The sequence below is a fragment of the Paenibacillus thiaminolyticus genome, assembly GCF_003591545.1.
Taxonomy (GTDB): Bacteria; Bacillota; Bacilli; order Paenibacillales; family Paenibacillaceae; genus Paenibacillus_B; species Paenibacillus_B thiaminolyticus_A.
In genome coordinates this window covers 1-115,343 of record NZ_QYZD01000018.1, presented here as the reverse complement: position 1 = coordinate 115,343, position 115,343 = coordinate 1, and the positions used below count along the sequence as shown (strand labels likewise).

Here is a 115,343-nt window from a genome sequence, read left to right as displayed (position 1 = left end):
TCGTTCTGAATAAGTATATCAATGCCGGTATTTATCTCGTCAAAGTATTTTGCAAATTTTGAAAGCATGACGCGGCATAGAATAAGAATACTAATGGCAATCGCCACATAAATAAAGATTTCTATATTGTTCCGTATAGTATACTGATATATTTTCATCGCGTCCTGACGCTCTAAGTGATAACTGTTTTCCAAAAAACGTACGATCCACTCCCCAAGTGTCCCCTTGATAAATAAACGTAAAAACAACACGAATACAACTGCTGCCATAACAATCACAACGATATACTGGTAGAGTTTTCGTTTTAGTTTGGAATAATCGGTTTTTTTATTCTTATTTTTCAATTTTATAGCCAACCCCCCATACCGTTTTTATATACTTCGGATTATCAATGGTGTCGTTCATTTTTTCGCGCAGATGCCGGATATGCACGGTAATGGTGTTGTTGCTCTTGCTGAAATATTCGTCGCCCCATATCTCATGAAATAACTGCTCGGAGCTAACCACATTCCCCTTGTTTTCACAGAGGATGCGCAGGATTGAAAACTCGGTGGGAGTGAGTGATAACTGCTTCTCGTTCAGAAAACACTCATGCGTGTTTATATTAATGACAAGGCCGGAGTGGACGATAACATTTTCGTTCTGCTCCGCTACTCCACTGTATTTTTTGTATCGGCGCAACTGCGCCTTGACCCTCGCAATTAACTCCAGCGGGCGAAAGGGCTTCGTTATATAATCGTCCGCGCCGATTGTTAGCCCTGTAATTTTATCTACCTCCGTATCTTTCGCGGTCAGCATGATAATTGGATAGGTGTGCTTGTCCCTTATTTTTTGGCAGATAGCGAGGCCGCTTGCGCCGGGAAGCATGATGTCCAATATGGCAAGGTCAAGATCGGCCTTGTCTATACATTCCAACGCTTCTTTGGCGGTATAGTATTTGAAAACCGTATAATTCTCGTTTTTCAAGTATAGCTCAACCAAATCGGCAATTTCATGTTCATCGTCCACAACAAGTATTTTATCGCTCATAGTTATCAACTCTCCTGTATGGATTTGCTTTTCTCAATCGGAATCTTTTACGAATATATAGTATTTATAATCACTGGAATCCGCTTATCCACGTAGGATATCCGCTGATTTCCATAAATGTGATTCTAACTCATTCTTGGATGAATACTCTATACAAATCCAGTTTACATAATGAAAAATTTTCGGAAGTTCCGAAACACAAAACCCCTTGGCACCCAAGGGGTTTCAGCATGTCTGCATTAAACGTTTATGCAGAATTTGATACAACGCCTATAAGTCAACGTTTTTGGCTTTGGAAGAAGTCCTAGAAGTTGCATATATCTATTAGGGTTTTATGCAACTTTAATGCACTACCCAAGTGCATTAAAGTTTTAATTATTTTTTTTTAGGTGTTCCCACTCTTCTCTCAATATTCCCATTCTAATGGAGTCATAATATTTACCGTTAACCAGTCTACACTTTCTTAGTCTTCCTTCTAACTTCATTCCCAACTTCTCACCTAAACGCATCATACGCTGATTCCCTGACCATGTTGTGAAACCTACTCTTACTAAAGGCAAAGATTTAAATAAATGGTCTATCCAAGCTTTAAAAAAGAGTGTTCCATATCCACCGTTCCAATAATCATAGTTATATATAGGAAGCCCAGCTTCTAACCAATTCGAAGCCTGATGTTCCCAATAATACGATACTATACCAATCAATTTATCATTAACAAATAACCCCCAACGGTTATCTTGTTGTACAGAAGACGATTTCTTTTCTTCAAGAAAAACAGTGTATGTTAAAGGGGTAGTCACAGGGTTGCTGCTCTAGTCCGTCACATCATTTATATAAAATGGAATTAAACTGATTAGCTATGGGGTTTCTAGGGTTCGTTTCTGGATAGCTCGGTATAAAGAGCCTTGCGAAATGCCAGTTCCTTCTATAATCTCTTTTACAGAATATTCATTGCTTAGCTACAATGAATAAATTAAAAATGATAATGGCAATTCTAACAGAAATAAGATAAACCAACCAATAAACCACCCTGATAATAACCACAAAGAACTTTTAGCATGCTTTAAGGGTATCTTCATTATATTTCTAAATTCCCTATTCCGCAATGTTGTGCCCTTTAACGACATAGATTACAATTTCTAGGTGATCTAATTAATTTCCGTCCTTATTCAACAATATGGCCCGTTTGTTCATTAAAAAGAAGGCTGCCGAAGAAACCCTTTGTTTCACAAAAGGTACCACTGGGAAATTTCTGTACAAAATTATCCGTTAACATCCGTCTATTTATCTACAATAAAATAATTATGTACACGCAGATAAATTAATAAAAACACATGGTGGGGGATTTGAAAAAAGAAACCCGGGATCGCTCCGGGGTTTCTTGAGCAAATAAAGCCCCGGTTTACTCCGAGGCTTTCTTCTTACGGGTATACACGGGGTGGAGCATGGTCGACGGTGCTCCACAAAAATGAGTACTTACCAAAAATGTCTTTCGCAACAATGTCTTTTGCGTTTTTTGCACTCCACCAATACTCTCTGACCTCGGTGAAGAACAACAGTGATTATTTTCCGATGACGTCTCATTCAAGCCACCCCCCTTTCTAAAATACAATATGAGAAAGCACTTCAAATGATTGGACCAGTATCACAACCAGTTAATAAGGACATACCTAGTATGGTTCCTTGCCTCTACTGGCGTATAAGCCTCTGCTATCGACCAAGAGTCAGGACGGAGCGGATGGCTGGGAACTGGCCATAATGAATGACTTGAAGTATTCCATGAGCTTGAAGCTCTGCAATGCATGCGACAACCTGTGGATCAATGAATACGAGCAATTCCTCTTCCCTGGCCGTCGTCCAAGTGGATAGCCGGCGGACGTCATCGTCAACATAGCCAGGATGGCATAAGAGCTCGGTTATTCCTTCCGAGATTTTGCATAGGAGGCTCAAGAGTTGGGGGACGCCTGTCTGGCTATCGTAGGTATACATCACTAGTTTATCTGTGACCCACGGAACTTCAGGGTCACGGCGACTGGAGGGCAGCCGCAAAGGAAGTTCTTCGCACTGCACGAGCTTTTTAACGAGAGAATACACGACTGGATTGTCCAAATGAATATAGTGGTGCGAATCGACATGCGTAGGGCGGAGCCCATGCTTTAGCATTCGACCGTATTGGGTATACAGTTCACGTGGGACAAAATGAGGACCGAATGAACGTCTTTCCTCGGAATAGACTCATTAGATTACAAGCGTATTATACTTTATGAGGAATTGAAATCACGGGCTGTACAACGTCTTGAGCTGCGGTGCCGATAAAGCTCTCGATCCGAAGAATGATTGACGCAGGACTCATGGGTAACGTAATACCGGATGCTGAGCGTTAATCGCATCCAATTGCTCCCGCAATTGATTTACATTTCGTTGCGTCATGGCATTCTCTCCCTTTCTCTTTCTACAAAAATACACGACCCAAGGTCGTGTCTGGCTCAGGGCGCCCGAGGGCGGCCAAGGCGAGTTTCCACAGCGGCGCGGACCTGCCTCCCTTTCATTATGACATGCCTGCAGTTCGTACGACTTCTTGTTTTTTATCGTTCACGATCAATTGAAAGATGTCCGGACGGCTGTAATGCCCCGTCACATCGAAATCAAAGCGGCTGTTGGTGACCTCGGAAAGATCGAACACCTCCGGGAACACAATCAATGCCGCTCCTTGTCCGGCAGCCTCTCTTGTCATCTGGGCAATCTTATCCATGGCGCTTGCCTTATCGAACAAGATGGGTGCGGATTGAATGGCAGCAACCTTGATATAACGCTTCTTCATTCCCCTCTCCCCCTTCCATGCCGCCTTGAATATAACGGAAATGCCGCAACCCGTAACCATCCAATCTGACGATTTCTGGACCAGCCACTTTACCCGGCGAACCGGATTGGCTTAATCCGTCCCCAATGGATGGTTACTTTCCGGACGCCATGCTTTACATTCTGGATTACATTCATCCGACGAGAAGCATGTTCATCCATCGTTCATCACTTATATTGAGAAATGGAGTGGATAGCAGTGCTTACCGAAGATCAATTGCGCGGCGTTATGGTTCCTATCGTGACGCCCTTCGATCGCAGCGGGAATGTAGATTTCGACTCGTTCACAAAACTGATCGCGCGCTTGGTGCCGATGACCGCGATTAGCAGCGCCGCGAGCAAGAAGGGAACTCGTCTCATGAAGGGCGCACGTGAAGATAGCATCGAATACAATAGTTTTGAACACAAAAAGCCTCCTCGCCCTTCTGGTTGTGGAGGCTTTTCCCTGTTCAGCTAATGTACAATGGAATGCTCTGTCCATTCCGACAGCAGCAATCCGGCCGGGAAGCTTAATTCTTGGCAGTTTTGTCTCTTATAATTCCATGGCTCGAACCAATGAGCACTTCTTTTCCTTGTTGATTCCTATAAATCGACCTTATTTCTACCTTCTTAACGCCTTCCAATTGTTCAATCTTGGTTAACGTTACTTCACATGTTATCGTATCACCAGTAAAAACAGGCCGAATAAATTCACTTATCATCTCTCTTGCGATATAGTTTAAATCACCGCCAATTTTTGTTCCTATACTAGCAGTTAATAAGCCCTGAACCATTAAACGTCCTCTTTCATCAGGTTCTACATGATGAATGCCTTGATCCCCAGAAATACGTCCAAACTCCAAAACATCTTCTTTAGTAAACGTTCTTTCCCATGTAAAAACATCATTTATTTGAATCATCCCTTCCCCTCCTTTACATGTAATATTCTGTATTTCATCCTAACACAGAAGTAAATGAATGACCATTCATTTTTTACCTTGTTCTACCAACCTTACCTTTTAGCAGCATAAGAACTGCACATTGGAATGCTCTGTCCACTCCGATAGCAGCAATCGGGCCGGGAAGCTTAATTCTCTGCTTTTATGAACGATCATTCCGTGCGTTGAGCGGATGTCCGAACCGATGGGGAGCACGTCGAACTCTCCTGCGGCTAGCTCGGCTTGCACCGCAATTTCCGGAATGAGGGCAAAGCCTGATCCGCATTTCACGGATTGCTTAATCATGTCAAGGCTCGGGAGCTCCAGCGCCTCCTTCACGGCAATGCCCGCCTCCTGCAGCGCCTGGCTCGCTTGCGTATGATACAAGCAGTCGGTTCCGAAGCTGATCAAGACCTCTTGGCTTAGCCGCTGGAGACCTTCCGTCTCCACCTCCCTCATCAGCGCCCGGGAAGCAATAAAAATCAATTTCTCTTCCACCAAGGGATAGAAGACGACGTCATGCCGCTGCGGATCGCGCGGGACCATGCCGAAGTCAATCGCATGCTCCAACACATGATCGAGAATATCCTGATAAAATCCCGCTTCAATCCGCAATTTCACCTCGGGGTACTTGTTCACGAAATACTGTATAAAAGAAGAAAAGCGCGTCAGAAAAAAAGATTCCTGCATGCGAAGATACACCGTGCCCTTCGGCTGCTCCAGCTCATTCATCGCTTCCTCGATCGAAGATCCCAAATGAACAAATTGATAGGCATATTTCATCATTTTTTCACCGGCGGGCGTCGGCTTCACTCCGCGCGGCAATCGATGGAACAATTTCTGCTTGCAAGCCTGTTCCAGAGACTGAATATGGGTGGTTACCGTCGATTGAACATATCCCAACCGCTCTGCCGCGCGGCTGAAGCTTTTTTCTTCCATCACGGCAATAAACGTTTTCATGACTTTTCCTTCCAGCAATTCTATCATAGGTTCCCTCCTGATATCGAAAAATGAAATATGTTCTATCGTATTTCCTCATGACTGCGATAGCTAATTCCATGATATCATAAATCTCGCAACAATATTACAAATCGATTTCAAAATTCGATAGGAAAGCGAGAGGGTGAAAAATGAGTCAAAAACAAGGTTTCCGATTGGGTGTCTATATTTTCAAAGATGCCGAAGTCGTCGATTATGCCGCGCCATACGGCGTATTTTCGGTAGCGCGCAGGCTGGATCCAGGGCTTGACGCCTTTCTGGTCGCAGATGCATTAAGACCCGTCCAGACCCAAGCCGGCCTTACGGTCTACCCCAATTACAGCTTCAACGACATGCCGGATATGGATGCCTTTCTCATCCCCGGCGGGTTCGGAACCCGGCAGGAGACCTACAACAATCGGCTGCACCACTTTATACGCTCCCTGCCCGAGTCGACCTTGCTGACCAGCGTATGCACAGGCTCCTGGATCTATGGGAACATGGGGCTGCTCGACGGGCTGCCGGCGACCAGCCGCAAAGAACCGGATCGGCTGGAAGCTTCCGCCATGGGCAAGGTGCCCATCGATCGCCTTGCCGAACTCGCGCCGGCGTGCACGATCAGCCGGGCACGCATTGTCGATGCCGGCCGAATCATTACCGGTGCAGGCATCGCCTCCGGCATGGAAATGGGCTTCCATTTGTTGCGGCGGGCCGGATATGACGAAGCCTTCATTTCAGATGTAGCCAGAGTGATGGAATATGCCAAAGCCTACAACATTTACAAAGAGGATATCGAATATTTCAATCCAATCGGAAACTAAAAAAAGCTGCCGAACGAAATCGACAGCTTCTACAGCAGCCGCTTCCCGGTTTGAGCCGGGGATCGGTGTATTTAGTCGGTCACATCTCCAAATCCCATTCAAGACTCGTCTTCCAAATTATATTCATCAAGATCCCTGGCTTCTGTAAAGTGCTCCTTGACACTCCCCACTACCTAAATGCAGGGGATTCTTGGGTAGTCACTCCTAACGGAGTGAAATCCACCAAGCTATCCCTGTGTGTCCCACAGTTCAGTTGGCTATGCCAACAGCCGAAGTCCTTCCTGCTCAATATTGATTGCAGCGTTTTCGTCACGATCGTGCTTAGCACCACATTTCGGGCAATTCCATTCTCGCAAGTTGAGGTTTTTCACGTCTTTATTGCGGTATCCACAATTTGGAGTGGAGCAGAGTTGGCTTGAAGGGAATTGCTTCCCAACGATGGAGATGGTTCGACCGTACCATTCCGTCTTATACTCTAGCATCGTACGAAACATAGACCACGAAGCATCTGCAATGGATTTTGCTAACTTGTGGTTTTTGAGCATATTTTCCACTTGCAAGTCCTCCAAACAGATCACTTGGTTTTCGTTAATCAACTTGGTTGACAGCTTATGTAGGAAGTCATTGCGGGTATTTGCGATCTTCTCATGCAAGCAAGCCACTTTGAGGCGTGCTTTGTAACGGTTTTTACCGCCTTTTTGTCTGCGTGAGTGAATTCGTTGCCACTTCGCCAATTGTTTTTCATACTTACGATAGTACTTGGGGTTCGCCACCTTCTCACCAGTAGAGAGAATAGCGAAATCCATGAGGCCAAGATCAACTCCTACGGTCTGTTCGATTTGCGGATGTGGTTGAATCTCTGTCTCACACAAAACCGACACAAAATATTTTCCCGAAGGATTTCGTCTGATCGTGGCCGACAGAATACGTCCCTCGACTTCTCTTGATAATGCAAACGCAACCCATCCAAGTTTAGGGAGTTTGATGCAATTTCCTTCCACTTTGATATTCATTTTGCATGTGTAGGACTGTTTCGGGTTCTTCTTGCTTTTAAATTTGGGATAGCCTTTTTTCTCTTTGAAAAACTTTTTGTACGAGGAATCCAAATCTTTCAAAGCGGATTGCAGGGCAGTCGAATCCACTTCTTGTAACCATTCAATCTCTTTTTTAAGTTGTGTGAGCATGGCAGAACATTCGTGGTAATTGAGCGTTTTCTTTTCCTGTTCGTAAGCATCTTTTCGTCTTGCGAGGAAGTGATTGAATACAAAGCGGGAACACCCAATCGTTTTGTTGATGAGAGCAGCTTGTTTTTTGTTCGGATACAAACGGAATTTGTAGGCTCTGTGCATGTTCAATCACTCCTTTCTTTTTGAGACGCAATGTACTTTTTAAACACATCCAGTTGAACCGTCCCGACTGTAGCAACAAGTTTGTCCAAAGAGAAGGGAGTCTGCTATTCAGGTATCCAAATTCCATCCGCAACACTCTGGATGTATAGCCCTGCAAATGCTTCACGACTCGGTGAATTCCGAACTACGGGTCACACCTTAGGAGCAAATGAACGTGGTCAGGCATGATCTCCATTTCAACAATTTCCGCGCGTAGTTCCATGGCCTTCTCAAGAAACAACTCTTTTAATCGAATGTCTACTGGCTCTATCAAACCTTTTTACGATACTTTGGACAAAAGACAACATGATACTAACAGTCAATACGATATTGTGGTGGCTCTCTACCGATCCACTCAAAATCATCAACTATGGTTAATTATACCATATTTCATTAAATGTAGTGAGTGTATCTAACAACAATCAACCAAACAAAGAACTCTCTTTTGGTCTGCTCTTAGTACCCCCAGAAGGGATGCAGAGCAAAGTGCCTTATATCCCCATAACTAAAAGCAAGGGGTTTTACGACACGAGTGCTAATATTCGACTTGTGTAGAATCCTTCAGAATGGAATTCACGTTTTCTGCTCCTTTCAGATAACCTCTAATATCTCCCGCCTTACACATCCTCGAATGACTTCGACATCCACGGTAATTCCATCCCCAATCACGTATCTGGGTGAATAACCATATAATACAGCATATGAACATCGGGGAGTGATTGAACTTGATCAAATTGACATTGGACATGGCGAAGCTGCTGATCGCTGCCGCGGAACGTAAGTCTCGCGAGCTCGGTCTGGCCGAGGTGATCGCTATCGTCGACGAAGGGACGAACCTCATTGCGCTGCACCGGATGGATAATGCCCGGATCGCCGCTATCGATATCGCTCTCAACAAAGCATGGACGAGTGCAGCGATGAAAATGCCGACATCCAATCTGTCGGAGGCAGCTCTTCCCGGCGGACCTACCTTCGGTATCAACACGACGAATCAAGGAAGAATCGTTATCCTGGGCGGTGGCATTCCGCTTGTCAAAAAAGGGATCATCGTCGGGGGGATCGGCGTTAGCGGCGGCACAAGTGCGCAAGACATCGAAGTGGCCAATGCCGCCGTCCAAGCGTTCGAGAGTATCCACGGGCGAGGCGGCTCGCCAATTGGAGCGGCACGAATTGGTACGCGCCAGTCAGCCGTTCCCTCGCCTTACTTGATCCGTGAATGAACGGCTACCCCCAGAAAAGATAATACTGACACGATGTCCATCCAATCAGTTCCCTTCGTTGCTTGTTAATCGGCTCCATTCGCGAAGCCATGCAAATGTCGGCGAATTATCGATATAAATTCGACAACGCAAGCTTCGTGTTTTTCATCCCTGCGCTTACATAAGGCAATCATGTTGACGGGAAGCAGCTCATCCACATGCACTCGGGCTAGCGCTCCCCGATCGACATACTCTCTGGCTGCCAGAGAAGAGATGAAGCTGGCTCCATACCCGGAAGCGACTGCATGGATCGTCTCGTTCAGCCCGCTAAATTGGAGCGCGGCTTGGGGAGGGCTCACCATGTTCGTCTTGCATAGAGCGAATAGCCGCTCTCGAATCGCACTTCCTTTCTCCCGCATAATAAAGGGCTCCGTCATCATTTGACGGAAGGTGATACGCTGATTCGCATACTTGTGGTCCGGGGCAACGACGAACCATACTTCATCCTGATAGAGCTCCTCCAGCTGCGATGATTTCGATAGTTTTCCACGATCGCTTCGATTTGTTCTTCCAGCGCAAAAAGCCGCTTTGCCGGATTCATTATTTTTTGTCCAATGGCCTTAAGCGCAACTCCCCTTCCTTTCGGTTCGAACAAATATACACCCAATTCCTTCTCGAACTTCTTGATCTGGGCCGTGATGGCCGGCTGGCTAATATTCAGCTTCTCCGCCGCTTTTGTCACGCTCCCTGTCAAGGCAACGGTATAACATATTTTGAGGGCATGCAAATTCATATGAAGTAAATATGGAGGGCTGCTCCTTGGCAAAGACGACTTTATACTTGACGAGACATGGACAGGCGGAATGGAATGTGGAAGAGAGAATGCAGGGGCACAAAGACTCGCCTCTGACAAGCTTGGGCGTGCTTCAAGCGGAATGGCTGTCATTTTTTCAACCGCCCGGACTTGTATCAGCCAACCGGCTTCGGAGAAACCTATGAGTAATTGATAGGCAGGGCGATCCCCGGTATCGACAGCATCATCTCCAGACACCAGGGCGAGACGGTGCTGATTGTGACTCACCGCATTACCCTGAAGACGATTATGGGCTACTATGGAAAAAAAACATTGCATGAGCTTGGAACCTTGCCGGATGTCCAATCGACCAGTCTCAGCAAAATATCGATAGAGGACCATGTTCCCATGATTGAAATGTACGGGGATACATCTGACTATCAATAGAGAGCACAGGTCTTGCCGGCGATAACAAACGGCCCCGCCTGCGAGGAGGGGCGGTAATATTTATTATGTTAACTGGCACAACGATTTGGCATTACCATCTGGCGGCCCACGCTTCGATTTCGACTTTGAGAGAAGGAAGCCCCAGAGCCGGCACATAGGACATCGTCATCGAAGGAGCGATCCCCCCATGGAACTTCTCCCACACTTCATTGAAGTAGTCCCAATCCATTTCTTCGGTAGCCAAAATATTGATCTTGATAATATTATCGGCGGACACCGCCTCCCCTTTCAGGATGCGCAAAATATTTTGCAGCGTATTCGATAGCTGCCCGTTCAAATCCGAAGGCATGTCTCCGTTCATGTCAGTCCCGACTTGTCCGGACAGCACCAGCAATTCCGCCCCTTTCGGAACGACAGTGAGATGAGTATAAGGGCCGACCGGAGCGGCAACCGTAGTCGGATTGCTGCGTTGAACCTTTTTGACCTCTTTCCCTCCCCTAGTATTGTCGTTTACGATAGCTAATGTCTGATGATCTTCCCAATAGCCATTGATGTTTACATTTTTCTTGGCGATGCCTTCTTTATGGAACCCGGCTTTTAACAGCACTTTGATGGAACCTGTGTTATGCGGCATGACCCCCGCTTCGATGCGGTGAAGATCCAGTTCCTGAAACGCATAGTTGACAACAAGCTTGACCGCTTCGGTCATATAGCCTTTCCCGTTCTGTTCTTTATCGAGAAAGTAGCCAATCCAACAGCTTTGCAGGTTGTATCTTACGACTTCGGTCAACATAATCTCGCCAATGATTTGTCCCGATGCTTGCGCACAAATGACAAACAAATATGCTTTGATCTTCTGTGCTTTGCTCCATCGCCTCTTTAATACGATCCTTCTGGCCTTGGAGCGTATAAAAAGACGCTTCCCGCAACCCTGTGAACTGTTGAAAGAAATCCCTGTTCTTTACTTCGAGAGCGAGCAGCATATCCGCATCCGACACCTCGACAGGTCTGACGTACACATTACTTCCGATCCATTGCATAGTTCTCTTCTCCTTTTGGTTAAAAATTAAAAACGCCACAGGAACCCTGTGGCGCTTAGCACAAGCTATGTAACCACAGGGAAGCGGCCTGTGGCATTATATCCGCTGTCTTATAGGTAAGCGTGCGCGCAGGAAGTAGCCGCTACTATCCAATTTTGGACACACTTCTCCCGTGATTGCGCAGCATCAAAGAAAACAGCAGTGGAGTACCCCGTACCTGCAGACAAAGACTTTAAAGCTCTCTTCTTCATACGAATACTCCTCCTTTCGCCATTTCCTCGTTATAAGTGCAAATGATGGTACAATTCATATATCTCACATACATTCTTCACGTACAAATCGATAATTATTGAAATTATACTTCGAAAAATATACAATTGCAAGAACTCAATCATGTTCATGTTATTGAACGGTCGGCGTTCAGGCGATCTGCCGGCCGCGGCAGAATCACTTTTGCATGAGAAAAAACGAGGGCGCAGCAGCGATTTCAACATCGCCCTGCCCCTCGTTTGGCTTGCCTCTCACTTCGTCCTTGCACTTACACCAATTTCACCAAATGATATTTCTTCTTTCCTTTGCGGATAATGATGAAGCGGCCTTCAATCGCATGCTCGGCGCCGACGACGATTTCCAGCTCGCTGACCCGCTCGCCGTTCAGCGAAATGGCGCCATTCGTAATATCCTCGCGCGCCTGGCGCTTCGACGGCTCAATGCCAATATCGACGAGCCATTCCACGATATTTTTGGATTCCGCGGAAGCTTCAAACGTCGGCATTTCCTTGAAGCCTTGCTCAATTTCATCCGCAGTCAACGACCGGATATCGCCGCTGAACAGCGCGGCGGTAATTCGTTTCGCCTGCGCCAGCATTTCTTCGCCGTGAACGAATCTCGTCATTTCTTCGGCCAGCGTTATTTGCGCTTCGCGCTTATGCGGCTCGGTGCGCACTTTCTCAGCCAGCGCTTCAATCGCTTCTTTATTGAGGAAAGTGAAATACTTCAAGTATTTCACGACATCACGGTCATCAGTGTTCGCCCAGAACTGGTAGAACTCATACGGTGTCGTCTTCTTCGGATCGAGCCAGATCGCGCCGCCGGCCGTTTTGCCGAACTTCGTGCCATCCGCTTTCAGCATCAACGGAATCGTCAGGCCGAACGCCTTGGCCTCAGGGCCTTCCTTTTTGCGAATCAAATCCAGGCCGCTCGTAATATTCCCCCACTGATCGGAACCGCCGATTTGCAACTGCACGCCCTCTTCCCGGTACAGATGCAGGAAGTCCATCGATTGCAAGATCTGGTAGGAAAATTCAGTGTAGGAGATCCCGCTCTCCAGGCGGCTCGACACAATATCTTTGGCCAGCATCGTATTAATGCTGAAATTTTTCCCGTAGTCGCGCAAAAAGTCAATCACATTCAACTGATGCGTCCAGTCATAATTGTTCACCATGCGCAGTTGATTGTCTCCATCGGTCAGGAACAGCCTTTTCATCTGCGCAGTCAGCGCATCCACATTCGCCTGCACCTGCTCCATCGTCTGCAGCGACCGCTCGGATTGCCGTCCGCTCGGATCGCCGATCGTTCCGGTCGCGCCGCCGATCAGAATGACGGGCTTGTGCCCGGCCAACTGGAATCGTTTTAGCATCATGAACGGAATGAGATGCCCGATATGCATGCTGTCTCCGGTCGGGTCCACCCCGCAGTACAACGCAATCGACTGTTCTTCCACCAGCTTGCGCAGCCCTTCAGCATCCGTCTGTTGATTAATCGCCTCGCGCCATTCCAGTTCATCAATAATATTCAACATTCCCAGCTCCCTGTCCTTCTGTCTTGGTCTTATATGCCTGAATATACGCTAAAATAAAAAATCGCCCCTCATCTGCACCAGCAGATCCAGGGACGATTGAATAACCGCGTTACCACCCAACTTGTACAATAACCGGAACAACCGGATCATCATACCGCTCTCAGCCCATTATCGTGAGCTATCCCGCTTGGCATTACCCAAGATACTCCAGAGTGTAATTCGCAAGGAAACAGTATGCTGCCAGGTCCCATCAACCCCTGGCTTTCTGTGAACAGTGACTGCCTGCTACTGCGCTCTTTCAACGTATATTCCGTATAAGATTACAAGCCATTATAGTGAATTATGAATCGGTTGTCAAATAGATGCAGCCAGAATTATGGCCCCGCTTGATCACACTCCGCCAAAAGATATTCAAGCCTCTCACTCCTTTTACAAAACATTTATATCCGCTTCACATTCCGAATACATATCCTAACAATTCCATTAACAATCCCCTTCCATAATGAAGGGGGGTAAGTACATATTCGCTTGGAGGGATATCAAATGAAATCATTCGTACAGAAATCGCTGGTTGCGGCCCTGGCGCTGCTCATGCTTCCATTTGGCGCATCGCAATCTGACAAGGCATTTGCCGCGGGAGCAGGTAAGCGGCAGCCGGAATCCAAAAACGTTATCGTGCTCATCGGCGATGGCATGGGACCCGCGCAAGTATCCGCAGCACGGATCTACTCCAAAAATAAGCTAAAGAAGCCGGCTTTGAACCTGGACAGCATTTACGTCGGTCAAGCCACAACCTTTGCTGACAAAGGCGAAGACGGAGATACAATCGTGTCCGGAGAAGTTACGGATTCTGCATCCGCGGGAACGGCCTTCGCGAGCGGACATAAAACCTACAACGCGGCCATCAGCGTCTCGAACGAGGATATTTCCAAGCCATTCGCTTCCGTCATCGAAGCTTCCAAAGCCGCTGGCAAGTCGACTGGATTAGTGACGACAGCACGAATCACGCATGCTACTCCGGCTGTGTACGCCGCGCACGTCCGCAACCGCGATAATGAAAATGCGATCGCCTCTCAATATTTGGAGGCCGGCGTTGATGTCCTGCTGGGCGGCGGAAAGCGTCATTTCGTCAGCAAGGAGTTCAAAGGCAAGCGTGACGACAAGACGATCATTCCCGATTTCGAGAAAAAGGGCTATAAAGTCGTTTACGATAAAAAAGGTTTGGCGGCTTTAACGTCCAAAAACCAAAAAATTCTCGGCTTGTTCCATGATTCCCATGTCGATTATGTGCTGGATCGCAAGCCAGAGACCCCGAGTCTTGCCGACATGACGGCCAAGGCGATCGAAGCTCTGTCCACGAATCCGACAGGGTTCACGATGATGGTTGAGGGCGGACGCATTGACCAAGCCGCCCACGCGAATGATTTCGGCGCGATGATCCAGGAGACGCTCGATTTCGACGCCGCCGTGAAGGTAGCGCTTGACTTCGCTAAGAAGGACGGCAACACATCCGTGGTCATTACAGCCGACCATGAGACGGGCGGCCTCTCGCTTTCCCGTGACAATATTTATGAACTGAACGTGGACGCATGGGACGCACAAAAAATCTCTTCCGAGCTGCTCGCGCCACAGCTTGCGCAGGCAACGTCAACAGCGGGAATCAAGCAGCTAGTCCAGAAATATACCGGATTTTCCGATATTACGGAAGAAGAAGCGCAATATATATTACAGGGAGACGGAACCTCTTATAAGCAGGAAGGCGCCTTCAATCAAGTGATGGCCAAGCGTTACTTGATCGGCTGGTCCGGCCATGGACACTCGGCCGTCGACGTCGGCGTGTGGGCTTACGGTCCGATCATGCAGCATGTCCAAGGGCAGATCGACAACACAGCAATCGCAACCAGCATTGCGCAAGTCGCAGGGGTAGATTTAGAAAAAGCAACAAAAGATCTGCAAACCAAGCACTTGTACCCGAAATATAAAGTAGACGATGACGGCACCGTTCTGTTCCCTGCCGTCAAGCTCGCTCAAGCGCTGCAAATTAAAGTCACGGATAACAAGAACGCGAAGGTCACGACATTTACGAAAGGCAATGTTACCTTGAAAGTACAGGGCGGCCGCAAAGTGACCTTGAACGGCAAAGCCAGCACCCTTCCGGCCGAGCTCGATGGCAATGTCCTCTATCTGAATCTGGAAGCGTTCAACCAATTGACAGGCCAAGCGTTGAAGTGGGATGCCTTGTCCGAACGCATTATATTGAACTAAGGTGATCTATTGGGCGGGATGATGCTTATCATCCTGCCTTTTTTCAAGAGGGCTACCCTATGCCTATGAGCCGACTCGTTCGGCCCTTCTAGTCAATGCTGGGTGCATCCAGATCTTCCCGCCGCATCCACAAGGATGGCCGCAACCGCAAGGATGCGCAGCCGCGACTTCAAGTCAAGGTGGCCGCAACCGTACCTTCAAGTCAGGATGCCTCCCCCTCGACTTCCATATGGGCAGCACCCTATATCGCGCGATATGAGCAGCAGCCGCACATGCCCCGCCGCATCACCAATCCTGCTAAAATGCAGTTTTGATTCATCGGGCAAGCCTACTCGACGCCAATCCTGCAAAATTACATCATTTTCCCCTTATAATTTGTATTCTACCCGTTATGTCTCGAAATTGATGCAGCGCTGCATCAATTTCCTCTTAAACCACCGAAAACGGCCAAAAATCCTGCACTTTTGCAGCATTGGTCCGCCATTATAAGTTATCCGGCACATGAACAGGGGAGAGAACGCGCGAATTTTTCTACAACCAAGCGCCAAACAAGTTCCGCACCTCATGCTCAGAATACCCATCCTCCCCGCGCCAGTTGACGACGGCAAAAAAGTCATTTTTCCCTCCGCGGCCAGGCCTGTCTTTACTCGGGACCAGAATCCCCGCCGTTGCGAGAATTTCCATACAGACATCCCGCTCCTGCTTGCTGGAAGGAAAAACACCGTGGAGCCGCTTCTCTAACTGACGCGCCGCATCGGTTGGCTCGCAGTTGGATATGGTTTCGAGCACCTGGCGCAATATGGCTACATCCTCTGCTTGTACCTCAATGTCCTCTTCCCTGCTCAGCAGCTCCAGATCGAGCAGCATATAAGGAAGGTAATTCAAGCGAATGCCGCCCCATTTGATTCGCTCGAAGTTCAGCACATTCAGATCCTCGTCTTGATAGATTTCGAGGCTGGCGATATGGCAGCGGTCGCAAATATGGCAATCCCCATACATCGCGTAGTTTCTACCTTTCTCCGGATCGGTATATTTCCCTACGTTGCTGTCAAATATATGCGCTGTTAATTGCCGGGACAAGCTCCAACTGGAGAGCGCGCTGCGCAAATGCACCGCTTTTTTATCCATTAACGATTTCCCCATTTCAGTATGTGGCAACCCTCTTGTATAATTTTCTACACTTTCATGACGATATAATTATATAATTGCTATCGGAAAATTTGAAGAAATAGAGCAGCCTCACCTTTTCTTCACCTGAACAATAAGCAAAAAGCCTTAATCCGCTTGCGCATCGGACTAAGGCTCTTTCTATGGAAGCTACCACTCTTCGTATCTTTGCATTTGCGCCTCATTCAAATACATTCCGCCGTTCAAGCCTTTCCGCCGGCCCACACGTCTTTGACGTAACGCCCTTCCGCCTCGAGCCGCTCGAGCCATGCTTTCGCCTCCGCTTCGCTAACGCCGTGAACCGTTTGATAACATCCCAGCAAGGCAGCCTCTACATCCGGGGCCATCCTGCTTCCGTCGCCGCACACATAGAATTGTCCTCCCCGATCCAGCATGCCGATGATCTCCCTATCCCGCTCCTGCATCAGATGCTGGACATACGTTTTCGGCTGCCCCGGAAGCCGCGAAAATGCGGTGTGCACCGTAACAAGCCCCTCTTGCTGGAACTGCTCCATCTCTTCTAGATAGATATGATCCGCTGCATCGCGGCAGCCGAAATAAAGATGTGCCGCGCCAAGCTGGGCTCCTTGCCGCTTGAGCGCGCGTCGAGCCTGAAGGAACCCGCGGAACGGCGCGACTCCTACCCCCGGTCCGACCATAACCATCGGAGTGCCCGGATCTTCCGGGAGCCGGAAGCCCGACTCCGGGGTGCGGACGAACATCATGACGGATTCTCCCGCCTGCAGGCCTGCAAGATAATTGGAAGCGACGCCGCGGTACTCGCCTTGGCCGCTCCAGGCCGGACCATGCACCACGCTAACCGTAATGCTGGCCTGCTGCGGCTGCACGCGCGGAGAACTGGAAATCGAATAGGATCTCGCTTTCAGCGGAGGCAGAAGCTCCAAAAACCGTTCGAACGGCATTTCACAGGCTGCATATTTTTCCAACAAATCAAGCATCGATATCCGTTGCTGCAAAATATTGGACTTGTATGGCTCTTCCTCCAGCAATACATCCAACTCCCGCTTATGAGGCGGGCATGCGGTCCGTGCCGCAAGCTCCCGTATCTGGGCCCGGGTCGCCGACTCCTGCAATTCCACGCTGCGGCCGAGCAAGTCGAACAGCTTGACGGGGCGATCCAGCGGCAGATGCGCCATGCAAAGTCCGGAGGTTTTCAGAATGATATGGTCGTTGCCATCCAATCCGAAGCGGTTCAAGACACGTTCCACGAGTTCCTTGCGATGCTGAGGGAACACACCCAGATGATCTCCCTCCAGATACGTGATCCCCTCCGGAAGTGCAATTTCAATATGGCGCGTGCTGCGTCCGCCTCCGGCTTTTTGAAGCTCGCGGTTGTCTACGATCTTGGCATAATGAGCGTCGTACGATTCGGCAAGCGGCGCCTCGCTCATGCCGCGGACCACTTCCAAGGACAGATCCGGGCTGGCTTGATGCTCCCTCGCTTTGAAGGTCAGACCTAACGAGCTCATGACCTCAGGCCAGAGCTGATCGCGCCAGTTCTCCACCTCGGTCTCGAAATCGCCGCCAACATCGCCGCCGCCAAGCGGTACAAGCCGCTTCGCCCCTTTGGCCGCCATCTGCCCGTCAATCCATGCCGGAACGCTCTGATACGTGCTGGCCCAGTTGCGGTCGCCGCAGCCGAAGACGCAATAGCGAACTCCTTCCAATTCGCCAGGGTTTACTTCCCGAAGCCACTGGACAAAGCCGCGTGCATTATTGGGCGGCATGCCGTTATAGGACGACGTAACGATGTATATCACGCCCTCCGTAGGCAGCTTCCCTGCATAATCATTCAGCGCCGCTACCTTGCTCTGGAAGCCCTGGTAACGCGCCGTATCCGCCAACTCGCGGGCAATCCCCTCAGCCGTGCCCAGATCGGAGCCGTACAGCACGAGCAGCGGGGTATCATGGCGCTCCGCCGGAGCCAAGGCTTCCCGTTCGACGGCATTTTTCTTCGGTGCAGTTGCCCCTCCCCCGCCGACTCCGAACAAAAAGCCGGTTTGTCTGCTGCGGGGACGAATTCGGATCGTGAAGCCATCGGGCTTCACCGTCAGCGTCTCCTTCACCTTCAGTTCGTAACGGGTATGATCGATGAACTCGAAATGTTTGAGCAGCAGTCCCAGCACTAGCGTCGCCTCCTGCAGCGCGAACTGCTGGCCGATGCAGGCCCGCTGCCCGATTCCGAACGGCTTGTATGCATCATGCGGCACCCGGATCGGGTCCTCGAACCGCTCCGGGCGGAACATCTCCGCATCCGCGCCCCATGCGGACACGTCCCGATGCAATTGGGGAATCAGCACGACCATCCGGTCACCTTGGTTCACCGCATATTTTCCAGCCAGCATCGTATCCTTCTTCGCCTGCAAAGAGAATCCCGGAGCCGTCGGCCATAGACGCAAGGCTTCATCAAGAATCATGCGGACGTATTTCAAGTTCTTCACCTGAGCGTACGTGGGAACCGGATCCGTTAACACGCGGTCTACCTCATCATATCCCTTTTGCAGCTTCTCGGGATTGTTCAACAGATAGTACAGCGCAAAGGATAATAAACCGCTCGTCGTCTCATGACCGGCGATCAAGAACGTAATAATCTGATAGCGAATGTTCCTGTCATCCAGCGCCTCTCCCGTCTCCGGATCTTGGCCCTGGAGCATATGGGCCAGCAAGTCATCCTCTCCCTGCTGACCATGGGCCTTCCGTTCGGCGATAATTTTGTCTACCAAGGAGAACATGAATTCGAGATCCTGCTGGAGCTGGCGTCTCGACTTCACCATCAGCATATCCTGAATGCCGAGGCGCTGCGCTTGGCTCATCGTTTCACTAAGGGCCCGCACCATGCTGGCGACGAACGGATGCGATTGCTCACGGTAAAAGCTGTTAAACCGATAATTGAAGCCGCATAACCCAATCGTGTCCAGCGCCAGCCGCGTCATATCTTCCGGCACATCCACGCTTTCCTCCGGATTGAGGCGCGACCACTTCTGCACCAGCTGGATCGCGATCTCGAGCATCTTGTCGAAATAGCCGCGCATCGCCGTCCGGCTGAAGCTCGGGAGCAAAATATTGTGTGCCTTCCGCCAATTCGGCTCCTCGGTTTCCGAAGTGAACAACCCGTCCCCCAAGAGGACGCGTACCTTTTCCAGCACGGTTTTTTCAACGATTTTGTCAAAACGGGACGGATCGGTCAGATCCTTCACCAATTCATAGCCGGACACAATGTGCAAATGTCCAAATGGCAACTTCAAACGAAAAAATTCACCATACTCTTCCGCCAGCTTCATGAACGACTGAATAGGCATATCCGTATCAAGCTGGGGCAGATTGCCTAGCGGCCCGTACGTTCTGGGCTGTGGAATCGCAATCGTCATCCTACTACGCCTCCTCACTATTAATGGCATCGCGGAATGAATATTCATTCCGTTTGCGGTATGAAAAGCGACCGGGTCAATGGACCCGTATCGCATTCCAACAACATTCCTCCACGCCGGCAAGAAGCTCGTCCGTTTCCTCCAATACCTCCGCTCTGATCGTTTCGAATAGCTTGACGAGAGCGCCATAGAAAATGGAAATCAAGGCATTGGGCGGCAAGGGGGAGATGATTCCTTGCTGCTGTCCTTGGACTAAGAAGTGACGAATAAAATCCATGCCCACTTCGAATGTTTTCAGGCTTTTTTCGTCCAGCAATCGAGGATTCAAGTGCGAATCAATGAACGAAAACGCTTCTCTGTTTCCTTTGGCAAAGTGGATCGTCTGCATAAAAATGTGATGAAATTGCTGCCGCACAGTACCCGATTCGGGGAAACCATGGGTTACCGTGTGGAAAAATCGCTCCGTCCATTCTTGAAACAATGAATTCAGAAGGACCTCTTTGTTCTCGAAATACCGATAAATCGTACCGGCTCCCACGTTGGCACTCTCGGCTATCATCGGTACCGTTGTCGCATCGAAGCCGCGCTCCGTAAACAAATGCAATGCTGCCTGTAAAATGTCTTCTCTCTTCGTCGTCGCCACTAAACTCACCTTTCTCGCGGAATGAATGTTCATTCCCTTGTATATTATACCAATAATTTCAATACTTCAAGAGCATAAAATTCAAATTTCTGTGAAAAGGGCCCGCCTGAAACACCGATGATGTACTTCCTAATCATTGACTTGAAATCCTTTTCACAAAATATGATATCATTAAGAATCCCCTAATCAACTCTGATCAGACGTACTAGAAGTCTAATCTTACCAATTATCTCAACAGGAGAAGAATCGTATGGCGAACATTTATGATATAGCCAAAATGGCCGGAGTGTCGGTTGCAACCGTCTCAAGAGTGCTGAACAACCATAAATATGTTTCGGATGACAAACGGGACAAGATACTTACCATTATTGATGAATTGAATTATACCCCGAACAAGAACGCCATCGACTTAATCCGTGGCGAAACAAAGATCATCGGTCTCATCATTCCCTATAACAATAGCCAATGCTTTGATCAAATCCTGAATGGAGTGCTCAAAAAGGCGATTGAGAAGGATTATACCGTTACCGTGCTCCCATCCCAGTACAGCAAAACAAAGGAAATCGAATACCTCTCCAAATTAAAAAACAAGCTGCTGGACGGCATTATTATCGCTTCTAGAGCAAATGGCTGGGATTCCATCATACCGTACACGGAATATGGCGCAATCGCAGCCTGTGAATTTACGCCCCACCCTGCAATCGGCTGTTCTTACTTTGACAGATATTCTTCTTATGTCGAGGCTTTTCAGCTCTTGAAAAATAAAGGGCATGAACATGTTGCTTTTACATCGGCAAGAGGAATCGAGAGCGTCAGCACTCAGCAAATGATAGCCGCATATAAGGAGGTATTTGGGAAGCTTCCACCTGAATTTCATGTATCCAATTGTTTTTGTCTTGAAGATGGATTCAGCGCCGCCAAGCGATTATTAGATTTGCCCCAGAGACCTACAGCTATTTTTGCAAACGGGGATGAAGTCGCTGGCGGAGTTCACCTGTACGCCAAGTCAATTGACCTTCAGATTCCTGATGATGTAGCGATAATCGGACAAGAAAATCAACCTATTGGCGCCGGCTTAGGCATCACTTCTATTGATCATCAATTATCCAAAGTTGGTGAACAGGCATGTGAGCTAATTATCAATAAATCCAGCGTAAAAATAAAAATTCCATATCAGTTTATTCCAAGATCATCGGTCTAACAGTATATTCTATGCGCGCTTTGCAAAAAGAATAGAAATAAAAGGCTCTGTTAGTGATATATGTTTATATTTGAAAAATAGAACTTACGTTCTATAATGATTGTATGGATGCTTCAATTTTGTGGGGTGGTTTCAATGGCTACGATAGAACAAATTCGTACTGATATTGAACGCTTAGACCAATTTGGTAAGGAGCGTGTATTTGCGTGGTTAAAAACTACCCTTACACCATTATTTGAATCAAAATCCATATTTCATGAAGTAAATGAACGGAAAGCTAATAAAGGATTTCGCTGCATTTACTGTGGAATGGATGAAATTGTTCGCTTTGGTAAAACTGGACAGGATCGTCAACGTTATAAATGCAAGTGCTGTGATAAAACATTTACGGAAACTGCTGATACCCCTCTCTATCATTGTCGAAAATCTGAAAAATAGAGTGACTTTTTATGAAACCTATTTTTTAGAATCACAAAAAGGGGCAATCCCAACACGCCGATCTTCTCGAAAACGTGGTGGAAGTGCTAAAAAACGAGGTCTTTCCACTGAACAAATCTGTGTGCTGATTGCTCGTGATCGAGAGAAAAATACATTCTATAAAGTCATTGGACGTGGAAAGCCTACAAAAGATAGCTTAGAACTCCATTTAGGTAATCGACTACGTCATAGATGACTAATAAAGAATGTTATGAAATGATTGTTTAAGTGACCATAATAATAATGGAAAGTTCCGATAAATTCCGTATCAAAAATATCGAGTAAATAATAAATTTTAACGATAATATGTATTTGTAAAGGAGGGAAATGAATGTTACAAGAATTCAATAATTTAATGGATTACATCGAAACCCATTTAACGGAAGAAATCTCTGGAAAAGATATATCAAAAATTGTAGGACTATCTGATTATCATTTTAAAAGAATGTTTTCGTATATGGCTGGAATGTCATTGAATGAGTATATCAAAAATAGGAGATTATCAGTTGCGAATGTTGAATTAATAAACGGAGTAAAAGTGACAGATATTGCCTATAAATATGGCTATCAATCTATAGAAGGATTTTCAAGAGCCTTTCGTGAATGGAGTGGTTTTTTACCTTCAGAAGTAGCTAAAAACAAAATTCAAAAATCATTTCCCAAATTTTCATTCTTTATAGATATAAGAGGAGGAATATCCATGGAATTCAAAATTGAAAAAAAAGAGAAATTTAATATAGTAGGTGTATCGAAAAGAGTGCCAATTCAATTCGAAGGTGAAAATAATGCGATCTTAGAACTAGCCCAGTCAATTACCGAACAACAAAGAAATGAAATGCATCAATTAGCTGATTTATATCCTCATCAAGTCTTGAATGTATCCTATGATTTTGATGATGGTTTCTTGGAAGAAAAAGGCTGCTTAACTCATATGATTGGTTTTGCAACTACAAAAGAAAATCCATTCGATGATTTAGAACAAATTTCTATTGAAGAAAGTTTATGGGCAATTTTCCCTAATCAAGGACCATTTCCTGCTACGCTTCAAGAAACTACCGCAAAAATTTATTCTGTATGGTTGCCTTCTTCAGATTATGAAGTAACAGATATACCTGGAATTTCTTTTACAAAGTACAATGGTACATCGGAAAATGTATATAGCGAAATTTGGATGCCAGTAAAGAAAAAAGTTAGCGATAAACTTGGATGATTATTATATTTACAGAAGTGTTATTCCGTTAAATCTTCATTTACCATATTAGACCAGTCAGTAGATATTGACTGGTCTTTTTGAATTTGATGAAAAATCAACACTTATCGCTAACAGAGCCAAATAAAAAAGCTCTTTCTCCCTATCTAGGAAAAAAGAGCCTTCACCCTTCATTACGTGCGCATCCTATACAATCGACTGACTATAGCTTCTCCTTCATAGCAACCCCCGCCGGGAATGCCGCTTGGATCTGGGCCCGGATCGGTTCAGAGCGATATACGTCTCCGTCCAAAATAGCGACCCGTCCATAGTCAGACGACGTGCGGATCAGCCGTCCGATGCCTTGGCGGAGACGAAGCAGCATGTAAGGCATGTCGATCTCGGCGAACGGATCCGCCGCGGCTTCGCGCTTCGCCAGGAACACGGGATCGTCCGGCGGGTAAGGCAGCGACCAGATGATCACCTTGGTCAGCGCCTCTCCCGGCACGTCCAGCCCCTCCCACAGGCTGACAGCACAGAGTACGCTGTCCGTGTCCGTCTGGAAGGCGGAGATGAGGCGGCTGATCTCCTGATCCCCTTCATACAGGAAGCGCTTGCCGGATTGAGCGGGATAGCCGGAAGCCTCCATTTCCCGCTTGAAAAGCTGCAGCTCCTCCCGCGAGCGGAACAGCATCAGCGCGCCGCCAGGTGTCTGCTCCAGAATAGCGAAGGCCATCCCCATCTTCGCCGCGAAGCTGTCCTGACCGTAAGGAAGCGGCGCCACCGCCTGCATGACATTCGCATAGTCATAGGAAGACGGGACGGAGAAGGACAAATAGTCCCCCATCCCGAGACTGTCCGCCACATACTTGAAGGAGCCGTCCACCGACAGCGTCGCCGAAGAGAAGACGATCGGCATCCGTGACGTGAAGAGCCGCTCCCCTAAGATCTCCTTGATCGTCTTCGGCATAATGGAGAAGACGAGGCCGTCTCGGCGCTCGGTCGTCCAGCATATCGGCTTGTCCGCCCGATCGAATAGTACGAGCGCCTTCTGCATCATTTCGAGATGCTCTTCGACGATGCGCAGCTCATACCCGTTCAGCGTGTAGAGCTCGCTCTCATAGACAAGCGCTTCCTCGATGTCATCAATAATTCCTCGGAAGCGGCGCAGCTCCTGCAGCAGCGGTTCATCCAGCATCACCCGGCTGCGGTCGGAGCCAGCGATAGTCCGACTGCGGTCAGCCAGTGAGCGGAACAGATACCCGCTCTGGTCAATCGCCCGCTCAATAAGCTGCGCCAGGTTCTCCCGCACCTCACCGTTCAACAGGCGAAGCAGCAGCTCCTCGAATACGTCATGCTTGAGCTTGTAGCTGACCGCCTTCAGCGCGGCCGACTCCAGCAGATGGCCTTCGTCGAAGACGACCGCGCAATGGTCCGGCAGCAGCGGCAATTGCCCTTCCCGCTTCCGGCTCTCCTCCGTCCACAGATGCTCCATGTAATAATCATGCGAGCAAATGATCAGATCAGCAGCCTTGCGGTAATGATCCCGGGACAGTGTCTGTCCGCAGCGGTGCCGCTTCTCGCACACGAAGCAATCCTGGAACGTATCCCAGTTGATCCGCTGCCACCGGGCATCGTTCAGATCCGGGTATTCCGTCCGGCCGCCGTACGCATGGAACGCTTGCTGGGACTCCGGGCGGCGGACGAAGCGCGGCAGACCTTCATAGATGGCGTCATACAGCGGCGCGTCATCGTCCTCCCACTGAGAGCGGGCCTGATCCAGCTTCACGAGACACAAGTATTGATCCGGTGATTTGCCAAGTCTGGCATCGATGTCCAGCTTCAGATGCGCCGACAGCTTCGCGATATCGCCTTCCGGCTTCACCAGTTGCTCGATAAGCGACTCATCCGCGCATGCGATAACCGCCGGCTTCCGCATATAGCGGGCATAACAAATGGCATACAGCAAGTAAGCCAGCGTCTTGCCCGTCCCTACCCCGGCCTCGGCGAAAATGGCCTGCTTCTCGGCATAGGCGCGCTCCAGCTGGAAGGCCATATATATCTGCTCATCCCGCACTTCAAAGCCGGCCTCCGGCAATCTTTCATAAAAAACGTCCGCCACCCAGTCACTAACCTGCGGAATATAAGGGCGAGCGGGGTCATAATCAAAGGGGTACCGTTCCAACGTATGTATAGCCTCCATCTTGTTCATGACTTCAAAAGAGGAGCCGAATGGAGCGTCCGCGGCATGCCCGATCTCCGAAGACATGCGCTTTCCCTCGCACCCTGCTCCTCTTCTAGTGGATTCATTCATCCCTATTTTATCGATTTTCGCGGCATCCAGCAATGCCCCGGCCTGCCATCGCAGACAACGCATCGCAGCCCCGGATCCATGCCGCTTACGGCATAAATGCCATAATGGATAAAAATGACGAGCTTCGCTTCTTCGAACCACTTTTGCACCAACTGGAAGTCCTCCCTTTCGCATCTAGCATGAACGCAACGTTATTATCTCACAGATCTAGATGCAAAGACATGTAAGAAATCGTATAATAATCAAAGTGACCCACGGTTCATTTTCATCTATCAAAATGAAACTGTGATCTAATCCACACGTATTATTAGGTAGTTCATTGACACATCGTTAGCAAAAGGGAGTTGGAGAAAACGTGAGAAACCGATGGCTTGTAAGCTGCCTCGTCGCAGCAATGCTCGGGACAGCGCTGGCGGGATGCAGCGGTGCTACGGACGAAGAGCCCGCGCAAGGGGCGGAGCAGGAGAAGGAAACCCCTGTTCAGGTCGCCGAAGTAGAGAAAGGCTCTCTCAGCCAACAAAATGAAATTATCGGTACAGCCAATCCAAGCAGATCTGTCGATATCATTCCAAAGCTGAATGGCGAGCTGATCCGCTTGAATGTCAAAAAGGGCGATATGGTCTCCAAAGGGGCAACGCTCGGGACCATTGATGCGGATGACCTCGAAATCCAGCTTAAGCTTGAGCAGTTCAATCTGGAGCAGGCGCAGGATCAGTACAAGACACTACATAACGCCCAAGCGTCCGATCTGGAGCTGGATCAGGCGAAGCGCAGCATTGAGCAGGCTCAGCTTCGCGTCAAGCAGGCAAGCAGCCGGCTGGCCAATGCGACCTTGAAGGCCCCGATGAGCGGACAGGTCATTCGGGTTGCTGCAGAAGCGGGAGAATTCGTTACCTCAACATCCCCGCTGTTCACGATCGTATCCACCAATCCGGTGAAGTTCTCGGCCAATGTCAGCGCGAATCAGATGCTCTTGCTTCAGAACCGGAAGGAGACGAAGGTCGAAGTGCCGGATGTGGGCAAGACCTTCACCGCCCGGATCACGTATCTATCGCCCGTCGCCAATGAAGGCGGATTCTACGCCTTGGAGACGCAAGCCGACAATGCGAAGGGCGAGATCAAGCCCGGCATGACAGCCAAGTTCATCGTCGACCAGGAAGTGCTGAAGGACGCTCTCCTCGTTCCTACCGAAGCGATTGTGGAGAAGAACGGCGAGTCGCATGTGTTTATCGTCAAAAATAGACGAGCCGTGGAAGAAGCCGTCGAAGTACTGGAAGCCCAATCGAAATTAACGGCGGTGAAAGGCAATCTCCAGGCGAAGGATCAAATCGTCATCAAGGGACAAATGACCTTGTCCGACGGCAATAAAGTGAAAATCATCGAGGGGGCGCGCTAACGTGAAAATTATTGACGTCTCCGTTAAGCGTCCTATCGGCGTCATGATGGTTGTGCTCGCGATCCTCGCGCTCGGTATGGTCAGTCTGCGCAACCTCGCGATCGATCTGTTCCCTAAAATCGATCTACCGATCGCCGTCGTCGCGACCTCCTATCAAGGTGCGGCGCCTGAAGAGATCGAGAAGCTTATATCGAGACCGCTCGAAGCTTCGTTGAGCACAATCCAGGGAATTGACACCGTGTCTTCGCAATCGCAGGCGAACTCCTCGCTCGTCATGCTGCAATTCAAGACCGGTACAAATATGGACAACGCCCTGATCGACGTCAGGGAGAAGGTCGATCAGATCAAAAGAATGCTTCCCGAGGATGCCAATGATCCTTCCGTGCTCCGGTTCGACCCGAATCAGATGCCTATTATTACGCTGGGCTTGACGGGCGATTCGCCGGAGAAGCTGCAGGAGATCGCGGACACGAACATCATCCCGTTCCTGGAACGGGAGAACGGCGTCGCGTCGGTATCGGTTTCCGGCGGCAAGACCCGGGAGATTCTCGTCGAGCTGAACCGGGCGAATCTCGCGCGCTACGGCATCGGGGCGTCGCAGGTCGTCCAGGCAATCAACGCGGAGAACAAATCAGCCGTTGCCGGCTCGGTGCCGAAGGGCGTGCAGGATCTGCAAATCCGGGTCAGAGGCGAATTTACATCCGTCGAAGATATCGGCCGGACATTGATTCATCTGCCTGGCGGCGGACAGATTCGAGTCAACGATATCGCCGATATTAACGATACCTTCAAGAAGCAGAGCTCGCTGACGCTGGTGGACGGAGCTCCGGCGCTCGTCCTGTCGGTGCAGCGCCAATCGGATGCCAATACCGTCGCCGTCGCGGACAACGTCGACAAGGCGGTCAGCCAGCTTCAGCAGGATCTGCCACAGGGCATCGAGCTGAAGAAGGTATCTGATACATCGATATTTATCCGGCAGTCGATCGACAGCGTCGTTAGCAATATGATGAGCGGCGGCTTGTTGGCCGTGTTCATCCTGATTCTGTTCTTGCGCAGCATCCGCTCCACGTTCGTTATCGCGTTATCGATGCCGATCGCGATCATCTCGACGTTTACGCTGATGTATTTTACCGGACAGACGCTGAACATCATCTCCATGGGCGGACTCGCCCTCGGCATCGGCATGATGGTCGATAACTCGATCGTCATCCTGGAGAACATCTTCACCTACCGGCAGAAAGGCATGTCCATGAAGGAAGCCGCTGTTAAGGGCGCCTCCGAGCTGGCCTCGGCTGTTATCGCCTCGACGACGACGACATTGGTCGTATTTCTGCCGATCGTATTCGTTCAGGGCATCACATCGGATATTTTCCGTCCGCTTGCCTTGACGGTCTGCTTCTCGCTGATCGCTTCGCTCGTCGTGGCGATTACGCTGATTCCGACGCTGTCCTCCAAGATCATATCGCAGAAGAAGATCGTGCAATCCGAGAAGAAGGGCTGGTATCTCCGCTTCTTCGGATCGTTCGTCTCCGGCTACAAGCGCATCCTGCGCTGGGCGCTGGGACATCGCAAGACGACGGTGTTCGCTACGATACTCCTGCTCGTGGGCAGCTTCTTCCTCGCTCCGCTCATCGGCATGGAATTCATGCCGGGCGGCGATCAGGGACAGATTCAGATCAGCGTTCAGACGCCAAGCGGCACGAATCTGGAAGAGACGAAGAAGGTGGCCGACGATGTGGCCGCCCTGTTGAAGCCATATGAGAGCATCATCGATACCGCTTCGGAATCGATTGGCGGAGGCGGCCCGTTCGGCGGAGGCGCCAATTCGGCCACCTTCACGATCCAGCTCATCCGGGCGACCGAACGCGAGATGACGACGAAGGAGATGATGCAGGAGCTGACGGATGCGGTAAGCGAAATCCCTGGAGCGGAGATTACCGTATCAGCCATGGAATCCGGCTTCGGTGCGGGCTCGCCGATTCAGATCAAGCTGAACGGACAAGAGCAGGATGTGCTGGAAGAGATAGCTTCTCAGGTCGTCTGGCTCATTTCAGATATCCAAGGGGTCTACAATGCGGATTCTTCGGCCGCCGAGGGCAACGCGGAGCTGAACATTTCGATCGACCGCAGCCTCGCCGCCACCTACGGCTTGTCCTATCAGCAGATTATGAACGAGATCTCGCTGGCGATGAACGGGCAGCTGGCGACGCAGTACCGCGAAGGCGGCAACGAATATGACGTGCGCGTCATCCTGCCGGAGGCGGAACGGGACAGCATCTCCGCCTTGAATGCGCTGACGATTCAATCGCAGACGGGCCAGCTGGTTCCGCTGTCCGCCGTCGCCCAGTTCCAGCAGCTGCAGGGACCGGTTATGATACAGCGGGAGAATCAGCAGCGGCAGATCAACGTGACGGCCGATCTGGCCGGAAGAGACCTGGGCAGCGTATCGACCGAGATCGAACAGGCGCTGCAGAAGATGAACTTCCCTGAAGGGTACACCTACTCGATGGGCGGAGAGACGGAAGAAATGATGAATGCATTCGCCGATCTGGCAATCGCGCTTGTCTTCTCGATTTTCCTCGTCTACGTCGTCATGGCGGTGCAGTTCGAATCGCTGCTGTATCCGTTCATTATTATGTTCTCGATGCCGACCATGTTCGTCGGAGTCCTCTTCGGATTGTTCATTACCGGGACGCCGCTCAGCGTGACCGCCTTAATCGGGGTCATTATGCTGGCGGGGGTCGTCGTGAACAACGGGATCATTCTCGTCGATTATATCAACATCCAGCGCAGATACGGGCTGGAACGGCATGAGGCGATTATGCAGGGAGCCCCGAGCCGGCTGCGTCCGGTTTTCATGACGACATTAACGACCGTGCTCGGCTTGATTCCACTCGCGCTCGGCATCGGGGAAGGCGCGGAGATGCAAGCGCCGCTGGCTATCGTCGTCATCTTCGGCCTCTCCAGCTCGACCATCTTTACCCTGCTGCTGGTGCCGGTTATGTACACGTACCTGGATGATTTCTCGAACTGGATCAAGCGTCTGTTCACGAGAAAGGACAAGAACGAGACCGCGCACGAAGCAGCCGTGTAACGAGAGCTGACAAGTTAGGCAAGACAAAGAGACAACCTCCGTTCCGCCACTCGGCAGAACGGAGGTTTGTTCGTCTCAGCCTATGCAACAAAGCGGATTACGCATTATATTATAGAAGCGGCACGATGTTTCATTTCATGTCATGCGGACTTATTCCGAATAGCCTCATTCGCGCAGGACAGCCGATTGATCAGGTCAGCGAGAAAGAACAGGACGATAACCGAATGGAGGTAGCGGCATTGAGTTTTATGGATAAAATGAAGCTTGGTCTCAATCAAGTGAAGGATAAAGCGCAGCAGACTGTGGAGGTTACGCGTATCAGCGCGCAGATTGCAGGGAAAAAGAAAGATAAAACCGCGCAGCTCACCCTGCTCGGCGAGATGGTGCATGAGGCGCATGTCAAACAGGAGCTGACGGAGCAGATGCATCACATCGAGAGCCTCTCACAAGCCATCCAGCGGCTGGAAGGAGAGATTGCCGCACTGGAGAAGCAGCTCCGCAAGGCCAAGGGCGAGAAAATATGTGCCTGCGGCGCCGTCATCACCCAGGAATCCAGATTCTGCAACCATTGCGGTCAAGCGATGCCGCTGGAGCCAACCGAGATCATCCCCGCTTCGCGCAGTCGACGGGACGATCCTGTGCTCGTTGTCAACTGCCCGCAATGCGGTGCGCTGTTGAATGGCGACTTGGAGAACTGCGTTCTGTGCGGCGGTCCGGTAAAGTGACAAGGCAGCCCGAGGCTGTCTCCTAGGCAGTGCGCAACAATGCGGGGCAAGCCAGGATAACAGAAAATATAGAAGCGGGAAGACGGCGGCTGAGCGAGTGAATCCAACGTTAATGCAGGAATCCCTCGCGCTCTCCATATACAGTGCTGGCCACCGGCTCAAGCGGATCAGCCGCGAAATATTCGACTAAAAAATCATGCAAGGCCTCAGGCCGTTGGAAAAACCCTGTTTTTTACGGAGGGGTGGAGATGTCCATTTACACAATCAAAACTTGGCACTCAGAATTTTTTCTACGGAGAGACGAGATCCACTATATAAAAAATGCAGTGGCGAAAACTCCCATACACTTCTCAACAGCCTGATTTTACGGGATCCAAGAGACAGCGTCGGATCCTGGGGGCATCATCGCCTTCAGGAAGCATCATTGCCATCTGGAGGCATCATTGCCATCTGGAGGCATCGTTGCCTTCTGGAGGCATCGCCTTCTGGGGCTTGAACGCGTGGAGGAAATTGCTGCTATTTTACAGGAATTTCGGCTCAATGAGTCACATCCCGAGGAATTGCTGCAAATCTACATCATTTTAGGCCCTTTTGCTTCAAGTCGAAGCGAAACGGGTGAAATTCCTGCAGTTTTGCAGGATTCCCTTTCTGGTCAAGTCGTCCATATCGAATTGCTGTATTTGCGCAGGATTTCGCTTACCGAATAGGTGTTGAAATCGTGCAGTTTTGCAGATTTGGCTTACCAAATAGGCGTGTCTGGACAAATCGTGCAGTTTTGCAGATTTCGCTTACCGATTAGGCGTGTCTAGAGAAATCGTGCAGTTTTGCAGATTTCGCTTACCGATTAGGCGTGTCTAGGGAAATGGTGCAGTTTTCAGGCCGTTGGAAAACCCTGTTTTTTACGAAGGGGTGGAGATTGTCCATTTTCCTACTCACAACTTGGACCCATAGCGTTTTAAATCGATTTTTCTACGGAGAGACGAGATCCACCACATAAAAAAATGAAGTGCCACAAAATCCCTTGGACTTTCTCAACAGCCTGAAGGCCTGCGGGAGTACATATTTCCGCGCCCGCTCCGGGAAATAGCTATGCTCCTCGGTTGCGATGACATCGCGGACCGGCAGCCATTCGATCCCGATCTCCCTTCGTCGGCATGCGCGCCGCCGGGAGCGGCTCCTTGCCCCTGAAGCCCGCAGCCGTAGATGAATTCAACCGCATGGACCGCCTTCTCTATATGGGAATATTCGTGGTTCGCCGATACATACTCCCGTACACAGAGCAGCCTAAGGTCTGCCACTGACGACCCAGCTCTTCCTCGCATTCACGCCGCAGTGTCTCTCCTGCGTCTCGTTCGGCTCATGGGCTCCGCCCGGCAGCGCATAGTAGACGCCCACTTCCGGCCGCTCCTTCTTGATGCACAACAGCCGGTCATCCTCCATGATCAACGCCCGCGTTTCCTCTCCATGTCTCCGTCCCTCCCCGGCATCACTAGCAAGCCCTAAATTGCTCATACCGCTGGCTCGCTAGTCGTGTTGCATCGATTGTCAGAATCGTATCCTCTGCTTCCACTATCGTATACAGCGAGGCAGCATGTATAGCATGCAGCAGGCATCATGGGCGCAATTCGGACTCCCTCCTGGTGAAGATGCCGCCCCGCGACCCGATTCGCTTATGGCCGCTCCGCTGCCTCGCCGGACAAGATGCGGACCTCTCCCCGGCCCGGCCTGCCCTTCCTCTCAAGTTCAGACGATATTCCCCCCTACTCATCCGATAAGACGGGATTGTATACGGTCCAACGCCGCTTCCCAGTGCCGTCTCATCACTTCCCGCATATAAATATTATCCAGCTTCTCCTGATGTACGGAGACGGTCGTCTTGTCGGGGCTCTTCGATAGAACGTAGAGCTGCAACGTGGACGGATGATCCCATCCCTGAGGCTGCCAGGTCAAGCGGAGCTTCTGCTGCGGAATGACGGAGCGAATCTGTCCGCAGGTGCCTTCCTCTGTCACATATTCATGCCGTACCTGCAGGGGCAAAGACGGCAGCGCTCCAAGCCAGCAGGACAGCCCTTCGGATGACAGCAGGAAAGTCCACACCTTCTCCTTCGAGATTGGCATCGTCCGCCGCACTCCAATCTGAACGCCTGCCGAAGCCGTCTGGCCGACAGGGACACGGCCCAGCTTCTGTCCGTACAGAAGGGCGAGCATATCGCTCCATTCCGGAGATACGTCATATTCGCCGGCAATATGCCGGACAATGCGTTCATGGGACCAGACCGGATCCACTCCCCGATCCAGCTGCTGAATCCACTCTTCCCAGGCTTGGCCCGTATTGGCCAATATCGCTTCTCTGCATAGGGAACCTACCATCGATAATCCTCCCTTTCTCGTCGATAACTATCTGTATTATAGAACAAAAGCACTGACATCGGCGGCTAGTGTTGCTGATCGCTTCGATAGTATTCCACTACATCCGAGGCCAACTCCATCAACTACTCCTTCAGCCCGGCGGGCTCCACAATCCGCACCGGTTGCCATACGACAGGAGAAGATAGGCCGTCTGAGTATAGACCGTCAGTTCGTCAACCTTGCAATACACATAGCCGACGCCGCGCTCGACAAGCGCATGGCCGAGGAGCCAATGTGCGCACAGATCATCGATGGCCTGCGGGCTGCCTTCAAGATGTAGCGAAGATGCCCTCCCGGCTCGGAGGATGGAAGGAGCTGCTCCAACAAATATTGGCGCGCGGAAAAGCCGGCTGGCCGCTCGAAAACGGATTCGATCCGCGAGAGCGCCGCATTCGGACAGCTCCTTGGCCGTCATGCGGCGCCGGGAAGTCAGGAGCCATAATATCGCGAATATATTGTCGGCCTTGGCCATCGTCACTCACTCTTTTCCCAGTCAATGATGTGTCGTATCTATCATACGGTGCGCCGTGCTTAGCCGCTTCGCCCATTTGTAACGCCGAACGGCACGTGCACCGACGGCACGATGCGGGCCACGCCTTCGATATGTCCCATCTGATCGTCGAAGAAAATATGCGGCTTGAAGATACGCAGCACCCGGCCCTTCTCGATTCCCCCGAGGAAGAATGCTTCATCCACGCGAATGTCCAGCTTGCGCAAGGTCGTAATGACGCGTTCATGGGCAGGCGCGTTCCGAGCCGTCGCAATCGCGACCCTGATCTTCGGCTTATAGCTCGCATCGCGCTCATTCCGTTCGATTTCCCGCTTCTGCAGATTCGCGATGTCCGTGAAGAAGCGGAGCAGCGGGCCCGGCGGGAGCGGCTCATCCGCCAACGTACGTTCATGATCATGGAACAGCTTCAATTCCCCGCCTTCCTGGAATACGGTCTCGGCAGAATCATCCGCGATAATGCCGTCGAAGTCGAACGCAATCCGCAGCTCCTCATCCTCGTCATCATCGATAAAATCCGTCGGGTAGATGCAGCCTGCGGGACAGCCGCGCTCGACCGCTTCCGTTACATCCTTCGGGTTCCCGGACAGGAATAGCGATGCATTGAACGCTTCCATATACGGGAACGGATTGCTGCCGGCGACGAACACGGCTCGGCTAATATTCGGCCCATAATGCTCGATAGACTTGAACACCCGCAGCCCTGTATCCGGATCATTGCGCGACAGCAGCACGACTTCGACCGGCTGATCGTCGGCCGAGCTTCCGTTCAACTGCAGCAATCTCTTGATTAGCGGAAAAGCAACGCCCGTCCTCAAAATGTCATGCTCATGGGCCCGCTGATACTGCCGGTATGCTTCCTCCCCCTTCTCCTGAAATACTTGATCGGCCTCCGCCAGATCGAACAGCGCGCTCGACGCCGTCGCGATGACCAATTTCTGTTCAATGCCGTATGGCATTCCCGAATCTTCCTTTCTTGTAATGCGCCTTGTGCTGCAGGGTGATCATGTCCGCCGGAGGGAGCAGAATCAGAATGACCAATTTGGCAACGGACAAGCGGATCACCATCGTCGCCATCTCGATCGGTTCTATCGGATCGCCGCAAGGATAGCGAACATAATCATAGATTACTAGACTGGCGGGCAGCACAAAAAAAGCGTCACCAGCTTCTTCCGCCGTGACGTTCGTTGATCCGTGCCGTCTGATTTGATTCTTCATCCGGTCCCGCCTTTTTCTAAAAGATATGAAAATAACTGTAATCGGTTTCATTTTATCACAGACCGACCGCCAGCACCATGGGCCTTGTGCGTATCAGCCTGGCAGTATTGGCCTGGCGCATTTCGGCCTGACGGTGTTGGCCTGGCGGTGCCGACCGCCGGAATGCGCAGCTTTTTTAATCCAAATCGGGCCGGATCGGCTCACGATGCTCCTGTTCCACGACCTCGGTGAACAGATTCGCCTTTGGCTTCGGCTTCTGCTTCCGGGGCTTCCCTTCGAGCTGAGCAAGCATCTTTTCCATCTCGCCGATCGTGACCGGCTTGGCATGCCGCATTAATTCATACCCCATATGTCCCGAGATTTCAAGGGTTGCGCACTTGACGTCACTGATGGAAGCGATGCCCGTCGCTCTCAGCTTGGCCTCCAGTTGATCGACCGTTAAGCGCAGCTTCTTCAAATTCTCCGTGATGACCTGTCCATCTTTAATGATCAGAGTCGCTCTCCCCATGAACCATTTCTCCACCCAATTGAACCGGAGCGCGAGATACTGTACGAGCAGGAGCAGAGAGACGTAGACGCACAGCGTGATGATGGTTTTCACCAACCCGTCTCCCTTCACGGCATGACCAATCATGGAAGCCATCGCCAACAGCGTTATGATTTCAAGCCCCGTCATTTCCCCCACTGTTTTTTTTCCGAGAATTCGAAGCAGAATGAACCCGGTTAACAAGACAATCAATGCTTCCACGGTGAAATGTAATTTTATACGTTCCTCCCGTCTGTACACCATGCAATTGTATTTTCGAGCAAATGCGTTTATTTCACTTTGATGACAAGGGAAGCATCCAGATCCTGAATCGAGCTCCGTCCCGATATCGCCAACTGCAGCTCGGTCTCGGCGATAAGACGCTCCATCACCTCCTGCACACCGGTCTCCCCCGCGACAGCCAAGGCATACGCATAGGGTCGGCCAATCATAACGGCATCCGCTCCCAGGGCGATAGCCTTCAGGATGTCGGCTCCTCTGCGGATGCCGCTATCCATCAATACCGGAACCTTGCCTTGAACCGATTCACAGATCGAAGGCAGCGAATCCAGCGTGGCGACCGCACCATCCAACTGCCGTCCTCCATGATTTGAGACGACAATGCCATCGACACCATGCTCTACTGCCATGACAGCATCATCCGGATGCGTAATGCCCTTGATCAGAACAGGCAAACGCGTATGGTCGCGAATGAAGTCCAACTCCTTCCAGGTAAAGCACGTATTATTGCCTTCATCCAATGCGAGCTTGACAGCCTCTTCCTTATTTTGGTCCGGCGGCTCCTTCAGCATCGAGCAGAATACAGGATCCGTAAAATAATTGCCCATTCCTTGGCCGGACAAAAATGGCAGATACGCATTGCTCAGATCCGTCTCCCGCCATCCGAGCAGCGTGGAGTCCACCGTTACGACGATCGCCGAGTATCCGGCCGCTTCGGCGCGCTGAAGGAAGCTCTGGGTAAGCTCATGATTTTGGGGAGGATAGAGCTGGAACCAGCGGACACGGTTCCCCATCGCTTCCGCGACGGCCTCCATCGGAATGCTCGACACGTTGCTGAGGATATAGGGAATGCCCAGCCTCGCGGCCGCGCGGGCTGGAGCCAACTCTCCCTCCGGATGCAGAATCGTATTTACCCCGATTGGAGCGAACAGCACAGGGAAGGGGAGCTTTGCGCCGAACAGCGAGATGGACATATCCCGTTCCGTAATATCGCAGCACACCCTCGGTCTGATGTGGTATTTCTGGAAGGCCTCCACATTGCTGCGGTTCGTGTCTCCCGCTCCGGCCGCCCCATACACGTAGCCGAACGGTGCGGCGGCCAACAGGCTTTTCGCCTTGCTCTCCCACTCATCAAAGGAGACCGGCAGCAGCTTCCCCGCCCCGTCTCCGCTCTCATAGAACTTCATTTGCAGCTTTTCACTATCGAATGTCAAGATGCAGATACCTCCATGTTCAGAACTGGCATGATTCATGGTCCCCATAGTAAAATTGCCGGGAACGCCCAGCCTTATCCCTCGATTGAAAATGAAAAAAGCACCCCCTCTTTTCCGTTGAGAGAAGATGCTTTGCTTGTGCAGCAGCATGTTAACCAGTTGCGCTCAATTGGTATCGCCCATGTAGCGCCGCTCCCGCAGCCCTTGCTGCAGCGGCTTGACCAGCCCTTGGGGATACACGCGGATGCGGTCGAGCCGCTCAAGATCGATCCACTCCACGCCGACCTGATCCGAATCCGGATTGGTGGCGGCCTCCATCGCAAGCTCCCCGTCGAGCCGGCATTCAAAATAAAACTCCACCTCATGGACATCATAATCCATTCCGCGTGCTCATGGTTCTTCCCGATATACTCGCGGATATACATTGGGGAATAACGGCTTCTTCCAGCTTTTCGCCTATTTCCTGGCCGCCCCGGGGAATAAATAAAATAATCCGTCGCGATCGCGGTTCTGGGTCAGCAGAATGCGGTTGCAATCATCGATAATAACCGCCTTTGCAGAATTGCGTATAGGCTTCATACGGCTTGTCAACCTCCCTTAGCCAAAAAACCGGATATGCTTCACTTTGGTAGCTAGCCGGTCCCATGATTTCCTGAACGGTCCTCTCTCATCCGGCAATAACGGCAGCCCGCATTCGGACGCGATGCGGGTCACAACATCTTCCACCCTCATCAAATCCGTGTCAAGATGGTGCCGGAACACGGGCTGAGACAAGCCTTCGATGCACCGGTCTATCTGCTGGGCCGCCCACGACTGTCCTCCCTCGCCCCGGGTCTTCAGCCGCTTCAGCAGCACTTCCTTCGACGCGCATAAGGCAAAATGATGCACGATTACGCCATCTTCCCGAAGCCTCCCTGCGATCTCGTGGAAATAGTCGGCATTCACGATCGTCATCGGCACAATGATAGTCCCATCATACTCGGCGTTCAAATGGCGGAGCATCGAGTAATTGCACTCCCGCCACATCGGATAATCTTGAAAGTCGCTCCGCTTCATCTCATGAGGCACATTTTTTCGAATGAAATATCCTGCATTTTCCGGATCATACACAAAAGAAGCCGGTATTCTGCGGTGCAGTTCAAAAGCTGTCGTTGTCTTACCGGAGCCGAACGCCCCATTCACCCATACAATCATTCGCTTCACTCCATCGTCTCGCGTAGCCCATATGTGCGTTAAGCCGTGGTATACATAGATACCTATTGTCATGATCTGCATATCATCATTATGGCAACGTGAGAATGATCAGTCCCATCCATCGCCTTCCAAATCATACTCTACGTAATATAGACTGGAATCGGCTTGTCGTCAACGGTACTTGTAATGATTGAGCCTCGCCTAGCCAGCGAACGCGGCAAGGCCGTCGGAGAGGACTCCCTCAGCGGCAGCCTTGCATAGTGAAGCCCTCTATCAACTATATCGCCCGGCTAGGCCAATGCGTTCAGCACGTCGTCGATTTTGCGGCTGTGTGCGATGACGCCGTAATTCATCCACGGCCAGAAATCGACCTCATACACGCACCGGTTCCGCACGGCCGGAAGCTTGTGCCATACGGATGAATCCAATATATCTCTTTCCTCTCCGGGCGCTTCGGAATGACGCTTGTCGAACGTAATGAACAGATGATCGGCATCGAGCCGCGCGAGCCATTCCGCCGTTAGCGTAGCCTTGCGCGTCCGGCTCGCCAGCTGCCGCACGAGAGGATGCGGCGTCAAGCCGAGGTCGCGGTACAGAACCGGGCCCGTATACCCGAGTTCCGGTCCCCCGTACAAGCTGACGCCCGCAGCCGAGATTCTGAGACACGCGACGGTTCCATCCCGAACGATGCGCTGCAGCCTGCTTTTTGCCTCCCCTGCCTTACTCTCATACTTCGCGATAATATCGTCAACCTTGTCCGTCTTCCCCAGCAGAACGGCTGCCATGCGCAGCGTCGTGCGCCAGTCTTCGCCAGGATGATCCAGCGCATGTACCGGTGCCAACTGGCCGAACCGGGCGCCAGGAATCCAGCGGCCGAAGCCTTCATCGAGCAAGATGACGTCGGGTTGATGGCGGGAGAGTGCTCCGAGATCGCCTTCCTCGACATCGAAGACAGGCACATGGTCTATCCCGAGATAGTCCTGCATTCCCCAGCCGGGATGGGTGCCCTGCATGACAGGCGTCATGCCCAGCGCCACCACGAAATCTTCGAGGAACGGCGCGAAGACGCGGGGCTGCTCGCCATGATTGCGCCGGTAATGTCCGGGCGAGATTCCGACCTCCTGCCGGAAGCGGCGGCTGAAATAATATTCATTATTGAAGCCGACATTCTGTCCGATCTCATACAGCCGATCATTCGTCGTCACCAGCAGATGCTTCGCCCGATCGATTCGGATTTTATTTACATAATCAAGCGGGGTGAGACCTGTCATCTTTTTGAATAAGCTTGTATATTTCCAGCGGGCGACAGCCGCCTGATCCGCCAGTTCCTCCACGGTCAACCGCTCCATATAATGCTGCTCGATATGCAGAATCGATTTGCGCACGGCATCAGCCTGGCTTGTCCCGTCCGCGGCTGCCTGATTTTGTCCAAGGAGGAACCTCAACAATTGCTGGAAGCGGATATGGTTGTCGAAGACAGCCATCTCATCGCTGTCATGCCGCCATCGATAAATGGCTTCCACATGCTCGATACATTGCGAGAACGGATGGCATAATATCTCCCCTCGGCAAGGGAACGGCTCGCCTGCCGCAGGCGTATCGTTCTCCGAATCGGCCCCGCCCGCCCGCAGTGCATCGAAAGCCAATTGATAACAGCATAAGCCGGCATCCCCTGAGACGATGGCGGATACCGATCCGGGAGGCATACCGTAGCATTTCCCTCTCTCGAGACGGAAGCCCGTCCCGGCCATGTCGATTCTGCCGCTGCCTCTGGTGACGACCAGCAGCGAAGAGGAACCGTTTTGTTCTTCTTTTTTGTAGCCATTCGCGGGAAGCATGCAGTATCGAATGTCCTTCATCACATATGCCCAGGCTGGGCGAGCCGATGGATCGGCTGAATTCCCCTTCATTCCCTATCCCCCTGAACCGTTCTGACAAGATGGAAAAAGAAAGCCAGTCAGCACTTGGCTGAATAACTTTCCATTAATGATGCACCGCATTCCCGTCTACTTTACGAACCATTGCAAAAGATCATCGATTTTCTTCATGTTCGCCGTTATCGCGCCGGATTGCCAATGGGTTCGCTCCGCCTTGTACACCTGTCCCTTCTGAACGGCCGGCAGCGATTTCCACAATGGGCTGTCGAGCAGTTGCTCGGCTTCTTTGTTCTCCTCTGCTGACCAGGAGCCGTTCGAAGGGAAGATAATGATATGATCCGCATCGAGCTCGGGCAGCTTCTCCTCAGAGAGAATTGCATGATAATTGGTCATCTCTCGCGCGAATGGGTGCGGAGTAAGCCCCATGTCCCGGTAAATAGTGCCGGTATACCGGTTCTTGACGCCGAATAAAGCCATCGTCTTGTCCCCGACATTCAGCCGGAGGACGGCGACCGTCTCTACTTTGGTGGACTGGGACAGCTTCTCCTTGGCATCGGCTATTTTTTCTTGGTACTGCGCGACGGCGCTCTCGCCTTTTTCCGGAATCCCAAGCAAGTCTGCGATTGCAGTCAAGACTTTGGCAGGGTCGTCCAGGATGTCTTCCATCAGCCGATAGGTCGGCGCGATTTTGGAATACATCTCATATTTGGCGGCATCGACGCCCCCGTCCACGATGATCAGATCGGGATTCGTCTCCAGCAGCGCCTCGATGCTGCCCGTGATGTCGAACAGCGGCACGTTCAACCCGAGATAATCCTGCTTCCCCCAGCTCGGATGATACCATTGCACGATCGGCTCCACGCCAAGAGCCACCATATAATCCTCTACATAGATGCCCGCTACCCGCTGCGGATGAGCGGGAATCTTCACCTCGCCGAATTCATTTGTCACCGTTCTCGTGCCGCCGGCTTCACTCTCCGCCCCGGCTTCTGGCTTATCCAGACTCTCTGCCGGCTGCGCTGACTGTTCCCCGCGGCCTGACGCTTCGCCGACGGCCTCCTGCTGCGCGCCGCAGCCTGCCGCGCCGAACATCAATACGAGCAATAACGCCGTCCATGCGGCCGTGAATCGATAAGATCTGGACATTTCCTTAACCAATCCCATGCAAGATGTATGTACCCGTAGGATGATCCTGAGAATGTCATGATTAATAATGATTCTCATTTTCATCCGCCGGAATCCATTCTAGCTTATGGGATATCGGCTGGCAATGCACATTCGCGACGGGTTTCTTACACATATTCATGACACGGCGGACGATCCGGCGGCATGCTCTAGTTCTAGTTCTAGCTCTAGCTCGTCATGCCCGCTTCTGCTTGCGGAGCTCCCTTTCTTCTCATGGCGAATATGCCCGAGATGACGATCAGCATCACGCAGAACGAATACGGCAGTGATAGATGAGCCGTATATAATGCGGTGCCGGTAACCGGACCCAGGAACGAGCCTCCGCCCTGAAGCGCCGCGATATAGGAAGCGACTGTACGCTGCTCCTCATCCCGGACGGCCATCGAAGCTCCGGCGCTGTACCCCAGCAGCGTGAAGCCGATGCCGATGCCCAATACCGCGAAATCGAAATAAGCGAAGCGCAGCAGCGTCAGCAGTCCCAGCAGACCGAGCGCGACGAAGAGCAGCCCGACCCGCAGCACCCGGGACGGATGCCATTTCAAATATTTGCTGATGACAATTTGCGAAGCGACAACCATGACGCCCGAGACGGCTAGACCGAGACCGATAAGCTGCGTGGCGGCCTGGGCATCATAGCCTAATGTGTCCTGTACATAAAACCCGATTGTCACCTGAACAATGTTCAAGGCGTACGAGAGCAGAAGCCCTACCCACAAATACAGCCGAACACGGCTGTCATTTGGAGATAGAGTAACGCCCGCGGCTTGCTTCCGCATCTTCCGTACCGGCTCCTCGGCGATGACTGCCATGAAGAGCAGCGCCGTTACGAATAGCAGCGTGGCGGCGCCATACATCGGGGCCGTGAGGCCGATCGCCGCCAAGCCCCCGCTCATCGCGGGACCAAGCACGAAGCCAAGCCCGTTGGCCGCCCCGAACAGAGCCATGCCCCGCGTACGCGTCTCCGGCGTCGTCCAGCCCATCACATAAGCCTGCGCCATAGCCGGAATGCCGCCGAAGAAGAAGCCGGCGCTGGCGGTGCCGTTAAAATGGGCCTCCGCATAATCCGCAAGCAGAGCAAACATGACCAGCTACATAGATGAGCATAATCGATGCCAGCATCTTTTTTCTGCCCATGAAGGTCATCCGCTCCCAGAAGTATCCGCCGAGAAGCCAGGTCAAGCCCGTGACGGAGACTAGACACCCGGATTGAAGCTCGCTCAGCCCCAGATGGCGGGATAGCGGCCCGATAATCGGATTGAACGCGGCGATCGATATCATCCCGCACAATACAATAAGAAACATAATGCCCATTCTGAATTTCACAAGCATGCCTCCCCTTTCCTGGCCAGTTCGCAGCATTGGCCCGCCGCACGACAATCCGCAGCGTCGGCCTTGCCAGCCGCCGATGCGGCGTACAACACCGTTGATATTCGTTCTCAACGGTATCATGATACGATCGGGGAGAGGGGGCATGCTACCACCAGCCGGATTCATTAGCTGGTTATACGGATCCGGAGGAGCCTACTGCTCCGCGAGGCAGTTGTGTTGGCTGGCTTCCCCCAGGGAGGCTAACTGTCATGGCTAAATTTAAAGCCGGCCGAAGACCGCCGGACCAGGCTGCCCGGATTCATGCCGTATTTCGCGCGGAACGCTTCCGCGAAATAGCTGGAATTCGAATAGCCCAGCGCGCAGGATACATCGATGACATTCATTCCCCCTTCCATCAACAGGCGATAAGCCTTCTCCAACCGCTGCTCCCGGAGGTAACCAAACACGGTCGTACCGTACATTTCCTTGAATCCGGTCTTCAGCTTGTAGTCGTTCAATCCGATGAGCCGGGACAGGTCGAGCAGCGAGGGCGGCTCCGCCATCCGCTCCAGCAGGATGTCCCTCGCTTCCCGGATTTTCAGCATATCGGTTCGTCCCAGCTTGGCGCCTCCCATTGGGCCATCCGCCAGGAAGGAACGGAAGGCCATCGAGAGCAGCTCCAATACGCTGCATTCGATCTCGATATTGGTTGCTCTGCCGTTCCTGGCATGCTCCATCAGCCGATTGAGGATAACCGTGGCTGCGGGAAGCGTCGTCTCCTGGAAGCTCCGGAATGAGCGCCAGCCCATAATTTGCTTAAAATCGACGCTTCTCGTTCCATCCAACGCTTCCATGAAGTGATGAAAGCTCGTCACGGGAATGCCGATGCTTATCATCGTGAACGCTTCCCTCCCGCCGAATTCGAAGCAATAATCCGCCTGATTGATGAATTGAAGCGAGCACATCCCCGGCATCATGCTGTATTCCTCGCCGTCTACCCGAATGCCGCGCCCCCCTTGCACCGCGTAACTCAGTTCAACCATCGGCGCTTCCGTAGCAAGAGACAGCACGCAATCGCGATGCATCTCATACTCCGATAAGACGACCTCCATATCGTGGCGAGGGAGAAAGCGCCGGACTCCCCCTTCGCCGGCGGACGATGGCAGCCCCATCTGATCCGCACGGGCCCCGCTCCGGCTCGTCAGCCTTAGCTCATCGAAAAAGCGGTTGAAATTGAGGTGAAAATCTGTCCCGTTCATCTGGTGGCCTCCGGTGTGTAATCAGAATGATAATCATTCTCACTATTATAACGAAATCCTGCGAATCTGGCTATCCATTCCAGTGGATCAGAGCAATTTTGATGTTTTAAGGTTCAATTTGCCGGGTGTATACGTAATATCGCGATCCGGCGAAGGCATTCCGATCTCAATCAGGCTAAATATTAATGCGGTTTAATTAATAAAAATTATTGCCTGCGCTATTGTAAAAAAATATTCAATTCACACATGTTCTCCTTTTTCCTATATGATAGAGACAAACAATTTCCTTATTTTTCTACCTCGTTCTTTCTTTCGTTTCAAAGTCTTTCATTTTACTCGCTTTGCCTATTCACCGCTTCACCGTTTGCCGTTTTGGCTTATTCCGTCATTCGCTGTTTCTCGGTTTGCCGCAAGCAATTGGGTATAAGCTCTATTTTTTCCATAGAGTTTATATAACAACATTCCATAGAAAGGAGGGGTTGCCCAGTCTCCCGTCAGATCGTCTTGCAACGTACTGAATCTATTAAGGAAGGAGGGTTCGTAATAAAGTTAAAGGGGTTCAACTCCTGACGCAATGCCGTGATCCAATTCAAAGATCAAAGGAGGAAATCGTATGAATCAGCTGCGCATGCCGAATCCATTCCTGTCCAAGCTGCTGCTTTCCTGCGGAGTAATGCTGGCCGCCGTCGTCTGTATGGTGCTGTTCGCCGATAAAGCGTTCGGGCACGGCTATGTCGAAGGTCCGGCGAGCCGGGCCGCCTTATGCAAATCCGGTCAGAACCAGGATTGTGGAGCGATCATATGGGAGCCGCAAAGTCTGGAAGCTCCCAAGGGCTTCCCGAATGCAGGTCCTGCCGACGGCAAGATTGCCAGCGCCAACGGCGCCTTCCCGAAGCTTGATGAGCAATCGGCTACCCGTTGGAGCAAGGTCAACATGTCTAGCGGACAAAATACGTTCAATTGGAAATTGACCGCGCCCCATGCGACCTCCAGCTGGAAATACTACATTACGAAGCCCGGCTGGAACCCGAATACCGCGCTTACCCGCGATTCATTCGTGCTGACTCCATTCTGCTCCGTGGACTATAAGGGAGCGCGCCCGCCATTCACCTACTCGGATACATGCAATGTTCCGGAGCGTATGGGCTACCACGTCATCCTCGCCGTCTGGGAGATTGCCGACACGGCCAACGCCTTCTATAACGTCATCGACGTCAATTTCAGCGGCACCAATCCTGGCGACACCGAGCCGCCAACCGCGCCAACCGGCCTTGCCGTATCGGGAACGACCGCCACGAGCGTATCGCTCTCATGGAACGCCTCCACGGATAATGTAGGCGTGACGGGCTACCGCATCTACAACGGCAGCTCATTGGCCGCCTCCGTCCCGGGCTCCACGTTGAGCTATACGGTGAGCGGGCTCACCTCGAACACCTCCTATACCTTCTCGGTGCGAGCGGTGGATGCCGCCGGCAACGTGTCGGCCTCCAGCAATACCGTGACCGCGACGACGCCGGCCGTGCCGGTTGATACGGAAGCCCCGACCGCCCCGACCGGTCTGCATGTCATGGGAACGCCGACATCCTCCAGCATCTCGCTAATGTGGAATCCGTCCACTGACAACGTCGGCGTGACAGGCTACCGCGTCTACAGCAATGGCACGCTCGTAGCGACGGTAACCGGCAGCACGACGAGCTATGTCGTGACCGGCTTGACTGCCAATACGCAGTATACGTTCACCGTGCGCGCGTTCGATGCCGCCGGCAATGTATCGGCAGACAGCAATGCCGTGACGGCGAAGACCGCCGACACCCCGGCGATTGCCGCCTGGGCGCCGAATACCGCGTATGCGGTTGGCGATCAAGTAACCTATAACGGCTCGGTCTATGAGTGCAGACAGCCGCATACTTCGCTGAATGGGTGGGAACCGCCGAACGTTCCCGCTTTGTGGACGCTGAAATAATCCGCTTCACACATGCACTGGAGCTTGCTTCTATGCATGCTCCTCAGATTGTTGAAAAAAGCGGTTCTTAACTTCTCCTACAATCAGTTATAGGTTGAAAGAACAGTGTCCCGATGTAAATCGCCCCCTACTTGGCCTTATTGGCTAGGTGGAGGGCGATCTTTTTAATATTCTGTGCAGTGACAGTCATCAAAGCTTTGGCATCCGCAAAGCTTCGGTTCGATCGTTCGGTATCACAGACGGTACAAATACTTGCCAGAGCGGCTGAGCCGATTCAGCCTCGCCCATTCCTTACTGTCCTCCTAGACATGGCGTGTAACCGGCTTCAAGGGGTGGAGCAGGGATCTTGCACCGATCTGGTCATTTCTTCCCGGGATATCGTATGATCCGGCTTAAACGTGCCATCTGGATAACCTTCAACGATATGCTTTTTTCGGATATATAGATGATGCCTTTGCGGCGGATGCACGTCTGAAAAACTCTCCGTCGCCGTTTCATCCAAAGCGTGTTAACACGTGGTGACTTGTTGAGAGAAGTTGTCAGGGGAAGTCGGTATTGTTCATTGGAAAATTTGCGGGGAAATCAGGGGGAAGCTAAGCCGCGGACCGCCATGCGGCGCTGCGGTTGCCATGCATACCGATTGGCTGGGAAAAGAAATGTCTCATCCGAGCTGTCGTATGCAGCCGGATGAGACCGGGGAGCGTTCCTTTATTCTGCTGTGCGGGCGCGATCTCCGTCGAAGGCGGAGGCTGAATGGACCGCAGACTGGCTGCCTTCGTGAACCGCGTTGCCGGACGGCTTCTCCTGCCCGCCCACATTGAGCCCGATGACCCCCAAAATAATGAGCAGAATCGAGACGCCTTTGAGCAGTGTCATCGACTCCTGGAACACGAGATAGCCAATGACCGCGATCGCGGCCGTGCCGAGACCCGACCAGATCGCGTAAGCGACGCTGACCGGCACCTGCTTCAACGATAAGTTCAAGCTCGAGAACGCCAAAATATAAAAGACAATCATGAATACGGAAGGCCATAGCTTCGTAAATCCTTGCGACAGCTTCATCGATACCGTGCCGGCGATTTCGAGCACAATGGCGAAGAACAAATATACCCAATGCATGATGTGACGCTCACTCCTTTTTCCACATGGCCATGGCCGTCTCGAAATCTCGCTCTCTCGAACTCCACGGTAATGTTGGAACTATAATATATTTTTCGGTACCACCTAGGCAGTATATTATGCGCCTATTCCTGCTGTCAACTGGAAGTTGCGGTAATTGGGCTGCGAATCGATGTCATCCTTCAGACGAGGGCGAACTTCGCCAGGGCATGCCAGCCTTTGCACGCATGTGAAAAAGCGTGAAAACAGCTTCCCCCTGCTGCTTACGGAAAGCCGATTCCACGCCTTGCTATTCCCTCTTCTCGATGAAATACAGGCAGGCACGATCATCTGTCATGTCCCGCTCCTGTTATTCCTCGAACAGCTTCTCTCCCCGATGCAGGCGCCACGCGATGCGCGCTGTATGCGGGAGTTCCCGCGCCGTCGGCGAATGGGCGGCCAAATAACGAGTCAAGGCAAGCAGCATCGTCTGCTTCGCCTGTGCAGCCAGCGGACCGCTCTCGGCGTCCCAGCGGTCATACTCCGCGCTCGCCGCCTCGTACATTTGGTACGAATGGAATTCCGCATCCTCCCTCAACAGGGCATGGCCGAGCGTGTTGAACAAGGCATCGATGTCCCCATTCTGACGCAAATACTGGGCCAGCCACTCGCCGGCTTCCGCCACCTGCTGCTGCCGATCGAGCAGCTTGAGCAGCCAGCTCGGTTCAGTCGAATTCGGATTCGCTTCCGCGTGCTCACCGCTCGGCCGGCGGGCGGCCGGAACGTTAAGGAAGCGATCCAGGTATACGGTGACAGCGGCGTAATAGATGGCGCGCACCGTGAAGACGTTGGCACTCCGCCGCAGCGTCTCATGGACGGCATGCGCGTTCGTGAATGTATGCAGCACCGTTATCCAATCTCCGAACTCGTTCTGGGTATGGAAGCGGGTGATCCGGTCCGCCGCTGCGAGAGCGACGAGCTGGGCCAGCCGCACGGGAGAGCGTCCGGCTCGCAGCGCATTCGTAAGCGCCTCGATCGAATGCAGCGGCTGGTCGCCGAGAAGCAAGGCCAGAAGCTGCTGTTCCTCTTCTTCGGCCTGCTGCGGCGTGCCCCCGGTCGAAGCGGCGTCTCCGCGGCGGACCAGGTCATTCCCTCCAGCTCCCGGAAGGCTTCCCGCAACGGCTCGACGAGATTGACCGGCGATTGCCAATGCTGCAGTTCCTCGCTGCGGGTGGCGCGGGCCGGTAGCGGCACGAGCGAGCTGCGGACGCGCACAGCGGAATCGCTACCGATATGCTGCAGGATTTCGAACGCCTTGTTATGGAAATCGAGCGTATGTCCCCCGTCCATATAGAAGTGATCGGTAACCGCTGTCATCATCATCGACATGAGCTCGTTCGGCTCCATGCCACTGGCAATCGCGCTGGCCAGCACCCGTTCGGCTCCGCGCATATCGCGAACTTCCATGCATCTCCGATACCAGGCTGACAGATGCTCTGTCGCCTGCTGCTCCGTCTCCGGCAGCGGCTGCTGCAGGAAGCGGGCCGGCTGTCCGGCACAGTCCCGCGCCACACGGGCAAGGCCGTGATACAGGGCAAGAATGCGCCCGTATTTGTCCAGCTTCGGCAACACGTTCACCATCGCCGCCAAGATGGTCAGCCCCGAGCTCCAGCCGGCGGAACGGTATGTCGTCCCGAATTCGACGCCCACCCTGGCGATGTCCGCCGCAGGCACGCCCGACTCGACAAGCGCGACGACGCTCTTCGCAATCACGAGGGACAGGTTCTGCTCCATCCCCTCCCGCAAGCGTCTAAGCTGCTTCTCCACGCTGCTCGCGACCTGGGGCCTCGGATCGACCCATACGCTTCCCCGCTCGACCTTGACCCGGTGCACAGGCACATCGTCAGCCCAAGGGTCCAGCGTGCCGCCGCTGCATACGTCGAAGCGGGCATGATGCCAGTGGCAGGTCAGAATGCCATCGCAGAGACTGCCCATATGAAGCGGAAATCCCATGTGCGGGCAGCGGTTGTCCACGGCATACACTTCATCGGCATGCACGAACACCGCAATGCCGCCCTTAATCACCTTGGCTCCCTGTTCCTGAAGCTCTTCCCATGTTCCTGCATGCAGCCAGTCCGTCATCAATTATCCCTCCTCTGTTCAGTCTACTCTCTCAGAGTTAAGAAATACCCTTGATTTGCGGAATCAGACCGCGATGAACGCGCTCGCCGCCTTATCTCCTCCTTTCCTTACTCGATATAATAAATATGCCGGGATGGCAGCTCCAGGCTGTTGAGCCTTCCACCGTATACGCAGCCGCCGTCGATGCCGATAATCGAATTGGTTCCAAAATAAACCTCGTCCGAACCATGCAGCAACTTCGTGGGGGAATGGCCGAATATGACCGTCTTCGGGCCGCTGTAGCCCTTATGAAATTCCCCGCGTATCCAGACCAGCTTATGCGGATCGCAATCCGCCAACGGTATCCCCGGCTCCACTCCGGCATGGACGAATATATAATCATCCGTCTCATAATAGTAGGGCAGCTTGTCCACGAATGAGATGGCATCCAGCAATTCATCGGTCCAGCGGATAGCCGCCGGCTGCCCCTGTGCTTCTTCCTCATAGCCGTAGCTCAGCAGCGTCTGCTTCGCCCCGTTGCGGAACCAGCGCTCGACCGCCTTTTCCTCATTGCGGTACGCGTCGAGCATCATTTTCTCATGATTGCCCATCAGGACGATGGCCCCCAACTGTTGCAGCTCCCGCACCTTAGCGAGCACTTCTCTTGAATGCGGGCCACGGTCAATATAATCGCCCAGCAGCAAGAGCTGATCGCGATTCACGTCATAGCAGGCCATCTCTAGCAAACGCTCGAACTTTTCCAGTTCTCCATGAATATCGCTAATGACAAGCATTCGCTCCATCGTATCGATCCTTCCTTCTCTTTCCATCGTACCATGAGCGAATATTTCCTATCCAGCCTTGCATGCAGAATATTTTCCGTTCTTGTCCTTATCCGTGAATCCGGCTTCCGTCTCTCAGGAGACCTCTGTCTTCGTCCTGCTTATTGGTGAAGCAGCACACCGACCCGTTGCTGCTTGCTGCCGTTCCGATATCTCGCCTTCTGGAAGAGCACAATGTATTTGTCAAGCCGCTGACTTTCCCGGATTGCCCTTTCATTCAGCAGATCATTATTTTCCATCGCCAGATGGACCATTCGCGCTCGGATCTGTTCGATTTTGCACATCAGAGCTTGTATATCCGTCTCTTCCACTTCCGGCTCCAGCCTGCTCATCATCCATTCTCCACCAGGAGCCGACAGCTCATTTCGATGAAGGAGCGCTCCCCTTTCCGCCATTCTGCAGGAACCGCCCTTATTCACGTCTTCCATCTCCTACGATTGCCCTCCCTCAAGCAACATGATTTGACAATTCCAATTATAAACAATTATTCCTTCGTCATCCTAGTTAAAAAAATTTAATAACACCGTCGAATTATCACTTTTCATTCCAATTTGAGCCATAAAAAGACACTTCCCAGCAGGGAAGTGCCCAGCCATCCTTTTCAAGATTACTTACACTTGATAACGGTATGAAAATGAACGGAGTTACACTTCAAGTCCCGCTCCGTGATTGTACATATGCAAGGTTTTCGAGCCGTCTGTTATCGAATGATAGAGTTTCCGTTGCTGTTCTGATGCATATTGCCGATATTTTTCAAATAACATCATACTTCGATAGGCAGAGCCTGGCTGATTGTTAAGGAACGATAGCTTCACACACCGCAGGATACCATCTATCCCCCTGTCGAATCGTTGTCTCTTGACCTCATATGTGGCGTAGTTGTACAGAAAGTTAAGAAGCCGCTCTATGTAAATGATGGTCCCGCTATCCTTAAGCTGAGAAATCTGCTTCGAAAATCTGTCCAGAACATGATCAACACAAAATCCATACTCCGAAGCGGACATCAGTATCGGGTTCAATCCCGGCAGCAATTCTGCCGGATGCTCTGCCAAATAATCCACATATGGCTCCACGGCATTCTCGTTGCCCCTACTTACTGCAAGCGTGTACAAATTGCCTCGTGCCCACAGCTTGAACTTCTCAATAAATACAAGTCCCGCTTCATCCACCACTTCAAACCAATCCAAATTCTCATAGCCTTGTACATATTGCAGCGCCTCGGTGTACCTCTTGCATCTCTCCAGCACATTTCCCTTCATCAAATATCCTTCGCCATAATAGGCGACCAGCGGGAATTCGGATGAAGGCAGCTTCGGGTCGTTCCCCTTCTTCCGCTCTCGAATCATATATTGATATACTGTCGATGCCAGCTCGCGAAGTTCATCTGCGTACTGTTCCGCTCGCCTCCATTGATATAAGCTGTAGCATACATTACCCAAATAATGCAGCGCTTCAAGCTGGAGATGCTCCTGCAGCCGCTTCCGATAAGGAGAGAAGGCGATCACCGCTTCCCAGTTCTTCTGCGCGTCCCGGCCGATCGACGCCCGGAACATCCGGTATTGGCTCATAATGAATCGCTCCGCATAATTGTCCTTCTCGTTCTCTATCACATAGTGATAGAAAGGCACAGCTGCCTGCACCTGACCCTTCGCATACAGCTCCTCCGCGACATCGTACAACAGCGCCAAGGCAACCCGTAGCGTGTCCATCATCTTCGCTATGATACTCTCAACGTAATCGAGGCGGTTCAACTCGGCGCAGCGGACCAGATAGGAGCGAACGCGCTTGTTCGACAGCCGTTCCTCGCCGCTTCGCAGCTTCCCGTTCTCGCTCTTGAAGCATTCCTCGTAATATAAGTCGTATAGCCAGCCCTGCTCTTCTCCGAAAGCGGCAGCCAGCTTGTCCAACTGCTCCACCGTCATCGGACGTGGCGGATTCCCATTCAGCACCATGCTGAGATGCCCTTGATTAACGCCTGACAATTCGCTTACCTTCAGGAGCGTATATCCCTTCTCCTTAATCTTCTTGTCGATCTCCGACCGCAAAGCTCTGCATTGCCCATCCATAGACATAACCTGCGATCTACCTCCTGACAATCGAGCGAATGATTCGGCATCCTTCGACATGATCTGAGTAATTTTATTCATTTTTCCTTTTTTCTCCTTAATAGTATCATTATTTCATATCATTGTAAATGACATTTTCCCATAAAATTCATTCCTTATGCGGGGATTTGAAAGTATTATAGAGTATGTTAACTAGGAGATTTCCAGACTATCATCGGCACGACAGAAAGGGGCTTTATTCCGTATCTATGAATTCAGACATCATTATTACGCTTATTATATTGGCCGCTGCAGCGATTCTCTTCATGACAGGGAAGATCCGATCGGATCTGGTCGCCATCTGTTCCCTAATCCTGCTCGTCCTGCTTGGAATATTGACGCCGAACGAAGCGTTGTCCGGCTTCTCTAATTCCGTCGTCATCATGATGATCGGCTTGTTCATCGTCGGAGGCGGGATCTTCCAGACCGGGCTCGCCAAGCTGGCCAGCGGCAAGATGCTTCAGCTCGCGGGCGGCAGCGAGACGCGTCTGTTGATTACCGTGATCCTGGCCACGTCGCTAATTGGCGCCTTCGTCAGCAATACCGGCACCGTCGCCGTCATGCTGCCCATCGTCGTCAGCATGGCCGCCAGCGCCAATATCAGCCCGGGACGCCTGTTGATGCCGATCGCGTTCGCCAGCAGCATGGGCGGCATGCTGACTCTAATCGGGACGCCGCCCAACCTGGTCATCAGCGAGACGCTCGCCCAGGCGGGGTTCGATGGGCTGTCCTTCTTCTCCTTCACCCCGATCGGGATCGTCTGCCTCCTGATCGGCACCGGTCTTCTGCTGCTTCTGAGCAGGCAGCTTCCGAAGGAACAAGGCGAAGGGCGCCGCAAGCGGAACGGGCGATCGCTGCACGAGCTTGCCCGCCAGTACCAATTGTCTCAGAACCTGTACCGCGTGCAGGCCGGCGACGAAGCGACGATTGTATCCCGATCGCTGCAGGAGCTGGATATTCCGAACCAATACCAGGTTCATATTATCGAGATTCGGCGCCGGACATCGAACAAGAACCCGTTCTTCAAGACGATCAATCAAGAGATTGCCGGTCCGGCGACCATCATCCATGACAAAGATATTCTGTATGTATATGGACCGTTCAAGCGCGTGCAAGCATTCGCCGAGGAGTGCGGGCTTCATCTGCTTGACCATCGGGCCGCCGAGATCGAGCAAGCTGCCGAACCGAATACCGAGCGGTACGCTTCGGATCAGATCGGCATCGCCGAAGTGTTGCTGCCGCCGAATTCCCCACTGCTTAATTTGCAGGTGAAGCAGTCGGGATTCCGCGAGAAATACCAGATCAATATATTGGCGATTCAGCGCAAAGGAGAGTATTTGCTGCATCAGCTCAAGGACGAGAAAATCCGGTTCGGCGACGCCCTGCTCGTTCAGGGGACATGGAAAAGCATCGCCCGGCTGTCAAGGGAGGAATCGGATGTGGTCGTCGTCGGCCAGCCGCTGGAGACGGCAGCTGCGATGCCTATGAACCATAAAGCGCCGCTCGCGGCCGGCATCATGCTCTTCATGATCGCGCTGCTCATTCTGGAGATATTCCCGGCCGTCATCTCCGTCATGATCGCAGCCGTCCTGATGGTAGCCACGGGATGTCTTCGCGGTATGGAATCCGCCTACAAGACGATTAACTGGGAGAGCATCGTCCTGATTGGCGGCATGATTCCGATGTCCATCGCGATCGAGAAGACAGGCGCGGCAGCCTTGCTCTCGCAGAAGCTCGTGCTGACCCTCGGGAATATCGGGCCGTTCGCCTTGCTCGCCGGCATCTATTTTACGACGTCGATCCTGACGCTCTTCATCAGCAATACCGCATGCGCTGTCCTGGTCGCTCCGATCGCGATGACCGCTGCGATGCAGTTGGGCGTCGATCCCCAACCGTATCTGTTCGCCGTCGCGATCGCGGCCAGCATGTGCTTCGCCGTCCCGTTCTCGACCCCGCCCAACGCGTTGGTCATGTCGGCCGGCAAATATTCCTTCATGGACTATATCCGGGTGGGATTGCCGCTTCAGCTGCTGCTTGGCATTGCCATGGTAGCGCTGCTGCCGCTCTTCTTTCCGTTTTGAAAGCTAGCAAACGATCTCTCATTCGACAATCTTGTATTATCATCAACAAAATAGGATAATTTGTATGTACGTTCCATCTCAAAAATGATAGAATGGACATATAATAGATACGCTAAAAATGGATAATGGCAAACCCTAGCGAAAGCAGGGGACGCAAAGCCACGGGTCTAATGCATGCGCGCATGCGATGATAGCCGGGTTGCCCTAATTGCGACAGTTGTTGCGTCTTTTTGGCGCCGCCTTTAGGGTGGCGCTTTTTTAATTGCCAGAGCGCCCCCGTTTATCATCTCATTCTAGCGTAGTTTAATTTCGTTATAGAATGGGGAGAAAGCTATGGGTACACATCGATATACGACCGAACACAATAATAACTCAACCGTGAATAGCCAACATAGACGAACAGCGAGACGGCATGCATCGGCACTCCTCTGCGCTGTAATGGCTATCGGAATGTTCCTGACACCTTCACTCGCCAACGCGGAAGCGGACAGCATTCCGGCAGCGGACGGGGCGCTGCGCACCACTACAGTAGCCGCGGGAGCCAGCAGCACGATTAGCGGCACGGAATTCAAGCTTCAAGGCATCTCAATCGGGATGAACGAATCGGAGTTGCTCGGAATTCTTGGAGAACCCGCCCGCAAAGATCTAAGCGAATACAATTTCGAATGGTACATATACAATCAGAATTATCAACGTTATATCCAGGTCGGCGTACAGCACGGCAAAGTGGTTGCCCTGTATACGAACGCCCAGGATTGGACTGGCGCCGGTGGAATCGGCTTCGGGTCGACCAGACAAGAAGTCGAAGCCGCTTACGGCTCCCCGCTTGCCAGTCTCAAGAAAGGAAATACGATCTATAAGTTCAAGGACAACGGCGGAGAATACAGCCTGCATCAGGTCGGCGGGGTATATGCTACTCTATTTTACGATCTGAGCCGGAAAAATACGGTCACCTCGATCCAACTCATCGATCAGAACATAGAGTTATCGTTCAAAGGCTTTCATGGAAAGCCAAGCGAACGATTGCGGGAAAGCTTTGAGCGGGAAGTGCTGGATTTGACCAATGCGGTGCGTGTACGCGAAGGAAAAAAACCGCTTGAGTGGGACGACGAGATTGCGGATACGGCGCGGGAGCACAGCGCAGACATGATGAAGCGCACCTTCTTCTCGCACGACAATCCCGATGGCCAGTCTCCGTTCGATCGGATGAAGCAAGACGGCATCACTTACAGGAAGGCCGGAGAAAATATTGCGGCCGGACAAACAAGCGCCATCTTCGCCCACGAGAACTGGATGAATTCAAGCGGCCACCGCAAAAACATATTAAGCGATTTCGAACGCCTTGGCGTCGGAATCTCCTTCGGCGGACCTTATCAAGTCTATTATACGCAAAACTTCTTCACGCCGCCGAGTGCGAAATGACGATAACCAAGTTATAGATCCCCCATAGGCGGCAATTTGACGTCGATGAGCAAAGGCTACGTTATCCAGAGCCTTTGCTTTTCTAAAAGTTCAATAGAGGCACTTTACTTCACTGGTCTTCTATAATTTCTATGATGTTATAATATGCTATTGTTAGATTAGAAAACCAATACAGTGAAGTAACTATTGATTTGAGGGGGGAATCGTAATGGTTCATTGGGATTCATCCAATATCAAGCAAGACGATGTCTCAGCTTCCAGCCGCATTTCGATCGAGAAAATCACAGCGGGCGCCTCTATTTTACTATCGGCCAGCCTTCGCTCAGAAGATGATATTATGCCTTTATTTGAAGCACTATGTACCTCATTGGAGGAAGAAGGGTGCGATGTCAGTGACATCGCAGAGCTCCATGTCCATCTAAACAAAACTCTAGAAAAATGGTTTTTGAGCAAATAAATTGCATTCTTTTCGGAAGGAACACCGAGGCTCGTAATGCTTCCCTGTGATAACAATGGGATTTCTCTCATCAGAGTTGCGGCAAGTCATAATATAAGAAAATCAAAGAAAAAGAGGACCGTAAAGGAAGGCATCAAACTGATGCTCATCGGCAGCTTGCTTGGAATTGCCATTTGGAGCCGCACTTCTGGGGGGGACTATACTATTTTCTTCTGAGATATGATTGAGGGAATTGGGCCAAAAGAAGCCGCCCTTTACGCAAAGGGCGGCTTGAAACTTCGCCAACACATCATTTTATTGTTTCATTCTTTTGCGCGAGAGCCACATGACAACTGCGGCAGCGCAGAACAACAGGCCAATCCAAGAAGCAAGCGGCGATTTTTCTCCGGTTGCCGGCAGACTTGATCCAGCCGGATGTTCAGGCTTCTTGCGGTCTCCCGGCCGGTTCGCAGGGAGTTCATTCGAGCCTGGTCGCTCTTCCGTTCCAGGTGTGCCTGGAACGGTTTCTCCCGGATCGGTCTCACCGCCGACTACCGTGTCCGGTCCTTCTACAATCGTGCCGGGAACCGTTTCTCTGTTGTCAGGAGGTTTCGTGCCCGGAGTGGTGCCGGAACCCGGATCTGTCGTCCCGCCACCGCCTGAACCCGGCCCTTCCGGATCAGGGCGTTCCGGCTCCGGCTTGACGCCGGACTTGACTAGACCAGCGTCAATGGTCAGGTTCCGTTCCCCTGCAGACAATTCAGAGCAATGCCGTCTCCTATCTGCTGTTCAATACCAAAAACCGCGACGTCGCGAAGAGCGAGGATCTTCGCAAAGCCGTGCTGTACTCGATTAACCAGGACGAGAACCGGGAACGAACTGAAAGCCGATCCGGCCAAGGTAAAGGAATATTTGGACAAATATAGAGCCGCCGCGAAATAATAATCATGAAGAAGGTCCCGGGCTCTCGCAAGGAGAATGCCCGGGACCTTGCTATGCGCCCGCGTCATGCCAGCCGCGAGGCAAATCGATCATCCGTCGTACTCACAGGGCATCTCCTTCCTCACTCCGCAGCTAGCTTCTCCTTGGCTTATTGCTTATAGCGGAGATGCTTTTTTACACTTACCCGGAGTCGCAGCCCCGCTATGTTCTGCGTTTATAGCCGTTACGCGACCGGTATTGCTGAGGGGCTCGGGCAGGATAGCGGGCGGGAAAGGAAAACATATGCACCAGTTTCGTAAAAGGGATAACCGCAAACAGCAGAAACGCGGCAATCACATGAACTTGAAACAGAAGCGGAACTTCCCGCATTAATTGGTAACGGGGCTGGAACACCAGCAGGCTGCGAAACCAGGGTCCGATGGTGGTGCGGTATTCATAAGCTGTCACGGTGATATTGTACACGAGTGTCATATACGTTCCCAGGGCGGCGATGACGAGTACGAGAATGACTGAAAAATAATCGGAGAACGAAGAGTGAACGTGCACCCGGCGGTTCGTCAGCTTCCGGATCAGAAGGATAACCAATCCGGCTACAACCATGAGTCCGGCTATGCCTCCGCCGGCAATGGCAAAGAAATGGTACAGTTCGTCCGTGACACCCAAGGCCTCGTATACACCGCGCGGTATCATAACTCCCATGATATGTCCGATGAACGCGAACACGATGCCATAGTGAAACAAAGGCGAACCGATTCTTAGCGCTCTTTTCTCAAACAGTTCCGTTGAGGGAGCGGTCCAGCTGACCTGATGGAACGCGAAACGGTACAGCAACCCCACAATCATCACGGTCAGCGTAAGATAAGGGAACACCACCCACCAGAAAATATCGGCCATTGAGGAACCTCCATTCATGTGCACATCTTCATATTGGGCAGGGAGCAGTCTTGTCTTGCGGTTCCGTCCATGCCGTACAGGATAGGATAAGGAAGCTCATCCAGGTCTGCCTCTTCCCTCTTCTGCTCAAGAAGCGAGATGTCTTCGGGGGAAGGAAGACCAAATACATGGTGAACCAGGAGATCGAACAAATCCTCATAGGGGTGGCCGGCCGGCATATGATCGAGCACCCGCTTCGTCGCCACGGCGAGACGGCGCTTCAATGCTTGGAGATGCGCATTATCCGGAGCCGCCGCCAGGAGCTCATATAGCGCGGGAAGATAATCCGCCAGTTCGCCTTCGGCGGGTTCATAACCGGAATCGGCCGCGATGTGCTGAAGCAGAACGAGCGCGGCCCCGCGCCCCCGGCTATCCCCCCATTCATGCGCGGTCAGATATAGACCCGTCTTTTCCTTCCAGTCAAACACCTGCACATACCGCTCCTGCAGCTCTCTCAACGTAAATTCGCCGAAGCGAGCCATTGCCGAGAGAAGCCGATCGCGGAATCCTTCCCATTCCGGTTCCTTACTAATGGCAACGGCCAGTTCTTCCCGTTCCTTCAAAAAATCATCCTGCGGGTAACCCAAGAGCCGCGATACCGCCAACAGTATTAAGCGCTGTTGTTCTTCCACAAGTTACACTCCCTTCCGATACGGACGTATCACGACGCCCTCCTGCGGTGCAATGCCTTCCAAGCTGCAGGCTCCCTGCTTGTAGTGGAGATCGTCGTCCATCTCGCGCCGCCCGGTTGGAATGACGAATCTCTCGCTGTATTTGGCTACGGCGAACAAACGCGCCATATCTTCGATCTCCTCGACGGATAGCCCCGCCTCTTGTATCAGCCGGCTGAGCTTCAGTTCGTCCATGCCTCCCACTGACCGATTGCGCATATGCACGCGCATCGCCGTCATCTTGAGCAACACTCGGCGAATAACGTCCGTATCGCCCGCCGACAGCAAGGACGCCAAATATTCCATCGGAATGCGCATTTGATCCACCGCCGGGATATAGTGGTCGGTCTGCAGGTCTTCCTCCGCAATGTGATTCATGATAGGGCTCAGCGGAGGAACATACCATACCATCGGCAGTGTCCGGTACTCCGGATGCAACGGCAGAGCTACCTTCCACTTTATGGCCATTTTGTACACCGGAGACTGCTGCGCGGCCTCAATCCAGGCATCGTTGATGCCGGCCCGGTGCGCTTCCTTAATCACTTCGGGGTCGAAGGGATCAAGGAACACAGAGAGTTGGGCCTCATACAGATCCTGCGGGTTTTCCACCGAGGCGGCTGATTTCACTTTGTCCGCATCATAAAAGACGACGCCGATATACCGCAGTCTGCCGACACATGTCTCAGAACAGATCGTGGCCAGACCGGCCTCCGTCCGCGGATAGCAAAAATTGCACTTCTCGGCTTTATGAGAATTCCAGTTATAATGGACTTTATGGTACGGACACCCGTTCATGCAGAACCGCCAACCGCGGCAAGCCTCTTGATCCACCAGCACAATGCCGTCTTCTTCGCGCTTGTATAATGCTCCGGACGGACAAGACGCCACGCAGGACGGATTGAGACAATGCTCGCAAATGCGCGGAAGGTACACCATGAACGTTTTCTCGTACTCCATGGCGATATGTTCCTGAAGCTTCCGCACGTTAGGATCCATGGGAACAATCTCGCTCCCGCCCGCCAAATCGTCGTTCCAGTTGGGCCCCCACTCCGGCTTGTCTATGAACTCGCCGGTAATCATTGATTTCGGGCGGGCGACCGGAACATGATTTCGCCGGGGACTGTGAATCAAGTTATCGAAATCGTACGTCCACGGTTCATAGTAATCGTCCAGCATAGCCATATCCGGGTTATAGAAAATGCTTGCCAGCTTGGCGATCGGTCCGCCTGCCCGGAGGGTCAGCTTGCCGTTTTTCAGCACCCACCCGCCTTTATAGCGGTTGGTGTTTTCCCATTCCGTGGGGTAACCAGGTCCCGGCCGCGTTTCCACATTGTTGTACCAGACATATTCCATACCGGGCCGGTTGGTCCACGTATTTTTGCAGGTGACCGAGCAGGTATGGCAGCCGATGCATTTATCCAAATGCATCACCATGGCAACTTGTGCTTTAATCCTCAAGCCAGTCAACCTCCTTGAGCGGTCTGATAATGGTGATCGTGTCTCGCTGGTTGCCTGTCGGACCGTAATAATTGAACCCATAGCTTAGCTGCGAATATCCTCCGATCATATGGGTGGGCTTTACCGTCACGCGGGTGACGCTGTTGTGGGTACCGCCCCGTTGCTTATTGATTGCTGTCCCCGGCACGCCCATGGTACGGTCCTGGGCATGCTACATGTACACGATGCCCTGAGGGATACGGTAGGTCGTGACAGCCCTGGCGACGACGGCGCCGTTCCGGTTATATATTTCAATCCAGTCGTTATCCTTGACCCCGATGGATGCCGCATCCTTTTCGTTGAGCCACACGACCTGCCAGCCCCGGAAAAGCGTCACCATCTGCGTGCTTTCGGTGAACATCGTATGAATCCCCCATTTCTGATGAGGGGTCAAATAGCGAATAGTAAGGGACTTCCCGCCGTTCGGAACTTCCTTTTCTCCCTTCAGAAAAGGAATATGGGCGAGCGGCGGCAAATAAAGCGGCAGCCCCTCCCCGAAGTCGAGCATCATCTCGTGATCCAGATAAAAGCTCTGCCGGCCGGTCAAGGTCCTCCACGGAACGCGGTATTCCGTATTTAGGGTAAAGGGCGAATACCGCCTGTTGTCCTTCTCCAATCCGCTCCAGACAGGAGCCGAAATGGCCGTCCGCGGCTGCGCGGTAATGTCCGCAAGGGTAAAGGCGTCCTCCTCCCTCGGCTCCGCGATCTCCGCGAGCTTCTTTCCGGTTTTGGCCTCCAAGGAACGCCACCCTTCGACGGCCCGCTTGCCGTTGGTTGCCCCGGACATTAGCAGTATCGCTTCGATTGCCTGCTTGTCCGTGTACATATCCGGATGCCCCTTGCCTATCCCTTCCCTGCGGGAAATGCCAAGCCGCTCCGCCAGTTCTTCGTACACTCGCTCACCAGGAATCGTTACCCCTTTGGAGCCGTATCCGCTTTTGACGTTAGGGCCGATCGTCGTCATTTTCCGGAAGACATTCGGATAATCCCGTTTAACAATTTGGAACGCCGGCATCGTTTTGCCGGGGATTGCTTCCGTCTCTCCTTTCCGCCAATCCCGTATTTTACCGTAGGCCTGAGCGATTTCTTGCGGCGTATCGTGGGCCAGAGGAGACATGACGACATCCTCGCAGGCAGGCAAATGTTGTTCCGCCAGCTCCGAGAAAACTTTGGCGATTTCCCGGAATGCATCCCAGTCGCTTTTAGCTTGCCAGGGCGGCGTAATCGCAGGATTGAACGGGTGAATGTACGGATGCATGTCCGTGCTGCTCAAATCAAACTTCTCGTACCATGTCGCGGCAGGCAGTACGATATCCGAGAAAAGCCCCGAGCTGGTCATCCGGAAATCCATGCTGACGAACAAGTCCGTCTTTCCTTCCGGGGGCACATCGTTCGTATGGACATCCTGCGGCCGCCAGGAATTTCGAGTGTCCGTCAGCACTTGGTGTTCCGAGCCCATCAAGTGCTTGGCAAAATATTCATGTCCTTTCCCGCTGTCGCCCAACAGATTGGAACGCCAATTGAAGAATACCCGCGGGAAGTTGCGGGGATCTTCGGGATGCTCGATGGACCATTGGATCTCCCCTGCAGCCGCTTGCTTGGCGATGTATTGAGCCGCCTCCTGATCCGTGGCCAGGCCCTTCTCCCTGGCTTCCCGAACCAAGTCAATAGAGTTCTGGGAGAACTGGGGAAAAGAGGGAAGCCAGCCGAGCCGGGCAGCCAGCGCGTTGACATCGGCCGGATGCATCTTGCTATAGCGTCCGCCCCATGGCGTTGCCTGCTCCTTGTTAACCTGCGCTTCGTAACGGAACTGCTCTGTCGCAAAATAAAAGAAGGAAGTGCCGTTCTGCAAGCGGGTCGGCTTCGTCCAGTCATTCGCAAAGGCGACTTGCTGCCAGCCTTCCAGAGGACGCACCTTCTCCTGGCCGACATAGTGAGCCCAGCCCCCGCCGTTAACGCCCTGGGAACCGGTCAGCAAGACCAAGTTGAGAATGCAGCGGTAAATCTGATCGCTGTGGTACCAGTGGTTCGTACCCCCGCCCATGGCGATCATGGATTTGCCTCCGGTTTTCGCCGCATTGTCCGCAAATTCCCGAGCCACTTGAATGACGTGGGATCTTTTAACGCCCGTAATTTCTTCCTGCCAAGCCGGCGTATACGGCTTCGGATCGTCATAATCCGCCGGATAATCGCCGGGGAGGTTCCGGTTGACGCCCGCATGCGCCATCAGGAGATCGAACACTGTCGCGACCTTGAGGATTTCTCCACCCAGCCCGTTCAAGTGTTTCACTGGTACGCCGCGGCGTACGGTCTGCCCTTCTTTTTCCGCAAAATAAGGGAAGTCGACCAGCAGCGTTTCATCAGCGTCATGAAGAAAGGTCAGCTGAGGATCTATGGCCGCGCCGTCTTCCCGCTCCAGGTCCAAATTCCATCTGCTCCCCTGATCCCAGCGAAAACCTTGGCTTCCGTTCGGAATAAAGGGCGTTCCGGCCGCAGCGTCCCATATCACGGTTTTCCACTCCGCCAATTCTTCGGCGCGGCCCAAATCGGACGCGCGCAGAAAACAGTCGGAGCGGACGAGACCGCCATCCTCCTCTTTAAGAAGGACAAGAAATGGAAGGTCGGTAAACGTCTTGACATACTGCTGGAAATACGGGATTTCCCGCTCGGCGTAGAACTCCTTCAAAATGACGTGCGTCATGGCCATAGCAAGCGCCCCATCCGTTCCGGCCCGGGCCGGCAGCCAAATATCCGCAAATTTCTCATACTCCGCGTAATCGGGGCTGACGCCTACCACTTTTGTTCCGTTATAACGGGCTTCGACCATAAAGTGCGCATCCGGCGTCCGCGTCTGCGGCAGATTGGTTCCCCATATGATGAAATATTTCGTGTTATACCAATCTCCGCTTTCCGGGACATCTGTCTGCTCCCCCCAGATCTGCGGGGATGCCGGCGGCAGGTCGGCATACCAATCGTAAAAACTGAGAATCGTACCTCCGATCAGGGACAAAAACCGGGTGCCGGCCGCATAGCTAACCATGGACATGGCAGGGATCGGACTAAAACCTACGACCCGGTCAGGTCCATAGGTTTTGATCGTATGAATGACCGCTGCCGCGATCATTCGAGTCACATCGTCCCAGTCCGCCCGGACGAAGCCGCCTTTGCCTCTGCCCTCTACGTAGCGCCGGCGCTTGTCCGGGTCGCCGACAATGTTGGCCCACGCCGCCACAGGATTATGGCCAAGGGCCAGCTCCGCCTTCCACATTTCCAGAAGATCGCTCCGGATATAGGGGTATTTCACCCTCGTCGGGCTGTATGTATACCAGGAGAAGCTGGCTCCGCGAGGACACCCCCGAGGTTCGTACTCGGGAAAATCCGGGCCGGTGGTCGGGTAATCCGTCTGCTGGGTTTCCCAAGTGATGATGCCGTCTTTCACAAAGATTTTCCAGCTGCAGGAACCCGTGCAATTCACGCCATGGGTGGATCGGACCACCTTATCGTGCTGCCATCGGCCTCGGTAGAGGTCCTCCCATTCCCGGGGGCGGGGACTTTCCTCCGTCCAATCCTGATTGATCCGCCCTCCCCGCTTTAAGTGCTTTAGAGATTGAAACAATTTGTTTTTGTTGCCGCCCATTGTTCTCACCTTCCTTACAAATCATTTCCTATGGGGTTAAAGCGCTCCCCCACTAACCGTCTGCTCCCTTCGCCTTCCTCCAGTTCTTCCTCGAACAACTTCCATTCCGGCACGTTGCAGGCGGCCAGGATCAGTCTCTGGAGCCGGTTGAGATCCCCGATTTCTCCAATCTTGTCCGCCGCTCCGGCCGGGACCGTTCCAAAACGGATCGCCAAGAGCGCGAGCAGATCTGCCCTATCCTGCTGGAGGAACGCCTCTTCCTGGCCGAGCTCCATAACGCCTCTCCTTTCGCTTACTCCATTCTTGATCAATGAGGCCGCTGTGCCGCACCAAGAAGGTCCCAGCAGCTCGAAGCGGCAATTAGGGCTTCATCCGAATGAAATAGTCATCCATAAGAGACCTCCGGATGGCATCGCCCGAACCACGGAAAAATTCGGTGATCCCCGGGTTCTCCTTCTGGATCTCTTCCCAAGTAAAAAAACGTTCGGCCTTTTGCGCTAAATTCTCGCCGAATCGAAGCGTAACGGTGGCGCCTTCCGGCGCATGAATGATCCCCGCTCTTACGTCGTAAGGATGAATATGCTTCTCCTCCAGCACCGAGATCAGCAATCGGTAAAGTCCCTTATGGCCTGCGATCAATAGCCTTTCCGGCCAAAAGGCGGGTTTAGCTTGTTTGTTCATATGAATTCCCCAGCTCTTCGATTTCCGCTTCAATCATTCGCTCTTCGTCCCGGTTATGCAGCATATCGATGTGAATCAGCGCAGAGAAGCGCAGCCACGCCTCGCGGATGGCCCCCTCCTCGGCCAACAGCTCCTTGATTTCCTCAACAAGATACCTCATCAGATTGTGATCCCTCGTCAGCATGAGGACCGCATCGCGTAAATGAGGCTTCCTTTCTACCGCCTCTTTGTAGAGTCCCTCCTCCTCGCTTTGCGCATGCTGCAGGGTTCGGGATTCCCAATGTTCGACAATGAGATAGGCCAGTTCAAGCGCCTCGTCCGTCTTTCCTGCTTCTATACAGCTCTCGAGAAGTTCCGTCAGTTCCTTCGCCTCTTCCAAGGCCGCCTCATGAATTGCGGAATGGCTGTCTACATGCTTTAGGGCGGGGCCTGTCAAGCTTTTTTTCATGGCTGTTCGCCTCCTTTAAAGTGTGAATCCCGGTGCAGGGAATCCGTATGCTAATCCTGCCGAGGCGGAGGTTTCGCTTCGACGGGCGTCCAGTTTTCCATCTTGGCTTGAAAGGACATCCAAAAAACAAGGATCAGGCTGGCCAATGCCGACTCGGAAAGCGCCATAAAGCCGATGGAATAATGGCCTGTCCAACCGTACAAAAGGGTGAGAATCAAGGGAGGGAAAAATCCCCCGAGTCCGCCGGCGGCGGCTACGATGCCGTTAACAATCCCTGCCTGCCCGGCAAAATGGAGAGGAACCAGCTTAAATACGGCTCCGTTGCCTACGCCGGCACAGGCGGCGACCGTCAAGCAGCCTACAGTAAATAACGGCATATTCAGGCTAAAGGACAGCAGGATCCCGGACAGGGTCAGCCCTGCAAAGACGAGCTTGAGCACAAGAAACGGATTGAATTTATCGGACAAATATCCGCCAACCGGCCTTATCAGCGTCGCCAGTACGATAAACCCAGCCGTGCGCAGGCCTGCGTCGACTTTGGCCAAGTGAAAATGGGAAACAAAGAAATTTGGCAAATAGATCGTGAATGCGACAAAAGATCCGAATGTGATGAAATAGAACAGGCTTAGAAACCACAGCTTTTCGTTCTTATAGACATGTCTAAACTGTTCGCTCCAAGAATCGCGGACCTTCGGTTCATGCCGGTCTCCCAACAACAAATTCAATACGGCAAAACCGAGTATCAGCAAGAGATACGACTGGACTGCTCCTCTCCATCCAAATGCATTCGCCAGCAATGGAGCGCCAAAGGTCGTAATCGCCGTTCCCATATTCCCGATGCCGTAAATGCCGTTGATTGTACCGTGCTTTTCTGCGGGATAATACTTCGGCAAAGAGGTTACCCCGATGGAGAAGGTTGCCCCCGCAATTCCGAGAAAAAAGCCGCTGAGGATCAAATCCAGAAATGTCCGGGCTATCGAGAGATAGGCAACGGGAATAAGCATAGCCGCAAAACTCAGCGCAAACAAAAAGCGGGCTCCGAACCGGTTGGCCAGAAAACCCGCCGGGATACGCAGCAAGGAGCCTAAGATGACGGGTACGGCCGATACCCATGCCGATTGTCCTGCCGTAAGAGAAATATCTGCTGCGATATACGACAATAAAGACGAAATTAATACCCACACCATGAACGAGACGATAAGACTCGTGGTTTGCAGGGGAAGCTGAATTTTAGAGATCAATGTGTTCATTTTTGTTGTTCACTCCTGCTTATGTAGAAAAAAAGGCGAAGCCTATATGACTTTAATATCGCCTTTCCATTGGATAAATAAACTTCTAATGGGATTTTCTCTTAAACAAAAAAGAGGAGTCTCTCGTCATTTTCAATGACGTTTGAGACACCCCTTGCTCTTCCGGGAACTATAGGGCCGTTCCCTCATATGTGAACCGACTTCGGACCGTCTTCGGCGACACGAATTCGGGATTATCAGATGAACAAATTCACCCTTCCATCCGCCGCATCGCCCAGATAGGCGGCCACTCCGCCATATTCGACGCCATCAATCAGCTCCTCCTGCTGCAGGCCGAGCAGATCCATGGTCATCGTGCAGGCAACCAGCTTCACCCCTTGCTCTTGCGCCAACTCGATAAGCTGAGGCAGCGTCAGCGCTTGGTGCTTTTTCATGACATGCCGGATCATTTTCGGACCCATGCCCAAAAAGTTCATTTTGGACAATCCCAGCTTGTTCGCGCCCCTCGGCATAAGAAAGCCGAACGCTCTTTCAAGCCATCCCTTCTTGACCTGGACGGCCTCTTCCCGCCGCAGGGCGTTCAGCCCCCAGAACGTGAAGAAGATCGTCACTTCATGCTCATAAGCGGCCGCGCCGTTCGCGATGATGAACGCGGCCATCGCCTTGTCCATTTCTCCGCTGAACAACACAATCGTCGTCTTCTGTGGCGATTGTTCCACTCGCTCCCCTCCTTTCCATTACTTCGCAGGCATAGGCTGCGACGCATTTGCCAAGCCGGAGCGATTGACAGGCACTGCTGTGCCCGCCTTCGGACCGGTTACTTTTTCCGCACAAAAAATTTATAGACGCCCTGTTCCTCTTCCTGTCCAACCATCTCATGGTTCGTCTTTTTGACCCATGCCTGGAAATCGTTCAGCGACCCTTTATCGGTCGAGATGACCGCCATCACCTGTCCGCTTTCCAGCGCCTCCAGCGCTTTCTTCGCTTGCACGATCGGCATCGGACATGCCATTCCGCTCGTATCCACTACAGTCGTAACCTTCATTATGTTCCACCTCTCCAATCGATGTTCTTATGCGTGGTCATGCATCAGGTGGCGCATGGATACGAACTCCTCGTCGTCTCCCGCTACCCGCGCCCTCCCTCGAATCGTCCGGCCCAACATATCACCCTCGCGACAGACGCCGGGCTCCCTGTGCCGGAATGCTGCTCCTACTTCACTTCTCCCTCCCAGTCATTCATGCCGCCGGACAGATTGTGCAGCCGGGTATAGCCCGCCGCAGCTAAATATTGGCACGCTCTCGCGCTCCTGCCGCCCGCTTGGCACACGACAATCCATGCCTGCGCCGGATCGATCTCGCCGCTCCGCTCCGGCAATTCACTCAGAGGGACATTCACCGCACCCGGGATATGTCCGTCCTCATATTCCTCCGGCTCGCGGACATCCACGCACCGGGCCTTCTCCGCGTTCATCATCTGCTCCGCCTCGCCGGGAAGCACTTCTTTCCACGACATTCCAGCACACCTCCACCTTCATATACACATACCCGTATAGGTATATCAACAGTATAATAAGATCCCTGCCGCTCGTCAAGCAACAGGGATCCTTTTCAGTCCTGCTATGCGGTTCGTGCTTCCTCATCGGCTGCGGCGGTCAATGCGTCATGCCTGCCCGTCTCCTTTTTTCCGAGATTAACGATGCTCGCTCTCCTGTCCGGTCAGAATCCGAAGCGCATGCGGCAATTGATCGATAATCGCCATCAAATTCTCGCATGCGCCCCGCGGACTGCCCGGCAGATTCACGATAAGCGTACCGTTGCGGATTCCGCAAATCCCCCGTGACAGCATCGCCCGGCGCGTCTTAAGCATCGAAGCGGCGCGCATCGCCTCGGCCATTCCGGGCACCGCTCTCCCGATGACTTTCATCGTAGCTTCCGGCGTGACATCGCGCGGAGCCAGCCCGGTCCCTCCCGTCGTAATGATGAGGTCCGCGTGATGATCATCGGCCAGCTCGATGAGCGACGCGGCTATATCATGCAATTCATCGGGAACGATCCGGTAATCGATAATGTCTCCTTGCAGTTCTTCTTCCACCAGTTCACGAATAACCTGCGCGCTGGTATCTTTCCGTTCGCCGCGCGCCCCTTTATCGCTTGCGGTCAGTATCGCCACACGCCAACGCATGTTTCCAGTTCCACCTCTTTCACAAGTTAACCGGCAGCCAGCCCTGACCCGCTGCGCGACCCGACGCTATATTTGTTGCCCTTAGCCTTACTCCGATGTTCGATTCCCTCTCCCTGTCAGCAGGAGCATCATGAACGAGACAAGGATTATCGAGACGGTCCAGGCCCACGCCATCGTCATATGGCCCGAATCGACGGCGACATAGATGGCGGTCGGAACCGTCTGCGTCTTGCCTGGGATATTGCCGGCAATCATTAAGGTTGCCCCGAACTCGCCGAGCCCGCGGGCGAATCCCAGAATATAGGCTGTCAAGATGGAAGGGGTCGACAGCGGCAGCATAATATAGCGGAACACCTGCCACTCGCTTGCTCCGAGCGAGCGGCCCGCCTCCACCAATTGCTTGTCTACCGAAGCAAAGCCCGTCTTCATCGTCTGATAAATAAGAGGGAAGGAGACGACGAAGGAAGCGATGACAGCCGCCCCCCATGAAAAAATGATCGGCGCAGACAGCAGCCACTCCGCCAGCGAACCAATCCAGCTCTTCCTCCCCAGCAAGACCAATAATATAAAGCCGACTACCGTAGGCGGAAGCACAAGCGGCAGCATAATTACGGTCTCAACGAATACTTTGCCCTTGAATTGAACCCGGGACATCTTCCATGTCAACAGGACTCCGCTCACGGTAGCCAATACACTTGAGCATACCGCTACACGCAACGACAACCAGACAGGAGGCCAGAATTGTCCCCAATCCATCCCGAGGCTGCTCATGAAGAAGACGGGATCGAGAATCCGTACTTCTCAAAGATGTTCAGAGCCTCTTCTGTCTGTAAATAGCGGTAGAACTGCTCCGCTTCCTCTCTATGCTTCGTTGCCGCAACAATTCCGAGCGGATACTCTATCGCCGTATGTGTTGACGGAGCAATGACATAAGCAATTTTCACATCAGAAGTGGACAGGGCATCCGTCTTATACACAATACCCGCATCGGCGTTCCCTGTTGACACATATTGCAGCACCTGCCGCACATCCTTCGCCTGGACCAGCTTCGGCTGCAGTTGATCCCATAGCCCGGCATTCGTCAATGCCTCCTTGGCATAGCTGCCGGCGGGCACGCTTTCCGGAATGCCGATCGCCACCGTACGGAGCCCATCTTCAAGCAAGCCGGCTTCCGAATTGACACTGGCCTTGCTGTCAGAAGGCACGATAACAACCAGCTCATTCGTCAGCAAGCTCATCTGGTCGTTCGCGTTTACAACCTGCTTTTCAACCAGCTGGTTCATCTGCTTCGCTGCCGCCGAGAAAAACAAATCCGCCGGAGCCCCTTGCTCAATCTGCTTTTGCAGCGCCCCCGAGCCTCCGAAGTTGAAATGAAGCTGAACCCCGGCATGAGTCGATTCATATAAGTTCTGGATTTCCGACAGGGCGTCTGTCAAGCTTACTGCCGCGGATACGGTTAACTCCACCTGTTCCTTCTGCGCTTCGCCCGCCGCCATGCCGGCCGATGCTTTACCGGACTCATTTTCAACACCGGAAGCGCACGCGGCGCTGGCGAGCATAAGCAGGGCCAGCAGCATCACGGCAGCCGCAAATCGAAATGATTTTATCATCGCAATGCCTCCTTGAAAGTACACAGTCTCATTCTCAAAAAGTACTCCACACGCTATCCGCCAATCTGCGACATGCGGCGTGACGTCGGCGTATGGGTCGTCTGCTCATCGGCCAATTGCTTGAACATCTCATGGCTTTCGGGCTTCGTGCCCAGGGCGCGCAGGAAGAGCTGGCGCACCGCCTCGTCATCTCCGATCACATGACGAACTTGATAATCCTCCGTCCAGGCCAGGCATGGCTTAATATAGCCATCGGCCGTCAAGCGCAACCGGTTGCAAGTGCGGCAGAAATGATTGCTTACCGGATGGATGAGCCCGAAGCCGCCCGCCGCTCCTTCCAGCCGATAATCATCTGCGGGACCGCTGCCTTGCCGGGACGGTGCCGGAAGGTAAGCCCACTGTCTCTCTGCGCACACGTCGAACACGCGCTGCAGCGGGAGATAGAGATTTTTCCATTGCGAGTCATTGTGTCCAATGGGCATATATTCGATAAATCTCACAATTATCGGATGCTCCATCGTGAGCCGAAGGAAGTCCGCGATTTCATCCTCATTTATCCCCTTCATCAGCACCACATTCAATTTCACCGGAGACAATCCGGCAGCAAGGCAGGCCGCAATGCTATTCAGCACCTTGTCCACGTCGCCGCCGCGGGTAATCATTTTGAACCGATCCGGCTTCAAGGAATCCAAGCTAATATTCACTCGGGTCAGACCTGCTTGCTTCAACCGCTCGGCCTTCGGCGCCAGGAAGATGCCGTTCGTCGTCAGCGAGATATCTTCAATCCCGGGAATGCGCGACAGCATGGCGATCAGCACATCCAGCTCTTTGCGCACCAGGGGTTCGCCGCCCGTCAGCCTCAGCTTGCGCACCCCCATGCCGGCCAGCACCCTAACCACTTCCGCTATCTCCTCATAGCTCAAGATGTGCGCGGACGGCTCGAACTCGAGCCCCTCTTCTGGCATGCAGTAAATGCACCGCAAATTGCAGCGGTCGGTAACCGAGATGCGCAAGTAATCATGTTGCCGTCCAAAACTATCCACCAGCACAGATGCGCTCATGCTCTCACCGCCCCTTTCCATTTCATCCCTTCCAACTCCAGCAGATTGTGAAACTCCCGTTCCCCCCCTATCCAATCGGCGGTCTGCCTTCCGGATAGGCTTGCGTATTGCTCTGATCCCCGATCCATGCCGATCCGTCTTCCCAATGCTCCTTCTTCCAGATCGGAACGATCTGCTTGATTCGCTCGATTATATATTCGTTCGCCTCATAGGCCGCCCGGCGATGCGGTGATGATACGGCAATCGCGACCGCGATATCGCCTATCTCCAGCCGGCCGATGCGATGCGTCACCGCCGTCTCTGTATCCGGCCAGCGCTCCCGTACCTCCTGCCCGATTCGTTCCAGCTCGGCAACCGCCATGGCAGGATAAGCCTCGTATTCCAGGTAGAGCGTCCGCTTGCCTTGCGTCAATTCCCGCACCGTACCGAGGAACAGGGTGACTGCCCCTGCCTCTCTCCGCCTCACTTGATTGGAGCTCTCTTCCGGCACGATAGGCTGATCGGTAATGCGGTATCGAGCATGGTTCATACGTCATGCCCCTCCCTTGTCACCTTCGCGGCCGTATCGGACCGGACGTAATCTCCGCTTTTTCCGCCGCTCTTCTTGACCAGATACGTCGGTCCCAACACCATGTCCTTATCCGCGGCTTTGCACATATCATAGATCGTCAAGCCCGTCACTTGCGCCGCGGTGAGCGCCTCCATCTCCACGCCGGTCATGCCTGTTGTTTTCACGATGACGCGGAATGTCAGCACCTCTTCATTTTCTTGTTCAAAAGTGATGTCGATACCGTTCAGCGGCAGCGGGTGGCACATCGGGATAAGCTCAGCCGTCCTTTTGGCTGCCATAATTCCGGCAACTTGCGCGACCGCCAATACATCTCCCTTGCCGATCGTGCCTGCGCCGATCTGCCGCATCGTCTCCGGCTTCATGCGAATGCGGCTCTCGGCAACCGCGATCCGGGCCGTCTCGGCCTTGCCGCTTACGTCGACCATATGCGCCCTTCCCTGTCCGTTGAAATGCGTCAATCTATCCTGGCCCATTCCGTGTCCTCCTCTCCTGCTTGCTGGGTCAGCTTGATACCCCAATTCCTTAGCCGCAATCTGCGCCGCATTCACCCTCCGCTAACCGGAGGAAGCAGCGCGACCGTATCCGCCGCTTGAACCGGATAGCCGCTATCGACGAGCGACTCATTCACGGCCACCATGACATGATCCAGCGAAAGGGACGGATATATTTCCCGTAATCGCTGCATCAATTCCTCAACCGTCAGCGGTTCCAGATCCAATATCAGCTCGGATGCGCCAAGCTGCTCGCGCAAATGCGCGAACAATAAAATTTTCATGCGATTTCATCCTTTCCCCGTCAGCCTAAATAACGATGATACAGCTTCCTGGCCGTAACCGAATCGGATGTTCCATGGACTAAAGCACGCCCGTCTGCAAAAATAACGATACGCTGCTCCCCGTCCTCGACTTGAACAAGATACGGATTCGACGCCACCCGCTTCCCGCTTCGCCGCAAGGTTCGGGCCAATTCCTCCAGAGCCACGCCGGAACGCTGCGGAGGACGAATCGAGACCGTGGTGCGCCCGCACAGCACTTCCGTTTTCCAGGCGGCCGCGCTCCGCAAATACGGATACGTGCGATGCGTGCCGCAAGTCGGACATGAAGCATTCCGCTTCTCGGCGTGAATCCGGAACGACTGGAAGGTGTTGGACCACTGATCGAACACCGTATACCGGTCAGACATGCACGCGTGATTGCCTGACAACCACTTGATCGCTTCTCCGGCCTGCAGGGCCACGACCATCTGCACGGCTGGCGCGATAACGCCATCCCGATCGCAAGTGGCCGCGCCGAGCGGAACGCGCGATAACAAGCAGTGCAGGCACGGCGTGTCCTGCGGCATGAAATTATAAGTCACCCCATAGCTTCCCGAGCATGCCCCATGAATCCAGGGTACATTGTAGCAATAAGCAATATCGTTCAAGATAAAGCGAAGCTCGTAATTATCCGTCGCGTCCATAATCAGATCGATAGGAGCCGAATCGAACAGCTCCTTCAGTTCGGCTGCGCCGCAATCCATTACATGCGCCCGAATATCGATGTCCGAGTTGATCTGCCGAAGCCGGCGGGCTGCCGCGATGGCCTTCGGCGCGTGTTCCGCCGCGTCTTGCTCATCATAGAGCGTCTGCCGCTGCAGATTGCTCCATTCCACGACATCCCGATCGATGATTGTCATTATCCCGACACCGGCCCGCGCCAAGATGTCCGCGATTCCTGATCCGAGCGCCCCCGCTCCGACGATCAAGACATGCTTGCGCCCCAGCTTGGCCTGCCCTGCGGGGCCGATCGGCAGAAAGCTTTGCTGCCTGCTATATCTGTGTCTCGCTTCGCCCACGGTTGCTCTCCTCCTTCCACACTGACGCTTGGGCGCATTCGTTCAGCAATGCTTCATACTCCCCGGGCGTGTCCACATCGCGGATGAAATCAAGCGGGATGCGAGCCCGGTTCCACTCCTCCTCCGCAATCCCGAGCCAGCTGCATGACTCGAGCAGTCCCGACAGCCGATGCCGCCCTGCTCGCATCCGTTCCGTAATGACCGGCAGCAGGCGCCGGGGACGATAAAGCGCATGCAGCATTTGATGGCTTCCTGCCGCGATCGGCAGCACCGCGTCATAATCGCCTTCCTGGGCGCGGCGCCGCATCCACTCCGCAGCCTGGGCGGAGATCGCGGGGTAATCGCATCCGACCACCCACGCATACTCCGTCGGCACGATTCGGAACGCGGCATGCAGGCCGCTCAACGGACCGCGGCCCGGATAGATATCGGACACATACTGAACATTGGCCAAGAGTCCGGTATATAATGCCGGTTCAGGCGTAACCACAAGGATAGAACGGCACAGCTCGCGCATGCGGCACACCTGCTGTTCAATGAACGTTGCCCCCTGGATACGGAGCAATGCTTTGTTCATGCCGTTCATCCGCGTATTGCGCCCCCCTGCCAAAATGACGCCGCTTACTGTCATGGTCCGCCTCCTTCCGCCCTGCGCCCTCCTATGGCCGCAAGCTTCCGTCTATCTTCTCCTTCTATACAAGACATAACTCCGTCTCAAATATTTAATCGGCATGCTCAACATGTGAACAAGCCTCGTAAACGGGAACACGCCGAATAGCCCCAGACCGAGGATGATATGAATTTTAAAAATATATGGTACATCCTTCATTAATATGCCATCCGGTGTGAAGGTCAACACGCCGCGAATCCAAGGCGCGATCGTCTCCCGGTAATCGAATCCGCTGCGGCTCGTCACATTGAATAAGGTCGCCCCCATGCCAACGACGACGATAAGCGTAATCAGAATGATCGACAGCATATCTCCGAAGCTGCTCGTACGCCGGATACGCCGATCCGTCAAGCGGCGCAGCAGCAGGATAATGCAGCCAACGAGCGTCATCAGGCCGGCGGCGGAGCCGAGCACAATCGCCACGGTATGATACAAATGATCGCTGATCCCGATGGACTCCAGCCACGACTTCGGAATAAGGAGCCCGCCGATATGCCCGAACAAGACGAGCATGATACCGGCATGGAACAGATTGCTGCCCCATCTCAGTTTTTTCTTCTCCAGTACTTCGCTCGACTTGGCTGTCCAACCGAACTGATCCGTCTGGTAGCGATAATACAACCCGACCAGAAAAATAATCAGAATGATATACGGGTAAATCACCCAGAAAAACTGATCGCCGAACGTCATTGCGTTGCCCCCCTTCCGGCAGCTTCCGCGTCATCCTTCCGGTACACCGGTGCGCCTCCGTATCCGGCCGCCGCCCACATCGGACCGCAGCCCGCAGCCATCCCGCCGGCGCTTGTACAGCCTGCAGGCGGTTCGAAGCGGACAGAACCTTCGGTCACCCCGGATTGTTCGAGCATCAGCATGATCGCATGCAGTACATGTTGATATGGACTGCCCGCGGCAATGAGCGCTTCCCGGATGCCTTTCAGCGCTTCCTTGAAGGAGAATAATAAGCCCGCTCCTGTATCGCCTTCCGCGACAGCCGCATATTCGAGCATAAGCGGCAAGTAATCCGGCAGCTCCTCGGTGGCGAGGATCATATTCTCTTGTTCATAGATCTGCTTCAGCTTCAGCAATGCCGGGCCGCGCTCGCGATCCTCGCCGAGCTGTCCATAGGTCAAGTACAGATTCGTTTTCTTGCCAAAATCAAATGTCTTCACATATTGCTCCGTAACCGCCTCCGCATCCATCCCGGCAAATCCGGCGATGCACTCGCCTGCCAGGTGAATCAACCGCTCGTTCATCTCCGTGCTGTCCTGCTGCAGCAGCTCGCACCAGCTTACATAGATTTCATCCGCCGCCTCATGCCACTCGTCATCCGGGTATTGCAGCAAGCACGATAGCATCATCCAACTCGAACGCCGCACTAACTCGTTCATGAGCTCTCCCCCCTCACTGATTCGGTACATGATATCACCGCTCTATCCTCCGCAAGGCCCCGGGCCGCCCGTCATATTCGAGAAGCCGCATGCGCCCTGCTCGCTGTACAGATCCGCGAATTGTTCACGATGCGCTGACGGAATGACGAACCGATCTTCATATTTGGCAATCGCCAGCAAGCGGTACATCTCTTCCACTTCCTGCTCGCTAATGCCTAGCTCCTCCAGCAGTCCCCGATCCGGATCCTTCCCCAAATGGAGGACGCGCATATGCGATCGCATCACCGCCATCTTCTTCAGTACCCGCTTGACGATCCCGGTATCTCCCGCGGCTAGCAAGTTCGCAAGATATTGCACCGGAATGCGCATATCCTCTATCGCCGGGAATATATCATCTGCCGACGCGGCCGCGCCTTTGCCCTCCACCATATTCGTAATCGGGCTAAGCGGCGGCACATACCATACCATCGGCAGCGTGCGGTATTCCGGGTGCAGAGGAAGCGCGATCTTCCATTCCACGGCCATCTTGTAAATAGGCGACTGCCGGGCCGCCTCCAACCAATCTCCCGGAATGCCGGCTTCACGCGCAGCCGCAATCACTTCCGGATCATGCGGATCAAGGAATATGCCGAGCTGCGCTTCATATAATTGCTTCTCGTCCGTAACCGAAGCCGCTTCTTCCACGCGGTCCGCATCATAGAGCATGACGCCCAGATAACGGATCCGGCCGACGCAGGTCTCCGAGCATATCGTCGGCAGACCCTGTTCGATGCGCGGGAAGCATAGCGTGCATTTTTCCGCCTTGTTCGTCTGCCAATTGAAGTAGACTTTCTTGTACGGGCAGCTCGACACGCAGAACCGCCACGAGCGGCAGGCATTCTGATCGACGAGCACGATGCCGTCCTCGTCCCGCTTGTACATGGCGCCCGACGGACAGCTCGATACGCATGGAGGATTGACGCAATGCTCGCAGATGCGCGGCAAATACATCATGAACACCTGCTCGAACTCCATTCGCACGGCTTCTTGAATGCCGGCCATATCCGGATCCAGCAGCCCGGTGTTGTGGGCGCCTGCCAGATCGTCTTCCCAGTTCGGCCCCCAGTTCAGCTCCATATATTCCCCGGTTAATTGCGACTTCGGCCGCGCGACAGGCTGGTGCTTCCGTTCAGGACTTTGCTGAAGCTTCTCATAGTCGTAATCCCACGGCTCATAATAATCATCGATCGTCGGTTGATCCGGGTTATGGAAAATATTCATCAACCGCTTGGCGCGGCTGCCGGAGCGAAGCTCCAGCTTCCCGTTTTTGAGCACCCAACCGCCTTTATAGCGGTCCTGATTTTCCCATTGTTTCGGGTAACCGATCCCTGGCTTCGTCTCCACATTGTTGAACCACATATACTCGGCGCCTTTGCGGTTCGTCCACGTATTTTTGCATGTGACCGAGCAGGTATGACAGCCAATGCATTTGTCCAGGTTCATCACCATGCCGATCTGTGCTTTAATCTTCAAGCCAGTTCACCTCCTGCAGTTTGCGAATCACGACGTACAAGTCGCGCTGGTTGCCCGTTGGCCCGTAATAGTTGAAGCCATAGCTCAATTGCGCATAGCCGCCTATCATATGCGTCGGCTTCACATGAATTCGCGTCGGACTGTTATGCGTTCCGCCGCGCGTCGCCGAGACATCGGTCGCGGGCACATTAATCGTCCGATCCTGGGCATGATGCATGAAGGCCATGCCCCGCGGCATCCGGTGCGTCAGTACCGCCCGGGCTACGACAGCGCCATTCTGGTTGAAGCATTCAATCCAGTCATTATCCTGAATCTCCGCGCTTGCCGCATCATCCTTGTTCATCCAGATCGTCGGACCGCCCCGGAACAAGGTCAGCATCGGGAGCGAATCGTAATACATGCTGTGAATGGACCATTTGCTGTGCGGGGTCATGAAGTTCAGCACCACTTCCTTGCCCTTCACGCCCGGACGCTGCTTCACGCTGTGGAACGGCGCATGCTTCAAGGTCGGCTTGAAGATCGCCATATTCTCGCCGAACTCGCTCAATAATTCATGATCGAGATAGAAATGCTGGCGTCCCGTTAGCGTCCGGAACGGAATCAGCCGTTCGATATTCGTCGTAAACGGCGAATACCGTCGTCCATGCTGCTCCGACCCGCTGAATGCCGGAGAGGTGATGACCGTCTTCGGCTTCGCCGTAATATCCTCGAAGGTGAACCGGTCTTCGATTCGATCCTCCGCCAGATCAGTCAGCTTCAGCGCCGTCTTGTGCTCCAGCGCTTCCCATGCCTTGACCGCCATCTGCCCGTTGCTCGTCGATGACAGCGTCAAGATCGCTTCCGCCACCTGGCGATCGGTGATGAGCTGCGGACATTCCGCTCCGGCCCCCGCGTCCTTCGTCACGCCATTCACTTTCTTCAGCAGCTCATATTCTTCGGCGGCAGACCAGTTCATGCCCTTAATGCCGTAGGGCTTCTCCTTCACGTTCGGCCCGAGCGAGATCATTTTCTTATACACTTGCGTATAATCCCGTTCCACGACGACGAATTTGGGCATCGTCTTGCCTGGAATCGCCTCGATCTCCTGCTTGCTCCAATCGCGTATCTTGCCCTGCGGCTGGGCCAGTTCATCCGGCGTGTCATGCTGCAATGGCATGGCAACGACATCTGTGACGGGAGCGGCGAATTCGGCCTGCGCCATCTCGGAGAATATCTTCGCAATCGTCTTGAACGTCTCCCAGTCCGACTTCGATTCCCATAGCGGCGGCACCGCCGGATTGAACGGGTGGATAAATGGATGCATATCGGTGGAGGACAAGTCGCTCTTCTCGTACCAGGTCGCTGCCGGGAGCACGATGTCGGAATAGACGGCCGTTCCCGACATGCGGAAGTCGATATCGACCATCAGGTCCAGCTTGCCCTCGGAGGCTTCTTCCCGCCAGGCGATCTCTTGCGGCCGAATCGCCTCCTGATCATCATTCAGCAGGCCGTTATGCGTGCCAAGCAGATGCTTCAGGAAATACTCATGCCCCTTCCCGGAGCTGGAGATCAGATTGGCGCGCCAGACGAACATCACCTTGGGATGGTTCGAAGCCGCGTCCGGATCCTCGATCGCGAACGATAGTGTGCGATTCTTCAGCCGCTGCGCAACATATTGCGCGATCTCCTCATTCGTGCTCAGACCATGCTCCTGCGCCTGGGCGGTCAGGGTGAGTGAATTCTCGTTGAATTGCGGGTAGGAAGGCAGCCAGCCCAGCCGGGCCGCGAGCACATTGTAGTCGGCATAATGCGTATAACGGGCCTTATCTACAAGCGGTGACGTATGCCCGTCCACCGGGTTCGATTCGTAGCGCCACTGATCCGTCGCGAAGTAGAAGAACGAAGTTCCGTTCTGCTGCCGCGGAGGCATCGTCCAGTCGCGGGCGAAGGCAACCGTGGCCCAGCCTTCCGCAGGGCGCAGCTTCTCCTGTCCTACATAGTGCGCCCAACCGCCGCCGTTCACGCCCTGACAGCCCGTCATGATGACGAGGTTCAGGATGCTGCGGTAGATCGTATCGGAGTTGTACCAGTGGTTGATGCCCGCTCCGACAATAATCATCGATCGTCCCTGACTGTCGATCGCATTCTGGGCGAATTCACGGGCAATCTGCGTGACTGATGTGCGATCTACGCCGGTTATCGCCTCTTGCCAAGCCGGCGTGCATGCGATGCCCGCCTCATCATAGCGGCTCATCCCGTCGGGATCGACGCCATATTGCGCCAAGGTCAGATCGTATACGGTCGTTACGCGATACTCGGTTCCATCCGCCGAGGTCACGGTCCGATACGGTACGATGCGGGACACTGTTTTTTTGCCTTCATCGCCGAAATAAGGCAGCATAAGCTCCAGGCGGCCATCGGCGTCTGCGCCGAGACCGAGCTGCGGGACAATCTCCTCGCCCGTTATTGTATCGATAAGCTCCAGATTCCAGTTGCCCTCTTCGCCCCAACGCGAGCCGATCGTGCCGTTCGGAATATGCAATTGGCCGGTGTTCTCTCCGATCATCACCGTCTTCCACTCCGCATTGTTCGTCTCAACGCCGAGATCATGCGCATTCAGGAAGCGATCCGCCTTGTAGTTCCCGTCTTGTTCCGTCAGGATGACGAGAAAAGGGAAGTCTGTATATTTTTTCACATAGTGTTCGAAATAAGGGGTCCGCTGCTTGACATAGAACTCGCTCAAAATGACATGCCCCATCGCCATTGCCAACGCACCGTCCGTTCCCTGCTTGGCAGGCAGCCACTCATCCGCGAAGCGAACGAACTCCGCATAATCGGGACTGACGGATACGACCTTCGTCCCGCGATAGCGGGCTTCCGTCATGAAGTGCGCATCCGGTGTGCGCGTCATAGGCAGGTTCGATCCCCATACGAGCAAATAACTGGAATTATACCAATCGCTGCTCTCCGGCACATCGGTCTGATCGCCCCAGATCTGCGGCGAAGCCGGCGGAAGATCCGCATACCAATCATAGAAGCTGAGCAGCGGCGATCCGATCAGGGACAGAAAACGCGACCCTGCCGCGTAGCTGACCATGGACATGGCTGGGATAGGGGAAAAGCCGAAAATCCGATCCGGGCCATATTGCTTAATCGTATACAGCATCGACGCAGAAATGATCTCCGCCGCCTCTTCCCAAGTCGTCCGTACCATGCCGCCTTTGCCGCGGGCTGACTTGTAGGCAGACTTCTTCCGCTCGTCTTCGACGATGGAAGCCCATGCTCTCACCGGATCATCCAGCTCCTTGCGCGCCTCGCGCCATAGCTGGAGCAGCTTGCCGCGGATATACGGGTACTTCACGCGCAGCGGGCTATAGAGATACCAGGAGAAGCTGGCTCCGCGGGGGCAGCCGCGCGGTTCGAATTCAGGCATATCCGGTCCGGTCGTCGGATAGTCCGTCTGCTGCGTCTCCCACGTGACGATGCCGTCCTTGACAAAGATCTTCCAGCTGCAAGATCCGGTGCAGTTGACCCCATGCGTAGAGCGTACCACCTTGTCATGCTGCCAGCGGCTGCGGTACATGTCTTCCCACGTCCGATCGGCCGGCGAAACTTCACTCCAGCCTTCCGCGTTCGTCTCCCGCTTGCGGAAAAATTTCAGCTTCTGCAGTAGCGGATTGCTCTTTTTCATGCGTTCATCCCCTTGCTCGTTATTCTAGCTCTATTGTAAGGGCTGGCCTTCGGCCAAAAGAGAGGGGAACTCCCCCATTCTGGCGAGGGAATTCCCCAAGTTTACCGTCGGCAAGCGATTCACTTCATCGTGCGGGAGCGGACATCTTTCGGGAGCAGAGCGATCTGCAGATGGATAGCGCACTGTCCAGCACCACTTCATCATCGCAGATCGAGAGCAGAGGAGGAGGAGAGCCGTCGGGCTCCCCGTTCATGGCGGCTTCAGGGGAGAACCAACTGATCCATAGACGCACATTTGTCGTCTCCTGGAGGAGATCGGCCATCTGCCCGGGGTCACGGACGAGCGCTATCTTCGGAAAAGGCTCCCGCTTGAATCCTTCAGCAATGACGATATCGACGCGGCCGCTCATACATTCGGCAATGTCAGACAGCGATGTCGGCGCTTGCCGCATCCATCGGGTCGCCTTCCCGGATGTGAGCACGGTCTCGACCGCTCCATGCTCCAGATGGCGCGCACTGTCCGTGCCTGCGTCATCGAGCGTGAATTGATGAGCATCGCGCTTCGCCGTTCCGACCATGTACCCCTCTGCCGTCAGTGCGGCGATCAGCTTGCAGGCCAACGTCGTCTTGCCGCTGTTCTTATATCCTACGATTTGCACAACAGCCGCTTGCGGGGAGAGCCATTGAGGGCCCTCCCGCAGAAGGCCTTGCTCCGCGGCGGCTATCCCGCGGTCAGCGCCTTTGCCGTCTGGAAATCCCATGCCTGCCTTCCTCCTTCCATGAATCCGGCTCCTCTACAATACGATGACTTCCACCAGCGATCCCGCCTTGTACCCGTGCGGCGCTCCGGGCAGACAAATTAAGCAATTCGCATCTCGCAGCGATACGGTGATGCTTGACATATCGCGGCCGACCGGCGCGGCCTCCAGCCTGCCTTCCCGGCTGGTCAGCACGCCGCGCACGAAGCGGGTGAAGCGATCCGACTTCACATAGTCGGCCGCCAGTACCGCCTTCATGCGCGGCTCCGCGGCGCGTTCCGCGCCCATCATCCCGCGCAGCGCCGGACGAAGAAAGAGGCGGCAGCCGACATAGCAAGCTGCCGGATTGCCGGACAGGGCGAATAGCGGCGTTCCCTGCTGGACGCCGAACGTCGTCGGGCTGCCCGGGCGCATCATTACTTTGTTGAACTTTAGATCGCCGTCCCACGATCGGGTGATATCATACACAATATCGTGATCGCCGACCGACACGCCGCCGGTCGTCACGACGGCATCATAGGCCGCCAACGCGTTCATGATCGCCTGACCTGCCAGTTCCACATCATCCGCGACCTGTTCCAACGGGTACGGAATGCCCCCGAACTCCGTCACGGCTGCCGCGATCATCGATCCGTTGCTGTTCCGAATTCGGCCCGGCCGCAGCGAGTCATGGACTTCCAGCAGCTCTGCGCCAGTCGCGATAATAGCGACCCGCGGCCGGCAATGCACCTGCACTGCAGCCGCCCCGAACATGGCCAGCAACGCCATCTCCCCTTGCCCGATTCGCGTGCCGGCGCGCAGCACCGTCTCGCCTGTCTCCATCTCCATGCCGATGGGCGATACATTGTCCCCCGGCGCGGCCGGAGCTTTCACGAAGCATGTAATGAAGCCCTCTGTATTTGTTCCGCCTTCGGCGGTCTTCTCATAAGGGATGACCGCATCCGCTCCATCCGGAACGGCCGCCCCCGTCATAATCCGGGCACATTCTCCTGCGCGCAGCGCCCGCTGCGGAACCGCTCCTGCCGGAATATTGTCCACGACATTCAGGGTTATCGGCGCCTGGATGCTGGCCTTGCCGGTATCCGCGGCAGCCAGCGCATACCCGTCCATGCCCGAACGCCGGAAATGCGGCACTGGCTGCGGCGCGACGAGATTCGCCGCCAAAAAACGCCCATAGCATTCCGCAAGCGGCACTACTTCAGTAGGCATAAGCCGCACAGCCTCCAGCACATGGCTTGTCGCCTCTTCCACTGAGATCGCCTGACGCATGAAGGTATGCTGCTCCTTCCTTCCGCTCATCGTCTTTATCACCCTTTTTTTGTAAGTTCAGTACATCCCCATTTTCCATCCTATTCTCTATACTAGTCCTACTCGGCCGCTGTCATGCATCCGGCCCGATCTCCTGGAATACCCCGACATAGTAGCTTGTCTCCCCAAGATCATCCTTCACCGCATTAATCGTGAGATGCTCCAGATAGATGTCGCCGTTGCGCTTCTTATTCCAGATTTCGCCAACCCAACTGTCCTTCTCCTTCAACTGGTTCCACATCGATGCGTAGAAGGCCTGAGCATGGCGTCCGGACTTCAGAAATCCGGATTTCTGACCGACCGCCATCTCCGGCGTGTACCCGGTCACCGCCGTGAATGCCTGATTCACCGCTACGATAAAGCCCTTCTTGTTCGTAACAAGCACCGCCTGTGAGGCGTTGTCCATAATCTGCTCCGCCAGCTTCACCTTGTCCTGCCAATACAGGTAGAGCACGAGCAGGAGACTGCATAGAGCTACCATCGACAGAGCCATGAAGCCGATGGCGTAATGCCCGGTGATGGAGAGCAGCATCGCCAGCATCAGCGGCGGGAAAAATCCGCCAAGTCCCCCCAGCGCCGAGATCAGCCCATTCGCAATCCCGGATTGCTTCGAGAAGTATAGCGGGACTAACTTGAAAATGGCTCCATTCCCTAGGCCAGCACATAAACCTATTAATAGACAACCTATCGTATACAGGATGATGGACGGAGAAAAGGCGAGGACGATCCCCCCGACAGTCAACCCTGCAAAAACGATGACGAGCAGCTTGAACGGATTCACCTTATCCGCTAACCAGCCGCCGACTGGCCGCATGAACGTCGCCAGCGTGACGAACCCCGCCGTGCGCAGGCCCGCATCCACCTTGTCGATGCCGAAATGGCTGACGAGATGATTCGGCAGAAACACCGTAAAAGCGACAAAAGCACCAAACGTAATAAAATAAAAGAAACAAAGGAGCCACAGCTTTTCGTTGCGGTAGATTCCTTTGATCTGCTCCATCAGGGGAGCCTCTAACTTCTGTTCCCTCCGATCTCCGATCAAAAAGTTGGCCAGCGCGAATACGGCGAGCAGCAGCAAATAGAACTGCACCGTCGTCCGCCAGCCGAATTGGGTCGCCAGCAACGGCGCGAAAAAGGTGCTCAACGCCGATCCAAGGTTGCCTAGCCCGTAAATTCCATTGACGAAGCCGTGTTTCTCCCGCTCGTAATATTTCGGAAGCGACGTGACGCCGATAGAAAAGGTTGCGCCTGCGATTCCCAGAAATAGACCGCCGATCAACAGATCCGCGAAGCTCGACGCTGCGCTGATATAAAATACAGGCAGCAGCAAAACAACAAAACTGGCGAAAAACATGTTGCGCGCGCCATACCGGTTCGTCCAATACCCATAAGGGATTCGCAGCAGAGAACCCAATACGACCGGAACCGCTGTCACCATCGAAACCTGTCCGGGTGACAGCATCATATCCTCCTTAATGAATGCGATTAGTGAAGACAAGATGCCCCACACCGCAAAACCGGATAGCAGGCTTAGCGTTTGCAATGACAAGATTGATTTGGATGCCTTCATCCACATACCTCCCCGTTCTTCAATCCATCACGATCCATTATTGTGGGAGACGAGGGCAAAAAAAAGTGGGGAATTCCCTCATTTGACCGAAGGAGATTCCCCATCTGAACCAGGTGATTCAATTCCAATGCATCTCATCCAACAGCAATCGTGTCGGAACGACGAAGCGAACAGACTGTGTTGACTTTTTCGTGACGATTTCAAAATCGCATTTCAACGACCGAATTTGCTCCATGACCGGCAGGAACAGCTCTTCCGACAAAGTATGAAGAAGAAAACTGTTGAATTCGACGCAAGTATTTCCCGTCTCATCTTGCCCGATAACCAATTGCGCACTGACCGGTGGCGAGGAAATGCACGTATTGACAAGCACTTCAAGGATCGTCGCGAATTGTTCCTGCCGTTCCCGGGACAAACTCGTGACGCGCTGATCAAGCAGTTCGCAGGCTACGCCGGCCGACCTTGCGGCCTTAAGCAATCGGAGGATGGGACCGGCCGCCTGATTGGCAGGTTCCTGCTCTTGATCATGAGCGCCCGGCTCTGCTATCGTGTGAGGCTGCTCGCTCAGCTGCTCTCCATTCGCCTCTACTCGCATGGGAGACGGATTCTCCGATGCAGACGGATCCATCCTGCCGCAACATAAGCCCAGCTCGTCCTCCTCGTCATAGAACCGCCCGAGCGTCCTGGCACAGGACTGTACCCGTTCAATGTCATCTGCACTGAACTCTCTGAGGCTTCGTTGGCCCACGAGCAGCACGCCGTATGCCTTGCGGCGAACATCCGCTACCGAATCGACCGATACGCCAACACCAGAGCGCAAAGATTCCACGAGGAAGATCGGATACTCAAGCACCTCGTCCTGCACTTCCTCGGGAAATGCGGTGACAACATGAGGACGCTTCCCCTGCAGCACCTTCCCGGCCATCCCTCTGCCCATTCGAACCGTGATCATCTTGTACCGATCCGAGTTCGCTCCGAGCGCGAAGCGCCAATAGATGTCGCGATAATTGCCGTCCGCCAATGCGACTGCTGCGAAGTCAAGTCCCATGTCCCGCTTCAGCGCTTCCAATTCCCGCTGCACTTGCTGCTGCAGCGTCGGTTGGCAGGAGGGTTCGTTACTCAAAGTCCAGCAGCCCCCTTCTGTACGCGAATTTCATCAGCTCACGGCGGTTATTCAATTGCAGCTTATCCATCATATTCGCCTTATGGTTTTCCACGGTCTTCACGCTAATCGAGAGCAGATTGGCAGCTTCCTTGTTCGTATAGCCTTGGGCTACCAGAGTAAGTATTTCCTTCTCACGCTCTGTCAATGAATCGAAGGTATCCTTCACTTCGCCTGCTTGGCCTTGAAGATATCCTTCAATCACTTTTTTGGTCGCGGCCGGATGCAAGTATACGAGACCTTGATGGACCTGTTCGATTGCTTTGACAAGCTCTGAGACGGGGGCGGATTTCAAAATGTACCCGGAAGCCCCTGCCTTCAGCGCGCGGAATAAGTATTGCTCGTCATCATGCATCGTCAAAATAATAACCTTCACCTCGGGCAATGATTGCAGGAGCTCGCTCGTTGTAAATAATCCGTCGCGGCCGTTAGGCATGCTCAGATCCATCAAGACGATATCCGGCTTCATCTCAAGCGATAGCTTGATGCAAGACATGCCATCGGCTGCTTCCCCGACCACCGTAATGCCCGGCTTCGCATCCAGCACCGCGCGGAGTCCGCTCCGCACGACCGCGTGATCGTCGACAATCAATACGTTAATGTCCACAATTATTCCTCCTTAGCATCTGAACGAGCGCCGTCAAGCGGCACCCACACGTGAATGGACGTTCCCGCTCCCGGAGCAGACTGTATGTTGAACGCGCCGCCCAAGATGTTGACCCTTTCTTCCATACTGTACAACCCTACCCCCTTGCGAAGCTCGGGTGTGATCTCGAAGCCGATCCCATAATCGCGAATCGACAGCCACGCTTCTGCAGGCGCGAGCTTCAACTGCACATCCACTACGTCCGAATGTGAGTATTTTGCCGCATTGGTTAACGCCTCCTGTACAATCCGATAAAAGGCGGTCTCTTGCGTGGCCGGCATGCGGCTGCTGTCCCCGTTCACCTTGAAGTGAACCTGAATGCCGAATTTTTGACCATACGCGCGAAAATAAATGCGGAGCGCCGCGACGAGTCCGATATCATCCAAAGCCGCAGGACGCAATTCAGCGGACAAGTCGCGTATATCCTCGATCGTATGGCGTATCGCATCCTGCAATGTGTCCATCTGGTCGTCAATCGTATTCATATTCCCGCTCTCCGCCTCGTCTGTACCCGTCATCTCGTCTTCCAGCTGCTGCTTGACCATTTCCGTGTGAATGAGAATACTGTAGAGGGATTGGCCGATGCCATCGTGCAGCTCACGCGAGATCCGCTTGCGTTCATTTTCCTGCGCCGACAAGATTGAATGGGTAATCATCTTCGCAATCTGATGCTGCTCATCCAGCCGCGTCGCTTCTACTTCTTGCATGCGCAATATACTTAACTGGCCATGAACCGGATCGATATAATGAGATACGCTGGCGTTAACGGATTTCGGTTCGCCATCCGGAGTGACAAGCTGCAGCTCCGTCGGCTGTGATATCGTATCATGAGTGAAGCAATCCTGATACGAACATAGCTTGTTCAATCCCGGATAATTCGAGCACATGCCGCAGAAGTTGGATAACGCTGATTGTTCATCCAGCTTCAATATTGTCTGTGCAGCCTGATTCATGCGGATGATGTTCATCTCGCTGTCAAGCACCATGACACCGTCCGTCGTATGCTTGAACATGTTGGCGAGCTGTTCCTGCTCCGAACGGAGTCTGCGCCCTTGACTGTAAATAAGAAAGAAGAACAAGGTCGTAATAATCAGTACGAACAGAAATGTCGGAATATAGTGATGCCATTCACTATTCAATCCGCCCAGCGTTGCCCGAATGACGAGCACGATGATGAAGGTCGTACCGATCGTTAACATTCCGTTCCATACCATAAATCTGACAAACCCCGCTGTCTTTCGGAACATGAACATCGTTGTTCCCCCTAATAAAAATGAAAATATACATACGAAAGTCTATCACGAATGAGTCATGGTATCAAAATAAATGTAATGGCATGCTGCTGAAACGCTGATGCTCACAGTAACGGACGGCGTATTCTCAAAGCGGCTTGTGCACGCCGAATCGACCCGGTACGGTGTGTACGGGGTTCGTCTGTTCATCTGGGCGGCCGCAGCAAGCAGAGAAGCCGCCGTCACTGCTCGACGTCAGTGCTCCTCCCTCGTCGGAATTCCCGTTGATCGCTGAACCACAATGAAACAACGGATGGCCTGCCGCTGCAACCTGCCCCTTCATCTCGTCTTGAAACTAGTCTTCCACGTTTTCTGTCCTTTGATCGATGCCATGTCCATTCTATCTAAAAAGATAGCTCACCGTTCAAGCATGCTTTTTTGCCGATGCCATTCATCCGCAGCGGAGTTCCGCCAGGCGACCCAGCCAAGAGGCAGATCGGCCAGTTCCGCAACCGAGGGGTCGAGCCGCATCATTTCTTGCAGCGAAACGATGCGCCCTTCTTCTACAGAGACCGCTTCTCCATCATGGAACTGCCACATACCGTCCTCTGCGTCATGAGTAACATACACGACCGGATGCCTCCTGGCGAGCACTCTCAATGTAGTCAACACAGCCGTATGCCGTTCATCTGCGAACGGCCATTCCTTGCTCATGCCCATATCCACCTTTCGCTTCGATGTCATATCCGCTTCTTCTCATTTCTACTGAACTTGCTCCAATATATCCATCAAGGCCTCGGTAAATCTCGTCTTCTGATCTAGCATCGTGACATGCCCTGCATCCGGAATGGAATAAAATTGTTTGAGCGGGGCCTCTATCGTGGAGAAGTAATCCCGCGCCAGCGTATAGGGGGTCTGCCAATCCCGTTCTCCATGGATATAAAAGACGGGAACTTGATAGGCCGCTCCCAGAGCGGGCAGATCAAAGGATTCAACCAAGTACTTCCATATGTAATACTGTCCTTCTCCCATCGACTTGGCTTTGAAAAAAATGCTTGTATCCCGGAACGAATAAAACGGGGAACATAGGGCGCTAGCAACCAGTTCGAACGAGGGGCCTGCGGCAAGCTTATATTTACCTTGGTACTTGCGCAGCTTCAACATGGCCTTATACCATTCCTCCGTGAATTCCGGGAGCGGATATGCTTCCATGCGAAGAAGCGCTTCGGTATCCTTGCGGTTGCCGGCCGCTTGCGCCGCTTCCAGTGCCTTGTCGAAGCCGATGCGTTCATTGTCCAGCATATTGACCACCTGGCCGACACCGATATAGGCCTTCACCATCTCGGGATAGGCTTGGACGAACAGGCTGGCCAACACTGAGCCCCAGGAGTGGCCCATAATGATAATTTTCGCTTGGCCGTACTTTTTTTGCAGATGCTCCACGACTTCACGAGTATCCTGAACCATTTGCTCCACGGTCGTTGTCGGCGTAACCTGATCCGGATCGTTGCGGAGGTACGTTTTCCCGCTGTTCCTCTGATCCCAGTGGACGACGGTAACCCGCTTCTCCCACGGCAGTTGGAAATCCTGAGCGAAGGGGAGCATCGGCGATCCCGGGCCGCCATGCAGGAACAGCAAGACCGGATTGTCCGTGCTCTCGCCGCGGTGATGCAAATATTGCGGGATGCCGCCAATCGTCACGAACTCCCTGCAATCAATGTCTTTGCCCGCCGAAGAAATTCGGATCCGCTTTGAGCTCCTCTTTTTCTTCCATATAACATATCCCGCCAAGCCAGCAATCAACGCCGCCACTCCGCCTATTACTATCCATCCAATCCACATATGCGCCTCCTTTTTGCTAACCCGACATCAAATCGAAGCTGCGTCTGTCTTCTTCAAGACTTAATTCAGACGGGCAGATGAATTCCTCTTGCTTCGCGGAAATATTTGCCTGCCAACTTTAGACGCTGGACTGGATAGCTATCCCTTCCAAAGCTGTTATCGGGCGGTGCTGCTGCGCTTCTCCCCGTGCTGTATCCAACCGCCATCTGTCCGCAAACAAACCGTTGACAACGCCTGCGGCATTGTAATAAGATGGATGACAAATTCAAAGCGATGATCTGGAGCAGTAGCGTGAAGCTGGAGCCAACAGAGAGCTATCCCTTGGCTGGAAGGATGGCGGCTGCCATTACGTGAACGACACCAGAGAGCGCCGCCTGAACGCTGATGCCAGTAGGAGCGGACGGTCTCCCGCCGTTACAGGGGATGAGTGATCGCCATGTGCGATAATTAGGGTGGTACCGCGTGATTCAGACCTCGTCCCTTTTCGGGACGGGGTTTTTTTGCATTTCGGGAAAGGGGGTGATCACATGGACGACGGCGACGATGATGATGACAACAACAATATCGTCAACTCACGGAACAATCGAATTAGGAGGATGTTATCATGTCTATTAACAAGGAATCCGAAGTCCGTGTGCTTTGCTCCACGGTATCCCGTTGCGAAGGACGGCAAGTCACCATCCAAGGATGGGTGCACGGCCTGCGTCATCTGGGTAAGGTAGCCTTCATGGATGTCCGCGACCGCAGCGGTATCGTTCAATGTGTGCTGGAGGGAGAATGGCTTGACCTGTCGTTGACGCTGGAATCGGTCGTTACGGTCCATGGCCGGGCCGTCCCGGCAGCGCAGGCGGCGAACGGCATCGAAATTCATGCCGATCGGGTGGAAGTGCTGAATCGGGCCGCGTCCCCCCTTCCGTTCGATCTGAACAAGAAGCATTTGAAGGTTAGACTGGAGACGATGCTGGACCATCGCGTCCTGTCCCTGCGGCATAGAAAGGCTCATTCGATTTTTACGATTCAATCCGCGCTTGCGGGCGCCTTCCGGGAATACTTGACCCGGGACGGCTTTACCCAGATTTTTACGCCCAAAATCGTAGCCTCCGGCACGGAGGGCGGGTCCAATCTATTCCCGATCAATTACTTCGAGCATACCGCCTATCTCGCCCAATCTCCCCAGTTCTACAAGCAGATGATGGTGGGCGCCGGGTTTGAGCGCGTGTTCGAGATAGGGCCGGTCTACCGGGCCGAGGAGCATAATACGTCCCGTCACTTGAACGAGTATATTTTGCTGGATGCCGAAGTTGGATTTATTCGGTCCGAGGAAGAACTGATGAACCTGGAGCAGGAGCTGCTGAAGCATATGTTCGATACCGTCGCGCGTCAATGCGAAGATGAGTTCAACCTGCTCGAAGTCGAACCACTTGCGCTGACGGCGGACATTCCGCGCATGGCCGTTGCCGAAGCCCATCGCATTTTGGAACGGAAATACGGCAAGCTCTCGCCCAATGGCGATCTCGATCCGGAAGGGGAACGCCTCCTCTGCCAATACGTCGCGGAGAATAACCAGCCGGGCTTCGTCTTCCTGACCCGCTACCCGCGGGAGATTCGCCCTCTGTACGCGATGCCGGCCGCGGATGAACCGGAACTGACGGCATCCTTCGACCTGCTGATGGGCGGACTGGAGATTACGACCGGCGGCCAGCGGATTCATGAGCTGGATCAGCTCATCGCCTCGATCCGGAGCCGGGGCCTGAACCCGGAGCATTTCGACAGCTATCTGGAGCTGTTCCGGTACGGCATGCCGCCGCATGGCGGCTTCGCCATCGGGCTGGAGCGGCTGACCTCACGTCTGCTCGGCCTCGGCAATGTGCGGGAAGCTTCCGCTTTCCCGCGGGATCGCAACCGGCTGACGCCATAAGACAGAAAGGAACAAAGGCAAAGGGTTTCCGCTGCGGGAGCCCTTTGTCACTTATGCCGCAGCGGGGCTTCGGAACGAGGGGCGTATCGAAGCGATGGCTGGCTTCCATCATCAGAACCGCATGCCGCTCCCCCTCTCAAGGGAAGGGGGTGGCAATCGCGCAGTCTGGGCCGTCGGCCAATGTTTTCATTTTTCCCAGTCATCATCTCCCCCTCCGGTTGCAGCTCCCGAGATCAATTATTCCAGATAAATCCGCATTGGTAAATACGCCCAAATCGCTGAATCAGCTCCAATCTTTTTCCATCCTAAGTAAAAATCGCTTCGCCTGCACACATATCCGCGTCTCGCTCCACAACCCCCTCTTCTCAGGGTGAACCTCCCGCTTCAGTTATTTGCACTATTCTCCCATTGAATCAGGGCGATCTGGCGCTCAGCTCTTTGCACCATTATCCCATTGAGTCAGGGCGATCTGGCGCTCAGCTCTTTGCGCCATTATCCCATTAAATCAGGGCGTTTTCTCTCCAGCTCTTTGCGCCATTATCCCATTGAGTCAGGGCAGACTGGTGTTTCAGCTCTTTACGCCATTATCCCATCAAGTCAGGGCAGTCTCGTGCTTTAGCTCTTTGCGCCACTCCCATTAAATCAGGGCGTTCTGGTGCTTCAACTCTTTCCAGCTATGAACGTGACTTGTCAAGCTCCACTTCGAAAAGCTCAAATACTCGGCGCGAAGGCAAAATGCTAGTCGTCGGCTGGCACACTTCTATCCGTGGGTTGGGTACCACATTTTATACCTGCGACAAAGGGAGCTTGATGCTAGTCTTTACATTGGACACGGAAAACCGAGAGTGCCACAATAAAAGGAATTAAACTCGAGGTGTCCAACATGACTAAAAAGTACGACAAGGAATTCAAATTTCAAACCGTAAGACTCATCCAGGAAGAAGGGAAAACGGTGGCGCAGGTAGCCCGGGAAATGGGGTTGCATGAGAATACGTTGTACCGCTAGGTCGCCGAATTCAAGAGCAGTGGGAATCAGGCATTCCCCGGTAGCGGACAGCTTAAACCGGAGGATAAAGAACTCCGTGACCTTCAGAAGCGAATTCGCGATCTGGAAGAGGAGAACGAAATTCTAAAAAAGGCCATGCACTATTTCGCAAAGGACCGGCACTGATTTATCCATTCATCCACAGACACCGCTTGCAGTTCCGTGTCGCGAAGATGTGCTCTCTATTCGGCGTTTCCAAAAGCGGTTATTACGAATGGACGAAACGCAAAGAAAGCAACCGCAGCAAACGCCGTAAGCAGCTTGAGAAATTAATTCGTAGACTTTTCCTGGACTCCAGACAGTTATACGGAAGCCCAAAGATCTGGAACGCGTTGAAGCATCAAGGAGTACACATATCGTAGAAAAATTTTATCCCACTCCGCAGTCTTTTTTCCCTGCCCTGACCGGAAGGGATAATGCTTAAAAGGGGCGCTAGACCCTACCTATATACTCAACCTGGTTCAATGGGAGTCTGCATAAAAGGACTACAACTTACCACTTTCCTCTGCGCCTGACTCATGGGGAGACTGGCTATAAGGGACTCCAAGCACTAGGCCTCGTGACTCGCAGTGAACGTGAGCCATAAGGCAATCCGTACAAGATTCCCTGACCCAAGGGGAGATTCGTTATAAGACAAGCTCCCCCTATTGAGCCCCCTCCGAAGATGCGCTCCACTTCGCCTTCGCAGACGCATACAGACCCTGAACAACGGTTATCCGTTATTCAGGGCCTGTATGGACCAAATCATTTCATTGCTTGTGAGGGCCAACGGTTATGCCTCCAGCCATTTTCTCTGAAGCCGGGCGATCGCTTCGTACTCGTCCTCCAGCTTACGGAAGATGGAAATATATATCGGCAGCAATTCATGATAAATTGCAGCATTCTCCGGATTAGGCTGATGCTCGTGCGTGGACCCGACCATGCCGGACACCACCCCCAAGGAATCAGCCCTTCCGGTCGCATATAAGCCGAGCACGACAGCACCGAGACAAGAGCTCTCGAAGCTCTCCGGCACAATGACTTCCTGATCGAATATATCCGCCATCATCTGCCGCCACAGGGCCGAGCGGGCGAAGCCGCCGGTCGCATGGATTTTGCGCGGACGTCCCATCTGCTCTTCCATCGCCAGCAGCACGGTATACAGATTGAAAATTACGCCCTCGAGAACGGCCCGGATCATATGCTCCTTCCGGTGATGCATTGTCAAGCCGAAGAAGGAGCCGCGCGCATTCGGATTCCAGAGCGGCGCCCGCTCCCCGGTCAGATACGGATGGAAGAGCAAGCCATCCGCCCCCGGCCTTACTTGCTCTGCTATCGTCGTCAGCAGATCATAGGAATCGATGCCGAGCCGCTTCGCGGCCTCTACCTCCGAAGCAGCCAGCTCATCCCGTACCCAGCGGAACAGCATCCCGCCGTTATTGACTGGGCCTCCGATAACCCAATGCTTGTCCGTCAAGGCGTAACAAAAAATTCTTCCCTTCGGGTCGGTTACCGGATGATCGACAACCGTGCGAATCGCGCCGCTCGTGCCGATGGTCGCTGCGACGACGCCCGGCTCAATCGCATTGACCCCCAGATTGGAGAGAACGCCGTCGCTGGCTCCCACGATCCCGGGCGTTGAGGCGGCGACTCCCATGGCATCCGCATAGGCCGCATTCATATTCTTCAACTGGTAGGTTGTCGGCACGATGGTCGACAGCTTCGCCGGGGAGATGCCGGCAAGCTGGAGCGCCTCTTCATCCCAATCCAGCTTCTCCAAGTTCAGCATGCCGGTAGCCGAAGCAATCGAATAGTCGACCACATATTCGCCGAACAGCTTGGCGACAACATACTCTTTGATGGAGATAAATTTATACGTCTTGCCGAACAGCTCCTGCTCTTCATGCCGCATCCACATTAGCTTCGTAAGCGGAGACATTGGATGAATCGGCGTTCCCGTGCGCAAGTACAAGTCATGTCCGACCTGTTCCCGCTTCAGCCGCGCTGCATATTCGCCGCTCCGGTTATCCGCCCAGGTAATGCAAGGCGTAAGCGGTCTGCCTTCGGCATCGACAGCGATCACGCTGTGCATCGCCGAGCTGAAGGAGAGGAACAGAATGTCATCCGGTTCGGCTCCGCTCTCCGACATCGCCTGACGAACGGAACGGAGGACCGCCTGGAAGATTTGCTCCGGATCCTGCTTGGCGATCGTCGAATTCGGTGTGTACAGGGGGTATTCCTCACTGCCTCTGGCGACCGCTTGGCCGTTCTCCTCGAACAAGACCGCCTTGGTGCTCGTCGTCCCCATATCGATGCCGATCATGTACTTTTTCCTGCTCATAGGTACTACCTTCTTTCCCGTCATTCTCCTGCTCTTATACCACTGTACTGAGGAGGAGTATAAAAATCAATCCAACCACCGACAGCACAGTCTCCATCACGGTCCATGACTTCAACGTCTGCGGAACGGACATATTGAAGAACTCCTTCACCATCCAGAAGCCGGCATCATTCACATGGGACAGCACAATCGAGCCTGCCCCGGTCGCCAGCACGACCAGTTCCACGTTCACGCCCGGATTCAGCGGCAGCACTGGCGCGACGATACCGGCCGCCGTCGTCATGGCGACGGTCGCCGATCCGGTAGCGACGCGGATAAGTGCGGCTACGAACCAGGCGAACAGAATGATATTGATGTTGGCCTGAGTGGCAATGGCAGCGATTGCATCTCCAACGCCGCTATTAATCAGCACTTGCTTGAAGGCTCCGCCCCCGCCGATAATCAGAATGATTGTCGCCGTAGGCGCAAGACATTCGCTCGTGAAGCGGGAGATATCCTCTTTCTTGAAGCCTCTGGCGAAGCCAAGCGAGAAGAACGAGAATACAACCGAGATCAGCAAGGCGATAATCTCATGGCCAATGAACTCACAGAATACGGTCCAGCCGCTAACCCCTTCCGGATCGACAATATTGGCAATCGACCCGATTAGCATCAGAATAACCGGCAGCAAGATAGTGAAGAGTGTGATGCCGAAGCCGGGCAGCTGACGCTCGTTCTTCAGGGCGAACTGCTCTGCCAGCTTCGCCGGCGGCTCGACTTGGATACGCTTACCGATGTATTTGCCGAATACAGGGTCCGCAATGATCGCCGTCGGCAATCCGATCAGCAGCGAGTACAGAATTGTTTTTCCGAGGTCCGCTTGATAGGCATCAATCGCGATCATCGGTGCCGGATGCGGCGGCACAAGCCCATGCACCGTCGACAGGCCGGCCAGAATCGGAATCCCGATTTGCAGAAGCGACATTTTCGTTTTGCGGGCCACGGTGAATACGATAGGAATCAACAGAATGACACCGACTTCGAAGAACACCGGAATTCCGACAATAAATCCGACGAGCATCATCGCCCAGTGGACGCGCTTCTCGCCGAACTTGTCAACCAGCGTAGACGCGATCTGTTCCGCTCCGCCGGATTCCGCCATCATTTTGCCAAGCATCGTCCCGAGTGCGATAACGATCGCGATCGTGCCCAGCGTTCCGCCCAGGCCGCTCGTGATAGACTTGACCACTTCGAGCGGCTGCATGCCGGTGAGCAGACCGAGCAGGAGCGCAGACAGAAGCAGGGTGACAAAAGGATTCCATTTGAATTTGGCAATGAACACAATAAGAAACACGATCGCAACCAGCGTCCATAGTAGCAGGGTTACGTTATTGCTTAATCCGAATAGCGTACTCATGTTGCAGAACCCTCCCTTAACCATACCTATCTTGTTAACTTGTCCTAAACCATACTGTATACTTGTCGACAACTTGAGTAAGCAGAAGCCCGATATCGGCTTCCTGCTCCCTATTGCGGCAAGCTAATATGAAGCGTCCGGCGCGAATCCGCAAAATAAGCTTGAACCACCTGCTGTATTTTGTTCGCGTCCTTGGATTCCAGGCCCCGCACAATGGTCCGGTGCTTCTCGATGACGGTACGGAGCTTGTCCTCTCCCTCGGAGAAGATTTCTTCCGTCGTAATAAGCATGACACTCATCACAATTTGGCGGATGCTAGTCCACAGATGCATAATGCGGTTATGATCTGCCGCCGCGATAATTGCCTCGTGAAAAGACAAATCCTGAAAAGCGAAATCGGTTACATCGCGATACTTCACAGCCAGCTCCATCTTATCGATTATCTGATTCAGCTTCACAATAAGCCGTTCCTGATCCGCACTCACCAGCCTCTGCTGTACGAAGCTCTCGATTAGGAACCGGACATCATACAACTCCTCGACATCCTTCATGCTGAGGCCGAGCACGACCGCGCCCATTCGTTCCAACCGGATAAGACCTTCGTTAGACAACGTTTTCAACGCTTCCCGGACCGGCGAGCGGCTCGTACCGAAGTCGGCAGCGATTCGGTTCTCCGAGATGATCTCGCCGGGCTTTACTGTTCCATTTATGATGTGCAGACGCAGCTCGCAGGCGATCGATTCCCCGAGGGAAGCGCCCTGCAGCCATTCTTGTGGATAATGCATCGAACTCCAACTCTCCTAATGAAATAAATAATGTCCCCAATGAACAAAATCAGATACTATCAAATTCTATCATACATTCACTGGAATATTCCATTAGGTTGATGCTCGCGCAGGCTTGTTCAGCCGTTTTTCTCCACCTGATGCCCGCCGAATTCATTCCGCAGCGCAGCGACCACCTTGCCGTGGAACGTATCCGACTCCAACGAACGATATCTCATGAAGAGAGACATCGCGATGACCGGTGCGCTTGCCTGCAGATCCAATGCCGTCTCGACGGTCCATTTGCCTTCGCCCGAGCTCTGCATCACGCCGCGGATGCCTTCGAGACGAGGATCCTTCGCGAACGCATTCTGCGTCAAGTCCATCAGCCAGCTGCGGATGACCGATCCGTTCGACCATACACGGGCAACCGATTCATAGTCGAATTCAAAATCGCTCTTATCCAACAGCTCGAATCCTTCAGCGATCGACTGCATCATTCCGTACTCAATGCCGTTGTGGACCATTTTCAGAAAATGTCCGCTGCCGCTCTTGCCCCCATACAGATAACCTTGTTCCACCGCGATATCCCGGAATAACGGCTCCAGCAGCTTGAATACCTCTTCCTTACCGCCAATCATGAAGCATCCGCCATGGGCAGCGCCTTCGGTGCCGCCCGATGTGCCTACATCCATATAATGAATACCATGCTGCTGCAGCTTCTCGCCGCGGGCGACTGACTGCTTGTAATGCGAATTGCCTCCGTCAATGACGATGTCCCCCTGCGTCAGGAGCGGAATAAGCGTCTCAATGACATGATCCACGGTTCCGCCGGCCGGTACCATCATCCACACGATCTTCGGTGACGGCAGCTTGGAGACAAGCTCCTCAATCGAATCCGCTGCAATCGCTCCCAATTCCGCCGCTTTCTGACGCGGGTCCGGATTCACATCATATGCGGCAACCTGGTGCCCATGCCGAAGCATGTTGTTTACCAGATTGAAACCCATCTTGCCGAGTCCTATCATGCCTATATTCATGCTGTCTCTTCACTCCTTGAATTACACTACAAGTATACTTGTATACAACTTTTGCAGTTCCTATCTTACCTTGTTCTCGGGAATCTGTAAAGAAGAAATTTGTAAGCGATTTCGATATATCTACTTTGGCCGAATCGTCGACCGAGTATGCGCTAGTGATAATGACTTGCTCTAGGGACAGATTACACATAGGACGAACGAAAAATTGGCACAATATGTAGAACATATCATTTTCCTTATAAGGATGTGGAGCAGGGCACGATCACCCAGATGAAAGGAAGAGACGGTTCATGAAGGACGATATACAGGAGATACATGACTTATTTGATTCCTTATCGGTTGCCTGGAACCATGGAGACGGCAAAGCATATGGACTCTGCTTCACGGAAGATGCCGATTATGTCACTTTTCACGGAGAGCATATTACAGGGAGAGACAACATTGCGGACATGCATTATAAGCTGTGGGAAGGAGTGCTTCGAGGCTCGACCCTTAGCGGAAAAATAACAAATCTGCGCTTCATTGCGCCGGATACGGCCATTTTCCATGCGGTCGGCGTCGTCCAGCTCCGCTGGAATAAGCGTGCGTCCAAAAAAAGAAATTCAATGAACACGAACGTGGCCGTAAAACAGAACGGGAAGTGGAAAATAGCCGCCTTCCATAATTGCCGCATCCAGGTTCCGAGCGTCATGCATAAAGTGATGATGAAGCTGATGACGCCCTAGCAGCCGGTTCGGGTTGGATAAGGGGGCCGAACGCTGCCCCCGCCCTTGCACATCATACCTACAGCCGCTCCGCGGCCCGTGCCAGACGCTCCATCGCTTCCTCGATGACCGCCCGGCGCGAGGTCATATTAAGCCGCATAAATCCGCTGCCTTCCTTCCCGAAGGCATGACCTTCACTTAACCATACTTTGGCCTCGTTCAGCGCCCAGGCATTCAGTTCCTTGTCCGTCATCCCGAAGCTCCGCCAATCGAGCCACTTCAAATACGTTCCTTCCTGGGCGAAGGTCTTCACCTGCGGAATGCGCTCGGCGACAAACTGCTCAATATATTGGCTGTTCCCTTCAATATACTTCAGAGCTTCGTCGAACCATGCCTCTCCCTTCGAATATCCGGCAATCGTCGCCTCAATGGCGCCCAGATCGAGCGCAGCAACTCCGGCGCTTTCCACCGCCTTCCGGTATTTCTGGCGCAGCCCTTCTTCTTCTATGAAAATATTGCCCATTTTGAAGCTCGCGATGCTGAACGTCTTGCTCGGAGATGTCGCCGTAATCGTCCGTGCCGCAACATCCGGGGAGAGCGTCGCAATCGGAATATATTGATGATCGCCATAAGTGAAATCATGGTGGATATCATCCGAGAAAATGATGACGTCATGCTCCAGGCACAACTCGGCCAATTTCTGCAGCTCGTCCCGCTTCCATACCCGTCCTACCGGGTTGTGCGGGTTGCAGAGGAAGAACAGCTTGAGCGCCGGGTCCTTCACTTTCTGCTCGAAATCCTCGAAATCGATCTCATACCGGCCATCAACCAGCTTGAGCGGATTCGTAACGAGCGTTGCCCCGTTGGATTGAATCATTTTGGCGAATTGAGGGTAGACCGGCGTCTGGATCATCACCTTGTCCCCCGGCGCCGTCAAGGCCCGGACAGCGAACCCCATAGCCGGTACCACGCCCGGCGTCAGCACGAACCATTCCTTGGCGACATCCCACTGATGCCGGCGCTTCATCCAGTCGATGACGGCTGAATAATACCGGTCGGTACACAAGGTATATCCATAGCTCGGCTTGCCCATGCGGGTCACAAGCGCCTCCTGGATCGCCGGCGCCGCCGGGAAATCCATATCCGCAACCCACAGCGGGATACACCCTTCCTGTGATGGGTTGAAAGGCACTGCTTTGAGGGCGTCGAATGCCGCCCGATCGATTGTCTTCTCGAAATCGTACATGATTTATCCTCCTCTTCATCATAAACATAACAAGCTATTGGCTGATATCAAAGAATCTGACCTCTGCTTAAGTCGCCGCAGTGCCAGTCTTCGCATACCGGCGTTCCATAATTGCGAGCCGCGTGAACAGGCAGACCGCGCCCACGGCCAGGCCGCTGATAAGACCGATCCAATATCCGTATGCAGCAAGCGTGGTGAACTTGGCCAGCACGAAGCCGACCGGAAGTCCGATAGCCCAATAAGACATCAGGGCGATCAAAAATACCGCGTTCACATCTTTATACCCCCGCAGCACTCCTTGGACCGGAGCGGCCACCGCATCGGACAGTTGAAAAAATATCGCATATATTAGAAATGACTCGGTCAGCAGCCGCACCCCCGGCTCATCGGAGTACATGCCGGCGACCTTGTGGTTGAACAGGAGCAACAGCACAGCGAACAGGGATGCAAGGGTCACGGCAGAGAAAATGCCAATGCGCGTATACTGCTTCGCATCGGAAAACCGCTTCGCCCCCGCCTCGAAGCCGATAACGATCGTCAAGGCCATCGCAATGCTCATCGGCAGCATATAGAGCAGCGACGCGAAATTCAATGCAGCCTGATGCGCCGCAATCGTATTCGTGTCATACTCGCTCATGAACAGCGTTACCGCCGCGAAGATGCTGACCTCGAAAAAGATGGACAGCCCGATCGGCGTGCCGATGCGAAGAATCTCTTTCCAGCGGGAGAAGGAGATCCCTCCCCACTGCCTCAGCATGCCCATCGATTGCATCATCGCATTGCCGCGCAAGAACAGAAAGGCGACAATGACAATAATGAGATATGTAATCGCAGTCGCGATCCCGGCGCCGATGCCCCCCATTTCCGGAAATCCGAATTTCCCGAAAATAAAGAAATAGTTGAGAGTGACATTGACGGGGAAGGACAGCAGCGTGATGAACATCGTAACCCGGGTCTGTCCGAGACCGTCAATGCTTGCCCGGAAGACTGTATAAAGAAATGCCGGAATGACACCGAAGCCGAGCGCAATAAGATACTCCTTCGCGACCCGATGAACTTCCGTCTCCAAACTCATGGCGGACAGAACTGGCTCCAGAACGAACGAGCCGACCAGAATGACGACAGCGCCGACGATGACGGACAGATACGCTGCCTGGGTTACACTCGGCGCCACTTCCCCCTTCCGGCCTGCCCCCATATGATGGGCGATGATCGGGGTGACGGCGAGGAAGATCCCGCTTATGCCAGTGTAGACGGGAGCCCAGATGCTGCCGCCGATCGCGACGCCAGCCAGATGGGTCGCGCTATATTTGCCGGACATGACCGTATCGAAAAAGGACATGAGTTGCATGGCAACCTGTGTAACGAAGATTGGCAATAAAATATGCAACAGCTGAACGATTTTTTGTTGCTGCGTAAAAGTTTGCTTCATGATGTTGCCTGCTCCTTAACTGTCATATTGTTTCAGCTCGCATAAGGCCGAGATCGGCCGCTCTGCCCCGGCAACAAGGAGATAATTGCATGCGCGTAGAACACCTCACCCATTGTAACATCAAACGGAATCTTTTGCTTGGGAACGCAGGTTCGGTTACAATATAGACGAGGAAAGGAGTGCTCGACCGATGATGACGATTCAGAAAGCGAAGGATCGGGCGGCCCTGAATGCCAAGCTGCCTGCCTTGCCATGGTACATCCAGCAATTTATCGAATACAAGCTGCCGGATCTGTCCCCTTCGTCGCTGCTGGAATATGTGCGGGATTACGAGATTTTTTTGGGCTGGCTCGTGGCAGAGCGCCTCACCGAAGCGGAGCAGACGCGGGATGTGACGCTTGCCGATCTGGAGCAGCTTCGGATGGAGCATATTACGTCCTTCCGCATTTATTTGACGACATACAAAGAAACGGCCAATTCGAGAGTGACGGTATCCCGCAAGCTCTCCTCGCTTCGCTCTCTATTTCACTACTTGAGCCAGATTGCGGAGGACGAGCAATTTTACCCGTTGTTGAAGCGGAACGTCATGGCCAAGATCGAGATCAAGCGCGTACATAAGCCGAAGGATACGGCAGCGAAGCTGAAGGGCAAGCTTCTGGAGGAGCAGGAACTGGACGAATTCGTCGAATATGTCCGAACCGGATACGCTCATGACGTCACCGACAATAAGCAGGCATCTTATGCCCATGCTCTCAATGCGGTGCGCGATGCGGCGATCGTCAGCCTTATCCTGAACTCCGGGCTGCGGGTAAGCGAAGTCGTCAACTTGAATATGGACGATATCGATATGAACCGGAAGCTAGTCAACGTCTACCGCAAAGGCCATAATGACGACACCTTCAAGACGCCGGTCTATTTCCGCGACAGCGCCAAGCAGCATCTGCAGGATTATATCGACCTCAGATCCGAGCGCTATGCAGCCCCGAAAAAGGAACGCGCCTTCTTCCTCGCCATCAAGAACGGGGAGACCGAAGGCAAACGGATGACAAAGCGGGCCATGCAGCAGATGATTCTCAAATACGCGAAGCGGTTCGGCAAGCCGGCCCTCACCGTTCATAAGCTGCGCCACTCCTTCGCGACGGACTATTATTTGCAAAATGATATTTACAAGACGAAGGAGCAGCTCGGCCATGCTTCGACGGAGACGACCGAGATCTACGCCCATCTGACGGACAAGACGATGTCCGAGGCGATCGAGCGCCGGGGAGAGGAATAGCCGCAGCGCTCTGGTGCGAGCTTGCTATCAACGGCCAATCCCTCCTCTCCGCATGCAAACGCCGCCCTTCCCGTATAACAACGGTAGGGGCGGCGCTGCTTACCTTCGCCGGAAAATGCTGCCCGAGCGGCTTCGCGTCTTCGGCGGTTTATACTTCTTCACCTTAGGCGGCGTGTACTTGGACGAATTGTCGTACTCCTTTTTGTTCCTTGTGATCGAGCCCCGCGTATTGCTGTCGGACGGCGTACGCTTGAAGATGCTCCCCCCGCTGCCGACCGTCGAATCGTTGCTGTTCGTGCCACGGCGGAAGATTGAGCCCTTCCGTTCGACGGTAAGCGGAGGGATCTTCTTCTTCTCCTCGGTCGTCGGCGTCCGATACGGCTTCGATGGCTTGTAATCCCCCCGATCCGTATATCCCCGGTAGCCCCCCGATCCTCGGAGCGAGTCGAACAGCGTATCCAGCAGACGATATTGTATGTACATCTCCAGGAAGCTGCGATCGTAATTGTTCTTTACATATTCTTTGGAATCGACCTCGATCAAGCTGTCTTCCAGCTTCGCCGGATCCTGCTGGATCTGAATCAGCTGATCGGGGTAGACCAGGAACATTCGCTCGGTACTCGTTTCCGATATTTGCTCCGGCCTGCGCTGCTCCGCAATCGCCTCAGCCGCCTCCGGCACCGGCGTATCCTCCGCGCGATAGATATAGGAGGTGCTGCTTCCGTCTCTCGCCACCGATTCCAGCGGATACGATGCGGACAGATCGATCTGTCCGCAAGCCGCCAACAGCGGGAAGAGAAGGCTGGCGATAATGATCCATTTGACGGCATTCCAACCCCGTGTATTCATGGCGGAGCTCCTCATGATCGGCGGATGATGCGCACATCCGCCGCGATAACCGCTTCGCCTTCATACAACTGGAAGCGGCCGCCCTGCCACTCGATGCGGAGCAGCTTCCGGTCGTCGGACTGGTATTGCCATACATATTGCTCTCCGGCTGTTCCGAACGGCGTCTGCCCCGTGCAGATCACTCTGCCATCAAATTGATCCTCAAGATAGAACCATCTTCCGTCCAGCTCGATCTCCGTCGGAACCTCCTCCACCGAATCGAGCCGTCCGTCAATCACTTGATACAGGCTGTAATAAGGCTGTTCCCGCTCTTCTACATGCAAGTACCGGATGTTCGCCCCGTCACGCAAGGTAACCCAGGCACCCGGTCGAACCCGCCAATCGGTACGTCCGATGATCTCATAGCTGATTAGAGATACTTCGCAAATATCTCCCGGTTCCAACATGGACGGTTTTTTTTCGGGCTGCGGCGTCTCGGGCTTGACCATGATGTTTTTGATCCGTTTCCACAAGCTCATCCGTATCTCTCCTTCCGTTCCCGTCTGTCCGTTACAGACAGGCGGCGATGATGAGCGCGCCTACGACATGCATCGAACCGGCTACCAGGGCATACGACATCCGCCCCTCCTTCGTGCCTTCCTCCAGGTTCATGCCGAACCCGCTCCGGAACAGCAGGCGGAGGATGAACTCCAGAATGAGGAGGATGACGAAGGAGACAGCCGACATGAACAGCGCTTCGGCCAGGTTGTAGGCAACCTTTATCGAGCTCGACAGGATGAATCCTTGCGAGAAGAGCTTCATGACGAAGCGGGTCGTCACCGCGACATTCCCTGCCCGCATTTCCTGAATATCATTGTAACCCGTGAACAGCGAATCCACGAACATGAGCAAGAACAGGAGCAAAGCTCCCATTGCCGTCCATAGCGCGATCCCGGCAATATTGTCGAGAATCATGTTAATACTGCACTCCCCTTACCATTCGATGAGATTTCTGCACCTACTGCTTAAGAAGGACGCTTGCCCTAGCGGCAAGCGTCCTTACTCTTACTCAGCGGATTTATCGTATTTTTTCATGATGGCCGCGAGTTCGTCCTCAACATCCTTGTTCTTGCCAAGCTTGGCGAACTCGTCGTCAAGCGATTTGGAAGAACCGTTCATCTCGTTCGAGGCTTCGGCCTGAGCTTCCATTGCAAGCATTTTGTCTTCCATTCGCTTCAATCCGGACATCGCCGTATCGGAGCTGAATCCTGACATCGCCTTGTTGATTTCCGTCTGTGCCTTCGCTGCATTGTAGCGTGCAACCAGCGTCTCGCGCTTGCTCTTCATGTCGGAATACTGCTTCCGCATCTCGTCCAGCTTCGCGCGAAGGTTGTCGGCGGAAGCCTTATTCTGCTCGTAGCTCGCCTTGAACTCATTCATCTTCTCTTCGGCGGCTTTTTTCTCTTCCAGCGCACGGCGGGCAAGATCCAGATTTTCGGCCTGCACGGCGATATGCGCCTGCTCCTCGCGCTTCTTCACCAACGCAGCTTGCTCCTCGTACGATTGCTTGAAGCGCTTCTCGATCGCGATCTGCTGAGCTACCGCACGTTCCGCTTCCTCCAGATCCTCTTGCATGTCTCGCAAGTATTGATCCGTCATCTTAATAGGATCTTCGGCTTTCTCAATCAGTGCATAAATGTTGGACATGGTTACATCACGCAAGCGTTTGAATAATGACATGGACAGTTCCTCCCTATGCAGTCTTATCCTCAGTGTATCCTGGAAATCTTGGACTCCTGGGCATGTTATTATGCCGTCTTTATACCCATACATACGAACGGAATCCGACGTTGTTTCACTTTTTTTGCTCTTCCTATTTTATCACGCTGAGGGGGAGAAGGATAGCTGTCACAGTTGGTCTCTGTATACAGAGAATGCCGGGGCCGTCACAGCGACCCCGGCATAATAGTCGGACTTACCGGCGAACCCGGTCCAATTCGATGGAAAATCTCCGCCACGCCTGCTCTACGACCTTCGCGATATCATCCTTCCGCAAATCGTCGTAATGAATGCCGGCCGCGACGGTTACAGTCGTATCCAGCGCTTCCGCGGCCCGGAGGGCCATGGCCGCGCTGAGCTCGTCCTCACGATGCCCGGGAACGGTATGTGTGGCAACCTTCCACTGTCCCGCTTCATTCCACGAGGTCGATACGGCGCCGATATGCGCGTCTCCTCCACTCACTAGGAACAGCCAATCCCGCCCTTGCCGAATGGCCTCGACCCGGATATCGCCTCCGGGCGGAGCCGTTTCATTATCGATCCCGCTCATGAAATAATTCCCCGGATTTCATCCAAACTGTTAATATTCTCTTTTTCCATGAAGGCCGTTAGACCGTTCAGCAGATCTTCGCCTGCCCGCAGATTCATGAAATTGTACGTTCCGATCTGGACCACTTCGGCTCCCGCCATTATAAACTCAATGATATCTTCCGAGGAGGAAATGCCACCCATTCCCATCACGGGAATCGTGACCGCCTGCGCGACTTGATGCACCATGCGCAGCGCAATCGGCTTGATAGCCGGACCGGATAGCCCCGCATACGTATTCTGGAACACACTGCGCCGCTCGTAAATATCAATTTTCATCGCGGAAAAAGTATTGACGAGCGACACGCATTCCGCGCCCTCCTCCTGGCACATGAACGCCATGCCGACCACATTCTCCGCATTCGGCGACAGCTTGACCGCCAGCGGCAGCGAAGTCACCTGCCGTACTTCCCGAATCACTTCCCGGGCGACCTCGGTCCGAATCCCGAAGGCCATGCCGCCCTCCTTCACATTCGGGCATGATATATTCAACTCAATCATATCTACCGCGGGCCGGTTCAATTTGCGGCGGTCCTCGGCATCCTTCGTAATCTTCAATGCGCCGAGCACATAATCCTCGATAGTGCTCCCGCCAAGATTAGCGATTTTGACTGGTTCTATCTTCTCCCAGAACTTCATCTCTTCCTGAAGAAACGCATCGACGCCCGGATTTTCCAAGCCGACACTATTCAGAATCCCGCTTGCCGTCTCCCATATACGGGTTCCCTCATTACCAGGACGCGGATGCAGGGTTAGTCCTTTGGAGGCGATGCCGCCAAGCTGATTGATATCATAGTATTGGGCATATTCCTGCCCGAAGCCGAATGTGCCGGAAGCCATGACAAGCGGGTTTTTGAACTCGATTCCCGCCACATTACACGCTAAGCTTCTCATGCCACGTCACCTCCTGTGCCTGAAATACCGGTCCTTCTGAGCAGACCTTGCGGTTGCCGCTTGCCGTTCGCACGGAGCAGCCGTAGCAGGCTCCAATGCCGCAAGCCATTCTTTTCTCCAGAGACACGTACAGCTTTGTCTCTACTCCTTCCGCCATGCGGGCTGCCGCCTCCATCATTCCTAGCGGTCCGCATACAAAGATATTGTCGTATTTCTTCATATCGACATCAAGCAGCAGGTTCGCATCGACTCGGACGACAAGCTCACTCGCATAGGGAGCAAATTCTTCCGTCATATAGGACGTTCCCCGAAATCCGAGATAAATATCCGGCTTGTCCAATTGTTTCGCCGTGTACAGAAGAGGCGCGATGCCGATGCCTCCGCCGACTAGTGCAGTCTTCCCGTCAACTTCCGGGAACCCGTTGCCGAACGGCCCCTCCAGCTGGATCGAATCGCCAGGGCGAAGACTTGCGAATCGGGCTGTTCCTTCGCCTCCGACTTTGTACAGAAACTGGATAGAGTCCGGCTCCAAATTGTAGATACTGATCGGACGGGATAGAAGCGGATAATGGGTCCAAGCCCGCAACATATAGAATTGCCCCATCCGTCCTTCAAAAGTGCCCTCTACGGTCATGAGATAAACATCTTGAGCTATCTGATTGTTGGTTAGAATCTTATGCACGTGTCTGCTCCTTTGTTCACCTTTAGCAATTCTACTATGCCTGTAACGGCGCCATTCATCTGTGATGCAGGTCACGTTGGGCATAAATCCCCCTGACAAAGGACATAACAAGAAGACAGGTGTAATCGGGAAAGGAGGAAGATTATTGCGCACAAAACAGATATGCTGTCTGCTGGCGTGCCTGGTAGGAGTAACCGGCTGCTTTCCGCGTTCGCATCAGGCGGCCCCGGATCCGCAGCTGAACACGTTGGAAACGAACCAGCCATCAGCGGAGTTGACATCGCCACAGCCGCCCCATGAAGTGGTGGAACGGCCTGAGACCGGCAAGGGCACGATCTCCTTCGTCCTGGAAGACAAACCGCATCCGCTGCCGAATCAGCCTCTGCCCTTGCCCAAGTTCCACTTGAAGACAAAGGGCACGGCCCACACGGAATCCGCCAATGAAGGGGTCCGTTCTGACACCTTGGGACGGAAGGCCGTGAAACAGAAATCCGTCATGAAGCCAAAGGAGCCTCCGATCCCGGAGCCAGCCCAATCTGCATCTCAGAATACGAAATCCGGAATTAGCCAACGCCATTTGAGCTTGGCTCAGCTTAGAATGAAATACCCGCATATTTTCAAGCTTCATGGATCCAAGCGCGGACTCCGCCGAGTCGCCCTAACCTTCGATGATGTCCCCGATAACCGAATAACCCCGCTTGTACTGGATATTTTGCGGGAACATAACATTCGCGCGACCTTCTTTCTCGTCGGCTCTCGGGCGAAAGCCCATCCCGAGCTGGTTCGGCGCATCGTCCGGGAAGGCCATATTATCGGCAATCATTCTTACAGCCATCCGTTAATGACGAAGCTGACGCTGCCTGCCTTCGAGCAGCAAGTGAAGGATGCAGAACGGATAATTGAAGAGATTATCGGTTACAAGCCAAGGTTCTATCGCCCTCCCTTCGGAGAGATCAATGAAGAGCAATTGAAATGGGCCGGGGATCACGGCTATCTCGTCGTCAATTGGGATGTCGATTCCAACGACTGGCGGGGCTTGAACGCCAAGGAAGTATATAACAACGTTATGAGCGCGGTCAGGCCCGGTTCAATCGTGCTTCATCATGCGGGAGGAAGCAAGCAAAATGGTTACTTGCAAGGAACACTCAAAGCCCTACCGTCCATCATTAAACAATTGAAGCAACAGCGGTACCACTTTGTCACCGTGCCGGAGCTGCTCCAGGACCGCAAGGACAAAAAAGATAATTGAAACTAACTGTCTTAAACGCAAAACAACCCCTGCCGCTGTAGACAGGGGTTGAACGTATGCTGATATCAATTAAGACATAATGTACACTTCAACATTTTGAATGCCGAAGGTGCTGCCGATCTGCTTGCTCACCGGAACGAAAATATCAATCTTGTTGCCATTGATGGCACCGCCGATATCTCGGGCTTCCGCGATGAACCCGCCTTGCGGAAGATGCTGGAACTGATAACCGGTGATGAACAGCTTCGTTCCCAATGGAATGACCTTCGGGTCGACGGCTACTGTCCCCAGCTTCAATGGGTTGCCGAAGTAATCAACAGCGCCCCATTTTCCGTTTTCACTCGCATGGGCCGTATACGCAGTGGCCTTCATGTTCACTTTCTTTTTATATGTCATCTCCTTGCCGGAGACCGTAATTACGTTCTTCTTCGCCGTTGCCGCAACCGCATTCGCTTTCTCCTCAGTTTGCGCCTTCGCCGCCGTATTCGCTTTCTCCTCAGTTTGCGCCTTCGCTGCTGGCTTCGCTTTCTCCTCGGTTTGCGCCTTCGCTGCTGGCTTCGCTTTCTCCTCGGTTTGCACCTTCGCTGCTGGTGCAGCGGCCTCTTTCGCAGCTTTCGCTGGCTTGTCCGCAGATGCTCCAGCCTTGTCCGCTGCCGATGCGTCCTTATCCCTATCGGCTTCAATCAATGCCACGTTCTCCGATTCCACCGCCAGACCTTGCAGGGTCTTCTTCGGAAGCTCCAGCTTCAGCCCTCCATAGATATTCAAAGGATCAATGTTGGCGTTCGCCTTCATCAATTCATCCAGATCAATCTGATGCTTCTTCGCAAGCTTATAGAAGGTATCTCCTTCCTGAGCAGTGTAGGGCTCGGCATAAACTGGCATCATTTGAAATACCAGATTCAATCCTATCAGTGCCGTTGTAAGCTTTAATATCGATTTTTTCCGCATATGGTGTATGTTCCTCCTTAAGATAGCCTGCGAGGTTAGTTGTCGGATTCGGGTCAAGGAGTACCCTACATGCCGGCGATTCGCCGGCTGATTCACCCCAAGGCGCTCATCCCGTTATGAATGAACACCGGTCAATCATCCCCCGTACTATGTTCGGCTCGAATTGCATCATATCACAATTTTGTAACCTATGCGCAGTCAGTTAATGGTAAACAAACAACAACATGCCTCTTTAGCCTTTAAAATGGGCCGAAATAACGTATGAAATCGCTTTATCCGGTCCCAAAAGCATTAGGTGTGTAACAAAATTGTAACCAGCGACTACTACTATATCATAGATTACAAATTTGTAAACAGTTCAGACCTTTCCTATTATTGGACATCTCCAAACTACTGGTATCACGCACCTTTGAGCAATATCCCCATCCGTCAGCTGTTTCGCTGTCTTTGGGGCATTCTCCCTGTCCGTCATGTATCTTGTTGCCTTCCGGTCAATATCCCCATCCGTCAACTGTTTCGCTGCCTTTGTAGCACTATCCCTGTCCGTCAGGTATTTTGTGTCCTTTCGGTCACTTTCCCCATCGTTCAGGTGTCTGCTGCCTTTGGGGGACTATCCCTGTCCGTCAGGTGGCCCCCGCTTTTGGAGCTGTTTTGGTAAAAAATTTCCCGTTTATCCATGAGTCAGAACTCCTTAAACGTCTTTTCCCTGCATAATGGAGAGACTGCTTATAAGGAACCAGTGCGGAATCTTCCACTTCCTGCTTGATGGGGATATTGCTTATAAGGAACCAGTGCGGAGCCTTCCACTTCCTGCTCGATGGGGATATTGCTTATAAGGACCCAACGTGGAGTCTTCCACTTCCTGCTTGATGGGGATACCGCTTATAAGGAATCAGCAGGCAATCTTCCACTTCCTGCTTGATGGGGATATTGCTCATAGAGGGCAAGGGGTAGCTTTATGTTTTAGAAGTGAAAAGCGGATAAGTACGGAGAATCTTTTTCGCATAGTAAGGACAGTCGGTAGCAAAAACAGAACCAGCCGGGATTCCCAGCTGGCTGCGGCCTCGGAACGGTCAATCGATAACCGTCTCCATCGATTTTGAATTGTGTCCGGCGGATTCGTTTAGAGAACTTGTCCGAGGAATTCTTGCGTGCGTGGGTGCTGGGGCGCCGAGAACAATTGCTGCGGCAGTCCCTGCTCGACGATATGCCCGCCATCCATGAACACGATGCGATCACCGACCTCGCGCGCAAATCCCATCTCATGCGTTACGATCACCATCGTCATCCCGTCTCGGGCGAGCGACTTCATTACTTCCAGCACTTCGCCGACCATCTCGGGATCCAGAGCGGATGTCGGCTCGTCGAACAGCATGACATGCGGCTCCATCGCCAGCGCCCGAGCAATCGCAATCCGCTGCTTCTGTCCGCCGGACAGCTGGTCAGGGTAAGCGGATGCCTTGTCGGCCAATCCGACCTTCTTCAAGAGCTCCATTGCGGTCGCCTCCGCTTCCGCCTTGCTTTTCCCTTTCACTTTAATCGGAGCCAGCGTAATGTTGTCCATTACCGACATATGAGGGAACAGGTTGAAGGATTGGAAGACCATGCCCATTTTCGCTCGTGTTGCGTTAATATCATGCTTTTTGTCATTGATTCTCATGCCTTCGAACAAAATATCGCCTGCCGTCGGCGTCTCCAGCAGATTAAGACAGCGCAGAAAGGTGCTCTTGCCCGAGCCGCTCGGACCGATAACAACGACGACTTCCCCTTGTTCGATCTTCATGTTCAAGCCGTTCAAAATGTTCAGCTCTCCGTACGATTTATGCAGATCACGAATTTCGATCATTCTTCAACTTCCTTTCCAGCAGACCGATTGCCTTCGACAGCGGAATCGTCAGCACGAGGTACATCATAGCCGCTCCAAGCAACGGCCCCATTGCCGTATACGTCTTGCTGCGGATAATATCCGTCTGGAACATAATGTCCGCGATTCCGATCAGACTGACAATCGAGCTCTCCTTGATAATGGTGACGAACTCGTTCCCAATTGCGGGAATAACCGTACGGAATGCCTGCGGCAAAATAATATATCTCATCGTCATGCCCTTGGACATGCCAAGCGAACGTGCGGCTTCCGCCTGCCCCTTATCCACCGCCTGGATACCCGATCGGAAAATTTCCGCCAAGTAAGCCGAGCTGTTAATCGATACGGCAATTGCGCCGGAAGTGAATTTGCTGAATTCGATACCGAACTGAGCCAGTCCGAAATGAATAATAAACAATTGCACCAGCAGCGGTGTGCCGCGAAGAAGCTCGATATAGACGACTGCGAACCAGTTCAACGGCTTGAAAGGCCCGATCCGCATCAAAACAATAATTATGCCAAGCACGAAGCCAGCGAGCACCGCCACCAGTGAGAGCAGCACCGTAATTTGGGCTCCGGATAAATAATCCCATTTATAGTCCCATAGCATAGAGAGCCAGTCCAACAACAGCCTCTTCCCCTTTCCAATCTCTGCCTGTCATGTAATAGAACGAAAAAGAGCGGCTTGCGCCGCCTCTTTCTCCCCGTGTGAATCGGGCCTTATTGCTCTTCCGCCATCTGGGTTGCCTTCGTAATGAACTCGTCCAGCTTGCCCTCCGATTTCAGGCGGGCAATCGTCTTGTTCGCAGCTTCGACCATCTTCGGACTGCCTTTGCGGAAGCCGATGACATAGCCATCGCTCGCCGGCTGCAGCACCGCATCCGACAACTCCAGTTCAGGACGGTTCGTGGCATAGGCCTTCGCGACCGGCTTCTCAACGATGACCGCTTCTACCCGGTTCGATTCGAGCGCCAATACGAGATCGCTTACTTTGGCAAGCAATTCAGGCTGCGCTTCCGGAATCTGTGAGATCACATTCTCGAAAGTCGAGCCTTTCTGAATCCCGATTTTCATCCCTTTCAGATCTTCCGGCGTCTTGTACTTGTCCTTGTCCGCGGCACGCACGATGACGCCTGCCTCAGCCAGGTAGTACGGATCGGAGAAGTCTACCGCCTTGGCCCGATCTGGAGTTGGATCCATACCGGAAATAACCATGTCCAGCTTGTCCGTATTTAAGGCTCCGATTAGCGATTCGAACTTCATATCATCAATCTTTAATTCAACGCCCAGATCCTTCGCAATCTCGTTCGCCAAGTCGATGTCGAAGCCGACAATTTCATCCTTGCCGTTTATCGTCTTGTGGAATTCGAATGGAGGATAATCGGCGCTGACGCCGACGACGAGCGTCTTCTTGCTCATAATATTGTCGTAACTATCTCCTTTGGCTCCGCAGCCAACCAGAATGGCCATTAATAGCGAACATACCGCTACGATCTTCATTGTTCTCACTACACTTCATCCCCACTTCTCTGATTATCCTTCCTTCCCATGATAGGAGGATTTCGGTCGTCACCAATTATACATGATAATGTATAGATATACAATGGTTCAGAACAAAAAAAGATGCTGGAATAGCTGCTTTTACGGGAGAATTCACCAATAGAAGAAATAAACGCTGGTCAATTGTCGCAGGGAACCACTTTATCAGTAAAATGTGCAAATTTTCGGTTTTTCATCCAAATATCTGAGTAAACCGGCAAATCCATAATTATTCTTCAATTCTGCAATTAATATGCTATTTTTGGTACACCTCTAATAGGTAAGTTGTCCGTTTTCTCGGGTTATGGAGAGCATCATCCTTTCCTGTGTCATTTTCGTTCTATTTTTTGGAATAATCCACCTATTCCGAAGCTTATGCGACTGAACGACTCAATATGTATTATTATGTATATATTTACGCATAAAACGGCAGGAAGAACATGTCTTTGAACACGCTTCCTGCCGAGCAACTTCAAAGAGCAGGATCTGAATTCTCCGGAATAAATGGAAATCGGATATGTATAAGTGTTTTGCCCGGAACGGAAGAGATCTCCATGCTTCCCTGATGACGATGTACGATTCGGAAGCAGATGGACAGCCCCAAGCCAGTTCCGCCCGCTTTCGTCGTCAGGAAGGGGGTTCCCGCCGACTGCAAAATCGTCGTGTCGAAGCCAGACCCCTCATCTTCGACCTCAAGATGTATCACATGCTCATCATACCTGGTCCGAACCGTCAGCGCCTGATTTGCTTCCATCGCCTCCAGCCCGTTGCGAATCAGATTATGCAGCAGTTGGCGAATTTCCTTTTCATCCATCTCGAATTCCGGCACCGGGTTCAGCTCAAGCCGAATCTCCTGGCAATCCGTTGTCGCCGATGCTTGCACGAGCGGATAAATATGATTGATAACATCGTTCAATGATTGCTTGCGGAATTCGACGACTTTGTGCTGCGCCAATGTCAAGTATTCCGTAATGATGGAGTTCGCACGCTCGATTTCTTCCATCATCGTGTCGAAATATACATGCTCCTTCACATGCTCCGGCTTGCTGCGGAGCAGCTGCAGAAATCCTTTGACCGTCGTCAACGGATTGCGTATCTCATGGCTGATGGCCGCCGCCATCTCACCCACAACCTTCAAGGCGCCCATTCGCTTCAGCTCCTGCTCGAGCTGCACTTGCTTGTGGAGCGAATCGGTCATCCGGTTCATATGCTCGCCAAGCAACCGGAACTCATTATGCTGATCGTGCTCCACCCTCACATTATAATCCCCCATGGCAAGTCGGGACGAGGCATCGACCAGACTGCGCACAGGCCGGTGAATAAGGCGGCGGATCCACATATGCAGAAGCAGTGCGACAACAACTGCAGCCAACGTGAAGGTGCAGAATGTCACCCAAGTGACGTGGTAAAGAACGGAGTCGATCACCGTTGCCGGAAGCATGATCATCGCAATCCAGTCCGTCTCTTTCAAGCCAACTGTAAACACGATCATTTTACGATCCTGATACCTGGTCATCGATGTCGTCTCGGCGGTCTCATCGATATCTTTTGTGACCTGTTCGAATATCGGAATCAGCTCTTCATCGAAATCCCGGTACAAATTGGCGAAGATGGTATGCTGTTCGTCCGGGTCATAGAGCAAATCTCCGTCTTTCGTAATGAGCAAGGTCTTGCTGTCCGGATGGAAGCTGAGGCTAGAGCCGACCTGCTGCAAATCATTGTAATGGATGTCGATGCCGGCCACACCCAACAGCAGCCCCTTCTTATCGTAGACCGGCGTACTGATGGACAGCAGGGGCTGATGTGTAAACGGATCAATAAAAGGGGCGGTAATATGTGTACCGCCGCTCTTCGCTGCCCCATGATAGTAATCGAAGCGCGACTCGCTCTCATTGACATGCGACGATGCATCTGTCTCCTGTCCGCTCTTTATTTCGAGAGGCATTCCATTCTTATCATAACCGTACCAGACGAAGTACTGTCCCTGGTTATGATAGCTCGACTGTGCCGTGAACCAGTAGCCGTTGACGAATTGGTTGGGACTTCTTGCGAAGAGTCTCGTAGCGCTCCTGACGTCAGAAGACACGTCATCCGACAGCCGGTAAAGCTCGCGGATAATACGGGAAAACGTTTCCACCGATTTCTTGTGATGAAGGAGTGCCGAATCCACCTCGTTCGCAGCCAGCTTCACCTGATTCAAATAATTCTCTGTCATATTGCTCTGTATGATCGATTGTACCGCTTGATGGGAAAAAAATGAAATGACAGCAAGTGCGGCAATAACGGTCACAAAGATGCGGACCATCATCTGCCGGTGAATCGTCCGTAACATAACAGCCTCCGTTTGGCTCGGCGGCTCTTTTCTGCATCGCCAGAGCCCAGTCTCTAATACTAACGGATTTCAATCTTGGACAATGACATAAAACGATGGTTTGCGACATTTCCTACGATCAAGTTCGATCCCATTATAGTATGTTTTGTCTATCATAGATATTATATCTTCCATTTTCCATAAAAAAAGACTTTTGTATATGTTCACATATACAAAAGTCTTTTTCATTTTCAGCGTGCCCAGCGAAGCACGCATCATCTAGCCGGTGAGAGTCCGGTCGCGG

Annotated in this window: 108 protein-coding genes, 9 pseudogenes, 2 riboswitches and 2 other annotated features (1 of these 121 running past the window's edge); of the genes and pseudogenes, 24 read left to right on the top strand and 93 right to left on the bottom strand. The window is 53.1% G+C overall.

The annotated features are described in order from the left end of the window. From vanS to DQX05_RS18970, 6 genes and pseudogenes are all read right to left on the bottom strand, one after another. On the bottom strand, positions 1 to 350 hold the 5' portion of the coding sequence (vanS, locus tag DQX05_RS18995) for a vancomycin resistance histidine kinase VanS (protein ID WP_119795078.1). The gene continues 805 nt to the left of window position 1, outside the view; the window shows 350 of its 1,155 coding nt (coding positions 1-350); the start codon lies at positions 348 to 350; its stop codon lies beyond the left edge, outside the window. Beyond that, complete coding sequence (vanR-A, locus tag DQX05_RS18990) at positions 334 to 1,029, bottom strand: vancomycin resistance response regulator transcription factor VanR-A (protein WP_119795056.1); 696 nt, start codon at positions 1,027 to 1,029, stop codon at positions 334 to 336. The genes vanS and vanR-A overlap by 17 nt, the downstream gene beginning before the upstream one ends. Positions 1,030 to 1,400: 371 nt before the next feature. Next, positions 1,401 to 1,829: a GNAT family N-acetyltransferase gene (locus tag DQX05_RS18985; RefSeq protein WP_119795055.1), complete on the bottom strand. Its 429-nt coding sequence runs from the start codon at positions 1,827 to 1,829 to the stop codon at positions 1,401 to 1,403. Between the two features lie 57 nt (positions 1,830 to 1,886). Continuing rightward, positions 1,887 to 1,985, bottom strand: a pseudogene (locus DQX05_RS32320) (recombinase family protein); the annotation flags it as partial. Positions 1,986 to 2,739: 754 nt separating this feature from the next. Beyond that, positions 2,740 to 3,219, bottom strand: a pseudogene (locus DQX05_RS33240) (ChbG/HpnK family deacetylase); the annotation flags it as partial. Positions 3,220 to 3,577: 358 nt separating this feature from the next. Then, positions 3,578 to 3,850: a nitrilase-related carbon-nitrogen hydrolase gene (locus DQX05_RS18970; protein WP_119795053.1), complete on the bottom strand. Its 273-nt coding sequence runs from the start codon at positions 3,848 to 3,850 to the stop codon at positions 3,578 to 3,580. 237 nt (positions 3,851 to 4,087) lie between these two features. Here DQX05_RS18970 and DQX05_RS30935 point away from each other — a divergent pair, with 237 nt between their 5' ends. Beyond that, on the top strand, positions 4,088 to 4,345 hold the full coding sequence (locus DQX05_RS30935) for a hypothetical protein (protein ID WP_182914817.1): 258 nt from the start codon (positions 4,088 to 4,090) through the stop codon (positions 4,343 to 4,345). 52 nt (positions 4,346 to 4,397) lie between these two features. Here the strand turns inward: DQX05_RS30935 and DQX05_RS18960 are convergent, their stop codons facing one another. Together DQX05_RS18960 and DQX05_RS18955 are read right to left on the bottom strand one after the other, a co-directional pair. Continuing rightward, the gene (locus DQX05_RS18960; RefSeq protein ID WP_119795052.1) at positions 4,398 to 4,787 is read right to left on the bottom strand and encodes an FAS1-like dehydratase domain-containing protein; all 390 of its coding nucleotides are present in this window, start codon (positions 4,785 to 4,787) and stop codon (positions 4,398 to 4,400) included. A 99-nt stretch (positions 4,788 to 4,886) separates the two neighbouring features. After that, the gene (locus tag DQX05_RS18955; protein WP_119795051.1) at positions 4,887 to 5,792 is read right to left on the bottom strand and encodes a LysR family transcriptional regulator; all 906 of its coding nucleotides are present in this window, start codon (positions 5,790 to 5,792) and stop codon (positions 4,887 to 4,889) included. A gap of 143 nt (positions 5,793 to 5,935) precedes the next feature. Here DQX05_RS18955 and DQX05_RS18950 point away from each other — a divergent pair, with 143 nt between their 5' ends. Then, complete coding sequence (locus DQX05_RS18950; protein ID WP_119795050.1) at positions 5,936 to 6,604, top strand: DJ-1/PfpI family protein; 669 nt, start codon at positions 5,936 to 5,938, stop codon at positions 6,602 to 6,604. A 257-nt stretch (positions 6,605 to 6,861) separates the two neighbouring features. Here the strand turns inward: DQX05_RS18950 and tnpB are convergent, their stop codons facing one another. Further along, entirely contained in the window at positions 6,862 to 7,953 is a 1,092-nt protein-coding gene (tnpB, locus tag DQX05_RS18945; protein WP_119795049.1) for an IS200/IS605 family element RNA-guided endonuclease TnpB, read from the bottom strand. A gap of 2 nt (positions 7,954 to 7,955) precedes the next feature. Next, positions 7,956 to 8,357, bottom strand: a pseudogene (gene tnpA / locus DQX05_RS18940) (IS200/IS605 family transposase). Positions 8,358 to 8,717: 360 nt separating this feature from the next. Between tnpA and DQX05_RS18935 the strand changes: the two are divergent. Beyond that, complete coding sequence (locus DQX05_RS18935; RefSeq protein ID WP_119795048.1) at positions 8,718 to 9,212, top strand: GlcG/HbpS family heme-binding protein; 495 nt, start codon at positions 8,718 to 8,720, stop codon at positions 9,210 to 9,212. A 65-nt stretch (positions 9,213 to 9,277) separates the two neighbouring features. Here DQX05_RS18935 and DQX05_RS33450 read toward each other — a convergent pair whose 3' ends face one another. Together DQX05_RS33450 and DQX05_RS33445 are read right to left on the bottom strand one after the other, a co-directional pair. Beyond that, positions 9,278 to 9,715: a LysR substrate-binding domain-containing protein gene (locus DQX05_RS33450; RefSeq protein WP_472924374.1), complete on the bottom strand. Its 438-nt coding sequence runs from the start codon at positions 9,713 to 9,715 to the stop codon at positions 9,278 to 9,280. Then, positions 9,628 to 10,128 (bottom strand): LysR family transcriptional regulator, encoded by a 501-nt coding sequence (locus DQX05_RS33445; RefSeq protein ID WP_472924373.1) that lies wholly within the window; start codon positions 10,126 to 10,128, stop codon positions 9,628 to 9,630. Before DQX05_RS33445 ends, DQX05_RS33450 begins: the two co-directional genes overlap by 88 nt. Between DQX05_RS33445 and DQX05_RS33440 the strand changes: the two genes are divergently transcribed. Beyond that, positions 10,074 to 10,190 (top strand): histidine phosphatase family protein, encoded by a 117-nt coding sequence (locus DQX05_RS33440; protein WP_259392108.1) that lies wholly within the window; start codon positions 10,074 to 10,076, stop codon positions 10,188 to 10,190. The two genes, DQX05_RS33445 and DQX05_RS33440, sit on opposite strands and share 55 nt — an antisense overlap. Before the next feature lie 4 nt (positions 10,191 to 10,194). After that, complete coding sequence (locus DQX05_RS32310; RefSeq protein ID WP_259392104.1) at positions 10,195 to 10,431, top strand: histidine phosphatase family protein; 237 nt, start codon at positions 10,195 to 10,197, stop codon at positions 10,429 to 10,431. 91 nt (positions 10,432 to 10,522) lie between these two features. Here DQX05_RS32310 and DQX05_RS32875 read toward each other — a convergent pair. Next, positions 10,523 to 11,471, bottom strand: a pseudogene (locus DQX05_RS32875) (GNAT family N-acetyltransferase). 538 nt (positions 11,472 to 12,009) lie between these two features. Further along, positions 12,010 to 13,269, bottom strand: a complete 1,260-nt coding sequence (gene tyrS, locus DQX05_RS18915; RefSeq protein WP_119795077.1) for a tyrosine--tRNA ligase — start codon at positions 13,267 to 13,269, stop codon at positions 12,010 to 12,012. A gap of 88 nt (positions 13,270 to 13,357) precedes the next feature. Then, positions 13,358 to 13,583: a binding site (T-box leader), on the bottom strand. A 232-nt stretch (positions 13,584 to 13,815) separates the two neighbouring features. Between tyrS and DQX05_RS18910 the strand changes: the two genes are divergently transcribed. Continuing rightward, complete coding sequence (locus DQX05_RS18910; protein WP_119795047.1) at positions 13,816 to 15,537, top strand: alkaline phosphatase; 1,722 nt, start codon at positions 13,816 to 13,818, stop codon at positions 15,535 to 15,537. A gap of 531 nt (positions 15,538 to 16,068) precedes the next feature. Here DQX05_RS18910 and DQX05_RS18905 read toward each other — a convergent pair. From DQX05_RS18905 to DQX05_RS18895, 3 genes are all read right to left on the bottom strand, one after another. Then, a complete protein-coding gene (locus tag DQX05_RS18905) occupies positions 16,069 to 16,665 on the bottom strand; it encodes a hypothetical protein (protein ID WP_259392103.1) in 597 nt (198 codons plus the stop codon). A gap of 242 nt (positions 16,666 to 16,907) precedes the next feature. Next, positions 16,908 to 20,093 (bottom strand): bifunctional cytochrome P450/NADPH--P450 reductase, encoded by a 3,186-nt coding sequence (locus DQX05_RS18900; RefSeq protein WP_119795046.1) that lies wholly within the window; start codon positions 20,091 to 20,093, stop codon positions 16,908 to 16,910. Positions 20,094 to 20,169: 76 nt separating this feature from the next. Then, positions 20,170 to 20,736 (bottom strand): TetR/AcrR family transcriptional regulator, encoded by a 567-nt coding sequence (locus DQX05_RS18895; protein WP_119795045.1) that lies wholly within the window; start codon positions 20,734 to 20,736, stop codon positions 20,170 to 20,172. Positions 20,737 to 20,986: 250 nt separating this feature from the next. On the opposite strand from DQX05_RS18895, the gene DQX05_RS18890 reads away from it, so the two are divergent. The 3 genes from DQX05_RS18890 to DQX05_RS18885 all read left to right on the top strand — a co-directional run bounded on the left by DQX05_RS18890 (position 20,987) and on the right by DQX05_RS18885 (position 23,624). Then, the gene (locus DQX05_RS18890) at positions 20,987 to 21,937 is read left to right on the top strand and encodes a LacI family DNA-binding transcriptional regulator (RefSeq protein ID WP_119795044.1); all 951 of its coding nucleotides are present in this window, start codon (positions 20,987 to 20,989) and stop codon (positions 21,935 to 21,937) included. 135 nt (positions 21,938 to 22,072) lie between these two features. Then, complete coding sequence (locus tag DQX05_RS30355; protein WP_147385206.1) at positions 22,073 to 22,375, top strand: IS1 family transposase; 303 nt, start codon at positions 22,073 to 22,075, stop codon at positions 22,373 to 22,375. Between the two features lie 370 nt (positions 22,376 to 22,745). Then, complete coding sequence (locus DQX05_RS18885; RefSeq protein WP_119795043.1) at positions 22,746 to 23,624, top strand: AraC family transcriptional regulator; 879 nt, start codon at positions 22,746 to 22,748, stop codon at positions 23,622 to 23,624. A gap of 202 nt (positions 23,625 to 23,826) precedes the next feature. Here DQX05_RS18885 and DQX05_RS18880 read toward each other — a convergent pair whose 3' ends face one another. Together DQX05_RS18880 and DQX05_RS30930 are read right to left on the bottom strand one after the other, a co-directional pair. After that, on the bottom strand, positions 23,827 to 25,788 hold the full coding sequence (locus DQX05_RS18880; protein ID WP_119795076.1) for an ATP-dependent DNA helicase: 1,962 nt from the start codon (positions 25,786 to 25,788) through the stop codon (positions 23,827 to 23,829). 131 nt (positions 25,789 to 25,919) lie between these two features. Further along, positions 25,920 to 26,072, bottom strand: a pseudogene (locus tag DQX05_RS30930) (hypothetical protein); the annotation flags it as partial. Between the two features lie 200 nt (positions 26,073 to 26,272). On the opposite strand from DQX05_RS30930, the gene DQX05_RS18875 reads away from it, so the two are divergent. From DQX05_RS18875 to DQX05_RS18860, 4 genes are all read left to right on the top strand, one after another. After that, on the top strand, positions 26,273 to 27,313 hold the full coding sequence (locus DQX05_RS18875) for an efflux RND transporter periplasmic adaptor subunit (protein ID WP_119795042.1): 1,041 nt from the start codon (positions 26,273 to 26,275) through the stop codon (positions 27,311 to 27,313). Between the two features lies 1 nt (position 27,314). Beyond that, entirely contained in the window at positions 27,315 to 30,407 is a 3,093-nt protein-coding gene (locus tag DQX05_RS18870) for an efflux RND transporter permease subunit (RefSeq protein ID WP_119795041.1), read from the top strand. A 125-nt stretch (positions 30,408 to 30,532) separates the two neighbouring features. Further along, positions 30,533 to 31,132, top strand: coding sequence for a zinc ribbon domain-containing protein (locus tag DQX05_RS18865; RefSeq protein ID WP_259392102.1), 600 nt, complete (start codon positions 30,533 to 30,535; stop codon positions 31,130 to 31,132). Between the two features lie 443 nt (positions 31,133 to 31,575). Continuing rightward, positions 31,576 to 31,839, top strand: coding sequence for a hypothetical protein (locus tag DQX05_RS18860; protein WP_119795040.1), 264 nt, complete (start codon positions 31,576 to 31,578; stop codon positions 31,837 to 31,839). Positions 31,840 to 32,219: 380 nt separating this feature from the next. On the opposite strand, the gene DQX05_RS32295 is transcribed toward DQX05_RS18860, so the two are convergent. The 15 genes and pseudogenes from DQX05_RS32295 to DQX05_RS18800 form a co-directional block, all read right to left on the bottom strand. After that, complete coding sequence (locus DQX05_RS32295; protein ID WP_259392101.1) at positions 32,220 to 32,345, bottom strand: hypothetical protein; 126 nt, start codon at positions 32,343 to 32,345, stop codon at positions 32,220 to 32,222. Between the two features lie 71 nt (positions 32,346 to 32,416). Further along, positions 32,417 to 32,644, bottom strand: a complete 228-nt coding sequence (locus DQX05_RS30925) for an NUDIX hydrolase (RefSeq protein WP_220483212.1) — start codon at positions 32,642 to 32,644, stop codon at positions 32,417 to 32,419. A gap of 252 nt (positions 32,645 to 32,896) precedes the next feature. After that, positions 32,897 to 33,502, bottom strand: a complete 606-nt coding sequence (locus tag DQX05_RS18855; RefSeq protein WP_119795039.1) for an SRPBCC family protein — start codon at positions 33,500 to 33,502, stop codon at positions 32,897 to 32,899. Between the two features lie 130 nt (positions 33,503 to 33,632). Next, on the bottom strand, positions 33,633 to 34,019 hold the full coding sequence (locus DQX05_RS30920; protein ID WP_182914815.1) for a hypothetical protein: 387 nt from the start codon (positions 34,017 to 34,019) through the stop codon (positions 33,633 to 33,635). Between the two features lie 53 nt (positions 34,020 to 34,072). Next, entirely contained in the window at positions 34,073 to 35,008 is a 936-nt protein-coding gene (locus tag DQX05_RS18845) for a 5'-nucleotidase (RefSeq protein ID WP_119795038.1), read from the bottom strand. Next, positions 34,992 to 35,267, bottom strand: coding sequence for a hypothetical protein (locus DQX05_RS18840; protein ID WP_119795037.1), 276 nt, complete (start codon positions 35,265 to 35,267; stop codon positions 34,992 to 34,994). Before DQX05_RS18840 ends, DQX05_RS18845 begins: the two co-directional genes overlap by 17 nt. 175 nt (positions 35,268 to 35,442) lie before the next feature. Further along, on the bottom strand, positions 35,443 to 35,943 hold the full coding sequence (locus DQX05_RS18835) for a DUF421 domain-containing protein (protein WP_259392106.1): 501 nt from the start codon (positions 35,941 to 35,943) through the stop codon (positions 35,443 to 35,445). 140 nt (positions 35,944 to 36,083) lie between these two features. Then, positions 36,084 to 37,247, bottom strand: a complete 1,164-nt coding sequence (locus DQX05_RS18830) for an alpha-hydroxy-acid oxidizing protein (protein ID WP_119795036.1) — start codon at positions 37,245 to 37,247, stop codon at positions 36,084 to 36,086. 165 nt (positions 37,248 to 37,412) lie between these two features. Further along, positions 37,413 to 37,826, bottom strand: a pseudogene (locus tag DQX05_RS18825) (NUDIX domain-containing protein). Between the two features lie 18 nt (positions 37,827 to 37,844). Further along, complete coding sequence (locus DQX05_RS18820) at positions 37,845 to 38,441, bottom strand: AAA family ATPase (protein WP_119795035.1); 597 nt, start codon at positions 38,439 to 38,441, stop codon at positions 37,845 to 37,847. Between the two features lie 290 nt (positions 38,442 to 38,731). Next, positions 38,732 to 40,351, bottom strand: coding sequence for an AraC family transcriptional regulator (locus DQX05_RS18815; protein ID WP_119795034.1), 1,620 nt, complete (start codon positions 40,349 to 40,351; stop codon positions 38,732 to 38,734). Positions 40,352 to 40,447: 96 nt separating this feature from the next. Beyond that, entirely contained in the window at positions 40,448 to 41,464 is a 1,017-nt protein-coding gene (locus DQX05_RS18810; RefSeq protein ID WP_119795073.1) for an ABC transporter substrate-binding protein, read from the bottom strand. Between the two features lie 206 nt (positions 41,465 to 41,670). Then, a complete protein-coding gene (locus tag DQX05_RS18805; RefSeq protein WP_259392100.1) occupies positions 41,671 to 42,585 on the bottom strand; it encodes an MFS transporter in 915 nt (304 codons plus the stop codon). Continuing rightward, positions 42,545 to 42,826 carry an MFS transporter gene (locus DQX05_RS32290; protein ID WP_259392099.1) on the bottom strand — a complete coding sequence of 94 codons (282 nt, stop codon included), beginning with the start codon at positions 42,824 to 42,826 and terminating at the stop codon, positions 42,545 to 42,547. Before DQX05_RS32290 ends, DQX05_RS18805 begins: the two co-directional genes overlap by 41 nt. A gap of 245 nt (positions 42,827 to 43,071) precedes the next feature. Beyond that, entirely contained in the window at positions 43,072 to 44,070 is a 999-nt protein-coding gene (locus DQX05_RS18800; protein WP_119795033.1) for a helix-turn-helix transcriptional regulator, read from the bottom strand. A 613-nt stretch (positions 44,071 to 44,683) separates the two neighbouring features. Here DQX05_RS18800 and DQX05_RS18795 point away from each other — a divergent pair. Beyond that, positions 44,684 to 46,033 (top strand): lytic polysaccharide monooxygenase, encoded by a 1,350-nt coding sequence (locus DQX05_RS18795; RefSeq protein ID WP_119795032.1) that lies wholly within the window; start codon positions 44,684 to 44,686, stop codon positions 46,031 to 46,033. Positions 46,034 to 46,160: 127 nt separating this feature from the next. Here the strand turns inward: DQX05_RS18795 and DQX05_RS18790 are convergent. From DQX05_RS18790 to DQX05_RS18760, 8 genes and pseudogenes are all read right to left on the bottom strand, one after another. Next, a pseudogene (locus DQX05_RS18790) lies at positions 46,161 to 46,359 on the bottom strand (IS5/IS1182 family transposase); the annotation flags it as partial. Beyond that, positions 46,359 to 46,502, bottom strand: a complete 144-nt coding sequence (locus DQX05_RS18785; RefSeq protein ID WP_259392105.1) for an S-layer homology domain-containing protein — start codon at positions 46,500 to 46,502, stop codon at positions 46,359 to 46,361. The pseudogene DQX05_RS18790 and the gene DQX05_RS18785, both read right to left, overlap by 1 nt. A gap of 239 nt (positions 46,503 to 46,741) precedes the next feature. After that, the gene (locus DQX05_RS18780; protein WP_119795031.1) at positions 46,742 to 47,152 is read right to left on the bottom strand and encodes a DMT family transporter; all 411 of its coding nucleotides are present in this window, start codon (positions 47,150 to 47,152) and stop codon (positions 46,742 to 46,744) included. Between the two features lie 349 nt (positions 47,153 to 47,501). Beyond that, complete coding sequence (locus DQX05_RS32285; protein WP_259392098.1) at positions 47,502 to 48,125, bottom strand: hypothetical protein; 624 nt, start codon at positions 48,123 to 48,125, stop codon at positions 47,502 to 47,504. Next, entirely contained in the window at positions 48,041 to 49,273 is a 1,233-nt protein-coding gene (locus DQX05_RS18775) for a Rieske (2Fe-2S) protein (RefSeq protein ID WP_259392097.1), read from the bottom strand. Before DQX05_RS18775 ends, DQX05_RS32285 begins: the two co-directional genes overlap by 85 nt. 107 nt (positions 49,274 to 49,380) lie before the next feature. Continuing rightward, on the bottom strand, positions 49,381 to 50,055 hold the full coding sequence (locus DQX05_RS18770) for a metallophosphoesterase family protein (RefSeq protein WP_119795030.1): 675 nt from the start codon (positions 50,053 to 50,055) through the stop codon (positions 49,381 to 49,383). 140 nt (positions 50,056 to 50,195) lie between these two features. Then, on the bottom strand, positions 50,196 to 50,522 hold the full coding sequence (locus DQX05_RS18765; RefSeq protein ID WP_119795029.1) for an aspartyl-phosphate phosphatase Spo0E family protein: 327 nt from the start codon (positions 50,520 to 50,522) through the stop codon (positions 50,196 to 50,198). A 216-nt stretch (positions 50,523 to 50,738) separates the two neighbouring features. Next, a complete protein-coding gene (locus DQX05_RS18760) occupies positions 50,739 to 52,166 on the bottom strand; it encodes a helix-turn-helix domain-containing protein (protein ID WP_119795028.1) in 1,428 nt (475 codons plus the stop codon). Between the two features lie 242 nt (positions 52,167 to 52,408). Between DQX05_RS18760 and DQX05_RS18755 the strand changes: the two genes are divergently transcribed. The 3 genes from DQX05_RS18755 (at position 52,409) to DQX05_RS18745 (ending at position 56,159) form a co-directional block, all read left to right on the top strand. Then, positions 52,409 to 54,280 (top strand): SLC13 family permease, encoded by a 1,872-nt coding sequence (locus DQX05_RS18755; RefSeq protein ID WP_119795027.1) that lies wholly within the window; start codon positions 52,409 to 52,411, stop codon positions 54,278 to 54,280. Positions 54,281 to 54,397: 117 nt separating this feature from the next. Continuing rightward, a riboswitch (cyclic di-GMP riboswitch) is annotated at positions 54,398 to 54,487 on the top strand. A 126-nt stretch (positions 54,488 to 54,613) separates the two neighbouring features. Further along, complete coding sequence (locus DQX05_RS18750) at positions 54,614 to 55,702, top strand: CAP domain-containing protein (RefSeq protein ID WP_259392096.1); 1,089 nt, start codon at positions 54,614 to 54,616, stop codon at positions 55,700 to 55,702. A gap of 208 nt (positions 55,703 to 55,910) precedes the next feature. After that, a complete protein-coding gene (locus DQX05_RS18745) occupies positions 55,911 to 56,159 on the top strand; it encodes a hypothetical protein (protein WP_119795025.1) in 249 nt (82 codons plus the stop codon). Between the two features lie 294 nt (positions 56,160 to 56,453). Here the strand turns inward: DQX05_RS18745 and DQX05_RS18735 are convergent, their stop codons facing one another. Beyond that, entirely contained in the window at positions 56,454 to 56,897 is a 444-nt protein-coding gene (locus DQX05_RS18735) for an LPXTG cell wall anchor domain-containing protein (RefSeq protein ID WP_119795023.1), read from the bottom strand. Between DQX05_RS18735 and DQX05_RS32280 the strand changes: the two are divergent. Beyond that, positions 56,888 to 57,080 (top strand): annotated as a pseudogene (locus DQX05_RS32280) (ABC transporter substrate-binding protein); the annotation flags it as partial. The gene DQX05_RS18735 and the pseudogene DQX05_RS32280 overlap by 10 nt on opposite strands. 201 nt (positions 57,081 to 57,281) lie before the next feature. Here the strand turns inward: DQX05_RS32280 and narI (DQX05_RS18725) are convergent. The 32 genes and pseudogenes from narI (DQX05_RS18725) to DQX05_RS18570 form a co-directional block, all read right to left on the bottom strand. Further along, positions 57,282 to 57,974 carry a respiratory nitrate reductase subunit gamma gene (gene narI / locus DQX05_RS18725; protein ID WP_119795022.1) on the bottom strand — a complete coding sequence of 231 codons (693 nt, stop codon included), beginning with the start codon at positions 57,972 to 57,974 and terminating at the stop codon, positions 57,282 to 57,284. 14 nt (positions 57,975 to 57,988) lie between these two features. After that, positions 57,989 to 58,645: a nitrate reductase molybdenum cofactor assembly chaperone gene (gene narJ, locus DQX05_RS18720; protein ID WP_119795021.1), complete on the bottom strand. Its 657-nt coding sequence runs from the start codon at positions 58,643 to 58,645 to the stop codon at positions 57,989 to 57,991. 3 nt (positions 58,646 to 58,648) lie between these two features. Next, positions 58,649 to 60,142 (bottom strand): nitrate reductase subunit beta, encoded by a 1,494-nt coding sequence (gene narH, locus DQX05_RS18715; protein ID WP_119795020.1) that lies wholly within the window; start codon positions 60,140 to 60,142, stop codon positions 58,649 to 58,651. Beyond that, positions 60,132 to 63,818 (bottom strand): annotated as a pseudogene (locus DQX05_RS18710) (nitrate reductase subunit alpha). Before DQX05_RS18710 ends, narH (DQX05_RS18715) begins: the two are co-directional and overlap by 11 nt. Before the next feature lie 14 nt (positions 63,819 to 63,832). After that, a complete protein-coding gene (locus DQX05_RS18705) occupies positions 63,833 to 64,093 on the bottom strand; it encodes a hypothetical protein (protein WP_119795019.1) in 261 nt (86 codons plus the stop codon). An 85-nt stretch (positions 64,094 to 64,178) separates the two neighbouring features. Beyond that, entirely contained in the window at positions 64,179 to 64,499 is a 321-nt protein-coding gene (locus tag DQX05_RS18700) for a hypothetical protein (protein ID WP_147385205.1), read from the bottom strand. Beyond that, positions 64,483 to 64,947, bottom strand: coding sequence for a hemerythrin domain-containing protein (locus tag DQX05_RS18695; protein WP_259392095.1), 465 nt, complete (start codon positions 64,945 to 64,947; stop codon positions 64,483 to 64,485). Before DQX05_RS18695 ends, DQX05_RS18700 begins: the two co-directional genes overlap by 17 nt. A gap of 50 nt (positions 64,948 to 64,997) precedes the next feature. Continuing rightward, the gene (locus DQX05_RS18690) at positions 64,998 to 66,197 is read right to left on the bottom strand and encodes a nitrate/nitrite transporter (protein WP_182914814.1); all 1,200 of its coding nucleotides are present in this window, start codon (positions 66,195 to 66,197) and stop codon (positions 64,998 to 65,000) included. 236 nt (positions 66,198 to 66,433) lie between these two features. Continuing rightward, positions 66,434 to 66,916 carry a DsrE/DsrF/DrsH-like family protein gene (locus DQX05_RS18685; protein ID WP_119795017.1) on the bottom strand — a complete coding sequence of 161 codons (483 nt, stop codon included), beginning with the start codon at positions 66,914 to 66,916 and terminating at the stop codon, positions 66,434 to 66,436. A gap of 98 nt (positions 66,917 to 67,014) precedes the next feature. After that, the gene (locus DQX05_RS18680) at positions 67,015 to 67,242 is read right to left on the bottom strand and encodes a sulfurtransferase TusA family protein (RefSeq protein WP_119795016.1); all 228 of its coding nucleotides are present in this window, start codon (positions 67,240 to 67,242) and stop codon (positions 67,015 to 67,017) included. A gap of 167 nt (positions 67,243 to 67,409) precedes the next feature. Continuing rightward, positions 67,410 to 67,712 carry a rhodanese-like domain-containing protein gene (locus DQX05_RS18675; RefSeq protein ID WP_119795015.1) on the bottom strand — a complete coding sequence of 101 codons (303 nt, stop codon included), beginning with the start codon at positions 67,710 to 67,712 and terminating at the stop codon, positions 67,410 to 67,412. A 177-nt stretch (positions 67,713 to 67,889) separates the two neighbouring features. Then, a complete protein-coding gene (locus tag DQX05_RS18670; protein WP_119795014.1) occupies positions 67,890 to 68,381 on the bottom strand; it encodes a MogA/MoaB family molybdenum cofactor biosynthesis protein in 492 nt (163 codons plus the stop codon). 87 nt (positions 68,382 to 68,468) lie between these two features. Then, positions 68,469 to 69,137, bottom strand: a complete 669-nt coding sequence (modB, locus tag DQX05_RS18665) for a molybdate ABC transporter permease subunit (protein ID WP_397335698.1) — start codon at positions 69,135 to 69,137, stop codon at positions 68,469 to 68,471. 11 nt (positions 69,138 to 69,148) lie between these two features. Further along, positions 69,149 to 69,991 carry a molybdate ABC transporter substrate-binding protein gene (gene modA / locus DQX05_RS18660; RefSeq protein WP_119795012.1) on the bottom strand — a complete coding sequence of 281 codons (843 nt, stop codon included), beginning with the start codon at positions 69,989 to 69,991 and terminating at the stop codon, positions 69,149 to 69,151. 53 nt (positions 69,992 to 70,044) lie between these two features. Beyond that, a complete protein-coding gene (gene moaA / locus DQX05_RS18655; protein ID WP_119795070.1) occupies positions 70,045 to 71,052 on the bottom strand; it encodes a GTP 3',8-cyclase MoaA in 1,008 nt (335 codons plus the stop codon). 67 nt (positions 71,053 to 71,119) lie between these two features. After that, complete coding sequence (locus DQX05_RS18650) at positions 71,120 to 71,581, bottom strand: molybdenum cofactor biosynthesis protein MoaE (protein WP_119795011.1); 462 nt, start codon at positions 71,579 to 71,581, stop codon at positions 71,120 to 71,122. Further along, on the bottom strand, positions 71,578 to 72,096 hold the full coding sequence (gene moaC / locus DQX05_RS18645) for a cyclic pyranopterin monophosphate synthase MoaC (RefSeq protein ID WP_119795010.1): 519 nt from the start codon (positions 72,094 to 72,096) through the stop codon (positions 71,578 to 71,580). Before moaC ends, DQX05_RS18650 begins: the two co-directional genes overlap by 4 nt. A gap of 71 nt (positions 72,097 to 72,167) precedes the next feature. Next, positions 72,168 to 72,398, bottom strand: a complete 231-nt coding sequence (moaD, locus tag DQX05_RS18640) for a molybdopterin converting factor subunit 1 (RefSeq protein ID WP_119795009.1) — start codon at positions 72,396 to 72,398, stop codon at positions 72,168 to 72,170. Positions 72,399 to 72,418: 20 nt separating this feature from the next. Beyond that, positions 72,419 to 73,456, bottom strand: coding sequence for a ThiF family adenylyltransferase (locus tag DQX05_RS18635; protein WP_119795008.1), 1,038 nt, complete (start codon positions 73,454 to 73,456; stop codon positions 72,419 to 72,421). Further along, positions 73,431 to 74,087, bottom strand: coding sequence for a molybdenum cofactor guanylyltransferase (gene mobA / locus DQX05_RS18630; RefSeq protein ID WP_119795007.1), 657 nt, complete (start codon positions 74,085 to 74,087; stop codon positions 73,431 to 73,433). Before mobA ends, DQX05_RS18635 begins: the two co-directional genes overlap by 26 nt. 48 nt (positions 74,088 to 74,135) lie before the next feature. Beyond that, complete coding sequence (narI, locus tag DQX05_RS18625) at positions 74,136 to 74,816, bottom strand: respiratory nitrate reductase subunit gamma (RefSeq protein ID WP_119795006.1); 681 nt, start codon at positions 74,814 to 74,816, stop codon at positions 74,136 to 74,138. Beyond that, positions 74,813 to 75,514 (bottom strand): nitrate reductase molybdenum cofactor assembly chaperone, encoded by a 702-nt coding sequence (narJ, locus tag DQX05_RS18620; protein WP_182914813.1) that lies wholly within the window; start codon positions 75,512 to 75,514, stop codon positions 74,813 to 74,815. Before narJ (DQX05_RS18620) ends, narI (DQX05_RS18625) begins: the two co-directional genes overlap by 4 nt. Positions 75,515 to 75,556: 42 nt before the next feature. Continuing rightward, the gene (gene narH, locus DQX05_RS18615; RefSeq protein ID WP_119795004.1) at positions 75,557 to 77,026 is read right to left on the bottom strand and encodes a nitrate reductase subunit beta; all 1,470 of its coding nucleotides are present in this window, start codon (positions 77,024 to 77,026) and stop codon (positions 75,557 to 75,559) included. Continuing rightward, positions 77,016 to 80,696, bottom strand: coding sequence for a nitrate reductase subunit alpha (locus tag DQX05_RS18610; protein WP_119795003.1), 3,681 nt, complete (start codon positions 80,694 to 80,696; stop codon positions 77,016 to 77,018). The genes narH (DQX05_RS18615) and DQX05_RS18610 overlap by 11 nt, the downstream gene beginning before the upstream one ends. Before the next feature lie 124 nt (positions 80,697 to 80,820). Continuing rightward, the gene (gene mobB, locus DQX05_RS18605) at positions 80,821 to 81,456 is read right to left on the bottom strand and encodes a molybdopterin-guanine dinucleotide biosynthesis protein B (RefSeq protein WP_119795002.1); all 636 of its coding nucleotides are present in this window, start codon (positions 81,454 to 81,456) and stop codon (positions 80,821 to 80,823) included. 33 nt (positions 81,457 to 81,489) lie between these two features. After that, positions 81,490 to 82,752 carry a molybdopterin molybdotransferase MoeA gene (locus tag DQX05_RS18600; RefSeq protein WP_119795001.1) on the bottom strand — a complete coding sequence of 421 codons (1,263 nt, stop codon included), beginning with the start codon at positions 82,750 to 82,752 and terminating at the stop codon, positions 81,490 to 81,492. Between the two features lie 82 nt (positions 82,753 to 82,834). Further along, a complete protein-coding gene (locus DQX05_RS18595) occupies positions 82,835 to 84,331 on the bottom strand; it encodes a nitrate/nitrite transporter (RefSeq protein WP_119795000.1) in 1,497 nt (498 codons plus the stop codon). Positions 84,332 to 84,449: 118 nt separating this feature from the next. Then, a complete protein-coding gene (locus tag DQX05_RS18590; RefSeq protein ID WP_119794999.1) occupies positions 84,450 to 85,454 on the bottom strand; it encodes a GAF domain-containing protein in 1,005 nt (334 codons plus the stop codon). Further along, the gene (locus DQX05_RS18585; RefSeq protein ID WP_119794998.1) at positions 85,447 to 86,100 is read right to left on the bottom strand and encodes a response regulator; all 654 of its coding nucleotides are present in this window, start codon (positions 86,098 to 86,100) and stop codon (positions 85,447 to 85,449) included. Before DQX05_RS18585 ends, DQX05_RS18590 begins: the two co-directional genes overlap by 8 nt. A 2-nt stretch (positions 86,101 to 86,102) precedes the next feature. After that, positions 86,103 to 87,392, bottom strand: coding sequence for a sensor histidine kinase (locus DQX05_RS18580; protein WP_119794997.1), 1,290 nt, complete (start codon positions 87,390 to 87,392; stop codon positions 86,103 to 86,105). A gap of 396 nt (positions 87,393 to 87,788) precedes the next feature. Further along, on the bottom strand, positions 87,789 to 88,115 hold the full coding sequence (locus DQX05_RS18575; RefSeq protein WP_259392094.1) for a hypothetical protein: 327 nt from the start codon (positions 88,113 to 88,115) through the stop codon (positions 87,789 to 87,791). An 18-nt stretch (positions 88,116 to 88,133) separates the two neighbouring features. Then, a complete protein-coding gene (locus tag DQX05_RS18570; protein ID WP_119794996.1) occupies positions 88,134 to 89,213 on the bottom strand; it encodes an alpha/beta fold hydrolase in 1,080 nt (359 codons plus the stop codon). Positions 89,214 to 89,477: 264 nt separating this feature from the next. Then, positions 89,478 to 89,698, top strand: a binding site (T-box leader). 119 nt (positions 89,699 to 89,817) lie between these two features. Here DQX05_RS18570 and aspS point away from each other — a divergent pair. The 3 genes from aspS to DQX05_RS33235 all read left to right on the top strand — a co-directional run bounded on the left by aspS (position 89,818) and on the right by DQX05_RS33235 (position 92,538). Continuing rightward, the gene (aspS, locus tag DQX05_RS18565; RefSeq protein WP_119794995.1) at positions 89,818 to 91,131 is read left to right on the top strand and encodes an aspartate--tRNA(Asn) ligase; all 1,314 of its coding nucleotides are present in this window, start codon (positions 89,818 to 89,820) and stop codon (positions 91,129 to 91,131) included. A gap of 883 nt (positions 91,132 to 92,014) precedes the next feature. Further along, a complete protein-coding gene (locus tag DQX05_RS18560) occupies positions 92,015 to 92,137 on the top strand; it encodes a transposase (protein ID WP_119794994.1) in 123 nt (40 codons plus the stop codon). A 212-nt stretch (positions 92,138 to 92,349) separates the two neighbouring features. After that, positions 92,350 to 92,538 carry an IS3 family transposase gene (locus DQX05_RS33235; protein WP_119794993.1) on the top strand — a complete coding sequence of 63 codons (189 nt, stop codon included), beginning with the start codon at positions 92,350 to 92,352 and terminating at the stop codon, positions 92,536 to 92,538. Positions 92,539 to 92,948: 410 nt separating this feature from the next. Here the strand turns inward: DQX05_RS33235 and gntK are convergent, their stop codons facing one another. The 4 genes from gntK to gnd form a co-directional block, all read right to left on the bottom strand. After that, the gene (gntK, locus tag DQX05_RS18550; protein WP_119794992.1) at positions 92,949 to 94,496 is read right to left on the bottom strand and encodes a gluconokinase; all 1,548 of its coding nucleotides are present in this window, start codon (positions 94,494 to 94,496) and stop codon (positions 92,949 to 92,951) included. A 34-nt stretch (positions 94,497 to 94,530) separates the two neighbouring features. Continuing rightward, complete coding sequence (locus DQX05_RS18545; RefSeq protein ID WP_119794991.1) at positions 94,531 to 95,892, bottom strand: GntP family permease; 1,362 nt, start codon at positions 95,890 to 95,892, stop codon at positions 94,531 to 94,533. Between the two features lie 110 nt (positions 95,893 to 96,002). Beyond that, complete coding sequence (locus tag DQX05_RS18540) at positions 96,003 to 96,677, bottom strand: GntR family transcriptional regulator (protein ID WP_119794990.1); 675 nt, start codon at positions 96,675 to 96,677, stop codon at positions 96,003 to 96,005. A gap of 119 nt (positions 96,678 to 96,796) precedes the next feature. Further along, positions 96,797 to 97,696, bottom strand: a complete 900-nt coding sequence (gnd, locus tag DQX05_RS18535) for a phosphogluconate dehydrogenase (NAD(+)-dependent, decarboxylating) (protein ID WP_119794989.1) — start codon at positions 97,694 to 97,696, stop codon at positions 96,797 to 96,799. Between the two features lie 290 nt (positions 97,697 to 97,986). On the opposite strand from gnd, the gene DQX05_RS18530 reads away from it, so the two are divergent. Further along, positions 97,987 to 98,421 carry an SgcJ/EcaC family oxidoreductase gene (locus DQX05_RS18530; RefSeq protein ID WP_119794988.1) on the top strand — a complete coding sequence of 145 codons (435 nt, stop codon included), beginning with the start codon at positions 97,987 to 97,989 and terminating at the stop codon, positions 98,419 to 98,421. A 58-nt stretch (positions 98,422 to 98,479) separates the two neighbouring features. Here the strand turns inward: DQX05_RS18530 and DQX05_RS18525 are convergent, their stop codons facing one another. Then, complete coding sequence (locus DQX05_RS18525; protein WP_119794987.1) at positions 98,480 to 99,646, bottom strand: MalY/PatB family protein; 1,167 nt, start codon at positions 99,644 to 99,646, stop codon at positions 98,480 to 98,482. A gap of 67 nt (positions 99,647 to 99,713) precedes the next feature. Further along, entirely contained in the window at positions 99,714 to 101,078 is a 1,365-nt protein-coding gene (locus DQX05_RS18520) for an MATE family efflux transporter (RefSeq protein WP_119794986.1), read from the bottom strand. A 193-nt stretch (positions 101,079 to 101,271) separates the two neighbouring features. On the opposite strand from DQX05_RS18520, the gene xerS reads away from it, so the two are divergent. Next, positions 101,272 to 102,354 carry a tyrosine recombinase XerS gene (xerS, locus tag DQX05_RS18515; protein WP_119795068.1) on the top strand — a complete coding sequence of 361 codons (1,083 nt, stop codon included), beginning with the start codon at positions 101,272 to 101,274 and terminating at the stop codon, positions 102,352 to 102,354. A gap of 99 nt (positions 102,355 to 102,453) precedes the next feature. On the opposite strand, the gene DQX05_RS18510 is transcribed toward xerS, so the two are convergent. From DQX05_RS18510 to DQX05_RS18480, 7 genes are all read right to left on the bottom strand, one after another. Further along, positions 102,454 to 103,203, bottom strand: coding sequence for a DUF4247 domain-containing protein (locus tag DQX05_RS18510; protein WP_119794985.1), 750 nt, complete (start codon positions 103,201 to 103,203; stop codon positions 102,454 to 102,456). Positions 103,204 to 103,214: 11 nt separating this feature from the next. After that, complete coding sequence (locus DQX05_RS18505; protein WP_119794984.1) at positions 103,215 to 103,721, bottom strand: DUF4178 domain-containing protein; 507 nt, start codon at positions 103,719 to 103,721, stop codon at positions 103,215 to 103,217. Between the two features lie 31 nt (positions 103,722 to 103,752). Beyond that, positions 103,753 to 104,157, bottom strand: coding sequence for a DUF350 domain-containing protein (locus DQX05_RS18500; RefSeq protein ID WP_119794983.1), 405 nt, complete (start codon positions 104,155 to 104,157; stop codon positions 103,753 to 103,755). Positions 104,158 to 104,247: 90 nt separating this feature from the next. Then, positions 104,248 to 104,922 (bottom strand): PspA/IM30 family protein, encoded by a 675-nt coding sequence (locus DQX05_RS18495; protein WP_119794982.1) that lies wholly within the window; start codon positions 104,920 to 104,922, stop codon positions 104,248 to 104,250. A 235-nt stretch (positions 104,923 to 105,157) separates the two neighbouring features. After that, on the bottom strand, positions 105,158 to 105,511 hold the full coding sequence (gene lpdD / locus DQX05_RS18490) for a prenylated flavin chaperone LpdD (protein ID WP_119794981.1): 354 nt from the start codon (positions 105,509 to 105,511) through the stop codon (positions 105,158 to 105,160). Continuing rightward, positions 105,508 to 106,443, bottom strand: a complete 936-nt coding sequence (locus DQX05_RS18485; protein WP_119794980.1) for a dihydroorotate dehydrogenase — start codon at positions 106,441 to 106,443, stop codon at positions 105,508 to 105,510. Before DQX05_RS18485 ends, lpdD begins: the two co-directional genes overlap by 4 nt. Next, positions 106,424 to 107,125: a dihydroorotate dehydrogenase electron transfer subunit gene (locus DQX05_RS18480; RefSeq protein ID WP_119794979.1), complete on the bottom strand. Its 702-nt coding sequence runs from the start codon at positions 107,123 to 107,125 to the stop codon at positions 106,424 to 106,426. Before DQX05_RS18480 ends, DQX05_RS18485 begins: the two co-directional genes overlap by 20 nt. Positions 107,126 to 107,270: 145 nt before the next feature. On the opposite strand from DQX05_RS18480, the gene DQX05_RS18475 reads away from it, so the two are divergent. Further along, positions 107,271 to 108,374 carry a polysaccharide deacetylase family protein gene (locus DQX05_RS18475; RefSeq protein ID WP_182914812.1) on the top strand — a complete coding sequence of 368 codons (1,104 nt, stop codon included), beginning with the start codon at positions 107,271 to 107,273 and terminating at the stop codon, positions 108,372 to 108,374. Between the two features lie 69 nt (positions 108,375 to 108,443). Here DQX05_RS18475 and DQX05_RS18470 read toward each other — a convergent pair whose 3' ends face one another. From DQX05_RS18470 to DQX05_RS18450, 5 genes are all read right to left on the bottom strand, one after another. Continuing rightward, positions 108,444 to 109,325 carry a 3D domain-containing protein gene (locus DQX05_RS18470; protein ID WP_119794978.1) on the bottom strand — a complete coding sequence of 294 codons (882 nt, stop codon included), beginning with the start codon at positions 109,323 to 109,325 and terminating at the stop codon, positions 108,444 to 108,446. Between the two features lie 8 nt (positions 109,326 to 109,333). Next, positions 109,334 to 109,494: riboswitch (cyclic di-AMP (ydaO/yuaA leader) on the bottom strand. A gap of 954 nt (positions 109,495 to 110,448) precedes the next feature. Continuing rightward, on the bottom strand, positions 110,449 to 111,171 hold the full coding sequence (locus DQX05_RS18465) for an amino acid ABC transporter ATP-binding protein (RefSeq protein ID WP_119794977.1): 723 nt from the start codon (positions 111,169 to 111,171) through the stop codon (positions 110,449 to 110,451). After that, positions 111,155 to 111,817, bottom strand: coding sequence for an amino acid ABC transporter permease (locus DQX05_RS18460; RefSeq protein ID WP_240927510.1), 663 nt, complete (start codon positions 111,815 to 111,817; stop codon positions 111,155 to 111,157). The genes DQX05_RS18465 and DQX05_RS18460 overlap by 17 nt, the downstream gene beginning before the upstream one ends. A 92-nt stretch (positions 111,818 to 111,909) precedes the next feature. Next, positions 111,910 to 112,689 carry a transporter substrate-binding domain-containing protein gene (locus DQX05_RS18455; protein ID WP_119794976.1) on the bottom strand — a complete coding sequence of 260 codons (780 nt, stop codon included), beginning with the start codon at positions 112,687 to 112,689 and terminating at the stop codon, positions 111,910 to 111,912. A gap of 511 nt (positions 112,690 to 113,200) precedes the next feature. Next, positions 113,201 to 115,060: an ATP-binding protein gene (locus DQX05_RS18450; RefSeq protein ID WP_119794975.1), complete on the bottom strand. Its 1,860-nt coding sequence runs from the start codon at positions 115,058 to 115,060 to the stop codon at positions 113,201 to 113,203. Positions 115,061 to 115,343 lie beyond the last annotated feature (283 nt).

Coding starts and splice junctions, on each gene's coding strand:
- DQX05_RS18780 (WP_119795031.1), bottom strand. CDS start 47,152: ATGCATTGGGTATATTTGTTCTTCGCCATTGTGCTCGAAATCGCCGGC.
- DQX05_RS18800 (WP_119795033.1), bottom strand. CDS start 44,070: ATGAACGGGACAGATTTTCACCTCAATTTCAACCGCTTTTTCGATGAG.
- narJ (WP_182914813.1), bottom strand. CDS start 75,514: ATGAACGAGTTAGTGCGGCGTTCGAGTTGGATGATGCTATCGTGCTTG.
- tnpB (WP_119795049.1), bottom strand. CDS start 7,953: ATGCACAGAGCCTACAAATTCCGTTTGTATCCGAACAAAAAACAAGCT.
- DQX05_RS18470 (WP_119794978.1), bottom strand. CDS start 109,325: ATGCGGAAAAAATCGATATTAAAGCTTACAACGGCACTGATAGGATTG.
- DQX05_RS18680 (WP_119795016.1), bottom strand. CDS start 67,242: ATGAAGGTTACGACTGTAGTGGATACGAGCGGAATGGCATGTCCGATG.
- DQX05_RS18705 (WP_119795019.1), bottom strand. CDS start 64,093: ATGGAGCTCGGCCAGGAAGAGGCGTTCCTCCAGCAGGATAGGGCAGAT.
- DQX05_RS18770 (WP_119795030.1), bottom strand. CDS start 50,055: ATGGAGCGAATGCTTGTCATTAGCGATATTCATGGAGAACTGGAAAAG.
- DQX05_RS18910 (WP_119795047.1), top strand. CDS start 13,816: ATGAAATCATTCGTACAGAAATCGCTGGTTGCGGCCCTGGCGCTGCTC.
- DQX05_RS18840 (WP_119795037.1), bottom strand. CDS start 35,267: ATGAAGAATCAAATCAGACGGCACGGATCAACGAACGTCACGGCGGAA.
- DQX05_RS18520 (WP_119794986.1), bottom strand. CDS start 101,078: ATGAAGCAAACTTTTACGCAGCAACAAAAAATCGTTCAGCTGTTGCAT.
- DQX05_RS30925 (WP_220483212.1), bottom strand. CDS start 32,644: ATGAGCAATTTAGGGCTTGCTAGTGATGCCGGGGAGGGACGGAGACAT.
- DQX05_RS18955 (WP_119795051.1), bottom strand. CDS start 5,792: ATGATAGAATTGCTGGAAGGAAAAGTCATGAAAACGTTTATTGCCGTG.
- DQX05_RS18530 (WP_119794988.1), top strand. CDS start 97,987: ATGAAGGACGATATACAGGAGATACATGACTTATTTGATTCCTTATCG.
- moaC (WP_119795010.1), bottom strand. CDS start 72,096: ATGGGCCAGGATAGATTGACGCATTTCAACGGACAGGGAAGGGCGCAT.
- DQX05_RS18540 (WP_119794990.1), bottom strand. CDS start 96,677: ATGCATTATCCACAAGAATGGCTGCAGGGCGCTTCCCTCGGGGAATCG.
- modB (WP_397335698.1), bottom strand. CDS start 69,137: ATGGATTGGGGACAATTCTGGCCTCCTGTCTGGTTGTCGTTGCGTGTA.
- DQX05_RS18545 (WP_119794991.1), bottom strand. CDS start 95,892: ATGAGTACGCTATTCGGATTAAGCAATAACGTAACCCTGCTACTATGG.
- DQX05_RS18760 (WP_119795028.1), bottom strand. CDS start 52,166: ATGTCTATGGATGGGCAATGCAGAGCTTTGCGGTCGGAGATCGACAAG.
- DQX05_RS18600 (WP_119795001.1), bottom strand. CDS start 82,752: ATGAGCGGAAGGAAGGAGCAGCATACCTTCATGCGTCAGGCGATCTCA.
- DQX05_RS18820 (WP_119795035.1), bottom strand. CDS start 38,441: ATGATTGTATGGGTGAATGGGGCGTTCGGCTCCGGTAAGACAACGACA.
- DQX05_RS18805 (WP_259392100.1), bottom strand. CDS start 42,585: ATGTTTGCTCTGCTTGCGGATTATGCGGAGGCCCATTTTAACGGCACC.
- narI (WP_119795022.1), bottom strand. CDS start 57,974: ATGGCCGATATTTTCTGGTGGGTGGTGTTCCCTTATCTTACGCTGACC.
- lpdD (WP_119794981.1), bottom strand. CDS start 105,511: ATGAGCGGGATCGATAATGAAACGGCTCCGCCCGGAGGCGATATCCGG.
- DQX05_RS18575 (WP_259392094.1), bottom strand. CDS start 88,115: ATGACATCGAAGCGAAAGGTGGATATGGGCATGAGCAAGGAATGGCCG.
- DQX05_RS18675 (WP_119795015.1), bottom strand. CDS start 67,712: ATGTCGTGGAAAGAAGTGCTTCCCGGCGAGGCGGAGCAGATGATGAAC.
- DQX05_RS18690 (WP_182914814.1), bottom strand. CDS start 66,197: ATGAACACATTGATCTCTAAAATTCAGCTTCCCCTGCAAACCACGAGT.
- gnd (WP_119794989.1), bottom strand. CDS start 97,696: ATGAATATAGGCATGATAGGACTCGGCAAGATGGGTTTCAATCTGGTA.
- DQX05_RS33235 (WP_119794993.1), top strand. CDS start 92,350: ATGTGCTCTCTATTCGGCGTTTCCAAAAGCGGTTATTACGAATGGACG.
- vanR-A (WP_119795056.1), bottom strand. CDS start 1,029: ATGAGCGATAAAATACTTGTTGTGGACGATGAACATGAAATTGCCGAT.
- DQX05_RS18845 (WP_119795038.1), bottom strand. CDS start 35,008: ATGCCATACGGCATTGAACAGAAATTGGTCATCGCGACGGCGTCGAGC.
- modA (WP_119795012.1), bottom strand. CDS start 69,991: ATGATAAAATCATTTCGATTTGCGGCTGCCGTGATGCTGCTGGCCCTG.
- DQX05_RS18700 (WP_147385205.1), bottom strand. CDS start 64,499: ATGAACAAACAAGCTAAACCCGCCTTTTGGCCGGAAAGGCTATTGATC.
- DQX05_RS18695 (WP_259392095.1), bottom strand. CDS start 64,947: ATGAAAAAAAGCTTGACAGGCCCCGCCCTAAAGCATGTAGACAGCCAT.
- DQX05_RS18580 (WP_119794997.1), bottom strand. CDS start 87,392: ATGTTCATGTTCCGAAAGACAGCGGGGTTTGTCAGATTTATGGTATGG.
- DQX05_RS18865 (WP_259392102.1), top strand. CDS start 30,533: ATGTTTCATTTCATGTCATGCGGACTTATTCCGAATAGCCTCATTCGC.
- DQX05_RS33440 (WP_259392108.1), top strand. CDS start 10,074: ATGCAGGGGCACAAAGACTCGCCTCTGACAAGCTTGGGCGTGCTTCAA.
- DQX05_RS18465 (WP_119794977.1), bottom strand. CDS start 111,171: ATGATCGAAATTCGTGATCTGCATAAATCGTACGGAGAGCTGAACATT.
- moaA (WP_119795070.1), bottom strand. CDS start 71,052: ATGAGCGCATCTGTGCTGGTGGATAGTTTTGGACGGCAACATGATTAC.
- DQX05_RS18610 (WP_119795003.1), bottom strand. CDS start 80,696: ATGAAAAAGAGCAATCCGCTACTGCAGAAGCTGAAATTTTTCCGCAAG.
- mobA (WP_119795007.1), bottom strand. CDS start 74,087: ATGACAGTAAGCGGCGTCATTTTGGCAGGGGGGCGCAATACGCGGATG.
- DQX05_RS18950 (WP_119795050.1), top strand. CDS start 5,936: ATGAGTCAAAAACAAGGTTTCCGATTGGGTGTCTATATTTTCAAAGAT.
- DQX05_RS18775 (WP_259392097.1), bottom strand. CDS start 49,273: ATGACGGACTGGCTGCATGCAGGAACATGGGAAGAGCTTCAGGAACAG.
- DQX05_RS18750 (WP_259392096.1), top strand. CDS start 54,614: ATGGGTACACATCGATATACGACCGAACACAATAATAACTCAACCGTG.
- DQX05_RS18855 (WP_119795039.1), bottom strand. CDS start 33,502: ATGGTAGGTTCCCTATGCAGAGAAGCGATATTGGCCAATACGGGCCAA.
- DQX05_RS18905 (WP_259392103.1), bottom strand. CDS start 16,665: ATGGATAAAAAAGCGGTGCATTTGCGCAGCGCGCTCTCCAGTTGGAGC.
- DQX05_RS18495 (WP_119794982.1), bottom strand. CDS start 104,922: ATGTCATTATTCAAACGCTTGCGTGATGTAACCATGTCCAACATTTAT.
- DQX05_RS18650 (WP_119795011.1), bottom strand. CDS start 71,581: ATGAACCATGCTCGATACCGCATTACCGATCAGCCTATCGTGCCGGAA.
- DQX05_RS18960 (WP_119795052.1), bottom strand. CDS start 4,787: ATGATTCAAATAAATGATGTTTTTACATGGGAAAGAACGTTTACTAAA.
- DQX05_RS18500 (WP_119794983.1), bottom strand. CDS start 104,157: ATGATTCTCGACAATATTGCCGGGATCGCGCTATGGACGGCAATGGGA.
- DQX05_RS18970 (WP_119795053.1), bottom strand. CDS start 3,850: ATGAAGAAGCGTTATATCAAGGTTGCTGCCATTCAATCCGCACCCATC.
- gntK (WP_119794992.1), bottom strand. CDS start 94,496: ATGAGCAGGAAAAAGTACATGATCGGCATCGATATGGGGACGACGAGC.
- DQX05_RS18595 (WP_119795000.1), bottom strand. CDS start 84,331: ATGAAGGCATCCAAATCAATCTTGTCATTGCAAACGCTAAGCCTGCTA.
- DQX05_RS18900 (WP_119795046.1), bottom strand. CDS start 20,093: ATGACGATTGCGATTCCACAGCCCAGAACGTACGGGCCGCTAGGCAAT.
- DQX05_RS18670 (WP_119795014.1), bottom strand. CDS start 68,381: ATGCGTTGGCGTGTGGCGATACTGACCGCAAGCGATAAAGGGGCGCGC.
- DQX05_RS18835 (WP_259392106.1), bottom strand. CDS start 35,943: ATGACGGGGCTTGAAATCATAACGCTGTTGGCGATGGCTTCCATGATT.
- DQX05_RS18755 (WP_119795027.1), top strand. CDS start 52,409: ATGAATTCAGACATCATTATTACGCTTATTATATTGGCCGCTGCAGCG.
- DQX05_RS30355 (WP_147385206.1), top strand. CDS start 22,073: ATGGCTACGATAGAACAAATTCGTACTGATATTGAACGCTTAGACCAA.
- xerS (WP_119795068.1), top strand. CDS start 101,272: ATGACGATTCAGAAAGCGAAGGATCGGGCGGCCCTGAATGCCAAGCTG.
- DQX05_RS18485 (WP_119794980.1), bottom strand. CDS start 106,443: ATGAGAAGCTTAGCGTGTAATGTGGCGGGAATCGAGTTCAAAAACCCG.
- DQX05_RS18505 (WP_119794984.1), bottom strand. CDS start 103,721: ATGAGCTTGTGGAAACGGATCAAAAACATCATGGTCAAGCCCGAGACG.
- DQX05_RS18890 (WP_119795044.1), top strand. CDS start 20,987: ATGGCGAACATTTATGATATAGCCAAAATGGCCGGAGTGTCGGTTGCA.
- DQX05_RS18885 (WP_119795043.1), top strand. CDS start 22,746: ATGTTACAAGAATTCAATAATTTAATGGATTACATCGAAACCCATTTA.
- DQX05_RS18570 (WP_119794996.1), bottom strand. CDS start 89,213: ATGTGGATTGGATGGATAGTAATAGGCGGAGTGGCGGCGTTGATTGCT.
- DQX05_RS18745 (WP_119795025.1), top strand. CDS start 55,911: ATGGTTCATTGGGATTCATCCAATATCAAGCAAGACGATGTCTCAGCT.
- DQX05_RS18815 (WP_119795034.1), bottom strand. CDS start 40,351: ATGAAGGGGAATTCAGCCGATCCATCGGCTCGCCCAGCCTGGGCATAT.
- mobB (WP_119795002.1), bottom strand. CDS start 81,456: ATGGGATTTCCAGACGGCAAAGGCGCTGACCGCGGGATAGCCGCCGCG.
- narI (WP_119795006.1), bottom strand. CDS start 74,816: ATGACGTTCGGCGATCAGTTTTTCTGGGTGATTTACCCGTATATCATT.
- DQX05_RS18810 (WP_119795073.1), bottom strand. CDS start 41,464: ATGTCCAGATCTTATCGATTCACGGCCGCATGGACGGCGTTATTGCTC.
- moaD (WP_119795009.1), bottom strand. CDS start 72,398: ATGAAAATTTTATTGTTCGCGCATTTGCGCGAGCAGCTTGGCGCATCC.
- DQX05_RS18560 (WP_119794994.1), top strand. CDS start 92,015: ATGACTAAAAAGTACGACAAGGAATTCAAATTTCAAACCGTAAGACTC.
- DQX05_RS18455 (WP_119794976.1), bottom strand. CDS start 112,689: ATGAAGATCGTAGCGGTATGTTCGCTATTAATGGCCATTCTGGTTGGC.
- aspS (WP_119794995.1), top strand. CDS start 89,818: ATGTCTATTAACAAGGAATCCGAAGTCCGTGTGCTTTGCTCCACGGTA.
- DQX05_RS18450 (WP_119794975.1), bottom strand. CDS start 115,060: ATGTTACGGACGATTCACCGGCAGATGATGGTCCGCATCTTTGTGACC.
- DQX05_RS18510 (WP_119794985.1), bottom strand. CDS start 103,203: ATGAATACACGGGGTTGGAATGCCGTCAAATGGATCATTATCGCCAGC.
- DQX05_RS18795 (WP_119795032.1), top strand. CDS start 44,684: ATGAATCAGCTGCGCATGCCGAATCCATTCCTGTCCAAGCTGCTGCTT.
- DQX05_RS18765 (WP_119795029.1), bottom strand. CDS start 50,522: ATGGAAGACGTGAATAAGGGCGGTTCCTGCAGAATGGCGGAAAGGGGA.
- DQX05_RS18525 (WP_119794987.1), bottom strand. CDS start 99,646: ATGTACGATTTCGAGAAGACAATCGATCGGGCGGCATTCGACGCCCTC.